We start from the raw sequence: 115,343 nt of genomic DNA, 5'->3' as shown, positions 1-115,343 counted from the left end.
GTACCTGCTCCAGACCGCCATCGTCTGGTTCGTCTCCCTGCCGGTCCAAGCCGCCCAGCACATTCCCCACCCGCCTGGTGCGCTCGCCTGGGCGGGCGCCGCGCTGTGGGCGGTGGGCCTGTTCTTCGAGGCGGTGGGGGACCGGCAGCTCGCGCGGTTCAAGGCCGACCCCGCCAACCGGGGACGGGTGATGGACCGCGGCCTGTGGCGTTACACCCGCCACCCGAACTACTTCGGGGACGCATGCGTCTGGTGGGGCCTGTTCCTGCTCGCCGCCGACACCCCGAGCGGCTGGGCATTCGTCCTCAGCCCGATCCTCATGACCTACCTGCTGGCCTTCGGCAGCGGCAAACCGATGCTTGAGCGGCAGATGGGCGCGCAGCGGCCCGGCTGGGCCGAGTACGCGGCCCGCACCAGCGGCTTCCTGCCCCTGCCACCCCGACGCACCCCCACCGTTCAATCGTTTCCGAGGTCCCGCCGATGACCCTCTCGATCGCCCTGTTCGCCCAGGACCTGCGCCTGCACGACAACCCCGTGCGCCACGTGCACCGTGGTCGACTGTGCTTCACACCGGCCAACGCTTCCTGCGCCAACCCGATCGAGGCGCACCTCGGACCCTTGCGGCAGGTCACCCTCGCCAACTCCGACTACCCCAACCACACGGTCCAGACCCGCGCGCTGCACGCCTACTTCCGCTGGCGCAACGCCGACGCCCGCCACCCCGACGTCCTGGCCGCCCAGTGCCGGGAGTTACCCGGTGCTGTCAGGGCTGGAACAGTTTCCACTGCCCCTCGGAGACGACCTGGAAGAACGTATCACCCTTGCACCTTGTTCCCGACCTGCGGAAATGTGCTGAGGTGTTGGGTGCCACGACCCTGCCGGGGCCCACGCGACCTAGCGACCGAAGGCGCCCAATCAGGGCATCGTCTTCCGCCCTGGCATGCTGATAGGCATCCACGGCCAGGGTGCGGGGCGCAGACCGGTTGCTTCCTCAAGTGGCCGGACGCGGTACCCGGCCTTGATCATCTGGGCCTGGAGCCAGTTGGAATCGCACCCGTAAACCGTCGCGAGCCTTCTGACGCCGACGCCGGAGGCGTACCGGAGGGCGATGGCCGGCAGCGCGGCGATCACGAGTGCCCTGAGCATGGCCTGCCGGTCTTGTTCGGTGGTGGCCCACATGGCTACTCCTGAGGAGGGTGGAGAGTCCTCCGCCCTGCGGCAGCGGGGGCAGCCGCAGGGCGGAGGCGGGCCCGCCGCTGGGGGTTGAGGGCGGCGGGGGTGCGAGGTGTCAGTCCCGGGTGGGGACGGGGTTGTCGGGGCTGTCCAACCACACGGTGTGGCCGTCGGGGGTGACGGTGAGGCCGAAGCGGTCGAAGCCGGGGCGGCCCTGGTCGTCCCACCAGCGGTAGGCGGCCTCCACCTCGTCCCAGAGGTTGCGGGGCCCGGACTGGTACACCTCGTACTCGGTGCGGCCGTGCTCGTAGTCTGCTGACGCCCAGGACCGCTTGTCGCGGCTGTAGATCCACAGCGTGTACGCGCCGTTGTCGTAGCGCTCGGCACGCCAGAACGCGCCGGGTACCCCGAGGCCGATGACGAACTGCTGGAACCACTCGCCGGTGTCCCACGGGGACAGCGTGGTGGTGCTCTTCACGCCGTCGGCCGGCCAGGGCACCCCGTGCAGGTACTCCTCGAACAGCGGCCGTTCGGTGCGCTGCTGACGCAGCCTCATGAAGGCGGAGCCGCCGGTGAACGTGCCGACCGCGCGGGACCGGTCGTCGTTCACGATCAGGCGGACGATCTGCTCGCCGCCGTACTCGGTGCCGAACGGGGCCACGATCACCGCGCCGGGGGCCGACTGCTCCAGCCACGCCGCAGGGATCTCCAGCACGGAGCACGTGGCGATGATGCGATCGTAGGGAGCGCCCTGCGGCCACCCGGCCCGCCCGTCGCCCTCGACCACGGTCGGCGCGAGTCCGGCCCGGCCCAGGTTCTCCCGCCCCCCGGGCGACCTCCGGGTCGTACTCGACGCTCACCACGTTCGCGTCCCCGAGCCGCCGGGCCAGCAGGCCCGCGTTCCAGCCCGTACCCGTGCCGATCTCCAGCACCCGGTCACCCGCGTTCACGTCCAGCGTGCGGAGCATGGAAGCCACCATCGTCGGCATGGAGTTGGACGAACTCGGGGTCGTCCCGAGCCCATCCCCCTCGTGGTCGCCGTCGTCCCACTGCGTCGTCAGTGGGATGTCCGAGTAGACCGCCCTGCACCACGCCCCGGGGTCCTTCGACCGGTACACCACGGGGTTTTGTTTCGTGCCGGTCGCGATGCCCGGCCAGATGCGGTCCGGGACGAACTGCTCGCGGGGTACGGCCTCGAAGGAGGGGAGCCAGTCCGAAGTGAGTGCGCCGCTGGCCACCAGCGCGGAGGCGAGCCCCTGAGGGCCCGCCTCCCTGTGCGTCTCGCCGGTCACTGGCTACTTACCGCCCGCCGGGTTCTGGCCGTCCGAGGTGTTGCCGCCCTCGTCCGAGCCGCCACCGCCGTGCCCGGAGCCCTTGTTGCTGTCGTCCTGCTGCTTGCCGCCGTTACCGGAACCGGTGCCGCCTCCGCGCTTGCCCATGCCGCTACCTCTGTGCTCGTCGTGTCCGGCGGACGGATGCCCGCCGGGTGGTGCTGCCCGTCCCGGCCGTTCTTCCCCAGGTCGGCCGGGACGGGGGTCTGTGGGTGCTACTTGGGGTTCGACGGCTGTTCGGCCCGGATGTTCTCCCCGTCGGAGTCCGTGATGATCAGGACGAGCGGTACGTCGTCGGGGATGAACAGTTCCCGGCGAACCGCGTCGGCGATGACCTGTTCGAAGTGCCTGTCGATGTCGTCCGCCGCGACGTACGGGTCGGACAGTGCCCCCGCGATTTCCAGCTGATAGCCCTCGGCCGGCACGACGCTCACGTTGACTTCACGCGGCACCGGCGGATCAGACGTGTGTACTCCGTAGGGGGTGGATGGTGGTCGGCCACCGCCTGTCCGTCGTCCTCGGCGCTCTCCTGCGGGCGGCTCGACACGGGACCTACGCCGGGCGCTTGTCGAGCGCGGCCCGCAGCGCGGCACGGCGGTGGGGCGTCCGGGCGCGGATGATGCAGTCGTTGCAGATCGGGTGGCAGGTGCGCTGGGGGTCACCGGGGGCCTGGAGCGAGGTGCCCGCGCAGACCAGCGTCTCCCGGGAGCAGACCCAGCACGTCCCCTCGCGGTAGCCGTCGGGCCGGTCCACGACGCGCCCCTCGCCCGGAGGCCAGGAGGGCGGCAGCGTGTTCAACCCGCGGCCTCCAAGTCCACCAGCAGGACCATCTCCGGTAGGGATCGCTGGAGCTGTCCCGGTTCACCCAGGCGTGGTTGGCGAGCCTGCTCGGGGTCTCCGCGACGGTGCCCGTCCATCCGTCCTTGCGGTGCCGGACCGGGTCGCCCTGGATCACACCGACTTTCACAGTTGCGCCTCTCCATCGGTGCTCATGCGGCGTTCCTGCGGGCGACGCAGGCGGGGCAGGTGCACCAGGACCGCACGGCGGCGATCTGAAGCTCGCCAGCCCCGGACAGGGGGCGGCTGGCGGCGTTGGCCGTCCTGTAGTCGTCCGGCGGGCTCCAGCCGGGGGGAAGTCGGTTCGACTCACTCTTGCTCCGACCCACGTCGACCTCGCGGTACTCACGCTTGGGGTTGCGTCTCGCCATCGGTCTGTCCTCCTTCGCCGTGGCGGTGGGGGTGCGTGATAGACCGTAGGGAGGCAGCTACAGACGGTGCCACTATCTTGCACCGTCTTGCACGGATTCACCCGAGAGCGCGGATGGCCTGCTCAATTAGGGTCCGCGCTTCGCGGCCGTGTACCGCCATGCCCGAGAGAACCCTGAAGGCCTTCGAGTACGCGGCAATCTCGCTCGGCGTCGTGATCTTGACGACTGCGGTCAGCAACTCGGCGTCCACCTGCCGATCATCGAACATGTAGAAGGCTTCGAGCGGCCACATAGCTCGCGGCGCTCGGAAAGGAATCACCCCAAGGCTGACGCGGGGCAGGGCCATGATGTCCAGCAGGTGGCGCAGCTGATCCGCCATGGCTTCCTCGTCGCCCAGGGGGTAGTACAGGACCGTCTCCTCCAGGACGAAGGCGTAGGTGCAGCCCCCCTGATGGAGATAGCGCCCCCGTTGGAGGCGGCTCTCGACGGCGGCCTCAACATCATTCGGCGTGTTCTGGAAGGCCGTGATGGCTCCCATCAGCGCGCGAGCGTATTCACGGCGCTGGACGATCCCCGGCATAACGTTGGAGCAGTACATCCGGATCTGCCGGCTGTTCTCGAACAGGGGCAGGATGGCGTCCTGGGCGTGCTTCATGCCTGTTCGATGCAGGCGCTTCCACTCGACGTACATCTCGTCGGCGGCACGACTCGCGGCAACCAAATCGGCCGCCTCGCCCTCGGCACCACAGGCCACGCACCATCGCTGGATGTCATCTGCGGAGGGCGGCGTTTTGGCCCCTGCGATGCGAGAGACCTTGGACTCGCTGAAGCCCGTCCGTAGGGCCAGATGATGCCCCGTCAGGCCAGCTTCTTGCTGAAGGGCTTTCAACCTCTTGGCGATCGTCTCACGGGCGCCTTGCGCACTGGACGATGGGGACAGGGGCATGATCTGGCGGTCCTGCGTACTAACTCAGACGGCGAACTTCTCGTGCTCCACTCCGCGCTCCCAGACCGCTTCGAAGGCGTTGGCGCACAACTCGACGACCGCCGAGTCCTCGGAGTACTGCGGATCCAACGCCGCCCCGGGACCATCGAACAGGTTGAAGCGAACGGCACGGCCGTCTACAAGCCAGAAGTCGTTGCCCGGCAGGGCGAGATGCGACGCCTCGCTTCGGGGCAGCCATCGCACCTGTTCGCCGATGGCCAGGTTCACGCTCGTAATGTGGTGCTCGTACCGCACGTAGTCCGTCACCGGCACTGAGACGACGCGGGCCCGGCGCACCTGGACACCTCGGGCAACGGTACGGCGGACGAGGTCGCTCCACCCGCTCCAGTACTCCGAGTCGGGGTTAACGTCGACAGCTTCACCGCGGAGCCACTTGGCGAGTTCGGAGGCTTCCTCAGCGACGTTGTACTGGTCACGCAGCTCCAGGTGCACCGCCGTGCTCTTCGCCGAGTCCAGCATCTCCACGAAGCTGGGAACGCTCTGCCTCATCACACGCCCTCCTGAGAATCGGCACCATGCGGGCCGGAATCCGAAACACTCCCTCGTGCGCCGGGATCGTGTTCTCGTGGTCCGGACCGTGGCCGGCCGCGAGCGCGCCAGCGATCGACGCCTCATCGGCCATATAGGTCTGGACCAGTAAGTCCCCGATCCCCTCGTCCACCCAGATGGTCGGGCTGTTCCCCTGGCCGGTCTCCGGGTCGATACCAAAGAACCGTATCGTCATGGCTACCCCTCCTGTCACTTCACTTGCGCGATCTTGCATGGCCGTTAGTGCAGGAACCAGGATCGCGCGCGAGTATGAGGCCGTGTCAGGCGTATCGCTTTCTGACGAACCGCCAGCTCATCCTTGGGGTCCATCATGACGGCGACTGCCCACAGCTCCAAGAGGTAGAGAGCCCCGCCCTTCCTGATGGCGAGGAATGGCGGGGCCCAGCAGTAGCTAGTCACTCAGAGTGTCCGATTGGGGTGCAGCGTAGTGGCTACGACGAAGGGTCTACGACGGGGTGAGGCCTGGTGCCACCCGATACTTCTCGTCTTCCTCCGGCGGCGGGAGCGGGACGGTGATGGACAGCTCGATGGCCGCGACCCGGCGGGTGAGGTAGCCGCGTCGGCCGGCGGCTGCCCCGACCCAGGCTCCGGCGGTGTCCTTGGGCATCCAGACACCCCCGTGCTTCTCCACGGTGCCGATCTGTTCGCCGAGGCCCCGTACGACCCGGTAGTGGCCTCGGCGGCCCTCGTAGTCGAGTTCGAAGCACCGCGGATTCCATCGGCCCTCGGCCAGGACGTTGTCGGGGTGAATGCTCAGGGGTGGTGCCTTCCGTTCGGGTGGGTGGGGGTGGGGCCTGGTGCCATCGGCCGGTGGGGCTGTCGACGGCCGACTGGGTGGGCGAGGCGGGGGTGGGCTCTGGTGTCCGCTCCCCGATCTCGACGCCGTCGGCGAGCAGTTGTCGGACGGCGGCCTCGGCCTGGTGCTCGTAGCGGTGGCGGGAGATGAAGTAGCCGTTCTCCCGGATCTCGTACATCTCCGCCGCGAAGTCGGTGGTGTTGAGGGTGGCGTCCAGGCGGCGGTCATGGCCGGCACCGGTGACGCTCCAGCGGCCGGCACCCACCGCGGACCACGTCAGGCCGATGTCCGCACCGGTGCGGGCCCGCTGGGCACGCTCGCGCTCGGCCTGCTCGTCGGCGCGGCGCTGGCGTTCGGCGGCGCGCTCGGCCTGGTGCTGCTGCTCGGCCTCCTCACGACGCCGCAGGAACTCGGCCCGGCTCTGGGCGGCCTGGCGTTCCAGCTCCGCGAGGCGCTGGCGGGCGGCTTCCCGGCGGCGGGCGGCTTCGTGGCCGCCGGGCAGCGGGGGTAGGGCCTGGGGCTCCGCGCGGGCTGGCCAGGGCTCGGCGAGGTCGGTGCGGTGGCGCCGCCAGATGGTGAGCATGGCGCGGCCGTCCGCTGTGGCGACGACGTCGCCGTTCTCCTCCTGCTGGAGAAACCCGGCGGCGATGACCAGCTCGACCACCTTCCGCCGTACCCGGCGGCCCTTGGCGTCGAGCCGGGCCCCGGCGGGGACCTGCCCGACGGCGCGCGCCTGCGCGTCTTCGCCGACCACGGCGGCAACGACGGCTACAGCCTGGAGATCACCCGCGACGGCCAGACCGTCCGCTACGACGCCGGACACTCCGCCCGCGAAGTCCAGGCATTCCTGGCCCTGTTCACCTGACAAGAGAGAACCCCTATGACGACCGTAACTGAGACCGTCCACCCGGACGAGCAGCGCTTCCCCTGCAAGTACGACGGCCCCACCGACTTCGCCCGCCTGCACGTAGACGCCGAAGGCGACATCGGCGTACTTATCCGCGCTGGTGAGGCCATGGCCTCCATCTACCAGAACCCCGAAGTCGCCCAGCAGTTCGGCAACGCCCTGATCCAGGCCGCAGCGCAGTCCCGCACGCTCGCCCAGGAGATCGAGCGCGTCCGCCAGGAGGAAGCCGAGGCCGCCCGACGCCTGGGCGAGATGGAGGCCGCCCGCCAGGCCGAGCAGGACCGCCAGGCCGGACTGCCCTACATGGTGCCCGGCGGCTCGACCTCGCCCACCGCCTTCCCCCAGCCGGTTCTGGCCGACCAGCTGACCGCACCGCAGCCGGTCATCACCGCGATGCCGCCCGCACCGTCCCAGCCGCCCACCTTCGCCGACGTGATGCTCCCCGCGAACGACACCACCGCGGAGCGCGAGCGCGCGTTCCTGCGCGCCTCCGAACTGCTCGGCCCGGACGCAGGCGTCGCCAGCAAGATCGCCATGGCGAATTTCCTGCTCCAGGAGACGAGGCGAGCTGCGCCGTCGAACCGTCATCGCTAACGCGCCTGGGCCGGTGGGAACCCGCGGACCAGGCGCGTGGCGGGTGAGCGGGAAGCGGTTACGAGAGCTCGGTGAAGTGGAAGATGGATGCGTTCGACGCACTCTTGGTCGTCACGAGCCTGCCAGGGAAGGAGATGTCCGGGGTTACCTGCCAGAAGTAGGTTCCCACCAGGACCAGGTTGTTGACATGGCCCTCATCGTCCTGGGTCCAGTAGGAGGCGGGAAGGACGGGACAGAAGCCTTGTTCGCCGTCCACGTCGATGCACTTGCCGCTCTGCACGCTGCGAACGTGTCCGGTGAGGGTGTCGTGGGTCCACGCCTGGGCGGGGTCGGTGCCGCCGGTACTGCAAGCCGCGAAGACAAGAGACGAGTCGGCGGGGATGGGGTTGATCTGGAGGCAGTAGGTGGTCCCGCTGATGGTGGTCTCGATCAGGAACCGGGTGCCCGGCGGGGGGAAGGCCGCGTGGGCGGGCAGCGCCGTGGCCAGGGGCAGCGCGAGGGTGGGGGCGGCGAGGGCGGCGATCCGGGCTATGCGCCGGACGGCGAGACGAACGTTCACGTCGAAACTCCTGGATGAGGGTGGGGAGGGGGGATCCACGACCCCTGAACGTGATCGTATGATTACTAAATGTTCTCCACATGCCGCGGGCCGGAGCACGCCCCCGGCATGCTGACGGCACAACCAGCGCACCTACCTGGGTAGGTTCTGAGCCAACAGGCCGCCCGTGCCTACGAGGCCCGCACCCCCACAGGCGAGCGTGTCATCGTCATCGAGACCGAGCACTCCACACCCGGCCGCCAGATCACCCGATCGGTCGTCCCCCTTCCGAAACACGTGGCACTGGATCTGGCCATGAGCATCGAAGATTGCACTTGGTGACAGCCACGATGGTTGGATAGCGGCATGAGCGAGCCCGACCACCCCCGGGTGATCGCCGAGGTCGCCCTGCGCAGCCTCCAGGCCGACCGCTGCAACGGCGAGTACCTGTTGACCCAGTACCTCAGCAGCCCTGACGCGAGGGCACTGCTGGCCTCACCCGAGGTGCCTGACCACGCGGTAGAGCTGCTGGCCGAGATCGGCCGCACCCGCCGCCTTGCCCTGGCTCTGCTCCGCACCCTGTCCACCTGACCCACGTTAAGGCCCCCGGCCGGCACTGTTCGCACGGTGCTGACCGGGGGCCTTTTCTGCGTTTCAGACGGCAGTCCGTGGGGCGATGTCCGCTCCGAGGCGATAGCGCGCTTCCGGGTTATCCCCTGAACTGCACTGAGGAGATGGTGTCGTTCTGCCTGACATCGATCTTCGAAAAGTCGATCATGTTGGGGTACTCGCGGGTATCGCTCTGGAGGGGGAAGCTCGTACCGCCGTACCTGGTGTCGGTCCAAAGAATGATCCAATTACCCGGCATCTTCTGAACGACTGAGGAGGTCACATCATTGAAGTTGTGATCCTTGAGGTTCGGGATGGACTCGTCGGTGAGCAGAATCCGCCCGTCGCTCCACCCGTTGAAGTCGCTGTGCTCGTACAGCGCCAGGAAACCGTCCGGGCAGGCGTCCACGCCGTGTCCTCTGATCTCGCGAACAGTCATGTCGGTTCCTTCCGTGCCTTCGCTCCCACAGGAGCGGTCGTTGTATGCAGCCAGCCTCATGCCGCGGATGAGCCCAGCCGAAGCCGTTCGATGGACCCGTCCGGGGTTGGCGCCTCGGAGTCCTGCCCCGTGAGCGGACCGCCCAGAGGGTGCCAGCGCCACAACGCAGGACAAACCGGCAAAGTGGCGGCCGTCCGGCGGCGGCCTTGAGAGCACCGACTGTACGTAGATCCATGCGAGCACACTATGGAAGTGGATGACTACTTATAGCGGTCGGGGTGTCGTGGCCCAGGGCCACCCGCCCCGGGCTGCTCGCCCTCGTCCTTCGGCGGCTTCCACCCGCGCGGCTTCTTCCACACGATGTCCAGCCGGTCCGCCGTGAACCTGCCGCCCGAGTGAGGAGCCTTCAGCAGGTACACCCGCTCGATCGCCAACCGGAGCAACTGCCCCCGGTAGTGGTCGTCCGATGACTCCCACAGCTTCGCGGCGCGGACCGGATCGGTGAGCACGGAAATGTCCGCCATCGGCTGGGCGATCGATTCCCAGTCCTTGCGCGCGTTCTCTACGTCCTCCACCGCCGCCCGGCGCTGCTTGACGTACGTGGCCTCTCCGTCCCGGCCTGGGTATGCCCCGGCAGCCTCCAGGCGGTCGATGCGCGCCACCGCCTCCTCCGCGAGCTTGAGCTGCCCCCGGGCGTCGGCCTCCTTCTTGCTCTCCTCCGGCTGGGACAGGTCCACCCACCCTTCCGCGACGGCCAACAGGGTGGGGTCCAGCGGATTCGCCGTCGACAGCTTCTTGCGCCACTCCTCCGCCAGGACCCGCTCCACGGATGTCCGCATACCCGTTACCGGAGCGGGGCAGTCCAGCCCAAGGTTGACCCTGCCGCACCGGAACGACTGGCCGTGGATCGTCGCCATGTGACCCTTCTTCGAGTCCCGGCCTCCGCCATCGCACCACATGGGCCCCGACGCCGGCGAGCGCTTCATGGGCTTCTCCTGCTCTTCCGCAGTCGGCAGGTTCTTCCGGCGCTCCCACCCGGCCGCGATCCGCCGGTGTTGGTCCCACGTCTCCTGCGGAATACTCTCCACCCCCTTGGCGAACACCCGCACCGGTTTCCCCTTGACATCCCGATAGACCTGGGCGACGTGGTTCACCCGAACGATCTGCCATCCGAGGTAAACCGGGTTCCTCAAGATCGTCCCGACCGTATTCGACCGGAACGGGCCGCCCCGAGTCGACCGGAATCCGTCGGCCGTCAGCCCCAGCGCGATCTTCCGGTTGGACAAGCCCTCGGCGGCCTCCCGGTGGATGCGCTCGACGACCGGCCAGAACTTGCCGTGCTTGAGCTTGTGCACGCAAGGGTTTCGCCAAGACGACCTCGGCTGGGTCCGCGCGTTCGCTTCCCCGGCGTAGTCTCCGGCTGCGTCCGTGTGTTTCGTGCAAGTTGAATCGGCTCCTTTCCCTCGCTGCTGACAGGGGATCAGCATGATGAGCTCTCGAGTGTGCGTAACCCCGTCCACGCCTGCTGCTCCGCTCGCGGAGGCAGTGGAGTTGATACGTCAACTCACCGTGGAGGGACATCTTCCGGCCGGCGGCGCGCAGCGGCGGGTGGCGGAGATCACGGAGGAGCGAGGGCCTTGGCGGCGGTATCGGTCAGACAGTAGTCGAAGGGCGTCCCCCCGAGACCGAGGCCCCGACCGCCGAGTGGCTGATGACGGCGGTATGCGAACCGGCCAACACCCGCACCGCCACCGAACTCCTGGCCGCCGCGGGCGCCCCGACGGAAGGCGCACGGACAGGCGGGTGACCACGGTCAGTGGCCACGCGAGCAACTCCTCGACCTCGGCGCCACCCTGGTCGACCTGCGCGTCACCCTCTGCTACTTCGTCGAACCGAACCCCGGCCGGCGCGGTGTCATGGGCCAGCACACCTACGCCTCCCACAACTTGCGGTTCGCGATCAAGGGACCGCTGGAGAACCCATGTCGGACTTCGAAGGACGTGTCGCGAGGTCCGTGGCCCTGGGGGCCATTTGGGGACCACGCCTGGTGAGCGCCCGTGAGCGCCCGTGAGCGCCCGTGGGCGTCCACCGGGCTCCGCTCCCCGCCCTCCCGGGCGGCAGGTTCGCGGCCCTGCACGCCTGCTTCGAGGGGGAGTTGGAGTCCTGGAGTTCCCGCACCCGGGCATCGGCGCGGGGTGCGCCGTTCCGGCCGACCGGGAGACGCTCGCCCGCCTCCACGCCGAGACGGTGCTGCGGCACGCCGGCAACCGGCGCCCGTCGTCCTGGTCGGTGCTTCCGCCGGGGGCGCCGTCGCGAACGCCGTTGCCCGATGCCTCGAACTCGGGGGATCCGCTCCCCTGGGACAGGTGCTGATCGACGCGTATCCCGTCCACCAGGGCAATTACTTCAAGGACTGGCTGACCGCCCTGGCCGCCCCACCGGCGGCCGTCGAATTCGGGGAGGCTCGCACGGGAACCGCTGAGAACACCGAAGAGATGCACGCGCTCTTCAACAGGGCGGCGAAGGTCTACGGCCAGAGCGGTGTGGAGTTCCTTCGGTCCGTCGGGCGTCGCCTCGTCGAGTTCTCGGGGATCTCCGCGGGGGCATCGGTCCTCGACGTCAGGTCCGGCAGGGGCGCGTTGCTCTTCCCGGTGGCGGAGGTCGTCGGGGCGGGCGGCGGGGTGGTCGGCATCGACATCTCTCTGGGCGTTTGATGTGAACGGATTGCCCCTTATGTGCCGACCCGACGGAGGACCGGGCGGCGTGCGCCGGAAGTCTCGCAAATTCCTTAGCCCCTCCTCTGGTTCGCTGGCCGTGCCGAGAGCGCTCCGCGAGCAGTGGTTGAAGGGGAACGGATGTCCAAGCGTGCACTGATCACCGGGGTGACCGGTCAGGACGGGTCTTACCTGGCCGAGCACCTGATCTCCCTGGAATACGAGGTCTGGGGCCTGACCAGGGGGCAGGCCAACCCGCGGAAGGACCGGGTCAGCCGGCTGATCCCGGACCTGCAGTTCGTCGACGGCGACCTGATGGACCAGAGCAGCCTGGTCTCCGCGGTCGACACCATCCAGCCGGACGAGGTGTACAACCTCGGGGCGATCTCCTTCGTGCCGATGTCCTGGCGCCAGCCGGAACTCGTCACCGAGGTCAACGGGACCGGCGTGCTGCGGGTGCTGGAGGCGATCCGGATGGTGAGCGGGATCAACAAGCCGGCCGGTGCCGCGGGCGGTTCCGGGCGGATCCGGTTCTACCAGGCCTCCAGCTCCGAGATGTTCGGCATGGTGGCGGAGACCCCGCAGAGCGAGCGGACCACCTTCCACCCGCGCAGCCCGTACGGCGTGGTGAAGACCTACGGTCACTACATCACCCGCAACTACCGCGAGTCCTACGGGATGTACGGCGTCTCGGGGATCCTGTTCAACCACGAGTCGCCGCGCCGTGGGGCCGAGTTCGTGACCCGGAAGATCTCCCTCGCGGTCGCGCAGATCAAGCTCGGCCTGCAGGACCGGCTGCTGCTCGGCAACCTCGACGCCGTCCGCGACTGGGGTTTCGCCGGGGACTACGTCCGGGCGATGCACCTGATGCTCCAGCAGGACCACCCGGGCGACTACGTCATCGGCACCGGGCGGATGCACTCGGTGCGGGACGCGGCCCGGATCGCCTTCGAGTGCGTCGGGCTCGACTGGGAGCAGTACGTCGAGGTGGACCCGGGGCTCGTGCGGCCCGCCGAGGTGGAGACGCTCTGCGCCGACGCCGGCGACGCGCGGGAGAAGCTGGGCTGGGAGCCGAAGGTCGACTTCCCCGAGCTCATGCGGATGATGGTCGAGTCCGACCTGGAGCAGGCGCGCGTGGCCCGTGACTACGGCGAGGTGCTGGCCGGCGCCCGCTGGTGACACCCGCCGGGTACGGCGAAGGGCGGTGGGGATTCCGCGTCCCCACCGCCCTACCGTCGTCCGACGGCCGGCCCGCTCGGCGGCCGGGAGAGTTCCAGGATCGCCAGTGCGATCCCGGCACCCTGGTCGCCGAGCCGGGAGGCGTAGCGGCGCAGCATCGCGTTCTCCTGCGCGAGGCTGGTGGTCGGCAATCCGGCGGCGCGACGGCTTAGTTGGTGGCCGCGGGCCAGCCGGACGCGGTGGACCAACTGGGCGATCAGCTGCTCGTCGAGCTCGCTGAGCTCGGCCGCGGCCGGGTCCGCGGTGCCCTCGGTGGAGGGCCGCGGCACTCTCGGTTCGTCGCCGTGCGGGAAGGGTTCGGGCATGGCGGTGATCCTCGTCGATGTCGGGGCGCTCGGCCCGGTCGGGCCGCACCCATGGCTCGCGCAACTGACGATCCAGCCGAACGGCCCGGCAATTCCCTAGAGTCCGGAGCCCGTTCGGACGTGACCGACAGACCCTAGGGAAAATCGGCGCGGCCCCGATCGAGACTGGGCGCTGGAGTGCGGGAATGCGAGCGCCGTGCGTGCCGGGCACGCGGGCCGTCCTCACGCGGATCCCTGCCGTTCGCCGGTCTTCCAGATGGGTTGCGTCGATGATGGACAAGGAACAGAAGCTCCGGGACTACCTCAAGCGGGCCAGCGCGGACCTCCAGCGCTCCCGGCAGCGGGTGGACGAGCTGGAGGCGGCCGCCCGGGAGCCGATCGCCATCGTGGGGATGAGCTGCCGCTTCCCCGGCGGGGTCGAGGCTCCCGAGGACCTCTGGGCGATGCTCGTCGCCGGCGAGGACGGCATCACCGGCCTGCCCGCCGACCGCGGCTGGGAGCTGGACCCGGCGGACGGGCCGGCCGACGTCCGGGGCGGGTTCCTGCGGGGCGCCGCCGACTTCGACCCGGGCTTCTTCGGCATCTCGCCGCGCGAGGCGCTGTCCATGGACCCGCAGCAGCGCGTCCTGCTGGAGGCCTCGTGGGAGGCGATCGAGCGCGCGGGCATCGACCCGAGCAGTGTCCGCGGCACCCGTACCGGCGTCTTCGTCGGGGCGATGCCGCAGGACTACCGCACCGGGCCGGACGACGACGTCCAGGGGTTCGTGCTGACGGGCAACGCGACCAGCGTGATCTCCGGCCGCCTCTCCTACGTGCTCGGCGCCGTCGGCCCGGCCGTCACCGTCGACACCGCGTGCTCGTCGTCGCTCGTCGCGCTCCACCTGGCCGCGCAGTCGCTGCGCGCGGGGGAGTGCGGCATGGCGCTCGCCGCGGGCGTCACCGTCATGTCGACCCCCACCACCTTCGTCGAGTTCGCCCGCCAGGGCGGCCTGGCCTCGGACGGCCGCTGCCGCTCCTTCGCCGACTCCGCGGACGGCACCGGCTGGGCCGAGGGCGTCGGCGTGCTCGTCCTGGAGCGGCTGTCGGTGGCCCGGCGCAACGGGCACCGGGTGCTGGCCGTCGTGCGCGGCACCGCCGTCAACCAGGACGGCGCCTCCAACGGGCTCACCGCCCCCAACGGGCCGTCCCAGCAGCGCGTCATCGAGCAGGCGCTGCGCAACGCGCGGCTCTCCGCCGACCAGGTCGACGCGGTCGAGGCGCACGGCACCGGCACCGTCCTCGGCGACCCGGTCGAGGCCCAGGCGCTGCTCGCCACGTACGGGCGCGGGCGCGACCCGCGGCGCCCGCTGCTGCTCGGCTCGGTGAAGTCGAACCTGAGCCACACCCAGGCCGCCGCCGGCATGGCCGGGGTGATCAAGACGGTGCTGGCGCTGCGGCACGAGCTGCTGCCGCGCACCCTGCACGTGGACGAGCCGTCCACGCACGTCGACTGGGAGTCCGGCGCCGTCCGGCTGCTGACCGAGGCGACGCCGTGGCCGCAGGGCGCCGAGCCGCGCCGGGCGGGCGTCTCGTCCTTCGGCCTCAGCGGCACCAACGCGCACGCCATCATCGAGGAGGCCCCGGCGGAGGAGGAGCCCGCGTCCGACGCCGCCGACGCCGGGACGCTGCCCTGGCTGGTCTCCGGCCGCACCCCCGAGGCGCTGCGGGCCCAGGCCGAGCGGCTGGTCGCGTTCCTGGCGACGGACGCCGAGGGCTCCGCCGCCGACCTGGCCCACGCGCTCGCGACCACCCGGGCCGCCCTGGAGCACCGCGCCGTCGTCACCGCGGCCGGACGCGCCGAGGCCGTCGCGGCGCTTGCCGCGCTCGCGGACGGCGAGGGCGACGGCCGGGCAGTCCTGGGCACCACCCAGGGGCGTGGCAAGCTCGCCTTCCTGTTCGCCGGCCAGGGCTCGCAGCGCCTCGGCATGGGCCGCGAACTGAACGCCCGCTTCCCGGTGTTCGCCGCCGCGCTGGACGAGGTGCTCGCCGAACTCGACGGTCGGTCGGGCGCGCCGCTGCGCGACCTGATCTGGGGCGCCGACGAAGAGGCGCTGAACCGCACGGGCCATGCCCAGCCGGCGCTGTTCGCCGTCGAGGTCGCTCTGTACCGGCTGCTGGAGTCCTGGGGCGTGCGCCCGGACTTCCTGGCCGGGCACTCGGTCGGCGAGATCGCCGCCGCACACGTCGCCGGGGTGTTCTCGCTGGCCGACGCGTGCGCCCTGGTCGCCGCCAGGGCCCGCCTGATGCAGGCCCTGCCGGCCGGCGGTGCCATGGTCGCGGTGCAGGCGAGCGAGGACGAGGTCCTCCCGCTGCTCGGCGACGGCGTGTCGCTGGCCGCCGTCAACGGCCCGCAGGCCGTCGTCGTCGCCGGTGAGACCGCCGCGGCCGAGGCCGTCGGCGCGCACTTCGCCGGACTCGGCCGCAAGGTCCGGCGCCTGCGCGTCTCGCACGCCTTCCACTCGTCGCTCATGGACCCGATGCTCGACGAGTTCCGCACCGTCGTCGCCGCGCTGGACCCGCAGGCGCCCGCGATCCCGATCGTCTCCACTCTCACCGGTACGCTCGCCACCGTCGAGCAGCTCACCTCCGCCGACTACTGGGCCGACCAGGCCCGCCAGGCCGTCCGCTTCGCCGACGTCGCCGGCTGGCTCGGTGGCCACGGCGCCACCCTGTTCCTCGAACTCGGTCCCGACGGCGCCCTCGCCGCGCTCGCCCAGGGCGCCCTCGACGGGCAGGCCCGCGACGACTGCAGCGCCCTCGCCGCGCTGCGCCCCGGCCGCGACGAGACCGAGGCGCTCACCGAGGCCCTCGCCGGACTGCACGTGCGCGGCGTCCCGGTGCGCTGGGACGCCTACTTCGAGGGCACCGGTGCCCGCCGCGCCGACCTGCCCACCTACGCCTTCCAGCACAAGCGCTACTGGCCGAAGAGCGCGCTCTCGCGCACCGGCGACGTCCGCTCCGCCGGGCTCGGCTCGGCCAACCACCCGCTGCTCGCCGCCGCCGTCTCGCTCGCCAACACCGACGGCCTGCTGCTGACCGGCCGGCTCTCGCTGCGCACCCACCCGTGGCTGGCCGACCACGCCGTCGACGGCACCGTCCTGCTGCCCGGTACGGCCTTCCTGGAGCTCGCCGTGCGCGCGGGCGACGAGGTCGGCTGCGAGCGCGTCGAGGAGCTGACGCTCACCGTGCCGCTGCCGCTGCCCGAGCAGGGCGGCGTGCAGGTGCAGGTGTGGGCCGGGCGGGCCGACGCGAGCGGGCGGCGCACCGTCGGCGTCTACGCCCGGCCCGAGGGCGACGAGGACGCCCCGTGGACGCAGCACGCCGACGGCATCCTCGGGGCGGGCGACTCGGCCGGCGAACACCGCTCCTTCGTCGGGGAGTTCACGGAGTGGCCGCCGGCCGGCGCCGAGGCGCTTGACCTGGACGGCCTGGACGAGCGCCTCGCCGGTGCGGGCTTCCGCTACGGCCCGGCGTTCCGCGGGCTGCGCGCGGCCTGGCGGCGCGGCGAGGAGGTGTTCGCCGAGGTCGCGCTGGACGAGGGCGCGAGCGGCGAGGCGGGCGCGTTCGGCATCCACCCGGCGCTGCTGGACGCGGCGCTGCACGCGACGGCGTTCCTCGGGCTCGGAGGGGTGCCGTTCAGCTGGCAGGACGTCAGCCTGTACGCCGCGGGCGCGTCGGTGGTGCGGGTGCGGCTGTCCGCGACCGGGGACGACTCGGTCGCGATCGAGGTCTCCGACGCGGCGGGCGGACCGGTCGTCTCGGTCGGCTCGCTGCTGCTGCGGGCGCTCCCGGCGCAGGCCGGCGCGGGCGCAGGTCCGGTCCGGGACGCGATGTTCGAGCTGCGCTGGGCCCGGCCGCGCGGCGGGGCGAAGGTGCCCGCCTCGGTGGCCGTCCCGGATGCGGACCCGCTCGGCCTCGGCGTGCTGTCGACGGCGGGCGGGGCCCCGGCCGAGGTGATGCTCGTGCCGCTCGCGGGCGACCCGGCCGACCCGGTCGGCTCGGCCCGAGCGCTGACGGCCCTGGCTCTGGCCCGGCTCCAGCAGTGGCTCGCCGAGGACACGAACGGCCGGCTGGTCTTCGTGACCCGCGGCGCCGTCGCCACCACGGCGGACGACGAGCTCACCGATCCTGCCGCGGCCGCCGTGTGGGGCCTGGTGCGTTCCGCGCAGGCCGAGCACCCGGGCCGGTTCGGTCTGGTCGACCTGGACCCGGCCGGCGGCCCGCTGCCCGAGCACGCCCTCGGCGGCGAGGAGCCGCAGCTGGCCGTGCGCGACGGCGCCGTGCTCGCGGCCCGGCTGGCCCGCGCGGGCGCGGTGGCCGCGACCGGGGCCACGTGGAGCCCGGACGGCACCGTCCTGATCACCGGCGGCACCGGCGGCCTCGGCGCCGTCCTCGCCCGGCACCTGGTCGCCGAGCACGGCGTGCGCCGCCTGCTGCTCGCGAGCCGGCGCGGCGCGGCGGCCGACGGCGCCGCCGAACTGGCCTCCCGGCTCGGCGAGACGGGTGCCGACGTCGCCATCGAGGCATGCGACCTGACCGACCCCGGAGCCGTCGCGCGCCTGGTCGCCGGTGTCCCGGCCGCACACCCGCTGACCGCCGTGGTGCACGCCGCCGGAGTCCTCGACGACGGCGTCGTCGAGCAGCTCACCCCCGAGCGGCTGGCCGCCGTCCTGCGGCCCAAGGTCGACGCCCTGTGGCACCTCCACGAGGCCACCCGCGGCCTCGACCTCGCCTCGTTCGTCGTCCTCTCGTCCTTCTCCGGCACCGTCGGCGTGGCCGGGCAGGCCAATTACGCTGCGGGCAACGCCTTCGCGGACGCGCTGGTGCGCACCCGCCGCGCCGCCGGACTGCCGGGACTCTCGCTCGGTTGGGGCCCCTGGGCCCCGGTCGGCGGTCCGACCGGCGGCATGGCCGGCGGGCTCACCGACGCCGACCTCGACCGGCTCGCCCGGCTGGGCACCCCGGCGCTCTCCGAGGCGGACGGCACCGCGCTGTTCGACGCCGCCCTCGCCCGCCCCGAGGCCGTCCTGCTGCCCGTCCGCCTCGACCTCCCGGCACTGCGCGCCCGCGGCGAGGTGCCGCCGCTGCTGCGCGGCCTGATCCGCACCCCCGCCCGGCGGGCCGCCGTGACCGCCACCGAGGCGGCCGGCGCCCTCACCCGCCGGCTCGCCGGGCTGGACGGGCGCGCCCGCACCGAGGCCGTCGTCGAGCTGGTCCGCGCCCAGGTGGCCGCCGTCCTGCGGCACGCCGACGCGTCCGACGTCGACCCGCACCGCCCGTTCCAGGACCTCGGCTTCGACTCGCTCACCGCCGTCGAGCTGCGCAACCGCCTGAGCGCCGCCACCGGGCTACGCACCTCGGCGACCGTCGTCTTCGACTACCCGACCGTCACCGCCCTGGCCGGGCACGTGCTGGACGGCCTGACGGGCGCCCAGGCGCCCGCCGCCACGGCGCCCGTCCGGGCGGCGGCCGACGACGACCCGATCGTCATCGTCGGCATGAGCTGCCGCTACCCCGGCGACGTCGCCTCCCCCGACGACCTGTGGTGCCTGCTGCGCGAGGGCACCGACGCCATCTCCGGCCTGCCCACGGATCGCGGCTGGGACGTCGAGTCGCTCTACCACCCGGACCCGGACCACCTCGGCACCAGCTACACCCGCTTCGGCGGCTTCCTGCACCGGGCCGCCGACTTCGACCCCGCCTTCTTCGGCATGAGCCCGCGCGAGGCACTCGCCACCGACGCCCAGCAGCGGCTGTTGCTGGAGGCCTGCTGGGAGGCGGTCGAGCGGGCCGGGATCGACCCGGTCGCACTGCGCGGCAGCCGTACCGGCGTGTTCGCCGGCGTGATGTACAACGACTACTCCGCGCTGCTCGCGGGCGGGCGCTTCGAGGGCCACCAGGGCAGCGGCACCTCGCCGAGCATCGCCTCCGGCCGGGTCTCCTACACCCTCGGCCTGGAGGGCCCGGCCGTCACCGTCGACACCGCGTGCTCGTCCTCGCTCGTCGCCATGCACTGGGCGATGCAGGCCCTGCGCGCCGGCGAGTGCACGCTCGCGCTGGCCGGCGGCGTCACGGTGATGTCGACCCCGACCTCGCTGATCGAGTTCTCCCGGCAGCGCGGCCTGGCCCCGGACGGGCGCTGCAAGGCCTTCTCCGACCGGGCCGACGGCGTCGGCTGGTCCGAGGGCGTCGGGGTGATCGCCCTGGAGCGGCTCTCCGACGCGCGCCGCAACGGACACCCGGTGCTGGCCGTCGTGCGCGGTTCCGCCGTCAACCAGGACGGCGCCTCCAACGGGCTCACCGCCCCCAACGGGCCGTCCCAGCAGCGTGTCATCCGCCAGGCCCTGGCCACCGCCGGGCTCGCGACGGCCGACGTGGACGTCGTCGAGGCGCACGGCACCGGCACCTCCCTGGGCGACCCGATCGAGGCCCAGGCGCTGCTGGCCACCTACGGCCAGGACCGTGAACTCCCGCTGCTGCTCGGCTCGGTGAAGTCCAACCTGGGCCACACCCAGGCCGCCGCCGGCGTCGCGGGCGTGATCAAGATGGTGCTGGCGATGCGGCACGGCGTCGTGCCCCGCACCCTGCACGCGGCCGAGCCGTCCTCCCACGTGGACTGGGACGAGGGCGCGGTGGAGCTGGTGACCGAGGAGGCGGACTGGCCGGAGACCGGCCGTCCGCGCCGGGCCGGCGTCTCCTCGTTCGGCTTCAGCGGCACCAACGCCCACGTCATCCTCGAACAGGCGCCCGCCGTCGTCGCGGCGCGGGAGAGCGCCCCGGCCGTCACCGCGCCCGTCCTGCTCTGGCCGCTGGCCGGCCGCAGCCCGGCTGCGCTGCGCGACCAGGCGGCCCGGCTGCGCGCGTTCGCCGCGGCGGACCCGGCCGCGAGCCCGGCCGACCTCGGCCTTTCGCTCGCCACCACCCGCTCCGGATTCGACCACCGCGCCGTCGCCGTCGGCGGCGACCGCGCGGAACTGCTCGCCGCCCTGGCCGCCCTCGCGGCCGGTGACTCCGCCGCCGGGCTGGTCGCGGGCGAGGCCGGTGCCGGCAAGCTCGCCCTGCTGTTCGCCGGCCAGGGCGCCCAGCATCTCGGCACCGGGCGCGAACTCGCCCGTCGCTTCCCGGTGTTCGCCGAGGCGCTGGACGAGGTGTGGCGCGAGTTCGGCCCCCGCCTGGAGCGCCCGCTGCGCGACGTGCTGTGGGGCGAGGACGAGGAACTGCTGAACCGCACCGGCTGGGCGCAGCCCGCGATCTTCGCCGTCGAGGTGGCGCTGTTCCGCCTGCTCGCCTCGCTCGGCGTGCGGGCCGACGTCCTGCTCGGCCACTCCGTCGGCGGTATCGCCGCCGCGCACTGCGCCGGAGTGCTTTCGCTCGCCGACGCGTGCGCGCTCGTGACCGCCCGGGCCCGGCTCATGGACGCGCTGCCCGAGGGCGGGGCCATGGTCTCCGTCGAGGCCGGTGAGGACGAGATGCTGCCGCGGCTGGTGCCCGGCGTGTCCGTCGCGGCCGTCAACGGGCCGCGGGCCGTGGTCGTCTCCGGCCTGGCGGACGAAGTCCTGCGCATCGCCGGGGAGTTCGCGGCCGAGGGCCGGCGGACCAGGCGGCTGCGCGTCTCGCACGCCTTCCACTCGCCACTGATGGAGCCGATGCTGGAGGAGTTCCGGCGCGCCGTGGCGGAGCTGGAGTTCCGCGCACCAGCCATCCCGCTCGTCTCCGACACCACCGGCGAGCTCGCCACCGGGGCCGAGTTGTGCTCGCCCGAGTACTGGGTCGAGCACGTCCGCCGCGCCGTGCGCTTCGCCGACGGGGTCCGCGCCGCCCGCGCGGCCGGCGCCACCACCTTCCTCGAACTCGGCCCGGACGGCGTGCTGTCCGCGCTCACCGAGGACGTCCTCGCCGACACCGCGCCCGGCGACCACGGGGCCGTGACGGCCGTCCCGCTGCTGCGCGCCGGGCGGCCCGAGGAGCGGACCGCCGCCCTAGCCCTGGCCGGGCTCCACGTGCGCGGGCACGCACCGGACTGGGCCGCGCTGTACGCGGGCACCGGCGCCCGCCGCACCGACCTGCCCACCTACGCGTTCCAGCACGAGCGCTACTGGCCGGAAGCCGAGCCCGGCACCGCGGTGCCGGCCGCCGACCCCGCCGACTCCGCCCTGTGGGGCGCCGTCGAGCGCGGCAGCGCCGCCGAACTCGCCGGCCTGCTCGGTCTGCGCGACGAGCAGCACGCCGGCCTCTACGCCCTCCTGCCCGCCCTCGCCGACTGGCGCCGCACCCGGCACGAGAAGGCCCGGCTCGACGCCGCCCGCTACCGCGTCCACTGGCGGCCGGTCCGCCCGGCGGCCGCGCCCGTGCTGGACGGCACCTGGCTGGTCGTCACCACCGACGCCGTCGACGACGCCGACCTGCTCGACGCGCTGCGCGGCCACGGTGCCCGCCTGGAACGGCTGGCACTGGCCGAGAGCTGCCGCGACCGCGCCGAACTCGCCCGCCGCATAGCAGAGTTCGGCGAGCTGAGCGGAATCCTGTCGCTCGTCCCGCTGGCTGACCGGCCCACCCCCGGGCCCGGCCTGCCGGAGGGGATCGCGCTCGGCGTCGTCCTCGCCCAGGCCCTCGGCGACCTCCGCTCCGCCGCTCCGCTGTGGACGGTCACCCGCGGCGCCGTCTCCACCGGGCCCGCCGACCCGCTCACCAACCCCGTCCAGGCCGCCACGTGGGGCCTAGGCCGGGTCGCCGCCCTGGAGCGCCCGCAGGCGCCGGGCGGGCTGGTCGACCTGCCGCCGGTGCTGGACGCACCGACCGTGCAGAGCCTCGTCGGCGTCCTCGCGGGCAGCGAACGCGGGGGAGAGGACCAGGTCGCGCTGCGCGGCAGCGCCGTCTACGGCCGCCGCCTGGTGCGGCACGCCGTCGACGAGCTGCCCCGCGCCGAGGAGTTCACCGCCGACGGCACCGTCCTCGTCACCGGCGGCACCGGCGCGCTCGGTGCCGAGGTCGCCCGCTGGCTGGCCCGCAGCGGCGCCCGGCACCTCGTGCTCACCGGCCGCCGCGGCCCGGACGCCCCCGGCACCGCCGAACTCGTCGCCGAGCTCGCCGAGCACGGCGCCACCGCGGCCGTCGTCGCCTGCGACGTCGCCGACCGCGACGCGCTCGCCGCCGTCCTCGCCGCCGTCCCGGCCGAACACCCGCTGACCGGCGTCGTGCACGCGGCCGGCGTCGGCCAGGCCGCCCCGCTCTCGGACACCCCGGTCGCCGAGGTCGCCGCGCTCACCGCCGCCAAGCTCCACGGCGCCGCCCACCTCGACGCCCTCCTCGCCGACCACGACCTGGACTTCTTCGTCCTGTTCTCCTCCGTCGCCGGCATCTGGGGCAGCGCCGGGCAGAGCGCCTACGCCGCCGCCAACGCCTACCTCGACGCCCTGGCCGTGAACCGCCGCGCCCGCGGCCTGACCGCCACCTCGATCGCCTGGGGCCCGTGGGCCGGCGCCGGCATGGCCGCCCATGAGGCCGTCTCCGACGGCCTGCGCCGCCAGGGCCTGCGCTTCCTCGCTCCGGAGACCGCGCTCACCGAGCTGCGCCGCGCGATCGTGCACGAGGACGTCGCCGTGACCGTCGCGGACGTCGACTGGGAACGCTACGCCCCCGTCTTCACCGCCGCCCGGCCGAGCGCCCTGTTCGACGAGCTGCCCGAGGTCCGCGCCCTCGCCCGCGCCGCCGCCGCCGACACCGGGGCCGCCTCCGACCTCGTCCGCCGCCTGCGCGGCCTGTCCGAGGGCGAGCGCGACCGCCTGCTCGTCGACCTGGTGCGCCGCGAGGCCGCCGCCGTCCTCGGCCACGGCTCCGTCGACGGCGTGCCCGGGAAGCGCGCCTTCCGCGACGCCGGCTTCGACTCGCTGACCGCCGTCGAGCTGCGCAAGCGCCTCGCCGCCCTGACCGGTCTGCCGCTGCCCAGCACGATGGCCTTCGACCACCCGACGCCGGTCGCCCTCGCCGCCTTCCTGCGCGGCGAACTGCTCGACGGACCTCAGGACGTGACGGCGCCGCCGGTCGCCGCCGCCGACCCGGACGAGCCGATCGCCATCGTCGGCATGGGCTGCCGCTTCCCCGGCGGCGCCGCAAGCCCCGACCAGCTGTGGCGGCTCGTCGCCGAGGGCACCGACGCCATCTCCGAGTTCCCGGAGAACCGCGGCTGGGACACCGGTATCTACGACCCGGACCCGGACACCCCCGGCCGCACCTACTCCACCCAGGGCGGCTTCCTGCACGAGGCCGGCGAGTTCGACGCCGCGTTCTTCGGCATCTCCCCGCGCGAGGCCCTGGCGATGGACCCGCAGCAGCGCCTGCTGCTGGAGACGACCTGGGAGGCCCTCGAATCCGCGGGCATCGACCCGACCTCCGTCCACGGCAGCGCGACCGGCACCTTCATCGGGTCCACGTACCAGGAGTACGGGCTCGGCATGGACGACAGCTCCGCCGGGCACGCCGTCACCGGCACCAGCCCGAGCGTGCTCTCCGGCCGCCTCGCCTACCTGTTCGGCCTGGAGGGCCCCGCCGTCACCGTTGACACCGCGTGCTCCTCGTCGCTCGTCGCGCTGCACCTGGCCTGCCAGTCGCTGCGCGGTGGCGAGAGCTCCCTCGCGCTCGCCGGCGGCGCCACCGTCATGACCAGTCCGAACGCCTTCATCGCCTTCAGCCGCCAGCGCGCGCTCGCCGCCGACGGCCGCTGCAAGGCCTTCTCCGAGGCCGCCGACGGCATGACCCTCGCCGAGGGCGTCGGCGTCGTCGTCCTGGAGCGGCTCTCCGACGCCGAGCGCAACGGCCACCAGGTGCTCGCCGTCATCCGCGGCTCCGCGATCAACCAGGACGGCGCCTCCAACGGGCTCACCGCGCCCAACGGGCCGTCCCAGCAGCGCGTCATCCGCCAGGCCCTGCACAACGCGGGCCTCACCCCCGACGACGTCGACGCCATCGAGGCGCACGGCACCGGCACGGCCCTCGGCGACCCGATCGAGGCCCAGGCCCTCCAGGCCGCGTACGGGCGCGACCGGGACCCTCAGCGCCCGCTGCTGCTCGGCTCGGTCAAGTCCAACCTCGGCCACACCCAGTCGGCGGCCGGCGTCGCGGGCGTGATCAAGATGGTCCAGGCGCTGCGCCACGGCGTGCTGCCGGCCACCCTGCACGCCGCCGAGCCGTCCTCGCACATCGACTGGACGCCGGGCACCGTCACCCTGCTCAACGAGGCCACGCCGTGGCCGGCCGGCGAGCGGACCCGCCGCTGCGCGGTCTCCTCCTTCGGCATCAGCGGCACCAACGCGCACGTCGTGCTGGAGGAGGCGCCCGCCGCCCTCCCGACCGAGAGCGCAGGGGCGTCCGACGGCGTCGTGCCGTGGGTGCTCTCCGCCCGCACCCCCGCCGCCCTGCGCGCCCAGGCCGCGCGCCTGGCCGACCACCTCGACGTCGAGCCGGACCTGCGCCTCCACGACGTCGCCCACACCCTGCTGACCACCCGCGCCCTCTTCGAGCACCGCGCCGTCGTGCTCGGAGCCGACGCCGCCGAGCTGCGCGGGGGCCTCGCCGCGCTCGCCGCCGGCGCCTCCGCGCCGAACGCCGTCCAGGGCCTCGCCGCGCTCGCCGCCGGCGCCTCCGCGCCGAACGCCGTCCAGGGCCTCGCCGAGGACGGCGGCCGCACCGTCTTCGTCTTCCCCGGCCAGGGCTCCCAGTGGGCCGGCATGGGCGCCCGGCTGCTGGACGAGTCGCCGGTGTTCGCCGAGCGCATCGCCGAGTGCGCGGCGGCCCTGTCCGCGCACGTCGACTGGTCGCTGCTCGACGTGCTGCGCCAGGCCGAGGGCGCGCCCGCGCTGGACCGCGTCGACGTGGTCCAGCCGGCGACCTTCGCCGTCATGGTGGCCCTCGCCGAACTGTGGCGCGCCCACGGCATCCACCCGGACGCCGTGGTGGGCCACTCCCAGGGCGAGATCGCCGCCGCCGTCGTCGCCGGGGCGCTCTCCCTGGAGGACGGCGCCCGTGTGGCCGCGCTGCGCAGCCGGCTCATCGGCCGCGTCCTGGCGGGCTCCGGCGGGATGGTCTCCGTGCCGCTGTCCGCGGAGGAGGCCGAGGAGCGGCTGCGCTCGCGCGGCGGTGGGCTCGCCGTCGCCGCCGTGAACGGGCCGAGGACCGTCGTCGTCGCCGGTCCGGCCGGTGAACTCGACGAGCTCATGGCCGAGTTCGGGGCTGAGGGCCTGCGGGCCCGGCGGATCAGCGTGGACTACGGCTCGCACTCCGCCCAGGTCGAACTCCTCAGGGACGACCTCCTGGCGGACCTCGCCCCCGTGCGCCCGCGTGCCGCCGAGGTGCCGTTCTTCTCCACCGTCACCGGCGACTGGCTCGACACCACCGCCATGGACGCCGGCTACTGGTACCGCAACCTGCGCAATCCGGTGCGCTTCGACCCGGCCGTGCGGGAGCTGATGGCCCAGGGCCACGGCCTGTTCGTCGAGGTCAGCCCGCACACCGTGCTCACCATGGCGATCGAGGCCACCGCCGAGGACCGCGGCGACCACGCCACCGCCGTCGGCACCCTGCGCCGCGACAAGGGCGGCACCGGCCGTTTCCTCGCCTCGCTCGCCGAGGCGTTCGTCCGCGGCGGACGGGCCGACTGGTCCGCCCGTACGGCCGGCGGGTGCCGCGTGCCGCTGCCCACCTACGCCTTCCAGCGCGAGCACCTCTGGGCCGTCGCGCCGCGCCCCGGCGGGGAGCCGGAGGACGGCGAGTTCTGGAGCGCCGTCGAGGAGGCCGACGTCGAGGCGCTGGCCGCCCGGCTGCGCATCGACAGCGGCGCGCTCGCGCCGGTGCTGCCCGCGCTGTCCGACTGGCACCGCCGCCGTCGGGAGCGCTCGACGCTCGACTCCTGGCGCTACCGGGTGACGTGGAAGCCGCTCTCCGTCGCTCCCGCCAGGCCGGACGGCACCTGGCTGCTCGTCACCGCCACGGAGGGCGAAGGCGAGGACGTCGCGGAGGCGCTGACCGCGCACGGCGCGGCGGTCGAGCGGCTCGTCCTGGACGGCACCTGCACCGACCGCGGGCGACTCGCCGCGCTTCTGGAGCCCGCCGTCGACGGCCTGACGGGCATCGTCTCCCTGCTCGCCACCGCCGAGCGGCCGAGCGAGCGCCACCCCGCCCTGCCCGAGGGCGTCGCGCTCACCCTCGCTCTGATCCAGGCCCTCGGCGACGCCGGGCAGGACGCGCCGCTGTGGTGCCTCACCCGGGGCGCCGTCGCCGCCGGGCGCACCGACCGGGTCGCCAACCCGGTGCAGGCGCAGGTCCACGGCCTCGGCTGGACGGCCGCCCTGGAGCACCCGCGGCGCTTCGGCGGCGTCGTCGACCTGCCCGACGCCCTCGACCGGCGCGGCGGCGAGCGGCTGGCCGCCGTGCTGGCCGCCCGCGACGAGGACCAGGTGGCGATCCGCCCTTCCGGCGCCTACGCCCGCCGCATCGTGCGCGCCGAGGCCGCCACCCACCGGGAGGCCCGGACGCTGCGCGGCACCGTCCTCATCACCGGCGGCACCGGCACCCTCGCCCCGCACCTGGCCCGCCGCCTCGCAGCCGAGGGTGCCGAGCGGATCGTGCTCACCAGCCGCCGCGGCGCCACCGCGCCGGGCGCCGCCGAACTGCTCGCCGAGCTCGCCGCCGCGGGCTGCACGGCCGAGATGGCGGCCTGCGACCTCACCGACCGCGACGCCGTCGCGCGGATGCTCGCCGACCTCGCCGCCGCCGGCCACGAGGTGCGCACCGTCGTGCACACCGCCGCCGTCATCGAGCTGCTGTCGATCGAGGAGAGCACCCACGAGGCCTTCGCCAAGGTCCTGCACGCCAAGACCGCCGGCGCCCGCCACCTCGACGAGCTCCTGCCCGACGACCAGCTCGACGCCTTCGTCCTCTACTCCTCCACCGCCGGCATGTGGGGCAGCGGCCGGCATGCCGCCTACGTCGCGGGCAACGCCTACCTCAACGCGCTCGCCGAGCGCCGCCGCGCCCGCGGCGGCCGGGCGACCGCGATCTCCTGGGGCATCTGGGCCGACGACCTGAAGCTCGGCCGCGTCGACCCCGGCCGGATCCGGCGCAGCGGCCTGGTCTTCATGGACCCCTCGCTCGCCCTGGACGGGCTGCGCCAGGCCCTGGACGCCGACGAGCAGGTGCTCGCGATCGCCGACGTCGACTGGGAGCACTACCACCCGGTCTTCACCTCCGGCCGCCCGACCGCCCTGTTCGAGGACGTCCCCGAGGTGCGCCGGCTCGCCGAGGCCGCCGACCGCCCCTCCGGGGATGGCGGGTTCATCGCCCGGCTGCGCGCCCTACCGGCCGCCGAGCAGGAGCGCCGGCTGCTGGACCTGGTCCGGGCCGAGGCGGCCACCACGCTCGGTCACGCCTCGCCCGACGTGCTGTCCGAGCAGCGGGCATTCCGCGACGTGGGCTTCGACTCGCTGACCGCCGTCGACCTGCGCAACCGGCTGGCCGCCGCGACCGGGCTCACACTGCCCAGCACCCTCGTGTTCGACCACCCGAACCCGCTCGCCCTGGTGCGCTTCCTACGGGAGAAGACCGTCGGCGCCGCCGCCGACGGCCCCGCCGCCACGACGGTGGGCGCCGCACCGGACGAGCCGATCGCGATCATCGGCATGAGCTGCCGCTACCCCGGCGGGATCGCCTCGCCCGAGGACCTGTGGCGGCTCGTCACCTCGGGCGGCGACGCCATCACCGAGTTCCCGGCGGACCGGGGCTGGGACACCGAGGGGCTGTACGACCCGGACCCGGACGCGCCCGGCCGCACGTACTCGGTGCGCGGCGGCTTCCTACAGGACGTCGCCGACTTCGACGCCGCGTTCTTCGGCATCTCCCCGCGTGAGGCCCTCGCCATGGACCCGCAGCAGCGCCTCCTCCTGGAGGCGGCCTGGGAGGCCATGGAGCGCGCCGGCCTCGACCCGTCCGCCCTGCGCGGCAGCCTCACCGGTACCTTCATCGGCGCCAGCTACCAGGACTACAGCCCCGGCGACTCCGCCCAGGACGGCGCCGAGGGGCACCTCGTCACCGGCACCATCCCGAGTGTCCTGTCCGGCCGGCTCTCCTACACCTTCGGCTTCGAGGGCCCGGCCGTCACGCTCGACACCGCGTGCTCGTCCTCGCTCGTCGCCCTGCACCTGGCCTGCCAGTCGCTGCGCAACGGGGAGAGCTCCCTCGCCCTCGCCGGCGGCGTCAGCGTGATGGCCACGCCCAACGCGTTCGTTGGCTTCAGCCGCCAGCGCGCGATGGCCGTCGACGGCCGCTGCAAGGCCTACGCCGAGGCCGCCGACGGCATGAGCCTCGCCGAGGGCGTCGGCCTCGTCCTGGTCGAGCGCCTCTCCGACGCCGAGCGGCTCGGCCACCCGGTGCTCGCCGTCCTGCGCGGCTCCGCCGTCAACCAGGACGGCGCCTCCAACGGCCTCACCGCGCCCAACGGGCCCGCGCAGCAGCGCGTGATCCGTGCCGCGCTCGCCAGCGCACGGCTCGCCCCGGGCGAGGTCGACGCGGTCGAGGGCCACGGCACCGGCACCAGGCTCGGCGACCCGATCGAGGCGCAGGCGCTGCTCGCGACCTACGGCCAGGACCGCGAACTGCCGCTGCTGCTCGGCTCGGTGAAGTCCAACATCGGCCACACCCAGATGGCCTCCGGCGTGGCCGGCGTCATCAAGACCGTGCTCGCGCTGCGCAGCGGTGTGCTCCCGGCCAGCCTGCACATCGACCGGCCGTCCACGCACGTCGACTGGACGGAGGGCGCCATCGAGCTCCTCGCCGAGGCGCGCGACTGGCCCGAGACCGGGCGTCCGCGCCGTGCCGCCGTCTCCTCCTTCGGGCTGAGCGGCACCAACGCGCACGTGATCCTCGAACAGGTACCGGCCACCGCTGTGGCGGCTGTGCCGACGGACGGTGACACCGTGCCCTTCGCCCTGTCCGCCCGTACCGACGAGGCCCTGCGCGCCCAGGCCGAGCGGCTGCTGACCGCGCTCGACGAGCAGCCCGAACTGCCGCTCGCCGACCTGGCGTTCTCCCTCGCCACCACCCGCAGCGCGTTCGACCGCCGCGCCGCCGTCACCACCGGGGACCGCGCCGAGCTGCGGCGCGCCCTCGCCGCCCTGCGCGACGGCCTGCCGGATGCGGCGCTCGTCACCGGCCGGGCGGCCGGCGGCGGCCTGGCGTTCCTGTTCACCGGCCAGGGCAGCCAGTACCCGGCCATGGGCAGGGAGCTGTACGACCGGTACCCGGTGTACGCGGAGGCGCTGGACGCCGTCCTCGCCCGCTTCGACCTCGGCTACGAACGGCCCGTCCGGGACGTCCTGTTCGCGGGGGAGGGTTCGGCGCAGGCTTCGCTGCTGGACGGCACGGGGTATGCGCAGCCGGCGCTGTTCGCGCTGGAGGTGGCGCTGTTCCGGCTGGTGGAGTCGTGGGGTCTGCGGCCCGATTTCGTGGTCGGGCACTCGGTCGGTGAGATCGCGGCGGCGCATGTGGCGGGGGTGTTCTCGCTGGAGGACGCCTGTGCGCTGGTGGCCGCTCGTGCCCGGCTGATGTCCGAACTGCCGGGTGGTGGAGCGATGGTGTCCGTCGAGGCGACGGAGGCGGAGGTGCTGGCGCTGCTGACGGACGGCGTCTCGATCGCCGCCGTCAACGGCCCGCGTGCCGTCGTCCTGGCGGGCGACGAGGGTGAAGTCCTTTGCATCGCCGAGCAGTTCGCGACCGACGGGCGGCGCACCAAGCGCCTGCGCGTCTCGCACGCCTTCCACTCCCCGCACATGGAGCCGATGCTCGACGCCTACACCCGCGTCGCCGCCGCGCTCACCTACGACGCCCCGGCGATCCCGCTGATCTCCACCGTCACCGGCGCGCCCGCCACCGCCGACGAGCTCGCCGCGCCCGGGTACTGGGCCCGGCAGGTGCGCGGCACCGTCCGCTTCGCCGACGCCGTCCAGACGCTCGCGGGCCACGGCGCCGCCGCCTTCCTCGAACTCGGCCCGGACGGGGTCCTCACCGCCGCCGCCCGCGACACCCTCGGCGACGGCGCCCGCCTCACCGGCGTGCCCGCGCTGCGCCGCGGCCGGCCCGGTGTCCCGGCCCTCACGGCCGCGCTCGCCCGGCTGGCCGTCGGCGGCCTGCGCCCGGACTGGGCGACCGTCTTCGCCGGCACCGGCGCCCGCCGCGCGGACCTGCCCACGTACCCGTTCCAGCGGGAGCGCTACTGGCCGGAGGGCCGGTCCGTCCCGTCGGTGGGATCCGACCCCGTGGACGCCGAGTTCTGGGCCGCCGTCGACCGCGGCGACCTCGGGGCGCTCGGCACCGGTCTTGACCTCGACCGCGACACCGTGACCGCCCTCTCCACCTGGCGCCGCGCCCGCCGCGAGCGCTCCGCCGTGGACGCCTGGCGCTACCGCGCCTCCTGGACGCCGCTCGACGGGCCGGGCGCTGCTGAGGCCCGGCCGTCCGGCCGCTGGCTGGTGCTCGCCTCGGACGACGCGCCGTGGGCGGACGGGCTCGTCGACGGGGTGACCCTCAGGGTCTCCGGCGACCGGGCCGCGCTCGCTTCACAGCTCCGTGACGTGACCGCGGAAGACGGCGGGTTCACCGGCGTCCTGTCCCTGCTCGCCTTCGGCGACGACCCGCTCGCCGCCACCGTCACCGCCGTCCAGGCCCTCGGCGACGCCGGCCTCACCGCCCCGCTGTGGTGCCTCACTCGCGGCGCCGCCGCCACCGGCCGCTCCGACCGGCCAGCCGACCCCTGGCAGGCCGCCGTCTGGGGCCTCGGCCGCTCCGCCGCCCTCGAACTGCCCACCCGCTGGGGTGGGCTGATCGACCTGCCGGAGCAGCTCGACGACACCGCGCTGCGCCGCCTGGCCGCCGCGCTCGCCCGCACCGACGGCGAGGACCAGCTCGCCGTCCGCGCCTCCGGCACCTTCGCCCGGCGCCTCGTGCGCCACCCGCTGGGTCACCCGCTGGGCGAGCGCCCGGCCGTCCGGCCGTACACGCCCGCCGGTACCGTGCTCATCACCGGCGGCACCGGCGGCCTCGGCGGGCAGCTCGCCCGTCGCCTCGCCGCCCAGGGCGCCGCGCACCTGTTGCTGCTCAGCCGTCGCGGCGCGGACGCCCCCGGCGCCGGGCAGTTGCGCGCGGACCTCGCCGCCCTCGGCGCCGACGTCACCCTGGCCGCCTGCGACGCCGCCGACCGGGACGCCCTCGCGGCCGTCCTCGCCGCCGTCCCCGCCGACCGGCCGCTCACCGCCGTCTTCCACACCGCCGGCGTCGTCGCCGACGGCACCCTCGACACCCTGACCGCCGAGCACTTCGCCGAAGTGTTCCGCCCCAAGGTCGACGCCGCGCACCACCTCGACGAGCTGACCCGCGACGCCGACCTCGCCGTCTTCGCCCTGTTCACCTCCACCGCCGGCACCATCGGAGCCGCCGGACAGGCCAACTACGCCGCCGCCAACGCCCATCTCGACGCCCTCGCCGAGCAGCGGCGCGCCGACGGCCGCCCGGCCACCGCGATCGCGTGGGGCCCGTGGGCCGGCGACGGCATGGCCGGGGCCGGCGTCGAACAGCGGGTGCGCCGCGGCGGCTACGGCCCGATGGCGCCCGAGCTCGCCCTGACCGCCCTCGGGCACGCCCTCGACCACGACGACACCGCGCTCACCGTCGCCGACATCGACTGGCGGCGTTTCGCCGCGATCTTCACCCCGCAGCGGCCCGTCCCGCTGATCGCCGCGCTGGCCGGGCCGGCCGACCGTGCGGCCACCGCCGCCCCGGAGTCCGGGCTGCGGCAGCGCCTCGCCGAGCTGTCCGAGCAGGCCAGGGAGCGGTTCGTCCTCGACTTCGTGCGCACGCGCGTCGCGGCCGTCCTCGGCCATGCGGGCGGCGAACGCGTCGGCGCCGACCAGCCCTTCACCGACCTCGGCATGGACTCCCTCACCACCGTCGAACTGCGCAACGCCCTGACCGTCGCCACCGGCCTGAGCCTGCCCGCCACCCTGGTCTACGACCACCCGACCCCGGCCGACCTGGCCGCCCACCTCCTCGCCGAACTCCTCGGCACCCTGCCCGAACCCGGCCGGGCCCCGGTCCTGCACGACGTCTCGGACGACCCCGTCGTGATCGTCGGGATGGCCTGCCGCTTCCCCGGCGGCATCGAGTCGCCGGAGGACCTCTGGCGGCTGCTCGGCGACGGCGCCGACGCCGTCCGCCCGTTCCCCGTCGACCGCGGCTGGGACCTCGACGCGCTCGGCCGCGGCGGCTCCGCCACCCTCCACGGCGGCTTCCTCGACGGGGTCGGCCGCTTCGACGCCCGCTTCTTCGGCATCTCCCCCCGCGAAGCCCTCGCCATGGACCCCCAGCAGCGCCTCCTCCTGGAGACCTCCTGGGAGGCCCTGGAGCGCTCCGGCATCGCCCCCGACCGCCTGCGCGGCAGCGACACCGGCGTCTTCGTCGGCACCAACGGCCAGGACTACCTGACCGTGCTGCGCCGCGGCACCGCAGACGTCCGCGGCCACGCCGCCACCGGCAACACCGCGAGCGTCCTGTCCGGCCGCCTCTCCTACACGCTCGGGCTGGAGGGCCCGGCCGTCACCGTCGACACCGCGTGCTCCTCCGCCCTCGTCTCGCTCCACCTGGCCGCCCGCGCGCTGCGCGCCGGGGAGTGCTCGCTGGCCCTGGCCGGCGGCGCCTCGGTGATGTCCAGCCCGGACGCCTTCGTCGAGTTCACCGCGCAGGGCGGCCTCGCCGCCGACGGCCGCTGCAAGTCCTTCGCCGACGCCGCCGACGGGACCGCGTGGTCCGAGGGCGCGGGCGTGCTCGTCCTGGAGCGGCTCTCCGACGCCCGCCGGCTCGGGCACCCGGTGCTCGCGGTCGTGCGCGGCAGCGCCGTCAACCAGGACGGCGCCTCGAACGGGCTGACGGCCCCCAGCGGACGGGCCCAGCAGCGGGTGATCGGCGCGGCCCTCGCCGACGCGGGCCTGACCGCCGCCGAGGTCGACGCCGTCGAGGCGCACGGCACCGGCACCGCCCTCGGCGACCCGATCGAGGCACACGCCCTGCTGGCCGCCTACGGGCGGGACCGCGAACTGCCGCTCCTGCTGGGCTCGGTGAAGTCCAACCTCGGCCACACCCAGGCCGCCGCCGGCGCCGCCGGCGTGATCAAGACGGTGCTCGCGATGCAGCACGGGGAACTGCCGAAGTCGCTGCACGTCGACGCGCCCTCCCGGCATGTCGACTGGACGGCCGGCGCCGTGGAGCTCCTGACGGAGGCCCGCGACTGGCCGGAGACCGGCCGCCCGCGCCGGGCCGGCGTCTCCGCCTTCGGCGTCAGCGGCACCAACGCGCATGTCCTGCTGGAGCAGGCGCCTGCGGCTGCGGACCCGGCCGGTCCGGTGCTGCCCGCAGACGCCGCGCCGTGGGTGCTCTCCGCCAAGTCGGAAGCCGCGCTGGACGCTTCGCTCGCGCGCCTCGCCGAGGTGGACGGGCCGTCCGCGCTGGACGTCGCCCACTCGCTGGCCGTCGGCCGGGCCTCGCTCGGACACCGGGCGGTGCTGCTGGACGGCGCCGAGGTCGCGCGCGGCGTCGCCGCCGAGCGCTCGACGGCCTTCCTGTTCTCCGGGCAGGGATCGCAACGGCTCGGCATGGGAAGGGAGTTGTACGCCCGCTTCGCGGTGTTCGCGGAGGCCTTCGACGGGGTCTGCGCACGGCTGGACCAGCAGCTGGACCGGCCGCTGCGGGACGTGGTGTGGGGCGACGACGCGAAACTGCTGAACCGGACGGAATACGCCCAGGCCGGGCTGTTCGCGGTCGAGGTGGCGTTGTTCCGGCTCGTCGAATCCCTGGGCGTGCGGCCTGAGTTCGTGGCCGGGCACTCGATCGGTGAGATCGCGGCCGCGCACGTGGCCGGGGTGTTCTCGCTGGAGGACGCGTGCACGCTGGTGGCTGCTCGCGGCCGGCTGATGCAGGCGCTCCCGGAGGGCGGCGCGATGCTCGCCGTGGAGGCATCGGAAGACGAAGTCCTGCCGCTGCTCGGCGAGTCCGTCTCGACCGCGGCGGTGAACGGTCCGACATCGGTGGTGGTGTCGGGCACTGCCGAGGGCGTCGCCGCGATCGAGGCGCACTTCGTCGACCGGCGGACCACGCGCCTGCGGGTCTCGCACGCCTTCCACTCGCCGCTGATGGAGCCGATGCTGGACGACTTCCGGGCCGTCCTCGACGGGCTCGCGTACCAGGCGCCTTCGATCCCGCTGGTCTCCAACCTGACCGGCGCCCTGGCCGAGGACGTCGAGTCGCCCGAGTACTGGGTGCGCCACGTCCGCGAGACCGTCCGCTTCGCCGACGGCGTCCGGGCGCTCGAAGAGGCGGGCGCCACCGCCTTCCTGGAGCTGGGCCCGGACGGCGTCCTCGCCGCGCTCGCCCAGCGGTCCGCCGGCGACCTCGACCGCGTGGTCGAAGCGACCTGCCGCCGCGACCGGCCCGAGGAACGGACCCTGGTCACCGCCCTCGCCCGCCTGCACGTCGCGGGCGTGCCGGTCGACTGGACCGCCCTCCTCGCCGGTACCGGCGCCCGCCACGCCGACCTGCCCACCTACCCGTTCCAGCGCGAGCTGTACTGGCCCGAGCGCGCGCCGGAGGCCTTCGCGGCTGGCGACCCGGCGGACGCCGCGTTCTGGTCCGCCGTCGAGCGCGCCGACACCGCCGCCCTCGGCACGACCCTGGGCCTGGACGACGACACGTCGCTCGGCGCGCTGCTCCCCGCCCTCTCGGCGTGGCGCCGCCGCCGGACCGAGCGGACGGACGCCGACCGGCTGCGCTACCGCGCCGTCTGGAAGCCGTACGCCGCCCCCACCGGCCCGGACGCCCTGCCGGGCACGTGGCTGGTCCTCGTCCCGGCCGACCGGGACGACGACGCCTGGACGTCCGCGGTGCTCGCCGCCCTCGGCGCGGACGTCGTGCGTGTGGCGGTCGGCGGGGACGGCGCCGCGGACCTGGCCCCGCTCGCCGGGCCGATCACCGGCGTGGTGTCCCTGCTCGCCGCCCCCGACGGCGTGCCCACCGGGCTCGCCCGGCCGGACGCCCTGCTCGCCGCCCTCGTCGAGGCCGGCGTCGAGGCCCCGCTCTGGTGCCTCACCCGGGGCGCCGTCGCCGTCGGCGACACCGAGGCCCCGCAGGACGCCGCGCAGGCGGCCGTCTGGGGCATCGGCCGGGTGGCCGCCCTCGAACACCCGCAGCGCTGGGGCGGGTTGATCGACCTCCCCGAAGCGCCCGACGCCCGCACATCGGCCCGCCTGCGCGCCCTGCTGACGGCCGGGGACGGTGAGGACCAGCTGGCGCTGCGCCCCGCCGGAGCCTTCGCCCGCCGCCTCGTGCGCGCCGCGACGCCCGACACCGCACGCCCGTGGACCCCGCGCGGCTCGGTCCTGGTGGTCGGCGACCCGACAGGCCACGCGACCCCCGCCGCCCGCTGGCTCGCCCGTGCGGGTGCTCAGCAGGTGACGCTGCTCGCCGCTGACGCCGACATCGACGGCGAGGCCGTCGATCGCCTGCGCGCCGAGCTCGCCGAGCACGGCACCGGGCTGACACTCGTCACCGGCACGCCCGGCGACGCGAAGGCCGTCGCCTCCGTCCTCGGGCTGCCCGACCTCTCCGCCGTCCTCTACACGGGCCGGGCCGGCGAGCCCGCCGACCACCTCGCCGGGCTGCTCGCCGACCTCAGGGCGCTCGACGAGGCGCTCGCGGACCGGGAGCTCGACGCCTACGTGCTCTTCGGGTCGATCACCGGCACCTGGGGCGTGAAGGGCCGGACCGACGAGGCCGCCGCCGGTGCCCTCCTCGACGCCGTCGCCCAGGGCCGCCGTGCCGCCGGGCGGGCCGCCACCGCCGTCTCGTGGGGCGCCTGGGCGGGCAGCACGCCCGATTCCCTGGCCGCGCACCTGCGGGCCAACGGGCTGCCGCCGATCGCGCCCGACCGCGCCCTGGCGGCGCTCGCCGCCGCCCCCGACGGTCCGGCCGTCGCCGTCGCCGACGTCGACTGGGAGCGTTTCGCGCCCGCCTTCGCCGAGGCCCGGCCGACGCGGCTCTTCGCCGACCTGCCCGAGGCCCGCGTCGCCGCGCGCCCCGAGGAGGAGACCGGGAGCCGCGCCGACGCGCTGCGCGCCGGTCTGCGCGAGCGGTCGGCGGCCGAACGCACCGAGGTGCTGCTGGCGATCGTCCGGACCGAGTCGGCCGCCGTGCTCGGTCACACCGACGCCGACGACGTACCGTCCGGGCACCCGTTCAAGGACCTCGGCTTCGACTCGCTGACCGCCGTCGACCTGCGCAACCGGCTCAACACCGCGACGGGCCTGCGCCTGCCCGCGACCCTCGTGTTCGACTACCCGAACCCGGCGGCCCTCGCCGTCCACCTCCGCGCCGAACTCTTCGACGAGGCGCGGGAAGTGGAGCGCTCGGCGGTCGCCGCCGACACCGACGACCCGATCGTGATCGTCGGCATGGGCTGCCGCTACCCGGGCGGCGTCCGGTCGCCCGAGGACCTGTGGCGGCTCCTGCGGGAGGGCACCGACGCGATCGGCCCCTTCCCGGCGGACCGAGGCTGGGACCTCGACCGGCTCGCCCACGGCGACTGTGACGGGCGCGGGCGCAGCGTCACCCAGCAGGGCGGGTTCCTGTACGACGCGGCCGAGTTCGACGCCGCCTTCTTCGGGGTCTCCCCGCGCGAGGCGATGGTCGTCGACCCGCAGCAGCGGCTCGTCCTGGAGACCGCGTGGGAGGCGCTGGAGCGCGCCGGGATCGACCCGGCGGGCCTGCGCGGCGGCGACACCGGCGTCTTCGTCGGCGGCGGCAGCGGCGACTACCGGCCGACCATCGGCCAGCTCGGGCACGTCGAGACCGCGCAGTCCGCGAGCCTGCTCTCCGGCCGGCTCTCCTACACCCTCGGGCTGGAGGGGCCCTCGGTCAGCGTGGACACCGCCTGCTCGTCCTCGCTGGTGGCGCTGCACCTGGCCGCCCAGGCCCTGCGGTCCGGCGAGTGCTCGCTGGCCCTGGCGGGCGGTGTGACGGTGATGTCGAGCCCGGTCGGTTTCGTGGAGTTCGGCGAGATGGGGGCGCTGTCCCGGGACGGGCGCTGCCGCACCTTCTCCGACGCCGCCGAGGGCACCGCGTGGTCCGAGGGCGTCGGCGTCCTGGTGGTCGAGCGGCTCTCCGACGCCGAGCGCCGCGGCCACCGCGTGCTGGCCGTCCTGCGCGGCTCCGCGATCAACCAGGACGGCGCGTCGAACGGCATCACCGCGCCCAACGGCCCGTCCCAGCAGCGCGTCATCCGGCGCGCCCTGGCCAACGCGGGCCTGGCGCCCGCTGAGGTCGACGCCGTCGAGGCGCACGGCACCGGCACCAGGCTCGGCGACCCGATCGAGGCGCAGGCGCTCCTCGCCACCTACGGCCAGGACCGCGAACGGCCCGTCCTGATCGGCGCGCTGAAGTCGAACCTGGGCCACACCCAGGCCGCCTCCGGCGTGGCCGGGGTCATCAAGATGGTGCTGGCCATGCGGCACGGCCTGCTGCCGCGCACGCTGCACGTCGGCACGCCGTCCTCGCACGTCGACTGGACGGCCGGCGCCGCCGAGCTCCTCACCGAGGAGACCGCGTGGCCGGCCACCGGCCACCCGCGACGGGCGGGCGTCTCCGCCTTCGGCGCGAGCGGCACCAACGCCCACGTCATCGTCGAGGCGCCGCCCGCGGCCGAGCCGGCCGAGGAGCACCCGGACGACCGGCCGCTGCCCGTCCCGCTCTCCGCCGCGACGCCCGCCGCGCTGCGCGAGCAGGCCCACCTGCTGCTCGGCCACCTCGCCGCGCACCCGGAGCTGACGGTCCGCGACCTCGGCCACTCGCTCGCCACCACCCGCACGCTGCTCGACCACCGGGCCGCCGTGCTCGCCGCCGACCGCGCCGAGCTGACGCAGGGCCTGCACGCCCTCGTCGACGGCCGGGCCGTCCCGCAGCTCCTCCAGGGCTCGCCCCTGGGTGGGAGGACCGCCTTCCTCTTCCCCGGCCAGGGCTCGCAGCGCCCCGGCGCCGGGCGGGAGCTGTACGCCTCCCACCCGGTGTTCGCCGACGCGCTGGACGCCGTCCTCGCGGGCTTCGAGGGGCGGCTGGCCGGGCCGCTGCGCCCGGTGATGTTCGCGGGGGAGGGTTCGGCGCAGGCTTCGCTGCTGGACGGCACGGGGTATGCGCAGCCGGCGCTGTTCGCGCTGGAGGTGGCGCTGTTCCGGCTGGTGGAGTCGTGGGGTCTGCGGCCCGATTTCGTGGTCGGGCACTCGGTCGGTGAGATCGCGGCGGCGCATGTGGCGGGGGTGTTCTCGCTGGAGGACGCCTGCGCGCTGGTGGCCGCTCGTGCCCGGCTGATGTCCGAACTGCCGGGTGGTGGAGCGATGGTGTCCGTCGAGGCGACGGAGGCGGAGGTGCTGGCGCTGCTGACGGACGGCGTCTCGATCGCCGCCGTCAACGGCCCGCGCGCCGTCGTCCTCTCCGGAGACGCGGACGCCGTCGAACGCATCGCCGCCGGATTCGCCGCCGACGGACGCAGGACTAGGCGTTTGCGGGTGAGCCATGCGTTTCACTCCGTACACATGGACGCCATGCTCGACGACTTCGAGCGGACCACCCGGGGCATCGCCCACGCCGCCCCGCGCATCCCGCTCGTGTCCAACCTGACCGGCGACGTCGTCACCGGCGACACCGGTGCGGAGTACGGGGCGCAGTACTGGGTGCGCCACGTCCGCGAGGCCGTCCGCTTCGCCGACGGCGTCGCCGCCCTCACCGCCCGCGGCGTGCGCCGCCACCTCGAACTCGGCCCGGACGGCGTGTTGTCCGCCCTCGTCCAGGCCAACACCGGGGAGGACGCCGACCCGGCCCGCCCGGTGGTCACCGCCACCGCGCTGCGCCACGGCCGCGACGAACGCACGACCCTGCTCGCCGCCGTCGCCCGGCTGCACACCGACGGGCTCGCGCCGGACTGGTCCGCCGTCTTCGCCGGCACCGGCGCCCGCCGGGTCGACCTGCCCACCTACCCGTTCCAGCGGCAGCGCTACTGGCCGGAGCAGTCGGTGACCCCGGTGGCCTCCCCGGACGGCGGGTTCTGGACGGCGCTGCGCACCGCGTCCTTCGACGCGCTCGCCGGCACCCTGGACGTCGACGGCGACGCCCTCGCCCAGGTGCTCCCGGCGCTGCGCGACTGGCACGACCGGCGCGAGGAGCAGGCCACGGTGGACGCCCGCCGCCGGCGGATCGGCTGGAAGCCGCTCGACCGGCCCTGCGCCGCGGCCCCGGCCGGCACCTGGCTCGCCGTCGTACCGGCCGGCCACGGTGACACGGCCTGGACGGACGCCGTCCTCGCCGCACTCGGCGCGGACGCCGTCCGGCTCACCGTCGAGGCTGACACCGACCGGGCCGGCCTCGCCAAGCAGCTCGCCGAACTCCCCTGCGCGGCCGAGGAGATCACCGGATCGGTGTCGCTCCTCGCACTCGACGAGTCCGCAGACGGCAGCGCCCCCGCCGGGCTCGCCCGCACCGCCGCCCTGGTGCAGGCCCTCGGCGACGCCCGGATCGGCGCACCCCTGTGGTGCCTCACCCGGGACGCCGTCGCGGCCGCCCCCGGCGACCGCGTCACCGGCCTGGCCCAGGCGGCCGTCTGGGGCCTCGGCCGGGTCGCGGCCCTCGAACTCCCGCAGCGCTGGGGAGGCCTGATCGACCTGCCCGCCAGCCTCGACCGGCGCACCGCCGCCCTGCTGGCCGCCGTCCTCGCCGACCCGGACGGGGAGGACCAGCTGGCCGTCCGGCCCACCGGGGTCCTCGGCCGGCGCCTGGCCGCCACGCCCGGCGGCTCGACGGCCGGTGGTGCTCCGGCCGGTGACCAGGCGCACTGGGACCCGACCGGCACCGTCCTGATCACCGGCGGCACCGGCGCGCTCGGCGGCGAGGTCGCCCGCGGCCTCGCCGCCGCCGGCGCGCGGCACCTCGTGCTGCTGAGCCGTCGAGGCCTGGACGCTCCCGGGGCAGCCGAGCTCCGCGAGGAACTCGCCGCCACCGGCACCGCCGTCACCGTCGCGGCCTGCGACGCGGCCGATCGGGAGGCGCTCGCCGCCGTCCTGGCCGCCGTGCCCGCCGAACACCCGTTGACCGCCGTCGTCCACGCCGCCGGCGTGCTCGACGACGGCGTCATCGACGGCCTCACCCCCGACCGCTTCGAGGACGTCTACCGCGCCAAGGCCACCTCGGCCCTCCTGCTCGACGAGCTGACCAGGGACCGCGACCTCGCCGTCTTCGCCCTGTTCTCCTCCGCCTCCGCGGCCGTCGGCAACCCCGGCCAGGGCAACTACGCGGCCGCCAACGCCGTCCTCGACGCCCTCGCCGAGCGCCGCCGCGCCGACGGACTCGCCGCCACGTCCCTCTCGTGGGGCGCCTGGGCCGGTGGCGGCATGGCCGCCGACGCCCGGGCCGGCGAGGCCGCCCGCCGCACCGGCATCCGGCCGCTCGACCCGGCCGTCGCGGTCGCTGCGCTGCGCCGCGCCGTCCTCGACACCGTGCCGACCACCCTGGTCGCCGACGTCGACCCGGAGCGCTTCGTCCGGGCCTTCACCGCCGTCCGCCCGAGCCGGCTGCTCGCCGAACTCCCCGGCTACGCCGACCCGCGGGGCCCCGGCGGCGACCCGGCCGACGGCCGCGAGCTGCGCGCCGAACTGGCCGCGCTCAGCCCGGCCCGCCGCTCCGCCGCCCTCCTCGGGCTGGTGCGCGGCCGCGCGGCCGAGGTGCTCGGGCTGCCCGGCATCGAGGCCGTCGGCCCCGAGAAGGCCTTCCGCGACCTCGGGTTCGACTCGCTCGGCGCGATCGAGCTGCGCAACCGGCTCGGCGCCGCCACCGGCCTCGACCTGTCCCCGACGCTGGTCTTCGACCACCCGAGCCCGACCGAGCTCGCCGAGCACCTGCTCGGCCGGCTGTTCGAGGGCGACGGCGGGGCCGGAACGGACGGCGTGGACCCCGAGCGCGCCCGCCTGCGGGCGCTCGTCGAGTCCGTCCCGCTGGACCGCCTGCGGCGCAGCGGCGTCCTGGACGCGCTGCTGAGGCTCGCCGACGGCGGGCCCGCCCAGGAGGCCGAGGACACCGACGCGATCGACGCGATGGACCTGGACGACCTGGTACAGGCCGCCCTGCGCAACGACCCCGACCACGCCCAGGACTGACGGAGCAGAGATGACCACGCCCCACGACAAGGTAGTCGCCGCTCTCCGGTCCTCCATGAAGGAGGCCGAACGGCTGCGCAGCCAGAACCGGCAGCTCCTGGCCGCGGCCGCCGAACCCGTCGCCGTCATCGGCATGGGCTGCCGCTACCCCGGCGGCGTCGCCTCGCCCGAGGACCTCTGGGACCTCGTGGCGGGCGGCACCGACGCCACCGGCGGGTACCCGGCCGACCGCGGCTGGGACCTCGGCGCCCTGGCGGACGCCGGCGTCGACGAGCGCGGCACCCGCGTCTCGCGGCGTGGCGGCTTCCTCGACTCGGTGTCCGGCTTCGACGCCGAATTCTTCGGCATCTCGCCGCGCGAGGCCGTCTCCACCGACCCCCAGCAGCGCCTGCTGCTGGAGACGTCGTGGGAGGCGTTCGAGCGGGCGGGCCTGGACCCGACGGCGCTGCGCGGCAGCCGCACCGGTGTCTTCCTCGGCACCAACGGCCAGGACTACGCGTACCTGCTGGTGCGCTCCCTGGCCGACGCGACCGGCGACATCGGCACCGGCATCGCCGCCTCGGCCCTCTCCGGCCGGGTGTCGTACACCCTCGGGCTGGAAGGCCCGGCGGTGACGGTCGACACCGCGTGCTCGTCCTCGCTGGTCGCCCTGCACTGGGCGGTCCAGGCGCTGCGGGCCGGCGAGTGCACGCTCGCCGTCGCGGGCGGCGTCAACGTGATGGCGACGCCCGGCTCGCTGATGGAGTTCTCCCGGCAGGGCGGGCTCGCCTCGGACGGGCGCTGCAAGGCGTTCGCCGACGGTGCCGACGGGACGGGCTGGGCCGAGGGCGTCGGCGTGCTGGTGCTGGAGCGCCTCTCGGACGCCCGCCGCAACGGGCACCGCGTCCTCGCGGTCGTCCGGGGCTCGGCGGTGAACCAGGACGGCGCGTCCAACGGCTTCACCGCGCCCAACGGCCCCTCGCAGCAGCGGGTGATCCGCCAGGCGCTCGCCAACGCCGGGCTGACGGCCGCCGACGTCGACGCCGTCGAGGGCCATGGCACGGGCACGCCGCTGGGCGACCCGATCGAGGCTCAGGCACTCCTCGCCGCCTACGGGCAGGGGCGGGAGGACGGTCGGCCGCTCTGGCTGGGCTCGGTCAAGTCCAACTTCGGCCACGCCCAGGCGGCGGCCGGCGTCGCGGGCGTCATCAAGATGGTGGAGGCGATGCGGGCGGGCGTGCTGCCGAAGACGCTGCACGCGGACACGCCGTCCTCGCGTGTGGACTGGTCGGCGGGCGCGGTGCGGCTGCTGACGGAGGCGCGCGAGTGGCCGGGGGGCGAGCGGCCCCGCCGGGCGGGTGTGTCGTCGTTCGGGATCAGCGGGACGAACGCGCATGTGATCGTCGAGGAGGCTCCGGCGGAGGATGTTTCCGGGGCGGATCTCTCGGTCGTGCCCGGGGTGGTGCCGTGGGTGGTCTCGGCGAAGTCGGGGGCGGCGCTGGACGTGCAGGTGGAGCGGCTCGCCGGGGTCGGGGGCTCGGTGGTGGACGTAGGGCTGTCGCTGGCGGGGCGCTCGCGGTTCGGGCATCGGGCGGTGCTGGTGGACGGGGCCGAGGTTGCGCGCGGGGTGGCGGGGGAGTGGTTGACGGCGTTCCTGTTCTCGGGGCAGGGGTCGCAGCGGCTGGGGATGGGGCGGGAGTTGTATGCCCGGTTCCCGGTGTTCGCCGAGGCGTTCGATGCGGTGTGTGTGGAGTTCGATCCGGGCTTGCGTGGTGTGGTGTGGGGTTCGGATGCGGAGCTGCTGAACCAGACCGCGAATGCCCAGTGCGGACTGTTCGCGGTCGAGGTGGCGCTGTTCCGGCTGCTCGAATCGCTGGGTGTGGGGCCGGATTTCGTGGTCGGGCACTCGGTCGGTGAGATCGCGGCGGCGCATGTGGCCGGGGTGTTCTCGCTGGAGGACGCGTGCAAGCTGGTGAGCGCTCGTGGCCGTCTGATGCAGGCACTCCCGTCGGGTGGCGCGATGCTGGCGGTGCAGGCGGCGGAGGACGAAGTCCTGCCGCTGCTGGGCGATTTCGTCTCGATCGCGGCCGTCAACGGCCCGACCTCGATCGTCGTCTCGGGAACGGAGGAGGCCGTCGCGGCGATCGGGGAGCACTTCGCCGACCGCAGGACGACGCGGTTGCAGGTCTCGCACGCGTTCCACTCGCCGTTGATGGACCCGATGTTGGAGGACTTCCGCGAGGTCCTCAACGGGCTGAGCTTCAGCGCGCCTTCGATCCCGGTGGTCTCCAACCTCACCGGCGCCCTCGGCGAGGACGTCACCAGCCCCGAGTACTGGGTGCGCCACGTCCGCGAGGCCGTCCGCTTCGCCGACGGCGTCCGCACCCTGCGCGAGTCCGGTACCACCGCTTTCGTCGAGCTGGGCCCGGACGGCGTCCTCGCCGCCTTCGCCCAGCAGGACGGGGACGCTCCCGCGCTCCCGCTGCTGCGTCGCGACCGGCCCGAGGAGCACACCCTCGTCACCGCGCTGGCCCGCCTGCATGTCGCGGGTGTCCCGGTCGACTGGGCGCGGCTCTTCGAGGGCACCGGCGCCCGCCGCGTCGACCTGCCCACCTACGCCTTCCAACACGAGCACTACTGGCCCGCCCTGGGCAGCGGCGTCGGCGACGTCGCCTCCGCCGGTCTGCTGGCGGCGGACCACCCGCTGCTCGGGGCGGCCGTGCCGCTCGCGGGTACGGACGACGTCGTTTTCACCGGCCGGCTCTCGCCCGGCATGGCGGCGGCGTGGGACGGCGAGGCGGACGTCTTCCCGGCGGCCGGGTTCCTGGAGCTGGCGATCCGGGTCGGCGACCACGTCGGCTGCGACCGGGTCGAGCGGCTCGCCGTCACCCGACCGCTCGCCCTGGGCGTCACGGGTGGCGGCACGATGGTCCAGGTCCGGGCAGGCGCGCCGGACGAGTCGGGTGCGCGGACGGTGACGTTCTTCTCGCGCCCCGACGGCGGGCTCGACGAGGCCTGGACCGAGCACGCCACCGGGGTGCTGGCCACGGGAGCGTGCGCCGCCGACTTCGACGCGGCGGTCTGGCCGCCGACCGGCGCGGTCGCGGACGGCGCCGGCGTCTGGCGGCGCGGCGAGGAGACCTTCGTCGAGGCCGAGCTCCCGGCCGAATTGGCAGGCTCGGCGGCCGGGTTCGGTCTGCACCCGGCGTTGCTGGCCGCCGTCCTGCGGGCGGACGACCGAGGGCTCGTGCCGGTGGCGTGGTGCGGGGTGTCGCTGCACGCCACGGGTGCCACGGTGGCGCGGGCCCGGCTGGCGCGGACGGGCGCGGACACGCTGTCGCTGGTCCTCGCCGACGCGGCGGGCGAGCTCGTGCTGTCGGCGGAGTCCGTGGAGGTGGGCGAGCCGGCCGCTGCTATCCATGGGGCGAACGGGTCGCTGCTGCGCCTGGAGTGGGTCGCGGCTGCGCCCGCCCGGCCGGTGAGCGTCCGGTCCGTGACGCTGGGTGTGGAGGTCGCGGAACTGTCGGAGCTCGGCGACGAGGTGCCCGGCGCTGTGGTGGTCCCGGTGGCGGGTGGTTCGACGCCGGAGGCCGTGCACGAGGTGACGGCGTGGGTGCTGGGCCTGGTGCAGGAGTGGCTGGCCGAGCCTCGGTTCGCGCACGCGCGCCTCGTCTTCGTCACGCGGGGTGCCGTGGCGGGTGGCGAGGTGTCCGACCTCGTCGGCGCTGCCGTGTGGGGTCTGGTGCGGGTGGCGGAGTCGGAGAACCCGGGCCGGTTCGTGCTCGCGGACGCGGACGGCGAGTTGCCGCTGGACGCAGTGCTGGCGACCGGCGAGTCGCAGGTGCTGGTCCGCGAGGGCGCCGTGCGCGTCGGTCGACTGACCCGCGCTGCGGGCGGCGGGTCATCTGCGGGCTGGGGTGGTGGCACGGTCGTCGTCACGGGCGGCACCGGCGGCCTCGGCCGGCTCGTCGCGCGCCACCTGGTGGCGGAACACGGCGTCCGGGACCTGCTGTTGCTGAGCCGCCGCGGTGGCGCCGGCGCGTGGCTGGAGGAACTGCGCGAGCTGGGCGCCGACGTCGAGGTGGTGGCCTGTGACGCCGCCGACCGGGAGGCCCTCATGGAGACGCTGCACGGCCGGACGGTCACGGGTGTCGTGCACGCGGCCGGTGTGCTGGACGACGGCGTCGTGAGCACCCTGACGCCCGAGCGTCTCTCCGCCGTACTGCGCCCCAAGGTGGACGCGGCGTGGAACCTGCACGAGCTGACCAAGGACCAGGATCTCAAGGCCTTCGTCCTCTTCTCGTCGATATCCGGTGTGTTGGGCAGCGCCGGTCAGGGCAACTACGCGGCGGCCAACGTCTATCTCGACGCGCTGGCGCACTGGCGCCGCCACCAGGGCCTGCCCGCCCAGTCGCTGGGCTGGGGTGCGTGGGTGCCGACGGCCGGTATGACGGGGACGCTCTCCGAGGCCGACCTGCACCGGATCCGCTCCGCTGGCGTCCCGCCCCTGACCGAGGAGGACGGTCTCGCCCTGCTCGACGCCGCCATGGCCGTTGACGAGCCCTACCTGGTCGCGACGGGCCGCATGGCCGCCGGCGCCCGCCCACGCGGCGAGGTGCCGACGATGTTCCGCGCCCTCCTGCCCCCCGGGCGCCGTACCGCCGTGAGCACCACGGGCACGGGGGCCGCGCTCGCCGCCCGTCTCCTCGAACTGCGCGAGGGCGACCGCCTGCGTCACCTCGTCGACCTCGTCCGTGCGGAGGCGGCCGGCGTCCTCGGCCACGCCTCGGGCCAAGCGGTCGACCCCGGAAGGGAGTTCCGGGACCTCGGGTTCGACTCCCTCATCGCGATCGAGCTGCGCAACCGCCTCGCCGACGTCACCGGGCTCCGGCTCCCGGCCACCCTGGTCTTCGACTACCCGACCCCGCACGTCCTCGCCGCGCACCTCCTCGGGGAACTCCTCGGCGAAGAGGACGACTTGGTGGCCCCGGCGGCCGCCACCCGCGCCGACGCCGGGGAGCCGGTCGCGATCGTCGGCATGGCCTGCCGCCTGCCCGGCGGAGTGCGGACCCCCGAGGACCTGTGGCGGCTCCTGAGCGAAGGCCGCGACGGCATCACCGACTTCCCGACCGACCGGGGCTGGGACCTCGCAGCGCTCTTCGGCACCGGCCACGGCGTGAGCGCCACCCGCCAGGGCGGCTTCCTCGCCGGCCTGGGCGACTTCGACGCGGCTTTCTTCGGCATCTCGCCGCGTGAGGCCCTCGCGATGGACCCGCAGCAGCGGCTCCTGCTGGAGACGTCCTGGGAGGCCTTCGAGCGGGCGGGCATCGACCCGACCGCGTTGCGCGGCAGCCGGACGGGCGTCTTCGTCGGCACGACGGGCCAGGACTACGCCCCGCTGGTGATGAACTCCCGGGAGGAGGTGGAGGGCCACGCGAGCACCGGGCTGGCCAACAGCGTGATCTCGGGCCGGGTGTCGTACTGCTTCGGCCTGGAGGGCCCGGCGCTCACGATCGACACCGCCTGCTCCTCCTCGCTCGTGGCGATGCACCTGGCCGCGCAGTCCCTCGACAGCGGCGAGTGCACGCTGGCGCTGGCCGGCGGTGTGACCGTGCTGTCCACGCCGATGAGCTTCCTCGGCTTCACCCGCCAGGGCGGACTGGCCACGGACGGGCGCTGCAAGGCGTTCGCGGACGGTGCCGACGGGACGGGCTGGTCGGAGGGCGCCGGTGTGCTGGTGCTGGAGCGGCTCTCGGACGCCCGCCGCAACGGGCACCCGGTGCTGGCCGTCGTGCGCGGCAGCGCCGTCAACCAGGACGGCGCGTCGAACGGCCTGACGGCCCCCAACGGCCCGTCCCAGCAGCGCGTGATCCGCCAGGCACTGGCCAACGCGGGGCTGTCGGCCGACGAGGTGGACGCCGTCGAGGCGCACGGCACGGGCACGACCCTCGGCGACCCGATCGAGGCCCAGGCGCTCCTCGCCACCTACGGGCAGGACCGCGAACTCCCGCTGTTCCTCGGCTCGGTGAAGTCCAACCTCGGGCACACCCAGGCGGCGGCCGGGGTCGCGGGCGTCATCAAGATGGTGGAGGCGATGCGGGCGGGAGTGCTGCCGAGGACGCTGCACGTCGACGCGCCGTCCTCGCACGTCGACTGGTCGGCGGGCGCGGTGGAGCTCCTGACGGAGGCGCGTGCGTGGCCGGAGGCCGGACACCCGCGACGGGCCGGGGTCTCGTCGTTCGGGATCAGCGGGACGAACGCCCACGTGATCGTCGAGCAGGCGCCCGTGGTGGACCAGGCCGAGGAGCCGGGCATCGCGCCGGGCGCCGTGCCGTGGGTGGTCTCGGGAGCGTCGGAGGCCGCGCTGGACGCGCAACTGGCCGGGCTCGCCGACCTGAGCGGCTCGCCGGCGGACGTCGGGCTGTCGCTGGCGGGGCGGTCGCGGTTCGGGCACCGGGCGGTGCTGCTGGACGGCGCCGAGGTGGCGCGCGGTGCGGCGGGGGAGCGCAGGCTCGCGCTGCTGTTCTCCGGGCAGGGCTCGCAGCGGCTGGGGATGGGGCGGGAGTTGTATGCCCGGTTCCCGGTTTTCGCGGAGGCGTTCGACGCGGTGTGTGCGGCGATGGACATGCCTTTGCGCGAGGTGGTGTGGGGCGAGGACGAGGAGCTGCTGAACCAGACCGCGTACGCCCAGGCCGGGCTGTTCGCGGTCGAGGTGGCGCTGTTCCGTCTCGTCGAATCGCTGGGCGTGCGGGCCGAGTTCGTCGCGGGCCACTCGATCGGCGAGATCGCGGCGGCGTACGTCGCCGGGGTGTTCTCGCTGGAGGACGCGTGCGCCCTGGTCGCGGCCCGGGGCCGTCTCATGCAGGCGTTGTCTTCGGGTGGTGCGATGCTGGCGGTGCAGGCGACGGAGGACGAAGTCCTGCCGTTGCTGGACGGCGCCGTCTCCATCGCTGCCGTCAACGGACCGACGTCCGTCGTGGTCTCGGGCAGCGAGGAGGCCGTCGAGGCGATTCACCAGTACTTCGCCGACCGCAGGACCACGCGGCTGAAGGTCTCGCACGCCTTCCACTCGCCGCTGATGGACCCGATGCTGGACGACTTCCGGGCCGTCCTCGACGGGCTCGCGTACCAGGTCCCTTCGATCCCGCTGGTTTCCGACCTCACCGGTGAGGTCGGCGGCGAGGAGTTCACCACCCCCGACTACTGGGTGCGCCACGTCCGCGACGCCGTCCGCTTCGCCGACGGGATCCGCGCCCTCGACGCGGCCGGCGCGACGGACTACCTGGAGCTCGGTCCCGGCGGCGTGCTCACCGCCCTCGCCGAGCAGAACCTCGACGCGGGGGCCGACCGCGTCGCGGCCCCCGCGCTGCGCCCCGACCGACCGGAGGAGAACGTCCTGCTGACGGCGCTCGCCCGCCTCCACGTCGCGGGCGTGCCCGTCGACTGGGCCCGGGTCTTCGACGGCACCGGCGCCCGGCGCGTCGACCTGCCGACGTACGCCTTCCAGCAGGAGCGCTACTGGCCCGCCCAGGCCGCGCACACGGGCGACGTGACCGGCGCGGGCCTGCGGCCGGCCGAGCACCCGCTGCTGGGCGCGGTGGTCTCCCCGGCCGACTCGGGCAGCGTGCTGCTGACCGGCCGACTGTCGCTGAAGGAGCAGCCGTGGCTGGGCGACCACCGGGTGGGCGGCGTGGCCGTCTTCCCGGCGACCGGGTTCCTGGAGCTGGCCGTCCGGGCCGCCGACCAGGTGGCCTGTGACCGGGTCGAGCGGCTGACGCTCGCCGAACCGCTCCCGCTGCCCGAGAACGGCGCCGTCGTCGTCCAACTGGTGGCCGGTGCCCCGGACGAGGCCGGGACGCGTCCGCTGAGCTGCTACACGCGGCCGGAGGACGCGGTGGACGGTCCGTGGACCTGCCGCGCCACCGGCACGCTGGCCGTCGGCGAGGCGGAGGGCGGCTTCGACGCCTCCGCGTGGCCCCCTGCGGACGCGGTCGCCGTGGACCTGGAGGACTGCTACGACCCGCTGGACCACGGCTCGGCGTTCCGCACGTTGCAGGCGGTGTGGCAGCGGGGCGACGAGGTGTTCGCCGAGGCCGTGCTGCCGGGCCGGGCCGAGGACGCGGCGCCGTACGGGCTGCACCCGGCGCTGCTGGAGGCGGCCGTCCAGATCGCCGCTCTGACGGAGGCGGACGGTGGCGAGCGGCTGGTGCCCACGGACTGGCGCGACGTGGCGCTGCACGCGACCGGCGCGGCCGTCGTGCGGCTGCGGGTCGCGAGGGCGGGCGCGGACGCGGTGTCCGTCGAGGTCGCGGACGCGGCGGGCGGGCCCGTGCTGTCGGCGGGGTCGCTGACGCTGGGCGAGCCGGCCGCCGTGGCCGAGCGGAGCGGACCGGCCGGGGCTCTGCTGCGGCTCGACTGGGTGGACGTCCCGGCGCGGGCCACCAGGCCCGTGCAGGCCGTCACCTTGGGCGAGGACGTGCCGTCACTCGCCGACGTGACCGGCGAGGTGCCGGAGGTCGTGCTCGTGCCGGTGGCGGGTGGTTCGACGCCGGAGGCCGTGCACGAGGTGACGGCGTGGGCGCTGGGCCTGGTGCAGGAGTGGCTGGCCGAGCCGCGCTTCGCGCACGCGCGCCTCGTCTTCGTCACGCGGGGTGCCGTGGCGGGTGGCGAGGTGTCCGACCTCGTCGGCGCTGCCGTGTGGGGCCTGGTGCGGGTGGCGGAGTCGGAGAACCCGGGCCGGTTCGTCCTGCTCGACGTCGAGCGCGCGTCGGACGTGAAGACGGCGCTGCCTGTCCTCTCCACCCGACTGGACGGTGGAGAATCCCAGTTCACCACCCGTGCCGGGGCCGTGCGGGTGGGCCGGCTCGCCCGAGTGGCCCCCGGCGGGCGCTCGAAGGGTTGGGGCTCGGGAACCGTGGTGGTCACGGGTGGTACCGGTGGTCTGGGTCGTCTCGTCGCCCGGCACCTGGTGGCGCAACACGGTGTGCGTGACCTGCTGTTGCTGAGCCGGCGCGGGGGCGCGTCCGAGTTGGTGGATGAGTTGGCGGGGCTGGGCGCGCGTGTCGAGGTGGTGGCCTGTGACGTGGCCGACCGTGAGGCGCTGGCGCGGGCTCTGGACGGCCGGACGGTCACGGGTGTCGTGCACGCGGCCGGTGTGCTGGACGACGGCATCGTCACCGCGCTCACTCCCGAGCGTGTGTCGGCCGTCCTCCGCCCGAAGGTCGATGCGGCGTGGAACCTGCACGAGCTGACCAAGGACCAGGATCTCAAGGCTTTCGTCCTGTTCTCCTCCATCTCGGGCGTGATGGGTACGGCGGGTCAGGGCAACTACGCGGCGGCCAACGTCTATCTCGACGCGCTGGCGCACTGGCGCCGCCACCAGGGCCTGCCCGCCCAGTCTCTGGGCTGGGGCGCCTGGGTGCCCACGGCCGGTATGACCGGGACGCTCTCCGAGGCCGACCTGCACCGCATCCACGCCTCCGGCGTCCCGCCCCTGACCGAGGAGCACGGCCTCGCCCTGCTCGACGCCGCCATGGGAATCGACGAGCCCTACCTCGTCCCCATCGGCCGCGCCACCGGCCCCGCCCGGATGCCCGGAACGGTGCCCGCGCTGCTGCGCGGCCTCGTCCGCGGCGCCCGCCGCACGGCCGAGTCCACCGGCGGCCGCACCGGCGCGGTGGGCGCCCTCGCCGCCCGCCTCCACGAGCTGCGCGAGGCCGACCGGCTGCGCCACGTCGTGGACCTGGTCCGCACCGAGGCCGCCGCCGTCCTCGGCCACGCCTCGCCGCAGGCCGTCGCCGCCGACCGGGACTTCCACGACCTCGGCATCGACTCCCTCACCGCCCTGGAACTGCGCAACCGCCTCACCGCCGTCACCGGCCTGCGCCTGCCCGCGACCCTGGTCTTCGACCACCCGACCCCCGCCGCGATCGCCGCACACCTGCTCGGCGTGCTCCTGGACGAGCATGACGCCGCAGACGGCGCCGCGCTGTTCGGCCAACTCGACCGCCTGGACGCGGCCCTGGCCGATGCGGACACCGACGAGGCGACCCGCGACGCGGTTTCGCTCCGGCTGCGCCGAATGCTGGAGAAATTGCGAAACCAGGACGCGCAGAATGCCGAGGACGCCATTGCGGAGCGGCTCGAAGCAGCGAGCGCGGACGAGGTCCTGGCCTTCATCGACAACGAGCTCGGCCGGCTGAGCGACCGCTGACCGACCCGCCTCATCACAGGAAGGCACCACCCCCCATGTCGAACGACAGCAAGCTCGTTGACTACCTCAAGTGGGTCACGGCCGACCTGCACCAGACACGCCAACGACTGCTGGAGGCCGAGTCCGGCCGGCACGAGCCGATCGCCATCGTCGGCATGGCGTGCCGCCTGCCGGGCGGGGTGACCACCCCCGAGGAGCTCTGGCGGCTGGTCGCGGACGGGCGGGACGGCATCACCGGGTTCCCAGCCGACCGCGGCTGGGACATCGCGGCGCTGCTCGGCGAGGGCAGCGGCAGTAGCGCCTCGGTCGAGGGCGGGTTCGTCGCGGCCGGCGAGTTCGACGCGGGCTTCTTCGGGATCTCGCCGCGCGAGGCCCTCGCGATGGACCCGCAGCAGCGCCTGCTGCTGGAGACGTCGTGGGAGGCCTTCGAGCGGGCGGGCATCGACCCGAGCGGCCTGCGCGGCACCCGCGCCGGCGTGTTCGTCGGCACGGCGGGTGTCGACTACGTCGGCGTGGTGATGAACTCGGACGAGGACATGGAGGGCCACGCGACCACCGGCCTGACGGCGAGCGTGCTGTCCGGCCGGGTGTCGTACACCTTCGGCCTGGAAGGCCCGGCGATCACCGTCGACACGGCGTGCTCGTCCTCGCTGGTGGCGATGCACCTGGCGTCGCAGGCGCTGCGGGCCGGCGAGTGCACGCTGGCCCTCGCGGGCGGAGTCACCGTGCTGTCGACGCCGATGAGCTTCTCCGGCTTCTCCCGGCAGGGCGGGCTCGCCTCGGACGGGCGCTGCAAGGCGTTCGCCGACGGGGCGGACGGGACGGGCTGGGCCGAGGGCGCGGGCGTGCTGGTGCTGGAGCGGCTCTCGGACGCCCGCCGCAACGGGCACCCGGTGCTGGCCGTCCTGCGCGGCTCGGCCGTCAACCAGGACGGTGCGTCGAACGGGCTGACGGCGCCCAACGGCCCCTCGCAGCAGCGCGTGATCCGGCAGGCGCTCGCCAACGCCGGGCTGTCGGCCGGTGAGGTGGACGCCGTCGAGGGCCACGGGACGGGCACGCCGCTGGGCGACCCGATCGAGGCCCAGGCGCTCCTCGCCACCTACGGGCAGGACCGTGAACAGCCGCTCCTGCTCGGCTCGCTGAAGTCCAACATCGGCCACACCCAGGCGGCGGCGGGCGCGGCCGGCGTGATCAAGACGGTGATGGCGCTACGGCACGGCGTGCTGCCGAAGACGCTGCACGTCGACGCGCCGTCGGCCGAGGTGGACTGGTCGGCGGGGGCCGTCGAGCTGCTCACCGAGGCCCGAGCCTGGCCGGAGGTGGACCGGCCCCGCCGGGCGGGTGTGTCCTCGTTCGGGATCAGCGGGACGAACGCGCATGTGATCGTCGAGGAGGCGGTGGAGGAGGATTCTGCGGCCGGCTTGTCGGTCGTGCCCGGTGTGGTGCCGTGGGTGGTCTCGGCGAAGTCGGGGGCGGCGCTGGACGCGCAGGTGGAGCGGCTCGCCGAGGTCGATGATTCTCCCGTGGACGTCGCCCTCGTGTTGGCGGGGCGCTCGCGGTTCGGGCATCGGGCGGTGCTGGTGGACGGGGCCGAGGTTGCGCGCGGGGTGGCGGGGGAGTGGTCGACGGCGTTCCTGTTCTCGGGGCAGGGGTCGCAGCGGTTGGGGATGGGGCGGGAGTTGTACGGCCGGTTCGCGGTGTTCGCTCGGGCTTTCGACGAGGTGTGCGCCGCGCTGGAGCTGCCGGTTCGGGATGTCGTGTGGGGTGAGGACGAGGAACTGCTGAACCGGACGGAGTACGCCCAGTGCGGACTGTTCGCGGTCGAGGTGGCGCTGTACCGGCTGCTCGAATCGCTGGGTGTGCGGCCGGAGTTCGTGGCCGGGCACTCGATCGGTGAGATCGCGGCGGCGCATGTGGCCGGGGTGTTCTCGCTGGAGGACGCGTGCAAGCTGGTGAGCACTCGTGGCCGTCTGATGCAGGCACTCCCGTCGGGTGGCGCGATGCTGGCGGTGCAGACGTCGGAGGACGAAGTCCTGCCGCTGCTGGGCGACTTCGTCTCGATCGCGGCCGTCAACGGCCCGACCTCGATCGTCGTCTCGGGAACGGAGGAGGCCGTCGCGGAGATCGAGGCGCACTTCGCCGACCGCAGGACGACGCGGTTGCAGGTCTCGCACGCGTTCCACTCGCCGCTGATGGACCCGATGCTGGAGGACTTCCGCGAGGTCCTCAACGGGCTGAGCTTCAGCGCGCCTTCGATCCCGCTGGTCTCCAACCTCACCGGCGCCCTCGGCGAGGACGTCACCAGCCCCGAGTACTGGGTGCGCCACGTCCGCGAGGCCGTCCGCTTCGCCGACGGCGTCCGCACCCTGCGCGAGTCCGGTACCACCGCTTTCGTCGAGCTGGGCCCGGACGGCGTCCTCGCCGCCCTCGCCCAGCAGGACGGGGACGCTCCCGCGCTCCCGCTGCTGCGTCGCGACCGGCCCGAGGAGCACACCCTCGTCACCGCGCTGGCCCGCCTGCATGTCGCGGGTGTCCCGGTCGACTGGGCGCGGCTCTTCGAGGGCACCGGCGCCCGCCGCGTCGACCTGCCCACCTACGCCTTCCAACACGAGCACTACTGGCCGCGCCCCGCCCGCCGCATCGGCGACGTGACCGGCGCCGGCCTGTCGCCCGCCGAGCATCCGCTGCTGGGCGCGACCGTCGCGCTCGCGAACGCCGAGGGCACGCTGTTGACCGGCCGCCTGTCGCTCAAGGCGCAGCCGTGGCTGGGCGACCACCGGGTGGGTGGCGTGGCCGTCTTCCCGGCGACCGGGTTCCTGGAGCTGGCCGTTCGGGCCGCCGACCAGGTGGCGTGTGACCGGGTCGAGCGGCTGACGCTCGCTGAACCGCTGGTGCTGGCCGAGGACGGCGCGGTAGTCGTCCAGATCCAGGTGGACGCCCCGACGGCCTCCGGCGCGCGCCCGGTGCGGATCTTCTCCCGCCCGGACGCCGACGCCGATGGCGCGTGGACGGAGCACGCCTCGGGCGAGCTCGTCCGCGGCGAGCGCACGGCCGACTTCGACGCCTCGGTTTGGCCGCCGAAGGGCGCGGTTGTTGCGGAGCTGACCGGGATCCAGGAGGAGGCGGACCTCGGTCCGGCCTTCGACGGGCTGCGATCGGTCTGGCGGCGCGGCGAAGAGACCTTCGTCGAGGCCGTCCTGCCGGGCGGCGCGGCCGATGACGCCGCGGGGTTCGGCGTGCACCCGGCGCTGCTGGCGGCCGTGGTGAGGGCGGACGGCCGGGGGCTGGTGCCGGTGGCGTGGTCCGGGGTGTCGCTGCATGCCTCGGGCGCGTCCGTGGTGCGGGCCCGGCTCGTGCGTACGGGTGGGGAGACGCTCGCGCTCGCCGTCGTGGACGCCGCCGGGGAGCCGGTGCTGTCCGCCGAGGACCTGACGCTGGCCGAGCCGGCTGCCGTGGCGCAGGGAGCGGCTGCGGCGGGCTCGTTGCTGCGGCTGGAATGGGTGCCCGCGCCGTCGCGCGCGGGTGAGCGCGTGACGGCAGCGACGCTGGGTGCGGGCGTGGCGTCGTTCGCCGACCTGACGGACGAGGTGCCGGGTGCTGTGGTGGTCCCGGTGGCGGGTGGTTCGACGCCGGAGGCCGTGCACGAGGTGACGGCGTGGGTGCTGGGCCTGGTGCAGGAGTGGCTGGCCGAGCCTCGGTTCGCGGACGCGCGCCTCGTCTTCGTCACGCGGGGTGCCGTGGTGGGTGGCGAGGTGTCCGACCTCGTCGGCGCTGCCGTGTGGGGTCTGGTGCGGGTGGCGGAGTCGGAGAACCCGGGCCGGTTCGTACTCGTGGACGCGGACGGCGAGCTTCCGTTGGACACGGTGCTGGCCGTGGGCGAGCCGCAGGTGGTGGTACGAGACGGCGTTGTCCGGGTGGGCCGGCTCGCCCGAGTGGCCCCCGGCGGGCGCTCGAAGGGTTGGGGCTCGGGAACCGTGGTGGTCACGGGTGGTACCGGTGGTCTGGGTCGTCTCGTCGCCCGGCACCTGGTGGTCGGGCATGGTGTGCGTGACCTGCTGTTGCTGAGCCGGCGCGGGGGCGCGTCCGAGTTGGTGGATGAGTTGGCGGGGCTGGGCGCGCGTGTCGAGGTGGTGGCCTGTGACGTGGCCGACCGTGAGGCGCTGGCGCGGGCTCTGGACGGCCGGACGGTCACGGGTGTCGTGCACGCGGCCGGTGTGCTGGACGACGGCATCGTCACCGCGCTCACTCCCGAGCGTGTGTCGGCCGTCCTCCGCCCGAAGGTCGATGCGGCGTGGAACCTGCACGAGCTGACCAAGGACCAGGATCTCAAGGCTTTCGTCCTGTTCTCCTCCATCTCGGGCGTGATGGGTACGGCGGGTCAGGGTAACTACGCGGCGGCCAACGTCTATCTCGACGCGCTGGCGCACTGGCGCTGCCACCAGGGCCTGCCCGCCCAGTCTCTGGGCTGGGGCGCCTGGGTGCCCACGGCCGGTATGACGGGGACGCTCTCCGAGGCCGACCTGCACCGCATCCACGCCTCCGGCGTCCCGCCCCTGGCCGAGGAGCACGGCCTCGCCCTGCTCGACGCCGCCATGGCCGTTGACGAGCCCTACCTCGTCCCCATCGGCCGCATGGCCGCCGGCGCCCGCCCACGCGGCGAGGTGCCGACGATGTTCCGCGCCCTCCTGCCCGCCGGGCGCCGCACGGCCTCCGCGACCGGCACCGGTGCCGCCACCATGACGGCCCTCGCCGCCCGCCTCCACGAGCTGCGCGAGGCCGACCGGCTGCGCCACGTCGTGGACCTGGTCCGCACCGAGGCCGCCGCTATCCTCGGCCACGCCTCGCCGCAGGCCGTCGCCGCCGACCGGGACTTCCACGACCTCGGCATCGACTCCCTCACCGCCCTGGAACTGCGCAACCGCCTCACCGCCGTCACCGGCCTGCGCCTGCCCGCGACCCTGGTCTTCGACCACCCGACCCCCGCCGCGATCGCCGACCGCGTGCTCGCGGAGGTGCTCGGCCGGCACGACGATCCGGTCGCCCCGGCCGCGGCGGCCACCGCCATCGCCGATGACCCGATCGCGATCGTCGGCATGGCCTGCCGCCTGCCCGGCGGGATCGGCACGCCCGAGGAGCTGTGGGCGCTGGTTGCCGAGGGCCGCGAGGGCATCTCCGACTTCCCGACCGACCGCGGCTGGGACCTCGACATCCTGCTCGGCGGCGGCCCCGGCGACCGGGGGCGCAGCGCCACCGCGAAGGGCGGCTTCCTGCACGGGGTGGCCGACTTCGACGCGGCCTTCTTCGGGATCTCGCCGCGCGAGGCGCTCGCGATGGACCCGCAGCAGCGGCTCCTGCTGGAGACGTCCTGGGAGGCCGTCGAGCGTGCCGGGATCGACCCGACGGCGCTGCGCGGCAGCCGGACCGGCGTCTTCGTCGGCACCGGCGGCCAGGACTACCTGACGCTCGTCATGAACGCCCAGGAGGACATCGAGGGCCACGCGAGCACCGGCCTGGCCGCGAGCGTGGTCTCCGGCCGGATCTCCTACACCTTCGGCCTGGAGGGACCGGCGGTCACCGTCGACACGGCGTGCTCCTCCTCGCTGGTGGCGATGCACCTGGCCTCCCAGTCGCTGCGCAGCGGCGAGTGCACGCTGGCCCTGGCCGGCGGCGTCACCGTGATGTCGTCCTCGCTCGGCTTTCCCGGCTTCACCCGGCAGGGCGGACTGGCCCCGGACGGGCGCTGCAAGGCGTTCGCCGACGGTGCGGACGGGACCGGGTGGTCGGAGGGCGCGGGCGTCCTGGTGCTGGAGCGCCTCTCGGACGCGCGTCGCAACGGGCACCCGGTGCTCGCGGTCGTGCGCGGCAGTGCCGTCAACCAGGACGGTGCCTCGAACGGTCTGACGGCCCCCAACGGGCCGGCCCAGCAGCGCGTCATCCGCCAGGCCCTCGCCAACGCGCGCCTCTCGGCGGCGGAGGTCGACTTCGTCGAGGGCCACGGTACGGGCACCACGCTGGGCGACCCGATCGAGGCCCAGGCCCTCCTCGCCACCTACGGGCAGGAGCGCGAAAGCCCGCTCCTGCTCGGCTCGCTGAAGTCCAACATCGGCCACACCCAGGCCGCCGCCGGTGCGGCCGGCGTGATCAAGGCCGTGCTGTCGATGCAGCACGGCGTGCTGCCCCGCACGCTGCACGTGGACGCGCCGTCCTCGCACGTCGACTGGACGGCGGGTGACATCCGGCTGCTCACGCAGGCGGAGGAGTGGCCGGAGACCGGCCGGCCGCGCCGTGCGGGTGTGTCGGCCTTCGGGATCAGCGGCACCAACGCTCACGTGATCATCGAGCAGGCGCCGCCGGCCGAGGCCGGCGTGGCGGAGCCGTCGGTGGCGCCAGGCTCAGTGCCATGGGTGCTGGCGGGCAAGTCCGAGGCCGCGCTGGACGCCCAGCTCGTGCGACTGGAAGGGCTGGACGCCTCGCCCGTTGACGTCGGCCTCTCGCTGGCCGCCGGGCGGTCGCGGTTCGCGCACCGGGCCGTGCTGCTGGACGGCGCCGAAGTGGCCCGGGGCGTCGCCGACGGAGAGCGCAGGACGGCACTCCTGTTCTCCGGACAGGGCGCCCAACGCCTCGGCATGGGACAGGAGTTGTACGCCCGCTTCCGCGTGTTCGCCGAGGCCTTCGACGCGGTCTGCGCGCAGTTCGACCTGCCCGTCCGTGAGGTCGTGTGGGGTGAGGACGAGGAGCTGCTGAACCGGACGGAGTACGCCCAGGCCGGGTTGTTCGCGGTCGAGGTGGCGCTGTTCCGGCTCGTCGAATCGCTGGGCGTGCGGGCCGGGTTCGTCGCGGGCCACTCGATCGGGGAGGTCGCGGCCGCGCACGTCGCCGGGGTGTTCGGCCTGACCGACGCCTGTGCCCTGGTGGCTGCTCGCGGCCGCCTCATGCAGGCGCTGCCGTCCGGCGGCGCGATGCTCGCCGTGCAGGCGACGGAGGACGAAGTCCTGCCGCTGCTGGGCGACTTCGTCTCGATCGCGGCCGTCAACGGTCCGACCTCCGTCGTCGTCTCGGGCGCGGGGGAGGCCGTCGCGGAGATCGAGGCGCACTTCGCCGACCGGCGGACCACGCGCCTTCGGGTGTCCCACGCGTTCCACTCCCCGCTGATGGACCCGATGCTGGAGGACTTCCGCGAGGTCCTCAACGGGCTGAGCTACAGCGCGCCTTCGATCCCGCTGGTCTCCAACCTCACCGGCGCCCTCGGCGAGGACGTCACCAGCCCCGACTACTGGGTGCGCCACGTCCGCGAGGCCGTCCGCTTCGCCGACGGCATCCGCACGCTGCACGCCGCCGGTGCGACCGACTTCGTGGAGCTCGGCCCGGACGCGGCCCTGTCCCCTGCCGTCCGCCGGACCCTGGCGGATGCCTCGGAGGTCGTCGTCGAGTCGGCCGGGCGCCGCGGCCGTCCCGAAGAGACCGCCCTGCTGACCGCGCTCGCCCGCCTCCATGTCGTCGGCACGCCCGTCGACTGGGCGCGCCTGTTCGACGGCACCGGTGCACGCCGCACCGGCTTGCCGACGTACACCTTCCAGCGCGAGCGCTACTGGCCGCAGACGCACGCCCCGACCTCCCGCCCCGGCGCCGCCGCGCCGGACGACCCGCTGGACGCCCGCTTCTGGGCCGCCGTCGAGGGCGAGGACCTGGACGCGCTCGCCGCCGACCTCGCTGTGGACGGCGAAGCGCTCGGCGCGGTGCTCCCGGCCCTGTCCGCGTGGCGGCGCCACCACCGCGACCAGTCCCTGCTGGACGCGCTGCGCTTCCACGAGTCCTGGCGCGCGCTGCCGGGCGGCTCGACGGCCCGGCCGTCCGGCCCATGGCTGGTGGTGACGCCGGCCGAGGACGGCGACGAGGCGTGGACGGAGGCGGCCTGCGAGGCCGTCGGGCCGGACGTGCTGTGCCTGTCCGTGTCCGCCCAGGAGCGCGCCGGGATCGCTACGCTCCTGCGCGAACTTCCCTCGACCGGGGGCCCGTTCACCGGGGTCCTGTCCCTCCTCGCGCTCGGCCGTGAGACCGACCCGGCCGCCGCGACCCTCGCCCTCCTGCAGGCGCTGCGCGACGCGGACGTCACCGCGCCGTTGTGGTGCCTGACGCGCGGCGCGGTCGCCGTGGCCCGTACCGACTCGCCGACCGCGCCCGAGCAGGCCGCCGTATGGGGCCTCGGCCGGGTCGCCGCGTTGGAGCACCCCCAGCAGTGGGGCGGCCTCGTCGACCTGCCCGAGGTGCCGGACCAGTCCGCGGTGCGCCGCGTGGCCGCCGTGCTCGCCGGCGTGGACGGCGAGGACCAGATCGCGATCCGTACCGCCGCCGTCCACGCCCGCCGCCTGGTCCCGGCTCCGGCCGGCGCGCCGGCCGCGGGCTGGACGCCTGGGCGGACCCCGGGCACCGTGCTGATCACCGGCGGCACCGGCGGCCGGGGCGCGGCCGTGGCCCGCCAGCTCGCCGCCGCGGGCGCGAGCCACCTGCTGCTGGCGAGCCGCCGGGGGCCGGACGCCCCCGGCGCCGCCGACCTCGTCGAGGAACTGAGCGGCCTGGGCGCCGTCGTGACGATCGCGTCGTGCGACGTCGGCGACCGTGACGCCCTCGCCGCCTTGCTGGCCGCGATCCCCGCCGACGCCCCGCTCACCGCCGTCGTCCACGCGGCGGGCACGGTCGACGACGGCGTCCTCGACGACCTGACGCCCGAGCGCCTTGCCGCCGTCCACCGGGTCCGCGCCGGGGCCGCTTTCCACCTGGACGAGCTGACCCGCGGCATCGACCTGACGGCCTTCGTGCTCTGCTCCTCCGTCGCCGGTGCCGTCGGCACCCCCGGCCGGGCCACCCTCGCGGCCCCGGCCGCCGTCCTGGACGCGCTGGCCCAGCGCCGCCGCGCCGACGGCCTGCCCGCCACCTCCGTGGCCTGGGGTGCGTGGATCGGCGCCGAGGCCACCAGCATCGACTCGGGCGCCCCGGCCGGGGACGACGGACGCTCCCAGCGCACCGCCGTCCCCGCCCTGCACCCCGACCTCGCCCTGGCCGCGCTGCGCCAGGCCGTCACCCGCCCGGCCCCAGCGCTCGTGCTGCTCGACCTGACGCAGCCGCAGGTCCTGGAGAGCCTCGTCGGCCTGCGCGGCAACCCGCTGCTGCGTGACCTCCCGGCCGCCCGGCCCGCCCTGGAGGCCGCCGCCGCGGTCCGCCGCGACTACGCGACCGCCGCCTCCGAGCTCACCGGCCGCCTGCGCGCCCTCACCCCGACCGAGCGCACCGCCCTGCTCACCGACCTCGTCCGCACCCACGTCGCCTCCGTGCTCGGCTACGCCGACCGCTCCGCCGTCGCCCCGGACCGCAAGTTCCGCGACCTCGGCTTCGACTCGCTGACGGCCGTCGAGCTGCCCGTCCGGCTCGGCGCGGCCACCGGCCTCACGCTCCCCGCCACCTCCGTCTACGACTACCCGACCGCCCAGGCCCTCGCCGGGCATCTCCTGACCGAGCTCCTCGACACCCCCGTCGACCCGCTGCTGCCCAACGTGCGAGCCGCGGCCGACGACGGCGAGCCGATCGCGATCGTCGGCATGGCCTGCCGCCTGCCCGGCGGGGTCACCTCGCCCGACGAGCTGTGGCGCCTGGTCTCCGAGGGCGGCGACGGCATCGCCGGCTTCCCGGAGGACCGCGGCTGGGACCTGCGGACCCTGCTCGTCGGCGACCGCGACGGCCGCGGCCGCAGCGCCACCCTGGAAGGCGGCTTCATCGACGCCGTCGCCGACTTCGACGCCTCCTTCTTCGGCATCTCGCCGCGCGAGGCCCTCGCCATGGACCCGCAGCAGCGCCTGCTGCTGGAGACGTCCTGGGAGGCCCTGGAGCGCGCCGGGGTGGACCCGCAGAAGCTCGGCGGCAGCCGCACCGGCGTCTTCGTCGGCACCAACGGCCTCGACTACGCGACGCTCATGATGAACTCGCGCGAGGACATCGGCGGCCACGCCGGCACCGGCCTCGCGTCGAGCGTCCTGTCCGGCCGCATCTCCTACACGCTCGGCCTGGAGGGCCCGGCCGTCACCGTCGACACCGCGTGCTCGTCGTCCCTGGTCGCCCTGCACTGGGCCACCCAGGCGCTGCGCAACGGCGAGTGCGGACTCGCGCTCGCGGGCGGCGTGACGGTGATGACCACGCCGGTGAGCTTCGCCGGCTTCACCGTCCAGAACGGCCTCGCCGCCGACGGCCGCTGCAAGGCCTACTCGGACGCCGCCGACGGCACCAACTGGTCCGAGGGCGCCGGCATGCTGGTCCTGGAGCGGTTGTCCGACGCCCGCCGCAACGGGCACCCGGTGCTGGCCGTCGTGCGCGGCAGCGCCGTCAACCAGGACGGCGCGTCGAACGGCCTGACGGCCCCCAACGGCCCGTCCCAGCAGCGCGTCATCCGCCAGGCCCTCGCGAGCGCCGGACTGTCGGCTGCCGAGGTCGACGCCGTCGAGGGCCACGGCACCGGAACCGCCCTCGGCGACCCGATCGAGGCCCAGGCGCTCCTCGCCACGTACGGGAGGAACCGCGAACGGCCGCTGCTGCTCGGCTCGCTGAAGTCGAACATCGGCCACACCCAGGCCGCCGCCGGCGTCGCCGGGGTGATCAAGACCGTGCTCGCCATGCGGCACGGCGTGCTGCCGAAGTCCCTGCACATCGACCGGCCGTCCGCCGTCGTGGACTGGACGGCGGGCTCGATCGACCTGCTCACCGAGGCCCGGCCGTGGCCCGAGGTCGACCGGCCCTGGCGCGCCGGGGTGTCCTCGTTCGGGATCAGCGGCACCAACGCGCACGTGATCCTCGAACAGGCGCCCGCCGTGACCGAGCGCACCGAGGACCAGCGGGTGCTGCCCGCCGTCGTCCCGTTGGTGCTCTCCGGCCGCTCCGAGAACGCGTTGGAGACCCACCTCGCCCGCGCCTCCGCCCTCGAACTCTCCCCGTTGGACATCGGGTTCTCGCTCGCCACCGGACGCTCCGCCTTCGAGTACCGGGCCGTGCTGCTCGCGTGCAGCGAGGGCCTGACAGAGGTCGCCCGCGGCGTCGCGGCGGACCGCTCGACGGCCTTCCTGTTCTCCGGCCAGGGCTCGCAGCGCCTGGGCATGGGCCAGGAGCTGTACGCGCGCTTCCCGGTGTTCGCGGACGCCTTCGACGCGGTGTGCGCGGTGCTCGACGAGCACCTGGAGCAGCCGCTGCGCGCGGTCGTGTGGGGCGAGGACGCGGAGCTGCTGAACCGGACGGCGTACGCCCAGGCCGGGTTGTTCGCGGTCGAGGTGGCGCTGTACCGACTCGTCGAATCCCTGGGCCTGCGGCCGGACTTGGTCGCTGGTCACTCGATCGGCGAGATCGCCGCGGCGCACGTCGCCGGGGTGTTCTCGCTCGGTGACGCGTGCGCCCTGGTGGCGGCGCGCGGCCGGCTGATGCAGGCCCTGCCGTCCGGTGGAGCGATGCTCGCCGTGCAGGTCACTGAGGACGAAGTCCTGCCCCTGCTGACCGAGTTCGTGTCCGTTGCCGCCGTCAACGGCCCGACCTCCGTCGTCGTCTCCGGCACGGAGGAGGCCGTCGCGGCGATCGAGGCGCACTTCGCCGACCGCCGGACGTCCCGCCTTCGGGTGTCCCACGCGTTCCACTCCCCGCTGATGGACCCGATGCTGGAGGACTTCCGCACCGTCCTCGACGGCCTGTCCTACGCCGCCCCTTCGATCCCGCTGGTCTCCAACCTCACCGGCGCCCTCGGTGCGGACCTCACCAGCCCCGACTACTGGGTGCGCCACGTCCGCGAGGCCGTCCGCTTCGCCGACGGCGTCCGGGCCCTGCGCGAGGCCGGGGCCACCGCCTTCCTCGAACTCGGCCCCGACGGCGTCCTCACCGCCCTCGCCGAACAGAGCCTCGGCGACGACGCGGCCGACTGCGTCCGCGCCGCCGCCCTGCGCAAGGACCGCGCCGACGAGCGCACCCTGCTCACCGCCCTCGCCGCGCTTCACACGGCCGGCGTCCCGGTCGACTGGGCGGCCCTGTTCGACGGCACCGGCGCCCGCCGGGTCGACCTGCCCACCTACGCCTTCGACCACCGCCGCTACTGGCCGCGCCCGGCCGCCCTCTCCGGCGACGTCGCCTCCGTCGGCCTCGTCCCGGCCGACCACCCGCTGCTCGGCGCCGCCGTCCCGCTCGCCGACGACACCGACGGCCTGCTCTTCACCAGCCGCCTCGCCCTGCGCGTCCACCCGTGGCTGCTCGACCACCGGATCGGCGGCCGGCTGGCCTTCCCCGCCGCCGCCTTCGTCGAACTGGCCGTCCGGGCCGGCGACCAGGTCGGCTGCGGCCGGATCGCGGAGCTCACGCTCGGCGACCCGCTGCCGCTCGCCGAGGACGACGAACCCGTCGTGCAGGTGCGCGTCGGCGCGCCCGACGACAGCGGCGCCCGCCCGGTGGCCTGCTACGCCCGCCCCGGCGACGCCGCCCCCGACGAGCCGTGGACGCGCTGTGCCACCGGGACCCTCGTGCCCCAGGACACCGACCTGCCGGACTACGCGCAGGCGGCCTGGCCGCCGGCCGGTGCGCTCGCCGTCGACCTGGAGGGCTTCTACCGCGAGCCCGGGCGCGGCCCGGCGTTCCGGGGACTGCGCGCCGCCTGGCTGCGCGGCGAGGAGGTGTTCGCCGAGGTCGAGCAGGCCGGCGAACCCGGCGAGGACGCCCGCTACTTCGGCCTCCACCCGGCCCTGCTCGACGCCGCCCTGCACGCCGCCGTGCTGATCGGCGTCGGCACCGAGGAGCAGCTGCCGCAGCCCCAGGCCTGGCAGGGCGTGGCCCTGCACGCCGGGGGAGCGGCCGCCCTGCGGGTGCGCGTCGCCCGCCTCGGCGAGGAGACGGTGTCCGTCACCGCCACCGACCCGGCGGGCGGCGCGGTGCTGACGGTCGGCTCGGTCACCCTGCGCGCCCCGCAGGCCGCCGCTGCCGCCGCCCGCACCGGCCGCGACCCGCTGTTCCGGATCGAGTGGGTCCCCGCCCCCGCCACGCCGCCCGCCGCCACGGCAGTGCGCTGCACGGCGCTCGGCCGGGACGGCTACGGCACGGGCTCCTCGGCCGCGACGTTCGCGGACCTCGGCCGCCCGGTGCCGGACCTCGTCCTGGTCGCCCTGGAGGGCCCGGCCGGCGATGTCCCGGAGGCCGTCCACGCGCACACCACGCGCGTCCTCGCCCTGGTCCAGGACTGGCTGGCCGAGGACCGGGCCGCCGCCCGGCTGGTGTTCGTGACCCGGGGCGCCGTCCGGGCAGCCGACGGCGAGACCGTCCGCGACCTGCCCGGCGGCGCCGCCTGGGGCCTGGTCCGCTCGGCGAACTCCGAGCACCCCGGCCGCTTCGCCCTGCTCGACGTCGAACGCACTGAGGACGTGGCCGCGGTCCTGCCGCTGCTGCCCGGCCTGCTGGCCGACGGCGAGGCCCAGTTCGCCGTGCGCGGCGGCGCCCTGCGGGTGGCCCGGCTGGCCCGGCTCGCGGACGCGGCGGGGCTGCTGCCCCCGGCCGGCACGCCGTGGGTCCTGGACGGCCTGCTGCCCGACGACATGGCGCTCGTGCCCCGCCCCGAGGCGGCCGGGCCGCCCGCGGCCGGGCAGGTCGCCGTCGCCGTCCGGGCCGCCGTCCACGGCCGTGGCACCGGTGCGGCCGGCGTGGTGACGGCGGTCGGTGACGGCGTGCCGGACCTTCGCCCGGGCGACGAGGTGTTCGGCGTGCTGGCGGCCGGGCCGAAGGCGGTCGCGGACCGGCGCCTGCTGGCCCCGCTGCCCGACGGCTGGTCCTCCGGGGCCGCCGCCGCCCTGGCCGCGGACTTCGTCCCCGCACGGCAGGCCCTCGGCGGCTCGGCCGTCCAGGCCGGCCGGACCGTCCACGTGCACGCCACCGCCACCGGACCGGCCACCGCTGCCGTCGAGCTCGCCCTGCGACTGGGCGCCGATGTCTCGGCCACGGCCCCCGACGGGCTGCGCGACGCCCTGCTCGGCCACGGCCTGCCGCCCGAGCGGCTCGTCGGGCGCGCGGCGGCGGGTACCGACCTCGTCCTCGACGACGACGCCTTCGCCCACCTGCCCGCACCGGACGCCGACGAGACCGCCGCGATCCTCGCGGAGCTCGTCGCCCTGGCCGGACGCGGCGAGCTCACCGCGCCGCCGGTCGCCGCGCACGACATCCGCGCCGCCCGCACCGCGCTCACCGCCGGGGAGTCCGCCGTCCGGACGGTCCTCACGATGCCCGCGGAGCGCGACCCCGACGGCACCGTGCTGATCACCGGCGGCACCGGCGCCCTCGGCCGCCGCCTCGCCCGCCGCCTCGCCTCCACCGGCGCCCGCCACCTGCTGCTCACCAGCCGGCGCGGACCGGACGCGCCCGGCGCGGCCGAACTCCTCGCCGACCTGGCGGCGCTCGGCGCCGACGCCCGCGTCGTCGCCTGCGACACCGCCGACCGCGCCGCCACCGAGGCCCTGCTCGCCGGCATCCCGGCCGAGCACCCGCTCACCGCCCTCATCCACACGGCCGGTGTGCTGGACGACGGCATCATCACCGCGCTCACCCCCGAGCGGCTGTCCGCCGTCCTGCGGCCCAAGGTCGACGCCGTCTGGCAGCTCCACGAGCTCACCCGGCACCTCGACCTCGCGGTCTTCGCCGTCTTCTCGTCCATCGCGGGCGTCATGGGCAGCCCCGGCCAGGGCAACTACGCCGCGGCCAACGCGTTCCTGGACACCCTGATCGACCACCGCAGGTCGCTCGGTCTGGCCGGCACCTCGCTCGCCTGGGGCCCGTGGGCCCAGGAGGCGGGCATGACCAGCGAGCTCAGCGAGACCGACATGCGGCGCATGCAGTCCGGCGGCATCCCGCCGCTCTCCGTCGAGCAGGGCCTCGCCCTGTTCGAGGCGGCCCTCGGCTCCGCCGAACCGCTCGTCATTCCGATGGGCCTGGCCGCCGGGGGCATGCGCCCCCAGGGCGACGTGCCACCGCTGTTCCGCGGACTCGTCCGCGCCGCCCGGCGCTCCGCCTCGGGCGGCGGCACGAGCGGTGCCGGCGCGGCCGCCGACTTCACCCGGCAGCTGCTCGACCTCAACGAGCGCGACCGCATGCGCTACCTCGTCGATACCGTCCGCGCCGAAGCCGCCGCCGTCCTCGGCCACCTCTCCCCGGAGGCCGTCGACGCCGAACGCGACTTCTACGAGCTCGGGTTCGACTCGCTCACCGCCGTCGAGCTGCGCAACCGGATCGCCGCTGTCACCGGCCTGCGGATGCCCGCCACCGTCGTCTTCGACAGCCGCTCGCCGGTCGAGCTCGCCACCTGGCTCCGCAGCGAGCTCGCCAACCAGCGCGCCGAGGACGGCGGGGGCGGGGCCGTGCTCGTGCCCGGCGGCGAGCCCGAACTCGATTCCCTGGAGCGGCTGTTCACCGACGCCCTGGCCATCGGCAAGGTGCCCGAGGCCCAGCGCATGCTCGCCACCGTCGCGGCCCTGCGCCCCACCTTCGAGGCGACCGCCGAACTGGAGGACCTGCCCTGGGCGACCCGCCTCGCCGAGGGGCCCCGCCCGACCCGGCTGATCTGCGTCAGCGCGCCGACGGCCAACGCGGGCGTGCACCAGTACTCCCGGCTCGCCGCCCACTTCCGTGGCGAGCGCGAGGTGTCGGCGCTCCCGCTGGTCGGCTTCGCCACGGGCGAGCGGCTGCCCGCCACCCCCGAGGTCGCCACCCGGGTGATCGCCGAGAGCGCCCTGCGCGCCAGCGACGGCCACCCGTTCGTCCTCGCCGGCCACTCCTCCGGCGGTTCCTTCGCCTACGCCGCGGCCGGCCTGCTGGAGCACACGTGGGGCATCCGCCCGGCGGGCGTCGTCCTCTTCGACACGCTGAGCTTCCAGCACAACGCCGACGAGGGCACCGACTACACCGGCATGATGCGGCTCAACTTCACCGGCGGCGACTCGCCGGTGCGGCTGACCAACTCCCGCCTGTCCGCGATGGGCCGCTGGATGGTCCTCCTCAACCGCCTGGAGGTGCACCACACCACGGCCCCCGTCCTGCTCGTCACCTGCGACCGTGCCCTGACCGGCGTCGACGAGGCCCCCGTCGAGCAGCGTGCCCAGGCCGAGCCGCTCGTGCCGGGCGCCCGGGTGGTCGGTGTCGACGCCGACCACCTGTCGATGATCCGCGAGGACTCGGCCCTCACCGCCGAGGTCGTGGAGGAGTGGCTGCGCGGCCAGGAGTAGCCGCAGGCCGGACGGGCGTGCCCGGTACCCACGGGTACCGGGCACGCCCGTCCGTGCTTCTCGGCGCGTCCACGCCTCTAGGGAAAACCGGGGCCGTCCGTGGCGAGACTGGGCGGGCGACGGGTCGGACCTGACGTCAGGAGCCTGCGGCCGGCCCCCGGAACGGGCCTGCCGGGACGGGCCCGCACGACAGGGCCGCCCGCACCGCGTTCCTGGCGACCCCCGGAGAGGTTGACGCCCCGATGTCGAACGAAGACAAGCTCCGCGACTACCTGAAGCGGGCCATCGCGGACCTCCACGAGGCCCGCGAACAGCTCCGCGAGGCGACCGAGCAGCACCGGGAGCCGATCGCCGTGGTCGGCATGGCCTGCCGGCTGCCGGGCGGGGTCGCCTCCCCTGAGGAGCTCTGGGACCTGGTGTGCGACGGCGTCGACGCCGTCTCCTCCTTCCCCGCCGACCGCGGCTGGGACCTGCCCGAGGGCGCCGTCACCTCCCGCGAGAGCGGATTCCTGCACGACGCGGGCGAGTTCGACGCCGGGTTCTTCGGCATCTCCCCGCGCGAGGCCCTCGCCATGGACCCCCAGCAGCGGATCCTCCTGGAGACCGCGTGGGAGGCCGTCGAACGGGCCGGTATCGACCCCGGGACGCTGAGCGGCACGCCGACCGGCGTGTTCGTCGGCGCCGGACACGGCGGCTACGACAGCGCCTCCACCACCGCGGGCCAGGTCGTCGAGACCGCCGCCGGACACCTGCTGACCGGTAACACCGTCAGCGTAGCCTCCGGCCGCATCTCCTACGTCCTCGGCCTCGAAGGCCCGGCCATCACGGTCGACACCGCGTGCTCCTCCTCCCTGGTCGCCCTGCACCTCGCCGTCCAGTCGCTGCGCCGCGGCGAGTGCGCGCTCGCGCTCGCGGGCGGCGTGACGGTGATGTCGAGCCCGCAGATGTTCACCGAGTTCTCCCGGCAGGGCGGCCTCGCCGCCGACGGCCGGTGCAAGCCCTTCGCGGCGGCGGCCGACGGCACCGCGTGGAGCGAGGGCGCGGCCGTCCTCCTGGTCGAGCGGCTCTCCGACGCGCAGCGCCTCGGCCATCCGGTGCTGGCCGTAGTGCGCGGCTCGGCCGTCAACCAGGACGGCGCCTCGAACGGGCTGACGGCGCCCAACGGCCCGTCGCAGCAGCGCGTGATCCGGGCCGCGCTGGCCGACGCCGGTCTGACGCCCGCCGAGGTGGACGTCGTCGAGGCGCACGGCACGGGCACGCGGCTCGGCGACCCGATCGAGGCGCAGGCCCTGCTCGCGACGTACGGGAAGAACCGCGAACGGCCGCTGTTCATCGGTGCGTTGAAGTCCAACACCGGCCACACCCAGGCCGCCTCCGGCGTGGCCGGGGTGATCAAGACGGTGCTCGCGATGCGGCACGGCCTGCTGCCGCGCACCCTGCACCTCGACGCCCCGACCCCACACGTCGACTGGACCGCCGCCACCGTCGAACTCCTGGCCGAGGCCCGGGAGTGGCCTGCCGACGCGTGGCCCCGGCGTGCGGCGGTCTCCTCCTTCGGTGTGAGCGGCACCAACGCGCACGTCGTGCTGGAGGCGGCGCCGGCGGAGCCCGCTGGTGGCGTCGCGCCCGAGGCCGCGTCCGAGGCCGCGCCCGAGACGGTGCTGCCGTGGGTGTTGTCGGCGCACGACGTGACGGCCCTGCGGGCCCAGGCCGGACGTCTGGCCACCCACCTCCGGACGCGCGGACCGCTCGACCCGGCCGACGTCGCGTATTCCCTGGCGACCGGCCGGACGGCCATGGCCCACCGGGCCGTCGTCGTCTCGGCCGACCCGGAGGAGCGCCTGCGCGCCCTGGACGCCCTGGCAGCCGGGGGCGGGGGAGCGGGCCGCGTGACGGGCGTGGCGGAGAAGGGGGCGACGGCGTTCCTGTTCTCGGGGCAGGGGTCGCAGCGGCTGGGGATGGGGCGGGAGTTGTATACCCGGTTCCCGGTGTTCGCTCGGGCTTTCGACGAGGTGTGCGGGGTTCTGGATCTTCCGGTTCGGGATGTCGCCTGGGGTGCGGACGAGGAACTGCTGAACCAGACTGCGTATGCCCAGGCCGGGTTGTTCGCCGTCGAGGTGGCCCTGTACCGGCTGCTCGAATCGCTGGGTGTGCGGCCGGAGTTCGTGGCCGGGCACTCGATCGGGGAGGTCGCGGCCGCGCACGTGGCCGGGGTGTTCAGCCTGACCGACGCCTGTGCCCTGGTGGCTGCTCGCGGTCGGTTGATGCAGGCGCTGCCGTCGGGTGGCGCGATGCTGGCGGTGCAGGCGTCGGAGGACGAAGTCCTGCCGCTGCTGGGTGAGTTCGTGTCGATCGCGGCGGTGAACGGCCCGACGTCGGTCGTGGTCTCGGGGGCGGAAGAAGCCGTCGCGGAGATCGAGGCGCACTTCGCCGACCGCAGGACGAACCGGTTGCGGGTCTCGCACGCGTTCCACTCGCCGCTGATGGACCCGATGCTGGAGGACTTCCGTACGGTTCTCAACGGGCTGGGCTACAGCGCGCCGTCGATCCCGGTGGTCTCCAACCTGACCGGCGCACTGGCGGAGGGCCTGGCCTCGCCCGACTACTGGGTGCGCCACGTCCGCGAGGCCGTCCGCTTCGGGGACGGCGTCCGCACGCTGCACGAGGCCGGAGTCACCCGTTTCCTCGAACTCGGCCCGGACGGCGTCCTCACCGCGATGGCGGCCGAGTCACTGCCGGCCGACGCGGTCCTCGCCGCCGTGCTCCGCAAGGACCGTTCCGAGGAGCCGGCCCTCCTGGAGGCCCTCGCCCGCCTGCACGTGCGCGGCGCGGGCCCGGACTGGGCGGCGGTGCTCGCCGGGTCCGGCGGCCGTCGCGTCGACCTGCCCACGTACGCGTTCCAGCGGCAGCGCTACTGGCTGCCCGAGTTCCAGCACCGTGACGCGGGCGCGCCCTCCGCCGACCCGGTCGAGGACGCGTTCTGGACGGCCGTCGAGGCCGGCGACCTCCGGGAGGCGTCGGCCGTCCTCGGGATCGCGGAGGAGGCCGCCGAGGCCTCGCTTGACCACCTGCTGCCCGTCCTGGCCTCCTGGCGCGGGCAGCGGCGCCTGCTCGGCGCGCTGGACGGGTGGACGTACGGGACGAGCTGGGTACCCGTACGCGGCCTCACCGACGCGGTGCCGCCGGGCCGCTGGCTCGCCGTCGTCCCGGAGGGCACGGAGGAGGAATGGCCCGGGGCCGCCCTCGACGCCCTCGCCGAGCGCGGCCTGCGGATCGAGCTGGTGGCGGGGACCGGGGCCCTGACCTCGCTGCTTGCGGACGGCTCCGGCGAACTGCTCGCCGGCGTCCTCTCCTTCCTCGCCGCCGACGACCGCCCGCACCCCGACCACCGCCTCGTCCCCCGCTACCTGCCCGCGACCGTCGAGTTGCTGCGAACCCTGGAGGCCGCGGGCGGTCCGGCGAGGCTCTGGTGCCTCACCCGGGGCGCCGTCGCGGCCGAGGGCGCGGACCGGGTGAGCGAGCCCGAGCAGGCGCAGCTGTGGGGCCTCGGCCGGGTGGCCGCGCTGGAGCACCCGCAGTGCTGGGGCGGCCTGATCGACCTGCCCGACGCCCCCGACGCCCGCACCGCCGTCCGCCTGGCCGGCCTCCTCGCCCAGACCGCCGAGGACCAGCTCGCCCTGCGCGGTTCCGGCGCATATGCCCGCCGGCTGACCCACCGCCATCTCCCGCCGGTGCCCGGGCGCGCGGCGGCGCTGCCGGGCGCTCCGGGCACGGCGCCCGCGTCGGACGCCCCCGACGGCTGGACCGCGCCCCGAGGCACCATCCTCGTCACCGGCGGCACCGGCGCCCTCGGTGCCCACGTCGCCCGCTGGCTGGCCCAGGCCGGTGCCGAGCACCTGCTCCTCGTCGGCCGCCGTGGCCCCCAGGCCCCCGGCGCGCAGCAGCTGAGCGACGAGCTGACCGCCCTCGGTGCCCGCGTCACCCTCGCCGCCTGCGACGTCGCCGACCGCGACGCGCTCGCCGCCCTCCTCGCCGCCGTCCCCGCCGAGTACCCGCTCGCCGGCGTCGTCCACGCCGCCGGCGTCCTCGACGACGGCGTGCTGGAGAGCCTCACGGCCGACCGCTTCGGCGCCGTGCTCCGCGCCAAGGCCGTCCCCGCCCGCAACCTCCACGAGCTGACGGCCGGGCACGACCTCACCCTGTTCGTCCTGTTCTCCTCGATCACGGGCGTCCTCGGCAACCCGGGCCAGGCCAACTACGCCGCCGCCAACGCCTACCTCGACTCCCTCGCCGAGCACCGCCGCGCCGCCGGGCTGCCGGCCACCGCCGTCGCCTGGGGCCCGTGGGCCGGGGGCGGCATGGCGGGGGACCACCCGGGCCTCACCGGGCGGATGCGGCGCAGCGGGCTCGCCCCGATGGACCCGGAGCGGGCGGTCGCCGCGCTGCGTCGGGCCCTGCTCGCGGATGCGTCCGGCCTCACCGTGGCCGACGTGGACTGGAGCACGCTCGCCCCCGTGCTCACCGCCGCCCGTCCGAGCGCGCTGATCGCGGACCTGCCCGAGGTGCGTCGCGCGGTCCACCCGGGCGTCGCCACGACGTCCACCGACTCCCCGCCGACCGATCAGCTGCGCGGCCGCAGCGCCGACGAGCAGGAGCGTGTGCTGCTGGAACTCGTCCGCACCGAGGCCGCCGCCGTCCTCGGGCACGCCTCCACCGCGACCGTCGACGCCGCCCGGGCGTTCCGGGACCTCGGGTTCGACTCGCTGACCGCCGTCGAGCTGCGCAACCGCCTCACCGCCGCGACCGGTCTGCGCCTGCCCGCCACTTTGCTGTTCGACCAGCCGACCCCGACCGCCGTCGCCGCGCACCTGCGCGCCGAGCTGGCCGGTACGGCCGCGGGGGAGACGTCCGCGGCCCCTGCCGTCGTCGCCGACGAGCCGATCGCGATCGTCGCGATGGCCTGCCGCTTCCCCGGCGGCATCGAGTCGCCGGAGGAGCTCTGGCGACTGCTCGCCGAGGGCCGCGACGCGGTGGGCCCGTTCCCGGCCGACCGGGGCTGGGACACCGACCGCCTGCACCACCCGGACCCTGACCACGAGGGCACCAGCTACGTCGCCGAGGGCGCGTTCCTCACCGCCCCGGCCGACTTCGACGCCGCCTTCTTCGGGATCTCCCCGCGCGAGGCCCTCGCGATGGACCCGCAGCAGCGGCTCCTGCTGGAGACGGTCTGGGAGGCCGTCGAGCGATCCGGCATCGGCCCCGGGGCGCTGCACGGCTCGCGGACCGGCGTGTTCGTCGGCTCCAACTTCCAGGACTACCAGGTGCTGCTGGACGCGGCCCGGGAGGGGGTCGCCGGGCACGTGATGACGGGCAACGCCGCGAGCGTGATCTCCGGCCGCGTCGCCTACGTCCTCGGCCTGGAGGGCCCGGCCGTCACGGTCGACACCGCGTGCTCGTCCTCGCTGGTCGCCCTGCACCTGGCCGCCCAGGCTCTGCGCCGGGGCGAGTGCTCGCTGGCGCTCGCGGGCGGCGTGACGGTGATGTCCACGCCGCAGGTGTTCGTCGAGTTCTCGCGCCAGCGAGGCCTGGCCCCCGACGGCCGCTGCAAGCCGTTCGCCGCCGCGGCGAACGGGACGGGCTGGGCCGAGGGCGTCGGAGTGCTGCTGGTCGAGCGGCTCTCGGACGCGCGGCGCAACGGGCACCCGGTGCTGGCCGTGGTGCGCGGCTCCGCCGTCAACCAGGACGGCGCTTCCAACGGCCTCACGGCGCCCAACGGCCCGTCCCAGCGGCGCGTGATCCGGGCCGCCCTGGCCGACGCCGGTCTGACGCCCGCCGAGGTCGACGCCGTCGAGGCGCACGGCACCGGCACCCGCCTCGGCGACCCGATCGAGGCCCAGGCCCTCCTCGCCGCCTACGGCCAGGACCGCGAACACCCGCTGTTCCTCGGCTCGGTGAAGTCCAACCTCGGCCACACCCAGGCCGCGGCCGGGGTGGCCGGCGTGATGAAGACCGTGCTCGCGATGCAGCACGGCGAGCTCCCGAAGTCCCTGCACATCGACGCCCCGACCGCGCAGGTCGACTGGACGGAGGGCGCCGTCGAGCTGCTGAGCGAGGCCCGCACGTGGCCCGGGACCGGACGGCCCCGCCGCGCCGGCGTCTCCTCGTTCGGCGTCAGCGGCACCAACGCCCACGTGATCCTCGAAGCGGCCCCCGCGCCCGAGCCGCTGCCCGAGCGCCCGGCCGCCGGCCGCCCGCTGCCCTGGCTGCTGTCCGCCCGGACACCCGAGGCCGTGCGCGAGCAGGCCCGCCGCCTCGCAGCCCACGTCCGTGCCGCCGAGCCCGCCCTCGACGACGTCGCCCGCTCCCTCGTCACGACCCGCGCCGTCCTGGAGCACCGGGCCGCCGTCGTCGCGCCCGACCGGGCCGGGCTGCTGGACGGTCTGGACGCACTCGCCGAAGGCCGCGCCACCCCTGCCGTCCTGGCAGGACAGGCCGCAGGAGAGGGCGCACCGGTGTTCGTCTTCCCCGGCCAGGGCTCCCAGTGGGCCGGCATGGCGGTCGAACTCCTCGACACCGAAACGGTGTTCGCGCAGCGCTTCGCCGAGTGTGCGGCGGCCCTGGAGCCTTTCACCGACTGGTCGGCAACCGGCGTCCTGCGCGGCGAACCCGGTGCGCCCGGCTTCGACCGGGTCGACGTCGTGCAGCCCGTGCTGTTCGCCGTCATGGTGTCGCTGGCCGAACTGTGGCGCGCGCACGGCGTCGAACCGGCCGCCGTGCTCGGCCACTCGCAGGGCGAGATCGCCGCCGCCTGCGTGGCCGGCGCGCTCTCCCTGGACGACGCCGCCCGCGTCGTCGCCCTGCGCAGCCGAGCGATCCGGCGGCTCGCGGGCCTCGGCGGCATGGTCTCGGTGGCCGAGCCGGTCGCCGCCGTCCGTGAGCGCCTCATGCGCTGGGGCGAGCGCATCTCCGTCGCCGCCGTCAACGGCCCCGGCTCGGTGGTGGTCTCGGGTGACCCCGAGGCCCTGGAGGAGCTGATCGCCGACTGCGAGCGGGCCGGCGTGCGGGCCCGACGCATCCCGGTCGACTACGCCTCGCACTCCGCGCACGTCGAGCGCATCGAGCACGAGCTGCTCGACCTCCTCGCGCCGATCGCCCCGCGCAGCGCCGACGTCCCGTTCTGCTCGACCGTCACCGGCGCCGTGATCGACACCGCCGGGCTGGACGCCGCCTACTGGTACCGCAACCTGCGCCACACCGTGGAGTTCGAGCAGGCCACCCGCACCCTGCTGGCCGCGGGCCACCGGGTGTTCGTCGAGGTCAGCCCGCACCCCGTGGTGACCACCGGCGTCCAGGAGACGATCGAGGACAGCGGCCTGCCCGCCGCCGCCCTCGGCACGCTGCGCCGCGACGAGGGCGGCCCCGGCCGCTTCCTGCTCGCCCTCGCCGACGCGTGCAACCACGGCGCCCGGGTGGACTGGGACCTCCTGTTCGCCGGCACCGGCGCGCGCGCCACCGAGCTGCCGACGTACCCGTTCCAGCGGCAGCGCTACTGGCCGCGTCCGGGCGGGACGGGCGGCGACGTCACCACGGCCGGCTTGGCCGCGCCGGAGCACCCGCTGCTCGGCGCCGCCGTCGAACTCGCCCAGGGCGGAGGCCTGGTGGCCACCGCCCGCTGGTCGCTGCACACCCACCCGTGGCTCGCCGACCACGCGGTCGCGGGCACCGTCGTGGTGCCCGGCGCCGCGCTGGTCGAGGCGGTCGTCCGGGCCGGCGACGAGCTCGGCTGCGGGCGCATCGAGGAACTGACCCTGCATGCGCCCGTCCTGCTGCCCGAGCGCGGTGCGCTCCAGGTGCAGATCGAGGTCGGCGCCCCGGACGACACGGGCCGCCGCCCGGTCGCGCTGCACACCCGCCCGGCCGACGCGGACGCGCCCGAGGGCTGGACCCGGCACGCCGATGGCAGCGTCGCTCCCGCCGGGGTCGAGCCCGCGCCGGCGTCCGCCGCCTGGCCGCCCGCCGGCGCCGAGCCGATCGACGTCGGCGGCTTCTACCCGGGCCTGCGCGAGCACGGCTACGGTTACGGACCGGTGTTCCAGGGCTTGCGCGCGGCCTGGCGCCTCGGTGCCGCCGTCCACGCAGAGGTCGAGCTGCCCGCGCCGGCCCGTGCCGACGCCGCCCGTTACGGCCTGCACCCCGCCCTCCTCGACGCCGCCCTGCACCCGGCCGGGCTCGGCCCGCTGGCGGGCCGCCCCGGGCTGCCGTTCGCCTGGACCGGCGTCACGCTCCACGCCGCAGGGGCCACCGCGCTGCGGGTGACGCTCACCCCGGCCGGGCCCGACGCGGTGTCCGTCGAGATGGCCGACCCGGCCGGCCGCCCGGTCGCCGCCATCGAGGCCCTGGCCGTGCGCCCGCTCGCCGAGGGCGCCCTCGACCCGGCCGCCCGGGTGGCGCGCGAGGCGCTCTTCCACCTGGACTGGCCAGCCCTGACCCTTCCCGAGCCGGGGCCGGCCCCCGAGCGCTGGACCGTCCTCGGCGAACCGCCCGCCCACGCGGCGGCCCTCGCCGAGGCGGGCGTCGCCCTCGGCGCCGACGGGGACGTCACGCTCGTCGAACTCAGCGGCGACGAGCCGCTCGACGCCCTCGACCGCGCCCTCGCCGTCCTCCAGACGTGGCTCGCCGACGACCGGCCCGACGCCACCCTGCTCGTGACCACCCGGCGCGCCGTCGCCGTCGACCCCGCCGAGGACGTCCACGACCTGCCCGCCGCCGCCGTCCACGGCCTGGTCCGCTCCGCCCAGAGCGAGCACCCCGGCCGCATCGTCCTCGCCGACCTGGACGGCGACCCCGCCTCCTGGCGCGCCCTGCCCGCCGCGCTCGCCACCGGGGAACCCCGGCTCGCCCTGCGCCACGGCACCGCCCACGCCCCCCGCCTGGCCCGCGCCAACACCGCCGAGCCGCTGCCCGCGCCCGAAGGCCCGTGGCGCCTCGACATCCGCACCAAGGGCACGGTCGACAACCTCGAACTCCTGCCGAGCCCCGACGCGGCCGCGCCGCTCGCCGAGGGCGAGGTCCGCATCGAGGTCCGCGCCGCCGGCCTCAACTTCCGCGACGTCCTCAACGCCCTCGACATGTACCCGGGCGGTGCCCGCTTCCTCGGCTCCGAGGCGGCCGGCGTCGTGCGCGAACTCGGCCCCGGCGTCACCGGACTCGCCATCGGAGACCGCGTCATGGGCATGGCTCCGGGCGGGTTCGGCCCGCTCGCCGTCACCGATCACCGCCTGCTCGCCCGCGTCCCGCGGGGCTGGACCTTCGCCCAGGCCGCCTCCGTCCCCGTCGTCTTCCTCACCGCCTACTACGCCCTGCGCGACCTCGCGGACCTCCGGGCCGGCGAACGCCTCCTCGTCCACGCCGCGACCGGCGGCGTCGGCATGGCCGCCACCCAGCTCGGCCGCCTCTGGGGCGCCGAGGTCTACGGCACCGCGAGCGAGGCCAAGCAGCACCTGCTGCGCGCCGACGGCCTGCCCGACACCGCCATCGCCTCCTCCCGCACCCTCGACTTCGAGGAGCGCTTCCGCACCGCCACCGGCGGCGAAGGCATGGACATCGTCCTCAACTCCCTCGCGGGGGAGTACGTCGACGCCTCGCTGCGCCTCCTCGGACCCGGCGGACGGCTGATCGAGATGGGCCGGACCGACGTCCGCGAACCCGCCGAGGTCGCCGCCGCCCACGGCGGCGCCCGCTACCAGGCCTTCGTCCTCCAGGAGGCCGGGCCCGAGCGGATCGGGCAGATGCTCACCGACCTGGTCGAGCTGTTCGAGCGGGGCGCGCTGCGTCCCCTCCCGCTCACCTGCTGGGACGTCACCCGCGCCCGCGAGGCCTTCCGGCACATGGCCCAGGCCCGGCACACCGGCAAGATCGTCCTCACCGTCCCGCGTCCCTGGGCCTCCGACGGCACAGTCCTGATCACCGGCGGCACCGGCACCCTCGGCGCCGAGCTCGCCCGCCACCTGGTCACGGCGCGCGGCGCGCGGCACCTGCTGCTCGCCGGCCGCAGCGGCCCCGACGCCCCCGGCGCGGCGGCCCTCGCCGAGGAACTGGCCGCCCTCGGCGCCGAGGTCACCGTCGCCGCCTGCGACGCCGCAGACCGCGACGCCCTGGCCGCCCTGCTGGCCGCCGTGCCCGCCGAGCACCCGCTCACCGCCGTCGTCCACGCGGCCGGCATCCTCGACGACGGCGTGGTCGAAGGCCTGACGGCCGACCGGCTCGCCGCCGTGCTGCGCCCCAAGGCCGACGCCGCCCGGCACCTGCACGAGCTCACCCGCGGCCTCGACCTCGCCGACCTCGTCCTGTTCTCCTCCGCCGCCGGCGTCTTCGGCTCGCCCGGCCAGGGCAACTACGCCGCCGCCAATGCCTGGCTCGACGCCCTCGCCCAGCACCGCCGCGTCGCCGGGCTGCCCACCACCGCCCTCGCCTGGGGACTGTGGGCGCAGGCCAGCACCATGACCGCCCACCTCGGCGCCACCGACCGGGCCCGAGCCGAGCAGTCCGGCGCGCTCACCCTCAGCACCCCGGACGGCCTCGCCCTGTTCGACGCGGCCCTCGCCGACCACTGTGCTCTGCTCGTCCCCGTCCGCCTCGACACCGCGACCCTGCGCTCGCGCGGCGCGGCCGAACTCCCCGCTCTGCTGCGCTCCCTGCTGCGCCCTCTCGTGGGCACCCCGGCCCGCCGCACCGCGCAGGGCGCACAGGCCGCCGACGGGCTGCGCGCCCGCCTCGCCGGGCTCACCGCGGCCGACCGCGCCTCGGCGCTGCTCGACCTGGTGAGCGGCTGCACCGCGGCCGTCCTCGGCCACTCCTCGGCCCACCAGATCCACGCCACGCGGCCGTTCCGCGACCTCGGCCTCGACTCGCTGACCGCAGTGGAACTGCGCAACCGCCTCAACAGCGCGACCGGCCTGCGGCTGCCCGCGACCCTGGTGTTCGACCACCCCACCCCCGGGGCGCTCGCCGGGCACCTGGCCGACGGCCTCACCGGCACCGGCGGGGCGGCCACGGCCGGTGCGGCCCCCCAGGCCGCCGACGAGCCGATCGCGATCGTCGGCATGGCCTGCCGCTTCCCCGGCGGAGTCGCGACACCCGACGACCTGTGGACCCTGCTGTCCGACGGCACCGATGCCATCGCCCCCTTCCCGGCCGACCGCGGCTGGGACCTCGACCGCCTCTACGACGGCATCCCCGATCATCCCGGCTCCTCCCGCACCCGCGAGGGCGGCTTCCTCGCCGACGCCGCCGGCTTCGACGCCGCGTTCTTCGGCGTCAGCCCCAACGAGGCCCTCGCGATGGACCCGCAGCAGCGGCTCCTCCTGGAGACCTCGTGGGAGGCCCTCGAACGCGCCGGCATCGACCCCGGCACGCTGCGCGGCAGCCGCACCGGCGTCTTCGCGGGCCTGTCCTCCAGCGACTACCTCGACCGGGTCGCCCGCATCCCCGACGAGGCCGCGCCGTACGTGAGCACCGGCAACGCCGCGAGCGTGATCTCCGGCCGAGTCGCCTACACCCTCGGCCTGGAGGGCCCGGCCGTCACCGTCGACACCGCCTGCTCGTCGTCCCTGGTGGCGCTGCACCTCGCGGTCCGCGCGCTGCGCGGCGGCGAGTGCTCGCTTGCCCTCGCGGGCGGCGTCACCGTGATGTCGACGCCGATGATCCCGGTCGACTTCGCCCGTCAGCGCGGCCTGGCCGGCGACGGCCGCTGCAAGCCCTTCGCCGACGCCGCCGACGGCACCGGCTTCTCCGAGGGCGTCGGAGTGCTGCTGGTCGAGCGGCTCTCGGACGCGCGGCGCAACGGGCACCCGGTGCTGGCCGTGGTGCGCGGCTCGGCCGTCAACCAGGACGGCGCTTCCAACGGCCTCACGGCGCCCAACGGCCCGTCCCAGCGGCGCGTGATCCGGGCCGCCCTGGCCGATGCCGGTCTGACGCCCGCCGAGGTCGACGCCGTCGAGGCGCACGGCACCGGCACCCGCCTCGGCGACCCGATCGAGGCCCAGGCCCTGCTCGCCGCCTACGGCCAGGACCGCGAACACCCGCTCCTCGTCGGCTCGGTGAAGTCCAACCTCGGCCACACCCAGGCCGCCGCCGGCGTCGCCGGCGTCATGCGCACCGTCCTCGCCCTGCGGCACGCCGCCCTCCCGCAGAGCCTCCACATCGACCGGCCCACCACGCACGTCGACTGGACGGAGGGCGCCGTCGAGCTGCTGAGCGAGGCCCGCACGTGGCCCGCCACCGGACGGCCCCGCCGCGCCGGGGTCTCCTCCTTCGGCCTCAGCGGCACCAACGCCCACGTGATCCTCGAACAGGCCCCCGGCCAGGAGCCCGAACCGGCCCCGCCCGAGCGTCCCGCGCTGCCCTGGCTGCTCTCCGCCCGCAGCGCCGAGGCCCTGCGCGGCCAGGCCCGCGCGCTGCTCGACCACCTCCCCACCAGCACCGCCGCGCCGCTCGACCTCGCCCACTCCCTCGCCACCGGCCGCGCGCTCCTGGAGCACCGCGCCGTCGTCGTCGGCACGGGTACCGAGGACCTGCGTGCCGGACTCGCCGCGCTCGCCGACGGCACGCCCGCCCCGGGCGTCGTCACCGGTCGGCACGGCGCCGGGCGCGACCGCCGGGTCGTCCTCGTCTTCCCCGGCCAGGGCTCCCAGTGGGTCGGCATGGGCGCCGAACTGCTGCACACCTCACCGGAGTTCGCCGAGCGGATCGCCGCCTGCGGACAGGCCCTCGCCCCCTGGACGGACTGGTCCCTCGAAGCCGTCCTGCGCGGTGAGCCCGACGCGCCGTCACTCGACCGCGTCGACGTCGCCCAGCCCGCGCTGTGGGCCACCATGATCGCGCTCGCCGCCTGCTGGCAGGCCCACGGTGTCACCCCCGCCGCCGTGCTCGGCCACTCGCAGGGCGAGATCGCCGCCGCCTGCGTGGCCGGCGCGCTCTCCCTGGAGGACGGCGCGAAGGTCGTCGCCCTGCGCAGCCAGGCCATCGCCCGCGGCCTCTCCGGCCACGGCGGCATGGTGTCGGTGCCGCAGGCCCACGCCGACGTCCTCGCCCGCATCGAGCCCTACGGCGGCCGGCTCTCGGTGGCCGCCGCCAACGGCCCGTCCGGCGTCGTCGTCTCCGGCGAGACCGCGGCCCTCGACCACCTCCTGGCCGGCTGCGCCCGCGACGGCGTCCGGGCCAAGAGCATCCCCGTCGACTACGCCTCCCACTCCGCCCAGGTCGAGCGGATCGAGGAGAGCCTCCTCACCGAACTCGCCGGACTGACCACGCACGAGGCCCGGATCCCGTTCTTCTCCACCGTCACCGCCGACTGGCTCGGCGACACCCCGCTCGACGCCGGCTACTGGTACCGGAACCTGCGGCAGGCCGTCCGCCTGGAGGAGTCCGTCCGCGCCCTGCTCGCCCAGGGCCACGACGCCTTCCTCGAATGCAGCCCGCACCCCGTGCTCGCCACGGCCGTCGAGGACACCGCGGACGACGCGGGCGCCCAGGCCGTCGTGCTCGGCACCGTCCGGCGCGAGGACGGCGGCCCGGCCCGGCTGCTGACCTCCCTCGCCGAGGCCCACGTGCGCGGAGTGCGGATCGACTGGCGGCCCGCCCTCGCCGGCGGCCGGCTCGTCGACCTGCCCACCTACGCTTTCCAGCGCCGCCGCTACTGGCTCGCCCAGGACGCCGCCCGCACCGGCCCGCCCGTCGACCCCTGCGGGCTGGACCGCGCCGTCCGCCTCGCGGACGCCGACACCGTGTTGATCACCGGCCGGATCGGCACCACGACGCACCCGTGGACGGCCGACCACCGCGTGCGCGGCACCGCCGTCGTGCCGGGCAGCGCGTTGCTCGACTGGGCCGTGCGGGCCGGCGACGAGGCCGGCTCCCCGACCGTCGCCGAGCTCACCGAGCTCAGCCCGCTGACCCTGCCCGACGACGGCACCGTCGACCTCCAGCTCACCGCGGGACCCGCCGACGCCGACGGCCGACGGGCCCTCACCATCCACGCCCGCCCGACCGGCGCTCCCGACGACACCCCGTGGACCCGCCACGCCACCGGCACTCTGACCGGTGACAGCGCCGGCGGCGCGTCCCTGACCGAGTGGCCCCCCGCGAGCGCCCAGGCGGTGGACGCCGTCGAGCCGGACGGCACCGAGTACGGCGAGCGCTTCCGCACCGTCCTGGCGCGCTGGCGGCGCGGCGACGAGCTGTTCGCCGAGGTCGCCCTGCCCGAGGAGCACCGCACCGAGACGGCCGGCTTCCGCGTCCACCCCGGGCTGCTCCAGCCCCTGCTCGCCGCCCTCCGGGGCGGCACCGACCCCGCCCAGCCCGCCGACTGGCGAGGCGTCACCGTCCACGCCACCGGCGCCGCCCTGCTCCGCGTCCGGCTCACCCCGGCCGCCGACGGCAGCCACGTGCTCACCGCCGCCGACGCCGACGGCGCTCCCGTGCTCACCGCCGAGGCCGTCACCGTCCGCCCGATCGCGGCCGAGTACCTCGCCCCGGCGGCCGATCCGCTCTACGCGGTCGAGTGGGCCCCGACACCCGGGATCGCCCTCTCCGGAAGCGACCTCGGGGACACGGCCGTCCTCGGCGAGGACGACGCGCTCGCCGCCGCCCTCGGCGCCCGCGCCTACGCCGACCTCGCCGACCTCACCGCCGCCCTCGACGCCGGAGAGCCCGCACCCGCCACCGTCGTCCACCGCCTCACCGCGTCCGACGACGGCGACCCCGTCACCGCCGCGCACCGCGCCGTCCGGGCCACCCACGGCCTCGCCCGCGCCTGGCTCGGCGAGCCCCGGCTCGCCGACGCCCGCCTGGCCCTGCTCACCCACGGCGCCGAGGCCGTGGCCCCGTCCAGCGACGGCACCGTCCTCGCCCAGGCGGCGGCCCACGGACTCATCCGCTCCGCCCAGTCCGAGAACCCCGGCCGCTTCCTCCTCGTCGACCTCGACGACGACCCGGCCTCCGACGCCGCCCTGCCCGCCGCCCTCGCCGACCCCGACGAGCCGCGTCTGGCCGTTCGCGGCGGCGAGGTGACGGCGCCCCGGCTGCGCCCGGTGAACGAAGCCGTGGACGGCAGGGCATGGTCCTGGAACCCGGCGGGGACCGTCCTGATCACGGGCGGCACCGGCACCCTCGGTGCCCTCGTCGCCCGCCACCTCGTCACCGAACACGGCGTCCGCCACCTCCTGCTCACCGGCCGCCGCGGCCCCGACGCCCCCGGCGCGGCCGAACTCCTCGCCGACCTCGCGGCCCTCGGCGCCGACGCCCGGATCGCCGCCTGCGACACCGCCGACCGCGCCGCCCTCGACGCTCTCCTCGCCACCGTCCCCGCCGAGCACCCACTCGCCGGCGTCGTCCACGCCGCCGGCGTCCTGCACGACGGACTGCTCGAAAGCCTGACGGACGACCAGCTCGCCGAGGTTCTGCGCCCCAAGGTCGACGCCGGCTGGAACCTCCACGAGGCGACCAGTCACCTCGACCTCTCCGCCTTCGTCCTGTTCTCCTCCTTCGCCGCCACGGCCGGCGGCCCCGGCCAGGCCAACTACGCCGCCGCCAACGCCTTCCTCGACGCCCTCGCCGACCGCCGCCGCGCCGAGGGCCGCCCGGCCGTCTCCCTCGCGTGGGGATACTGGGGAGAATCGAGTGGAATGACGTCCACGCTGGACGCCGTGGACATCGCCCGCTTCGCGCGCTCCGGCATGCTGCCGCTCACGGCCGTCCAGGGCCTCGCCCTGCTCGACGCCGCCAGCGGTGTGGACCGACCGCACCTGGCCCCGATCCGGCTCGACCGACACGCCCTCGCCACGGCCGGGGCCGCGCCGCTCTTCGCCGAGCTCGCGCCCCGCCGTGTCGCTACCCGGCGCACGGCCGCAGGGCGGGCCGGGAGCGCGGCGACCGCTGACCGGGGCGTCCTGGACCGGCTGCCCGGCCTCGCCGCGGTCCAGCAGGAGAAGCTGCTGCTGGACGTCGTCGTCGGCCACCTCGCCGCCGTCCTCGGCCACGGCTCGCCCGAGGCCGTCGAACCCGAGCGCGGCTTCCTCGACCTCGGCATGTCCTCCCTGACCGCCGTCGAGCTGCGCAACCGCCTCAACGCCGAACTCGGCCTGCGGCTGCCCACCACGGCGATCTTCGACCATCCGTCGCCCACCGCCCTCGCCGGGCGCCTGCGCGACCTGGTCGGCGCGCCCACCGGCACCGCGGCGCCCGCCCGGCCCGTCTTCGCCGAACTCGACGAGCTGGAGAGCGCGCTCGGCGCCACCGAACTGGATGCCGGCTCCCGGACCCGACTCCTCGCCCGCCTCAAGAGCCTCCAGTGGCGGCTCGACGACGGCGCGACCGAGCCGCCCGCGGCCGCCGACGGGCCGGACGACGCGCTCGACGACACCACGGACGACGAGATGTTCGACCTGATCGACCGCGAGCTCGGACTCGCCTGAGGACCAGCCCCGGGGCCGTCCGCCCCGGGGCCGTCCCACGGACCCGTGCCACCCTTCCGAACTGCGAGGTTTCCCACCCATGGCCAGCACCTCCGAGGACAAGCTCCGCGACTACCTCAAGAAGGTCACCGCGGACCTGCGGCGCACGAAGCAGCGCCTGGAGTCCGTCGAGGCGAGGGACGCCGAGCCGATCGCGATCATCGGGATGGCCTGCCGCTACCCCGGCGGCGTCCGCACCCCGGAGGACCTCTGGCGGCTCGTCGCCGACGGTGCCGACGCCATCGGCGACCTCCCGGGGGACCGCGGGTGGGACACCGGTGGCCTCTACGACCCCACCCCCGGCACCCCCGGCAAGAGCTACGTGCGCCACGGCGGGTTCCTCGACGGCGTCGCCGACTTCGACGCCGAGCTGTTCGGCATCGCCCCCCGCGAGGCCCTCGCCATGGACCCGCAGCAGCGGCTCCTCCTCGAATCCGCCTGGGAGGCCATCGAGCGCGCCCACATCGCCCCCGCCGCCCTGCGCGGCAGCGACACCGGCGTGTTCATCGGCGGTGCCGACACCGACTACGGCTCCCTCGCCCGCCAGACCGAGGAGACCGAGGGCCACCTCCTCACCGGCGGAGCCGTCAGCGTCCTCTCAGGCCGCATCGCCTACACCCTCGGGCTGGAGGGCCCGGCGGTCACCGTCGACACCGCGTGCTCCTCAGCGCTCGTCGCCCTCCACCTCGCGGTCCGTGCGCTGCGCGCCGGCGAGTGCTCGATGGCCGTCGCCGGCGGCGTCGCCGTCATGCCGACGACCCGCCTGTTCACCGAGTTCTCCCGCCAGCGCGGCCTCGCCCCCGACGGGCGCTGCAAGCCCTTCGCGGAGGCCGCGGACGGCACCTCCTGGGCGGAGGGCGTCGGCGTCCTGCTCGTCGAGCGCCTCTCGGACGCCCGGCGCCTGGGCCACGAGGTCCTCGCCGTCGTCCGGGGCACCGCCGTCAACCAGGACGGCGCCAGCAGCCGCCTGACCGCCCCCAACGGACCCTCGCAGCAGCGCGTCATCCAGGCCGCGCTCGCCAACGCCCGCCTCACCCCCGACCAGGTCGACGCCGTCGAGGCCCACGGCACCGGCACGACCCTCGGCGACCCCATCGAGGCGCAGGCCCTGCTCGCGACCTACGGCCAGGACCGGCCCGCCGACCGGCCGCTCTACCTCGGTGGCGTCAAGTCGAACATCGGCCACGCCCAGGCGGCGGCCGGCGTCGCGGGCGTCATCAAGACGGTCATGGCGTTGCGCGCCGGGGTGCTACCGGCCACCCTGCACGTCGACGAGCCGTCCTCACACGTGGACTGGACGGCGGGCGCCGTCGAACTGCTGACGGAGGCCCGCGACTGGCCGCGGACCGGGCGCCCGCGCCGGGCGGGCGTCTCGGCGTTCGGCATCAGCGGGACGAATGCGCACGTGGTCCTGGAACAGGCGGACGAGGTTGTGGCGGAGGAGCCTGTGGAGGCTGCCCCGGTCCCGGCCGTCGTGCCGTGGGTGCTGAGCGGCCGGACGCCGGACGCGCTGCGCGCCCAGGCCGCCCGCCTGCGCGACGTCGCGGCGGGCGTGCCGGTCGCGGACGTCGCGGCGGCGCTCGCCACGAGCCGGTCGATGCTCAACCACAGGGCCGTGGTGGTCGGTTCGGACCGGGACGCGCTGCTGCGTGGGCTCGACGCGCTGGCGGCGGGCTCGGGCGGGGTCGTCGAGGGTGCGGTCCAGGGCGGCGGGACGGCGTTCCTGTTCTCGGGGCAGGGGTCGCAGCGGTTGGGGATGGGGCGGGAGTTGTACGGCCGGTTCCCGGTGTTCGCTCGGGCTTTCGACGAGGTGTGCGGGGTTCTGGAGCTGCCGGTTCGGGATGTCGTGTGGGGTGTGGACGAGGAGCTGTTGAACCGGACGGAGTATGCCCAGGCGGGGTTGTTCGCGGTCGAGGTGGCGTTGTTCCGGCTGGTGGAGTCCCTGGGTGTGCGGCCGGAGTTCGTGGCCGGGCACTCGATCGGGGAGGTCGCGGCCGCGCACGTGGCCGGGGTGTTCTCGCTGGGGGACGCCTGTGCGCTGGTGTCCGCTCGTGGCCGTTTGATGCAGGCGTTGCCGTCGGGTGGCGCGATGCTGGCGGTGCAGGCGGCGGAGGACGAAGTCCTGCCGTTGCTGGGCGAGTTCGTGTCGATCGCGGCGGTGAACGGCCCGACGTCGGTCGTGGTCTCGGGGGCGGAGGAGGCCGTCGAGGCGATCGAGGCGCACTTCGCCGACCGCAGGACGAACCGGTTGCGGGTCTCGCACGCGTTCCACTCGCCGCTGATGGACCCGATGCTGGAGGACTTCCGGGCTGTCCTCAACGGGCTGACGTACGTTGCTCCTTCGATCCCGGTGATCTCCAACCTGACGGGGGAGGCAGCCGCTCCCGAGCAGCTGTGCTCGGCGGACTACTGGGTGCGCCACGTCCGTGAGGCCGTCCGCTTCGCCGACGGTGTGCGCGCGTTGGAGGCTGCCGGCGTCACCCGTTTCCTGGAACTCGGCCCCGACGGTGTTCTGACGGCGCTGGCGGCCTCCTCTCTTTCCGACGAGGCCGTGCTGTCCTCCTCCCTCCGCAAGGACCAGGCCGAGGACACGACCGTCCTGACCGCGCTCGCGCGCCTGCACGTCACCGGCGTGCCCGTCGACTGGGCCGCCCTCTTCGCCGGCACCGCCGTCCGCCCGGTCGACCTTCCGACCTACGCCTTCCAGCACCGTCGCTACTGGCCCGTGACCGCCCGCGCGACCGCCGGTGACCTCGGCGCGGCGGGCCTCGACACCGCCGACCATCCGCTGCTCTCCGCCTCGCTCGAACTCTCCGACGAGGACGGCCTGTTGTTCACATCCCGGCTCTCCCGCCAGTCCCACCCCTGGCTCGCCGACCACGTCGTGCGCGGCAACGTCCTGCTGCCCGGCACCGCGTTTCTCGAACTGGCCGTCCGCGCCGGGGACGAGGCCGGCTGCGACCGCGTCGAGGAACTGACCCTGGCCGCACCGCTCGTCCTTCCCGAGCGCGAGGGCGTCCAGTTGCAATTGCGGGTCGGCGCGGCCGACGGTACCGGCCGCCGCACCTTCACCATCGCCTCCCGGCCCGAGGGCGCCGACGGCCGCGCCTGGGACCAGCACGCGACCGGCGTCCTGGCCGTGGGGGAGATGCGCACCGCATTCGACACGTCGGTCTGGCCGCCGGTCGGCGCCGAGGCGGTCGATTCGGCCGGGCTGTACGAGGACATGGCCGACGGCGGCTACGCGTACGGCCCGGTGTTCCAGGGCCTGCGGGCGGCCTGGCGGCGAGGGGACGAGGTCTTCGCCGACGTCGCCCTGCCGGAGGGTACCGAGGGCACCGGCTACGGCCTGCACCCGGCGCTGCTCGACGCCGCCCTGCACGTGACGGCCGTCAACGGGATGCCGCGCGGCGTCGTGCCGTTCTCGTGGGAGGACGTGTCGCTGCACGCCTCCGGCGCGTCCTCCGTGCGCGTGCGCGTCACCCGGACCGGCGAGGAGTCCGTCGCGGTGGCGGTCGCCGACGCCGAGGGCTTGCCGGTGGCGTCCGTCGGGTCGCTGGCCCTGCGCGCTGTGTCGAGCGGCGGGTCGGCAGCGGCTCGGGACGGGCTGTTCCGGGTGGACTGGGTGCCGGTGAAGACGGCTGCTGCTCCGGAGTTCGCGGAGGTCGAGTCGCTGGCGGAGGTTTCGGCGGACGCGCCGCCGGTGGTGGTGATCCGACCGGCGGACGACGACGTGCACGCGCGTACGGCCCGCGTGCTGGAGCTGGTGCAGGGCTGGTTGGCGGGGGAGCGGTTCGCGGGCTCGCGTCTGGTGTTCGTGACGCGCGGTGTGGTGGCGGGCGAGGACCTTCCGGGCGCTGCGGCGTGGGGCCTGGTGCGGTCCGCGATGTCGGAGGAACCGGGCCGGTTCGGCCTGGTGGATCTGGCGGGTTCGGAAGAACTGCCGCCCACAGCCCTGGGTTTGGACGAGCCGCAGCTGCTCGTCCGCGACGGGGAGGTCCTCGCGGCCCGGCTCCTGCGCGCCGAATCGGCGGGCGAGCCGGTGGCGTGGCCGAGTGAGGGCAGGGTCCTGATCACCGGCGGCACGGGCGGCCTGGGCCGGGTCATGGCCCGGCACCTGGCCGTCGAACACGGCGTGCGGCAGCTGCTGCTGGTCAGCCGCCGGGGCGCGGACGCCGAGGGCACGGATGAACTGCTTGCCGAACTGGCGGCGGCCGGCGCGGAGGCCGTCGTCGAGGCGTGTGACGTCGCCGATCCGGCGGCGGTGGCAGGCCTGTTCGCCCGGCACGAGATCCGCGCGGTCGTCCACACGGCCGGCGTGATCGACGACGGCGTGATCGGCTCCCTGACCGCCGAGCGCGTCGGCGCCGTCCTGCGCCCGAAGGCGGACGCCGCCTGGCACCTGCACGAGGCCACGAAGGAACGCGAGTTGGCGGCCTTCGTCCTGTTCTCCTCCGTCTCCGGCGTCTTCGGCGGCCCGGGCCAGGCCGCCTACGCGGCGGGCAACGCCTACCTCGACGCCCTGGCGGTCCACCGTCGTTCGCTCGGCCTGACCGCCGTCTCGCAGGCCTGGGGCCCGTGGACCCGCGACGGCGGCATGATCGGCACGCTCGCCGACGTCGACCTGCACCGGATAGCCCGCTCGGGCATGCCGGAGCTCACCCCCGCCGAGGGCGCCGCGCTGTTCGACGCCTCGCTCGCGGCGGGCCTGCCCGCGATCCTGCCGGTCCGGTTGGACCTCGCGGCGCTGCGGGCCCAGGACTCGGTGCCCGCCCTGCTGCGCGGACTGGTGCGCGGCCGGGTCCGGCGCGCGGTGGTCGTGGGCTCGGCCGCTTCGGCGGCCTTCGCGCAGCGGCTCTCGGGGCTGGGCGAGGACGAGCGGCGGGCGGCCGTCCTGGAGTTGGTGCGCGACCGGATCGCCGTGGTCCTGGGCCACGAGGGCGGCTCGGTCGTCGACCCGTCGCGGGCCTTCCAGGACCTCGGCTTCGACTCGCTGACGGCGGTCGAGCTGCGCAACCGGCTGCGGTCGGCGACCGGTCTTCCACTGCCGGCCACCGTCGTGTTCGACTACCCGACGGCGAGTGCGCTGGCGGGCTTCGTCCTGGAGGGCCTGTTCGGCGCCGAGGAGGCCGAGGAACTCCTGCCGGCGCTCCCGGTGTCGTCGGACGACCCGGTGGTCATCGTCGGGATGGCCTGCCGCTATCCCGGCGGCGTGGCGTCGCCGGAGGACCTGTGGCGGCTGGTGGCCGACGGCGTGGACGCGGTGTCCGACTTCCCGGCGAACCGCGGCTGGGACGTCGACTCGCTCTACAGCGAGGACCGGTCCGTCCCGGGCACGTCGTACACCCGGCGGGGCGCGTTCCTGCACACCGCCGGGGAGTTCGACCACGAGTTCTTCGGGATGAGTCCGCGCGAGGCGCTGGCGACGGACGCGCAGCAGCGCCTGCTGTTGGAGACGTCGTGGGAGGCGTTCGAGCGGGCCGGCATCGACCCGGTGACGTTGCGCGGCAGCCGGACCGGCGTCTTCGCGGGCATCATGTACACCGACTACCGCTCGCTCCTCGACGGCGAGGAGTTCGAGGGCTTCCGGGGCAGCGGCAGCGCCGGGAGCGTGGCCTCGGGCCGCGTCTCGTACACCCTGGGCCTGGAGGGCCCGGCGGTGACGGTGGACACGGCGTGCTCGTCGTCGCTGGTGGCGATGCACCTGGCGGCGCAGGCGCTGCGCGGCGGCGAGTGCACGCTGGCGCTCGCGGGCGGCGTGACGGTGATGTCGACGCCGGGGACGTTCGTGGAGTTCTCGCGCCAGGGCGGCCTGTCGGCGGACGGCCGGTGCCGTTCGTTCGCGGACGCGGCGGACGGCGTGGGCTGGGGTGAGGGCGTCGGCATGGTGGTGCTGGAACGGCTGTCGGACGCGCGTCGCAACGGGCACCGGGTGCTGGCGGTCCTGCGCGGCAGCGCGGTGAACCAGGACGGTGCGTCGAACGGTCTGACGGCGCCGAACGGTCCGTCGCAGCAGCGGGTGATCCGGCAGGCGCTGGCGAGTGCCGGACTGTCGACCGCCGACGTCGACGCCGTCGAGGCGCACGGTACGGGGACGACGCTGGGCGACCCGATCGAGGCGCAGGCCCTGCTGGCGACTTACGGCCAGGACCGTGAACTGCCGCTGCTGCTGGGCTCGATCAAGTCGAACATCGGGCACGCGCAGGCGGCGGCTGGCGTGGCCGGCGTGATCAAGATGGTGCTGGCGATGCAGCACGGCCTGCTGCCGCGCACACTGCACGTGGACGCACCCTCCTCGCACGTGGACTGGACGGCGGGCGCGGTGGAGGTGCTGGCCGAGGCCCAGGGGTGGCCGGAGGCCGGCCGGCCCCGCCGGGCGGGCGTGTCGTCGTTCGGCATCAGCGGGACCAACGCGCACGTGATCCTTGAACAGGGCGAGCCCGAGGCCGTGCGGGACGCTGCGGTGACGGCGGGGGCGATGCCCTGGGTGGTATCCGCCAGGTCCGAAGCGGCGTTGGACGCGCAGGTCGCGCGGCTGGCAGAGGTCGGTGAGCTCCAGGCTGCGGATGTGGCGTTCACGCTGTCCGGGCGGACGGCCTTCCCGCACCGGGCGGTGCTCGTCGATGGCGTCGAGGTGGCCCGGGGGCTTGTGGGTGAGGGCGGGACGGCGTTCCTGTTCTCGGGGCAGGGGTCGCAGCGGTTGGGGATGGGGCGGGAGTTGTACGGTCGGTTCCCGGTGTTCGCTCGGGCTTTCGACGAGGTGTGCGGGGTTCTGGAGCTTCCGGTTCGGGATGTCGTGTGGGGTGCGGACGAGGAACTGCTGAACCGGACGGAGTACGCCCAGTGCGGACTGTTCGCGGTCGAGGTGGCGCTGTTCCGGCTGCTCGAATCGCTGGGTGTGGGGCCGGAGTTCGTGGCCGGGCACTCGATCGGGGAGGTCGCGGCGGCGCATGTGGCCGGGGTGTTCTCGCTGGAGGACGCCTGCGCGTTGGTGAGCGCTCGTGGCCGTTTGATGCAGGCGTTGCCGTCGGGTGGCGCGATGCTGGCGGTGCAGGCGGCGGAGGATGAAGTCCTGCCGCTGCTGGGTGAGTTCGTGTCGATCGCGGCGGTGAACGGCCCGACGTCGGTCGTGGTCTCGGGGGCGGAGGAGGCCGTCGCGGAGATCGAGGCGCACTTCTCTGACCGAAAGACGACGCGGCTGCGCGTGTCCCACGCGTTCCATTCGCCGTTGATGGACCCGATGCTGGAGGACTTCCGGGCTGTCCTCAACGGGCTGACGTACCAGGCGCCGTCGATCCCGGTGATCTCCAACCTCACCGGCGAACCGGCCGAGGACCTCACCGCCCCCGACTACTGGGTGCGCCACGTTCGCGAGGGCGTCCGCTTCGCCGACGGCATCCGCACGCTGGAGGCCGCGGGTGTCACGCGCTTCCTGGAGCTCGGCCCCGACGCCGTCCTCACCGCCCTCGCGGCCGCCTCCCTCTCCGGCGACAGCGTTCTGGCTCCCGTCCTCCGCAAGGACCAGGGCGAGGACGCGACCGTCCTGACCGCGCTCGCGCGCTTGCACGTCACCGGCGCGCGCGTCGACTGGGCCGCCCTCTTCGTCGGGACCGGTGCCCGCGCCGTGGACGTGCCCACGTACGCGTTCCAGCACCGGCACTACTGGCCGGCGGTCACCCGCGCGCGCGGCGGCGACGTCCGGCTCGCGGGACTCGGTGCCGTCGAGCACCCGCTGCTGGGCGCGGCCGTCGAGCTGGTCAACACGGACGGCTACCTGTTCACCGGCCGGTTGTCGGCCCGGTCGCACGGGTGGCTCGCGGACCACGTCGTCATGGGTTCGGTCCTGGTGCCGGGCACGGCGCTGGTCGAGCTGGCGGTGCGGGCCGGGGACGAGGTTGGCTGTGATCTGGTCGAGGAACTGACGCTGGCCGCGCCGCTCGTCCTGCCCGAGCGGGGCGGCGTGCGGGTGCAGGTGTGGGTCGGCGCGCCGGACGCGTCCGGGCGGCGCGCGCTCACGATGCATGCCCGGCCGGACGACGCGGACGGGACGGTCTGGACTCTGCATGCGAGTGGTGTGGTGGGCTCGGGCGCGGTGCCGGCGGTGTTCGATGCCTCGGTGTGGCCGCCGGTCGGTGCCGAGGCGGTTGACGCGGTCGGGTTGTACGAGGGTCTGGCGGAGGCCGGGTTCGAGTACGGCCCGGCGTTCCGGGGGCTCCGGGCCGTCTGGCGGTGCGGGGATGAGGTCTTCGCGGAGGTCGCTCTGCCCGAGGGCGTTGACGGTAGTGGTTTCGGGTTGCACCCGGCGCTGTTCGACGCCTGCCTCCACGCGTTCGCGCTGACCGGGTCCGGCGAGGGTGGCGGTGTGCCGTTCGTGTGGGAGGACGTGGCGCTGCACGCCTCCGGGGCGTCGACGGTCCGGGTGCGGCTGACGCCGTCGGCGGGCGGTGGGGTCGCGCTCGCGATCGCCGACGCCGACGGCCGGCCGGTGGCCTCGGTCGGCGCGCTGACGGTGCGCCCGATCGCCACCGGGCAGCTCGCGCTCAAGACGCGGGTGGGCCGGGACGCGTTGTTCCGGGTGGACTGGGTGCCGGTGAAGACGGCTGCTGCTCCGGAGTTCGTGGTGGTGGAGTCGTTGGCGGAGGTTTCGGTGGAGGTGCCGCCGGTGGTGGTGATCCGACCGGCGGACGGCGACGTGCATGCTCGGACGGCACGTGTGCTGGAGTTGGTGCAGGGTTGGTTGGCGGGGGAGCGGTTCGCGGGCTCGCGTCTGGTGTTCGTGACGTGTGGTGTGGTGGCGGGCGGGGATTTGCCGGGTGCTGCGGTGTGGGGTCTGGTGCGGTCGGCGATGTCGGAGGAGCCGGGCCGGTTCGGTCTGGTGGATCTGGCGGGTTCGGGAGAACTGCCGCCCGCTGTGCTGGGTGTGGATGAGCCGGAGTTGCTCGTCCGTGGCGGTGAGGTCTTCGCGGCCCGTCTGGTTCGGGTGGAGGGCACGGTCGGGGCGGTGGCGTCGGTGGCGTGGCCGAGTGAGGGGACGGTTCTGATCACCGGTGGCACGGGTGGTCTGGGCAGGGTCGTGGCGCGGCACCTGGCGGCGGAGCACGGCGTGCGCAGCCTGTTGCTGGTGAGCCGCCGTGGCGCGGACGCCGAGGGTGCGGACGAACTGCTCGTGGAGCTGGCGGAGTTGGGTGCAGGGGTGATTGTGGAGGCCTGTGACGTGGCGGATGGGGCCGCTGTCGCGGACCTGTTCGCCCGGCACGAGATTCGCGGCGTCGTCCACACGGCGGGGGTGCTCGATGACGGTGTGATCGGTTCCCTCAATCCCGGGCGTGTCAGCGCGGTGCTCCGTCCGAAGGCGGATGCGGCGTGGAACCTGCACCGGGCCGCTGAGAACGTCGGGGCTTTTGTTCTCTTCTCCTCCGTCGCCGGCACGTTCGGCAGTGCGGGTCAGGGCGCCTACGCGGCGGGCAACGCCTATCTGGACGCCCTGGCGGTCCACCGTCGTTCGCTCGGTCTGGCCGCCGTCTCGCTCGCCTGGGGTCCCTGGTCCGGCGTGGCCGGCATGACCGGCACCCTCACCGACACCGAGGCCGAACGCATCGCCCGGCTCGGCCTGCCGGCCATTGCCCCGGACCAGGGCGTCGCGCTCTTCGACGCGGCGCTCGCCACCGGGCACCCGGCCGTGCTGCCGGTCCGCCTCGACCCGGCGGCGATGGCCGCGCACGGCGAGGTACCCGCCCTGCTGCGCGGACTGGTGCGGGGCCGCGTGCGCCGCGCCGTCGTCGCCGCTTCGGCCGTGACGAAGGGCCTCGCGCAGCGCCTGTCGGGCCTGGGCGGCGACGGGCGGCGTGAGGCCGTCCTGGAGCTGGTGCGCGATCAGATCGCGCTCGTGCTCGGCCACGAGGGCCGGGCGACGGTGGATCCGTCGAAGGCGTTCCAGGACCTCGGCTTCGACTCGCTGACGGCGGTCGAGCTGCGCAACCGGCTCAAGTCGGTGACCGGTCTCCCACTGCCGGCCACCGTCGTGTTCGACTACCCGACGGCGAGCGCGCTGGCCGCCTTCCTGCTGGAGGGCCTGTTCGGGGCGGAGAGCGACGTCGACGTCCCCGAGGCCCTGCCGTCGCTGTCGGACGACCCGATCGTGCTCGTCGGGATGGCCTGCCGCTACCCGGGTGGCGTCGAGTCCCCGGAGGACCTGTGGCGGTTGGTCGCGGACGGCGTGGACGCGGTCTCCGGCTTCCCGGCGAACCGTGGCTGGGACGTCGAGGCCCTCTACGACCCGGACCCGGAGCACATCGGGACGTCCTCCACGTGCTCCGGCGGATTCCTGCACGCCGCTGGGGAGTTCGACCACGAGTTCTTCGGGATGAGTCCGCGCGAGGCGTTGGCGACGGACGCGCAGCAGCGCTTGCTGCTGGAGACGTCGTGGGAGGCGTTCGAGCGGGCCGGCATCGATCCGGTGTCGCTGCGCGGCAGCCGGACCGGCGTCTTCGCGGGCGTGATGTACGCGGACTACGCGAGCCTGCTCGGCGGTGGCGAGTTCGAGGGCTACCAGGGCAGCGGCAGCGCCGGGAGCGTGGCCTCGGGCCGCGTCTCGTACACCCTGGGCCTGGAGGGCCCGGCGGTGACGGTGGACACGGCGTGCTCGTCGTCGCTGGTGGCGATGCACCTGGCGGCGCAGGCGCTGCGCAGCGGTGAGTGCACGCTCGCCCTGGCCGGCGGCGTCACCGTGATGTCGACACCGAACACCTTCGTGGAGTTCTCACGCCAGGGCGGCCTGTCGGTGGACGGCCGGTGCCGTTCGTTCGCGGACGCGGCGGACGGCGTGGGCTGGGGTGAGGGCGTCGGCATGGTGGTGCTGGAACGGCTGTCGGACGCGCGTCGCAACGGGCACCGGGTGCTGGCGGTCCTGCGCGGCAGCGCGGTGAACCAGGACGGTGCGTCGAACGGTCTGACGGCGCCGAACGGTCCGTCGCAGCAGCGGGTGATCCGGCAGGCGCTGGCGAGTGCCGGACTGTCCCCGGCGGACGTGGACGCCGTCGAGGCTCACGGTACGGGGACGACGCTGGGCGACCCGATCGAGGCGCAGGCCCTGCTGGCGACCTACGGTCAGGACCGTGAACTGCCGCTGCTGCTGGGCTCGATCAAGTCGAACATCGGCCACTCCCAGGCCGCGGCCGGTGTGGCCGGCGTGATCAAGATGGTGCTGGCGATGCAGCACGGCCTGCTGCCGCGCACACTGCACGTGGACGCACCCTCCTCGCACGTGGACTGGACGGCGGGCGCCGTCGAGCTGCTCACCGAGCGCACCGACTGGCCGGCCACCGGCCACGCCCGCCGCGCGGGCGTCTCCTCCTTCGGGATCAGCGGCACCAACGCCCACGTCATCCTGGAGCAGGCCGAGCCCGACGTGGTGCAGGACGCCACGGTGACGGCGGGGGCGATGCCCTGGGTGGTGTCCGCCAAGTCCGAGGCGGCGCTGGACGCGCAGCTCGCGCGACTGACGGGACTCGGTGAACTCCGTTCCGGGGATGTGGCGATCACCCTTGCGGGGCGGTCGCTCTTCCCGCACCGCGCCGTGGTCGTCGACGGGGCCGAGGTGGCCCGAGGGGTCGCGTCGGTGGGCAGGAGCGCGTTCCTCTTCTCCGGGCAGGGCTCGCAGCGGCTGGGCATGGGGCGGGAGTTGTACGGCCGGTTCCCGGTGTTCGCGGAGGCCTTCGACGAGGTGTGCGCGGCCCTGGATCTTCCGGTTCGCGAGGTCGCCTGGGGTGCGGACGAGGAGCTGCTGAACCAGACTGCGTATGCCCAGGCCGGGTTGTTCGCCGTCGAGGTGGCGCTGTACCGGCTCGTCGAATCCCTCGGTGTGCGGCCGCAGTTCGTGGCCGGGCACTCGATCGGTGAGATCGCGGCCGCGCACGTGGCCGGGGTGTTCAGCCTGGCTGACGCGTGCGCGCTGGTGTCCGCTCGCGGTCGGTTGATGCAGGCGCTGCCGTCCGGCGGCGCGATGCTGGCGGTGCAGGCGTCGGAGGACGAAGTCCTGCCGCTGCTGGGCGACTTCGTGTCCATCGCCGCCGTGAACGGCCCGCGCTCGGTCGTCGTCTCCGGGACGGAAGAAGCCGTCGCGGAGATCGAGGCGCACTTCGCCGACCGCAGGACGAACCGGTTGCGGGTCTCGCACGCGTTCCACTCCCCGCTGATGGACCCGATGCTGGAGGACTTCCGCGAAGCCCTCAGCGGGCTCACCTTCAGCGCGCCGTCGATCCCGGTGATCTCCAACCTCACCGGCAACCTCGGTGAGGACCTCACGACCCCCGACTACTGGGTGCGCCACGTCCGCGAGGCCGTCCGCTTCGCCGACGGCATCCGCACGCTGGAGGCCGCGGGCGTCACGCGGTTCCTCGAACTCGGCCCCGACGCCGTCCTCACCGCGCTCACCGTGAGTGCGCTGCCCGACGGCGAGGCCGAAGCCGTCCCGGCGCTCCGCCGCAACCGGGCCGAGGAGCACACCCTCGTCGAGGCCCTGGCCCGTCTCCACGTCCACGGCACCACGGTGGACTGGACCGCGCTGTTCGCCACCACCGGTGCCGGGCACGTCGACCTGCCGACCTACGCCTTCCAGCGCCGCCGCTTCTGGCCCGCGCCCCTCGCCGCCCGCAGCGGCGACGTCCGGTCCGCCGGCCTCGGCGCCACCACGCACCCCATGCTCGGCGCCGCCGTCGAACTGGCCGACGAGGACGGGCTGGTGCTCACCGGACGCCTCTCCACGGCCGCGTTCCCGTGGCTGGCCGACCACGTGGTCCAGGGTACGGTCCTGGTGCCCGGCACCGGCCTGCTCGAACTCGCGCTGCGCGCCGCCGCGGAGGTGGGCTGCGAGCAGGTCGAGGAACTGACACTCGCCGCACCGCTGGTGCTGCCCGAGCACGGTGCGCTCCAGCTCCAGCTCCGCGTCGGATCGCCGGACGCCACCGGCCGCCGGGAGCTCACGATCCACTCCCGGCCGGACGGGGACCCGGACGCCGGATGGGTCCAGCACGCGGCCGGTTCGCTGGCCACTGGTGGAGTCGGGAATGTAGAGGCCTTCGACGTCTGGCCGCCGGCCGACGCCGAGGCTCTGTCCGTGGAGGGTGCCTACGAGCGGATGGCCGAGGCCGGGTTCGGCTACGGCCACGCCTTCCGGGGCCTGCGGGCGGCCTGGCGGCGCGGGGCCGAGCTGTTCGCGGACGTCGAGCTCCCCGAGGACGTCGACGCCGACGGCTTCGGCGTGCACCCGGCGCTGCTCGACGCGGCCCTGCACGTCGCGATCGTGGACGCGGGGAGCGACGACACCGTGGTCCCGTTCGCGTGGACGGGCGCTGCGCTGCGCGCCGTCGGGGCTTCGGCGGTACGGGTGCGCCTGGTCCGGTTCGACGGGGGCGGGCTTCGGCTCGACCTCGCCGACCCGACCGGTGACCCCGTGCTGACGGTGGCCTCCGTGAAGGGGCGGGCGGTCTCGGCGGAGCAGTTGAGCCCGGCCGACCCGCTCTACGCGGTGGAGTGGTCGGAGCTCCCGGCCGCCCCGGGTGAGGAATGGACGGCCTGGGACGCCCTGCCCGCCGAGGGCCCGGTCCCCGAGACCGTCGTCCTGGACTGCTCGACCGTGGCTGCCCCGGGCGACGACGTTCCGGCGGCCGTGCGCGAGGTGACGCAGTACCTGCTGCGCGCGGTGCAGGCGTGGCTGGCGGAGGAGCGGTTCGCGGTGTCGCGTCTGGTGGTGGTGACGCGGGGTGCGGTGGCGGTGCGTGACGGTGAGCCGGTGGATCTGGCGCAGGCTCCGATCTGGGGTCTGGTCCGGGCCGCGCAGGCGGAGAACCCTGGTCGCTTCGGTCTGCTGGACACGGACGGCGAGGTGCTGGTCACCGCCGAGCCCGAGTCGGCCGTTCGCGCCGAAGCCGTGTACGTCCCGCGGCTGTGCCGGCTTCCGCAGCCGGAGGGAGCGCTGTCGGTCGGCGCGGGCGACACGGTGCTGATCACCGGTGGCACGGGTGGTCTGGGGGCCGTCGTGGCCCGGTACCTGGTCGCCGAGTGCGGTGTGCGGAGTGTGGTGCTGACGAGCCGTCGTGGCCCGGAGGCGCCGGGTGCGGTGGAGCTGGTGGCGGAGTTGTCCGCCCTCGGCGCTGCCGTCGAGGTCCGGGCGTGTGACATGGCGGACCGCGGGTCCGTGGCGGCTCTGGTCGACGCGATCCCCGGCCTGTCGGCCGTGATCCACGCCGCCGGTGTGGGTGACAACGGGCTGGTCGGCGCGCTGACGCCGGACCGGATGGACGCCGTACTGGCGCCGAAGGCGGACGGTGCCTGGTACCTGCACGAGCTGACGAGCCACCTCGACCTGACCGCGTTCGTCCTCTTCTCCTCCGCGGGCGGGCTGGTCCTGACCGCTGGTCAGGGCAACTACGCGGCGGCGAACGTCTTCCTCGACGCCCTGGCCGCCCACCGCCGCGCCGCCGGCCTGCCGGCCACCTCCATGGCCTACGGCCTCTGGGACGTCGGCGCCGGCCTCGGCCGCGACCTCGCGGACGTCGACCGGGCGCGGATGGCCACCCAGGGCGTTCCCGTCCTCGACCACGCGACCGGCCTCGCGCTCTTCGTCACCGCGCTGCGCAGCGATCGCGCCGCCGTCGTCCCGATCCGGGTCGACGCTGCCGCCCTGCGCGCCCGCACCGACGAGGTCCCCGCGCTGCTGCGCGGCCTCGCCGCGCCGCGCAGGCACGCCCAGCTGCCCGCGAGTGGGCGTGCGACCGGGACCGGGCTGGCCGCGCGCCTCGCCCGGGCAACCGGGAGCGAGGGCCGACGTCTGGCACTGGAGCTCGTGCGGACGGAGGTCGCCGCGGTGCTCGGCCACGCCTCCGGCGAGGCGATCGCGCCCGAGCGGGCGTTCCAGGAGCTCGGCTTCGACTCACTCGCCGCGACCGACCTGCGCAACCGCCTCAACAAGCGCACCGGCCTGCGCCTGCCCGCCACGCTCGCCTTCGACTTCCCCAACGCGCGGGCCGTCGCGGAGCACCTCCTCGCCCTGGCCGGCGCGGGCACGGAGGCGACGCCGACGACCGGCACCGACGTCCGCCCGCACACCTCCGACGAGCCGATCGCGATCGTCGGCATGGCCTGCCGCTACCCCGGCGGCGCGGCCACGCCCGAGGAGCTGTGGCGGCTGCTGGCGGACGGCGTCGACACCGTCACCGGACTACCGACCGACCGCGGCTGGGACATCGAGCACCTCTACGACCCCGAGCCCGGCAAGGAGGGGCACAGCTACACCCGCCACGGCAGCTTCCTGCACGACGCCGGCGACTTCGACCCCGGCTTCTTCGGGATCTCCCCGCGCGAGGCCCTCTACATGGACCCGCAGCAGCGGCTCCTGCTGGAGACCTCGTGGGAGGCGCTGGAGCGGGCGGGCATCGACCCGCTGTCCCTGCGCGGCAGCCGGACGGGCGTCTTCGCGGGCGTCATGTACCACGACTACGCGCTCAACACGAATCCCTCGGGCACCAGCGGCGGCAGCGTCGTCTCCGGCCGCGTGTCCTACACGCTGGGCCTGGAGGGCCCGGCGGTGACCGTGGACACGGCCTGTTCCTCGTCCCTGGTCGCCCTGCACCTGGCAGTCCAGGCGCTGCGCACCGGGGAGTGCTCGCTTGCCCTCGCGGGCGGCGCGACGGTGATGTCGACGCCGGGCATGTTCGTCGAGTTCTCGCGGCAGCGAGGGTTGTCCGCGGACGGTCGGTGCAAGGCGTTCGCTGGCGCGGCGGACGGCGTCGGCTGGTCGGAGGGCGTCGGGGTGCTGCTCGTCGAGCGGCTGTCCGACGCGGAGCGGAACGGGCACCGGGTGCTCGCGGTGATCCGCGGCACGGCCGTCAACCAGGACGGCGCGAGCAACGGCTTCTCGGCGCCGAACGGGCCGTCCCAGCAACGGGTGATCCGCCAGGCGCTGGCGAGCGCCGGGCTGTCCCCGGCGGACGTGGACGCCGTCGAGGCTCACGGTACGGGGACGACGCTGGGCGACCCGATCGAGGCGCAGGCCCTGCTCGCCACCTACGGCCAGGACCGCGAACTGCCGCTGCTGCTGGGCTCGATCAAGTCGAACATCGGGCACGCGCAGGCGGCGGCCGGCGTGGCCGGCGTGATCAAGATGGTGCTGGCGATGCAGCACGGCGTGCTGCCGAAGTCGCTGCACATCGACCGGCCCTCGCCGCACGTCGAGTGGTCGGAGGGCGCGGTCGAGCTGCTGGCCGAGGCCAGGGCCTGGCCGGCGACCGGCCGTCCGCGCCGGGCGGGCGTGTCCGCCTTCGGGATCAGCGGGACCAATGCGCACGTGATCGTGGAGCAGGGCCCCGAGCCGGTGGTCGCATCTGCCGCTGGTGGACGGGATCCGGGCACGCTGCCGTGGCTGCTCGCCGCGGCGACGCCGGAGGCCCTGCGGGTGCAGGCCGGGCGGCTCGCGACCTTCGTCGGCGCGCGGCCGGAGCTCGACGCGTTGGACGTGGCCCACTCGCTGGTCGAGACGCGGGCGACGCTGGAGTACCGCGCGGTGCTGCTCGGTGCGGACCGGGAGGAACTGCTGGCCGGGCTGGACGCACTGAGCCGGGGCGAACTCGCCCCGGGCGCGGCCACCTCGTCCGCCCGGTCGGGCGGGGCGACGGCGTTCCTGTTCTCGGGGCAGGGGTCGCAGCGGTTGGGGATGGGGCGGGAGTTGTATGCCCGGTTCGCGGTGTTCGCTCGGGCTTTCGACGAGGTGTGCGGGGTTCTGGAGCTTCCGGTTCGGGATGTCGTGTGGGGTGTGGACGAGGAGCTGTTGAACCGGACGGAGTATGCCCAGGCGGGGTTGTTCGCGGTCGAGGTGGCGCTGTACCGGCTGGTGGAGTCCCTGGGTGTGCGGCCGGAGTTCGTGGCCGGGCACTCGATCGGTGAGGTCGCGGCCGCGCACGTCGCCGGGGTGTTCTCGCTGGAGGACGCCTGTGCGCTCGTGGCCGCTCGTGGCCGTTTGATGCAGGCGTTGCCGTCGGGTGGCGCGATGCTGGCGGTGCAGGCGTCGGAGGACGAAGTCCTGCCGTTGCTGGGCGAGTTCGTGTCGATCGCGGCGGTGAACGGCCCGACGTCGGTCGTGGTCTCGGGGACGGAAGAAGCCGTCGCGGAGATCGAGGCGCACTTCGCCGACCGCAGGACGAACCGGTTGCGGGTCTCGCACGCGTTCCACTCCCCGCTGATGGACCCGATGCTGGAGGACTTCCGCGAAGCCCTCAGCGGGCTCACCTTCAGCGCGCCGTCGATCCCGGTGGTCTCCAACCTGACCGGCGCACTGGCGGAGGGCCTGGCCTCGCCCGACTACTGGGTGCGCCACGTCCGCGAGGCCGTCCGCTTCGCCGACGGCATCCGCACCCTGCACGAGGCCGGCATCCGCCGCTACCTCGAACTCGGCCCCGACACCGTCCTGTCCGGCCTGGTGCAGGGCGTCCTCGACGACCCGACGGCCGCCGGTACGTGCGTCGTGCCCGCCCTGCACGCGGATCGGGACGAGGAGGCGCGGCTGGTCGGCGCGCTCGGCCGGCTGCACACGGCCGGGGCCGAGGTGGACTGGTCCGTCCTCTTCGCCGGTACCGGCGCCCGGACGGTGGACCTGCCCACCTACGCGTTCCAGCACCGCCGGTTCTGGCTCGACGCGACGAGCCCGCTCGGCGACCTGGGCGCGGTCGGAGTGGGTGCCTTCGCGCACCCGCTGCTCGGCGCGGCCGTCGACCTCTCCCACACGGACGGGTTCCTCCTCACCGGCCGGGTGTCACTGGACTCGCACCCGTGGCTGGCCGACCACCAGGTCCTGGACACCGTCCTGGTCCCCGGCGCGGCGCTGGTCGAGCTCGCGCTGCGGGCCGCGGCCGAGGTCGGCTGTGATCTGGTGGAGGAACTGACGCTGGCCGCACCGCTGGTCCTGCCCGAGCGCGGCGCCGTCCAGCTGCACGTGCGGGTCGGTGGCCCGGACGCCTCGGAACGGCGCGCGGTCACGATCCACTCGCGGGCGGACGGGGGCCCGGACGCCGGGTGGGTCCAGCACGCGGCCGGTTCGCTGGCGGTCTCCGGAGCCGTCGGGGCGGAATCGTTCGACGCGGAGGTGTGGCCGCCGGTCGGCGCGGAGCCGCTGCCGGTGGAGGGCGCGTACGAGCGGATGGCCGAGGCCGGGTTCGGCTACGGGCCGGTGTTCCAGGGCCTGCGTGCGGCCTGGCGGCGCGGCGACGAGCTGTTCGCCGAGGTCGCGCTGCCGGAGGGTGTGGCGGCCGACGGCTTCGGCGTGCACCCGGCGCTGCTCGACGCGGCCATGCACGCCGCGATCCTGGCAGGCGGGGGCGAGCGCGAGACCATGATCCCCTTCGCGTGGACCGGCGTGACCCTGTCCGCCGTCGGCGCCTCGGCGGTGCGGGTGCGGATCGTCCGGCTCGGCGATGGCGGGCTGCGGCTCGACCTCGCCGACCCGGCGGGCGGCCCGGTGCTGACGGTGGCCTCGATGGTGAGCCGGGCGGTCTCGGCGGAGCAGCTGGGCTCGGTCGACCCGCTGTACGGGATCGAGTGGGCGGAGCTGCCCAGCTCGGCTGCTGCGGATGACGCCTCGGCGCGGTGGCAGGACGTCTCGCAGTCCTCGGAGGCGGCGCCAGGCGTGGTCGTCCTCGACTGCGGCGCCTTCGTGAGCCCCGAGGACGTCCCGAGCGGTGTCCGCGTGAACGTCCACGCCGTGCTGGAGGTCCTCCAGACGTGGCTGGCGGAGGAGCGGTTCGCGGCGTCGTGTCTGGTGGTGGTGACACGGGGTGCGGTGGCGGTGTGTGAGGGCGAGCCGGTGGATCTGGCGCAGGCTCCGGTGTGGGGTCTGGTCCGGGCGGCGCAGGCGGAGAACCCCGGACGCTTCGTCCTGGTGGACACGGACGGGGAAGTGGTCGTCACGTCCGAGCCGGAGTCGGCCGTGCGCGCCGGGGCCGTCTATGTTCCGCGTCTGAGCCGGCTCCCGCAGCCGGAGGGTTCGCTGCCGGTGGGCGCGGGCGACAGGGTGCTGGTCACGGGTGGTACGGGTGGCCTGGGGGCCGTGGTGGCCCGCTACCTGGTGTCCGAGTGTGGCGTTCGTAGTCTGGTGCTGGCGAGTCGTCGCGGTCTGGAGGCGCCGGGAACGGTGGAGCTGGTGGCGGAGCTGTCCGCTCTCGGTGCTGCCGTCGAGGTTCGTGTGTGTGACATGGCGGACCGTGAGGCCGTGGCCGGTCTGATCGCCGGGATCCCGGGTTTGTCGGCCGTGGTCCATGCCGCCGGTGTCGGTGACAACGGTCTGGTCGGTGCGCTCACGCCTGGGCGTATGGATGCCGTGCTGGCGCCGAAGGCCGACGGCGCGTGGTACCTGCACGAGCTGACGAGCCACCTCGACCTGACCGCTTTCGTGATGTTCTCCTCCGCCGGTGGTCTGGTCCTGACCGCCGGCCAGGGCAACTACGCGGCCGCGAACGTCTTCCTCGACGCCCTCGCAGCCCACCGCCGTTCCGCCGGCCTGCCCGCGACCTCGATGGCCTACGGCATGTGGGACGTCGGCGCCGGCCTCGGCGAGCAGCTCCTGGAGCTCAACCGCAACCGCATGGCCGCCCAGGGCGTCCCGCCGCTCACCCGCGAGGCGGGTCTGGCGCTGTTCGCCGCCGGTCTGCGCAGCGAGCGTGCCACCGTCGTCCCGATCCGGGTCGACGCGGGCGCCCTGCGGGCCCGCACCGACGAGGTCCCCGCGCTCCTGCGCGGTCTCGTCCCGGCCGCCCGCCGCACGGCGGCCCACGCTTCGGCGTCGGCCGCACCGGCCGAGGGTCTCGCCGCGCGGCTCGCCGGGCTGACGGAGGCGGAGCAGCGGCGGACGGTCCTCGACCTCGTCCTGGCCCGGGTGGCGGGGCTGCTCGGCCACGAGTCGGGCGACGCGATCGAGCCGGAGCGCGCGTTCCAGGAGCTCGGCTTCGACTCCCTGGCCGCGACCGACCTGCGCAACCAGCTCAACACGCTCACCGGCCTGCGCCTGCCCGCCACCCTCGCCTTCGACCACCCGAACGCCGAGGCCGTGACGGACCTCATCGTCACCGAGCTGGGCGTGCGGACCGCCGCCAGCGGCGAGGCGTCCCGCGCCGAGGCCGACCTGCGGGCCGCGCTGCAGTCGATCCCGACCCGGCGGCTCCGTGACGCGGGCTTGGTCGATGCCCTGCTCGACCTGGCCGACGACCGCGTCGTTCGTGTCGACGAGGCAGCGGACATCGCGGCGGCGGCCGAGGTCCGCCACGACCCGATCGCGATCGTCGGCATGGCCTGCCGCTACCCGGGCGGGGTGACCACGCCCGAGGAGCTCTGGCAGCTGGTGACGTCCGGCGCGGACGCGATCTCCCCGTTCCCCACCGACCGCGGCTGGGACCTCTCGACGCTCCGCACCGAGGACTCGTACTACACCCGCGCGGGCGGATTCCTCGACGGCGCCGCCGAGTTCGACCCCGGCTTCTTCGGGATCTCCCCGCGCGAGGCCCTGGCGATGGACCCGCAGCAGCGGCTCACGCTGGAGCTCTCCTGGGAGGCGCTGGAGCGGGCCGGCATCGACCCGAGCGGCCTGCGCGGCACCCGCACCGGCGTCTTCACCGGCGTGATGTACCACGACTACCCGGGCAGTGACGGCAACGGCAGCGTCGTGGCCGGCCGCGTCTCGTACAAGCTCGGTCTGGAGGGCCCGGCTGTCGCGGTGGACACCGCCTGCTCGTCCTCCCTGGTCGCCCTGCACCTGGCCGCCCAGGCGCTGCGCCAGGGCGACTGCTCGCTCGCGATCACCGGCGGCGTGACGGTCATGGCCACGCCGGGGGTGTTCGCCGAGTTCGGCCGCCAGGGCGCGCTCGCCCCCGACGGGCGGTGCAAGTCGTTCGCGACCGCGGCCGACGGCACGGGTTTCGCCGAGGGCGCGGGCTTCCTGGTCGTCGAGAGGCTGTCGGACGCGTTGCGCAACGGGCACCCGGTGCTCGCGCTCGTGCGCGGCAGCGCGGTGAACCAGGACGGCGCGTCGAACGGCCTGACGGCGCCGAACGGTCCGTCGCAGCAGCGGGTGATCCGGCAGGCGCTCGCCAACGCCCGACTCGGCGCCGACCAGGTCGACGTGGTCGAGGCGCACGGGACCGGGACGACGCTGGGCGACCCGATCGAGGCCCAGGCGCTGCTTGCGACGTACGGTCAGGACCGCGAACGGCCCCTGCTACTCGGCTCGATCAAGTCGAACATCGGGCACACCCAGGCCGCCGCTGGTGTCGCCGGCGTGATCAAGATGGTGCTCGCGATGCACAACGGCGAGCTGCCGTCGACGCTGCACGTGGACGAGCCGAGCGCGAACGTGGACTGGTCGGAGGGGGCCGTCCGGCTCCTGACCGAGCCCCGCCCGTGGGCCCCGGGCGAGCGTCCGCGCCGCGCCGGCGTCTCCTCCTTCGGGATCAGCGGCACCAACGCCCACGTGATCATCGAGGAGGCCCCGGCGGCGACCCAGCCCACGGAGGTGCCGGAGGCCGAACCGGGGGTCGTGCCGTGGCTGCTGTCCGCCACGTCCCCGGAGGCCCTGCGCGCGCAGGCCGAGCGGCTGGTTGCGGCCATTGACGACGCCCGTCCGGTGGACGTCGCGTACTCGCTGGCGACGACCCGTGCCGCGCTCGAACACCGCGCGGCCGTGGTCGGCGACGGGGCCGGGCAACTCCTCGCCGGCCTGCGGGCGGTGGCGGACGGCGAGGCGCCGACCGGCGTCGCGACCAGCGGGCGGGTGGCGTTCCTGTTCTCGGGGCAGGGGTCGCAGCGGTTGGGGATGGGGCGGGAGTTGTATGCCCGGTTCGCGGTGTTCGCTCGGGCTTTCGACGAGGTGTGCGGGGTTCTGGATCTTTCGGTTCGGGATGTCGTGTGGGGTGCGGACGAGGAGCTGTTGAACCGGACGGAGTATGCCCAGGCGGGGTTGTTCGCGGTCGAGGTGGCGCTGTACCGGTTGGTGGAGTCTCTGGGTGTGCGGCCGGAGTTCGTGGCCGGGCACTCGGTCGGTGAGGTCGCGGCGGCGCATGTGGCCGGGGTGTTCTCGCTGGAGGACGCGTGCAAGCTGGTGAGCGCTCGTGGCCGTCTGATGCAGGCACTCCCGTCGGGTGGCGCGATGCTGGCGGTGCAGGCGGCGGAGGACGAAGTCCTGCCGCTGCTCACGGACTTCGTGTCGATCGCCGCCGTCAACGGCCCGACCTCGATCGTCGTCTCGGGTACGGAGGAGGCCGTCGAGGCGATCGAGGCGCACTTCGCCGACCGCAGGACGACGCGGCTGCGGGTCTCGCACGCGTTCCATTCGCCGCTGATGGACCCGATGTTGGAGGACTTCCGTACGGTTCTCAACGGGCTGGGCTACAGTGCGCCGTCGATCCCGTTGGTCTCCAACCTGACCGGCGCACTGGTCGATGGTTTGACGTCGCCCGAGTACTGGGTGCGTCATGTCCGCGAGGCCGTCCGCTTCGCCGACGGCATCCGCACCCTGCACGAGGCCGGCGTCCGCCGCTTCCTCGAACTCGGCCCCGACACCGTCCTCACCGCCCTCACCACGAGCGCGCTGCCCGACGGCGAGGCCGAAGCGATCCCGGCGCTGCGCCGCGGACGCGAGGAGGAGCGGACCGTCGTCGAGGCGCTGGCACGCCTGCACGTGCTCGGCGTCCCGGTGGACTGGTCCGCCTTCCACGCCGGGACGGGCGCCCGCCGGGTCGCCCTGCCGACGTACGCCTTCCAGCACCGCCGCTTCTGGACGGACGCATCGGCGTTCTTCCCGACGGCCGAGTCCGCCGGGCTCCGGAACGCCGAGCACCCGCTGCTCACCGGCTCGCTCGAACTGGCCGGTACCGCCGATCTGGTGTTCACCGGCCGGTTGTCGGCCCGGTCGCACGGGTGGCTCGCGGACCACGTCGTCATGGGTTCGGTCCTGGTGCCGGGCACGGCGCTGGTCGAGCTGGCGGTGAGGGCCGGGGACGAGGTCGGCTGTGATCTGGTCGAGGAACTGACGCTGGCCGCGCCGCTCGTCCTGCCCGAGGACGGATCGGTCCGGATCCAGGTGCGCCTGGCCGAGCCGGACGACTCCGGGCGCCGCGCGATCGGCATCCACTCCACGGCGGACACCGGCTCGGAGCCGGTCTGGACTCTGCATGCGAGTGGTGTGGTGGGCTCGGGCGCGGTGCCGGCGGTGTTCGATGCCTCGGTGTGGCCGCCGGTCGGTGCCGAGGCGGTTGACGCGGTCGGGTTGTACGAGGGTTTGGCGGCGGCCGGGTTCGAGTATGGTTCGGCGTTCCGGGGGCTTCGGGCCGTCTGGCGGTGCGGGGATGAGGTCTTCGCGGAGGTCGTTCTGCCCGAGGGCGTTGACGGTAGTGGTTTCGGGTTGCACCCGGCGCTGTTCGACGCCTGCCTCCACGCGTTCGCGTTGACCGGGTCCGGCGAGGGTGGCGGTGTGCCGTTCGTGTGGGAGGACGTGGCGCTGCACGCCTCCGGGGCGTCGGCGGTCCGGGTGCGGCTGACGCCGTCGGCGGGCGGTGGGGTCGCGCTCGCGATCGCCGACGCCGACGGCCGGCCGGTGGCCTCGGTCGGCGCGCTGACGGTGCGCCCGATCGCCGCCGGGCAGCTCGCGCTCAAGACGCGGGTGGGCCGGGACGCGTTGTTCCGGGTGGACTGGGTGCCGGTGAAGACGGCTGCTGCTCCGGAGTTCGTGGTGGTGGAGTCGTTGGCGGAGGTTTCGGTGGAGGTGCCGCCGGTGGTGGTGATCCGATCGGCGGACGACGATGTGCATGCTCGGACGGCACGTGTGCTGGAGTTGGTGCAGGGTTGGTTGGCGGGGGAGCGGTTCGCGGGCTCGCGTCTGGTGTTCGTGACGTGTGGTGTGGTGGCGGGCGGGGATCTGTCGGGTGCTGCGGTGTGGGGTCTGGTGCGGTCGGCGATGTCGGAGGAGCCGGGCCGGTTCGGTCTGGTGGATCTGGAGGGTTCGGGAGAACTGCCTCCCGCTGTGCTGGGTGTGGATGAGCCGGAGTTGCTCGTCCGTGGCGGTGAGGTCTTCGCGGCCCGTCTGGTTCGGGTGGAGGGCACGGTCGGGGCGGTGGCGTCGGTGGCGTGGCCGAGTGAGGGGACGGTTCTGATCACCGGTGGCACGGGTGGTCTGGGCAGGGTCGTGGCGCGGCACCTGGTGGCGGAGCACGGTGTGCGCAGCCTGTTGCTGGTGAGCCGCCGGGGCGCGGACGCCGAGGGTGCGGACGAACTGCTCGTGGAGCTGGCGGAGTTGGGTGCAGGGGTGATTGTGGAGGCCTGTGACGTGGCGGATGGGGCCGCTGTCGCGGACCTGTTCGCCCGGCACGAGATTCGCGCGGTCGTCCACACGGCCGGCGTGATCGACGACGGCGTGATCGGCTCCCTGACCGCCGAGCGCGTCGGCGCCGTCCTGCGCCCGAAGGCGGACGCCGCCTGGCACCTGCACGAGGCCACGAAGGAACGCGAGTTGGCGGCCTTCGTCCTGTTCTCCTCCGTCGCCGGCACGTTCGGCAGTGCGGGTCAGGGCGCCTACGCGGCGGGCAACGCCTATCTGGACGCCCTGGCGGTCCACCGTCGTTCGCTCGGTCTGGCCGCCGTCTCGCTCGCCTGGGGTCCCTGGTCCGGCGTGGCCGGCATGACCGGCACCCTCACCGACACCGAGCGCGAGCGGATGACCCGCGCCGGCGTGCCGCCGCTCGACCCGGAGCACGGGCTGGCGCTGTTCGACGCGGTCGCCACCGGCGCCGAGCCGGCCGTCCTGCCCGTCCGGCTAGACCTGCTCGCCCTGCGGGACCGGGGGGACGTCCCCGCCCTCCTGCGCGGCCTGGTCCGGACCCCGGCGCGCCGGGCGGCCACGGCCCCCGCCGCGATCGACCTGACCCGGCGGCTGTCGGGCCTGGGCGAGGACGAGCGGCGGGCGGCCGTTCTGGAGCTGGTGCGCGATCAGATCGCGCTCGTGCTCGGCCACGAGGGCCGGGCGACGGTGGATCCGTCGAAGGCCTTCCAGGACCTCGGCTTCGACTCGCTGACGGCGGTCGAGCTGCGCAACCGGCTCAAGTCGGTGACCGGTCTCCCACTGCCGGCCACCGTCGTGTTCGATTACCCGACCGCCCAGGCGCTCGCCGGTTTCCTGCTGGAAGGCCTGTTCGGCGCCGCGGAGAGCGTGGAACTCCCGGCGGCCCTGCCCGTCCCGTCCGACGATCCGATCGTGCTCGTTGGGATGGCCTGCCGCTATCCCGGCGGCGTGGCGTCGCCGGAGGACCTGTGGCGCCTGGTGGCCGACGGCGTGGACGCGGTGTCGGAGTTCCCGGCCGACCGCGGCTGGGACGTCGAGACCCTCTACGACCCGGACCCGGACCACAGCGGCACGTCCTACACCCGGACGGGCGGATTCCTGCGGGAGGTAGCGGCGTTCGACGCGGCGTTCTTCGGGATGAGCCCGCGCGAGGCGTTGGCGACGGACGCGCAGCAGCGCTTGCTGCTGGAGACGTCGTGGGAGGCGTTCGAGCGGGCCGGCATCGATCCAGTGTCGCTGCGCGGCAGCCGGACGGGGGTGTTCGCGGGCGTGATGTACGCGGACTACGCGAACCTGCTCGGCGGCGGTGAGTTCGAGGGCCACCAGGGCAGCGGCAGCGCCGGGAGCGTGGCCTCGGGCCGCGTCTCCTACACGCTCGGCCTTGAAGGCCCGGCGGTGACGGTGGACACGGCCTGCTCGTCGTCCCTCGTCGCGATGCACCTGGCCGCGCAGGCCCTGCGCAGCGGCGAGTGCACGCTCGCCCTGGCCGGCGGCGTGACGGTGATGGCCACCCCGGGGACGTTCGTGGAGTTCTCCCGGCAGCGCGGCCTCGCCGCGGACGGCCGCAGCAAGGCCTTCGCCGAGGCGGCGGACGGCGTGGGCTGGGGTGAGGGCGTCGGCATGGTGGTGCTGGAACGGCTGTCGGACGCGCGTCGCAACGGGCACCGGGTGCTGGCGGTCCTGCGCGGCAGCGCGGTGAACCAGGACGGTGCGTCGAACGGTCTGACGGCGCCGAACGGTCCGTCGCAGCAGAGGGTGATCCGGCAGGCGCTGGCGAGTGCCGGGCTGTCGTTCGGTGACGTGGACGCGGTGGAGGCGCACGGGACCGGGACGACGCTGGGCGACCCGATCGAGGCGCAGGCCCTGCTGGCGACTTACGGTCAGGACCGTGAACTGCCGCTGTCGCTGGGCTCGATCAAGTCGAACATCGGGCACGCGCAGGCGGCGGCCGGTGTGGCCGGCGTGATCAAGATGGTGCTGGCGATGCAGCACGGGGTGCTCCCGCAGTCCCTGCACATCGACCAGCCCTCCACCCATGTCGACTGGACGGCCGGCGCCGTCGAGCTGCTCACCGAGCGCACCGACTGGCCGGCCACCGACCATCCGCGCCGTGCGGGCGTCTCCTCCTTCGGGATCAGCGGCACCAACGCCCACGTCATCCTGGAGCTGCCCGAGTCGGCGGTCCCGGAGAACGAGGCCACACCCGGTCTGGTGCCGTGGGTCGTGTCGGCCAAGTCCGAGGTGGCGCTGGACGCGCAGCTCGCGCGGCTCACGGATGCCGAGGAACTGCCCTCCGCGGACGTGTCGTTCACCTTGGCCGGGCGGTCGGCGCTGCCGCACCGCACGGTGCTCGTGGACGGAGTGGAGGTCGCCCGAGGGGTCGCGGCCGACGGCAAGACGGCGTTCCTGTTCTCCGGACAGGGCTCGCAACGGCTCGGCATGGGCCGGGAGTTGTACGGCCGGTTCCCGGTGTTCGCGGAGGCCTTCGACGAGGTGTGCGCCGCGCTGGAACTGCCGCTTCGGGATGTCGTGTGGGGTGAGGACGGGGAGCTGCTGAACCGGACGGAGTACGCCCAGGCCGGGTTGTTCGCGGTCGAGGTGGCGCTGTACCGGCTCGTCGAATCCCTCGGCATGCGGCCGGAGTTCCTGGCGGGCCACTCGATCGGGGAGGTCGCGGCCGCGCACGTCGCCGGGGTGTTCGGCCTGACCGACGCCTGTGCCCTGGTGGCTGCTCGCGGCCGCCTCATGCAGGCGCTGCCGTCCGGCGGCGCGATGCTCGCCGTGCAGGCGACGGAGGACGAAGTCCTGCCGCTGCTGGGCGACTTCGTCTCGATCGCCGCCGTTAACGGCCCGCGCTCGGTCGTCGTCTCGGGCGCGGGGGAGGCCGTCGCGGCGATCGAGGCGCACTTCGCCGACCGGCGGACCACGCGCCTTCGGGTGTCCCACGCGTTCCACTCCCCGCTGATGGACCCGATGCTGGAGGACTTCCGCGAGGTCCTCAACGGGCTGAGCTTCAGCGCGCCTTCGATCCCGGTCGTCTCCAACCTGACCGGCGCACTGGCCGAGGACCTCACGACCCCCGAGTACTGGGTGCGCCACGTCCGCGACGCCGTCCGCTTCGCCGACGGCATCCGCACCCTCCACGAGGCCGACGTCCGCCGCTACCTCGAACTCGGCCCCGACGCCGTCCTCACCGCGCTCACCGCGAGCGCGCTGCCCGACGACGCCGACACCGTGGCCACCCCCGCGCTCCGTAAGGACCGCCCCGAGGAGGCGAGCCTCCTCCAGGCCCTCGCGAGCCTGCACGTCCACGGCGCGAAGGTCGAATGGCGGGCGCTGCTCGCCGGAGCGGGCCGGCACCTCGCCGAGCTCCCGACCTACCCGTTCGAGCACCGGGACTACTGGCCGACCGGCCTGCCCGCCGGCCGCGGCGCAGAGTCCGCCGGGCTCAGGAACGCCGAGCACCCGCTGCTCACCGGCTCGCTGGAGCTGGCCGACAGCGGCGGCCTCCTGTTCACCGGTCGTATGTCGGCACGGTCCCACCCGTGGGCGGCGGACCACGTCGTCATGGGCTCGGTGCTGGTGCCGGGCACGGCGCTGGTCGAGCTGGCCGTGCGCGCGGGCGACGAGGTCGGCTGCGACATCGTCGAGGAGCTGACGCTCGCCGCGCCGCTGGTCCTTCCGGGGACGGACGCCGTGCAGCTCCAGGTGGCGGTCGGGGCGCCGGACGACGCGGGCCGCCGGCCCGTGACCGTGCACTCCCGGCCCGCGGCCGGGGGTCTGCACCCGTGGACCCTGCACGCGAGCGGCGTGCTGGGCACGGGTGCGGCACCGGCTGCGTTCGACGCCTCCGTGTGGCCGCCGGCCGACGCCGAGCGGGTCGACCTGACCGGTCTCTACAACGGCCTGGCGGAGGCCGGGTTCGGGTACGGCCCGGCGTTCCAGGGCCTCCGTGCGGTCTGGCGCCGCGGAGAGGAGCTCTTCGCGGACGTCTGCCTGCCCGCGGGCGTCGAGGGTGGCGCCTACGGCCTCCACCCGGCCCTGTTCGACGCCTGCCTGCACACGCTCGCCGTGGGCGGCGGGTTCGGGGAGGGCGGTGCCGGGGTGCCGTTCGCGTGGGAGGACGTCGCGCTGCACGCCTCGGGGGCGTCCGCGCTACGAGTCCGGCTGGCGCCGTCGGCGTCCGGTGGGCTGGCGCTCGCCGCGGCCGATGCGCAGGGCCGGCCGGTGGCGTCGGTGGGCTCGCTCACCGTCCGGCCGATCGTCGCCGAGCAGCTCGGGGCTTTCGCCCGCCCGGCCGGCCACGACGCGTTGTTCCGCCTCGACTGGATGCCGGTGCAGGCGCCCGCCGACGCGGATGTGGCGTTCGTCGCCGTCGAGCCGAACGCGCAGGCGCTGACCGAGCTCGCCGCACGGTCCGACGTGCCGCCGGTGGTCCTGGCCGAACTCCCCGCCGGCGGGGCCGAGGCGGTGCACGCCCGGGTGGCCGCCGTCCTGGAGCTGGTCCAGACGTGGCTCTCGCACGAGGGGTTCGCCGCCTCGCGCCTGGTGTTCGTCACGCGGGGCGCGGTGTCCGGCGCCGACCTCGCCGGCGCCGCGGCCTGGGGCCTGGTGCGCTCGGCGGCGTCGGAGGAGCCGGGCCGGTTCGGCCTGCTCGACCTCGCCACCGCCGAGACCGGGCTGATGCCCGGGGCCCTCACCGTCGACGAGCCGCAACTGCTCGTTCGCGACGGAGGGTTGTTCGCCGCCCGCCTCGTACGGGAGGAGCTCGCGACCGAGGCGCCGAGCTGGCCTGACGAGGGCGCGGTGCTGATCACCGGCGGCACCGGCGGCCTGGGCCGCCTGGTGGCCCGGCACCTCGCCGCCGAGCACGGCGTGCGGAGCCTGGTCCTGGTCAGCCGCAGCGGCGCCGCTGCCGACGGTGTGGCCGAGCTGGTCGCCGAACTCGCCGGGCTCGGCGCCGAGACGGCCGTCGAGGCCTGTGACGTGGCCGACGAGGCCGCCGTCACCGGGCTGTTCGCCCGCCACGACGTCCGCGCGGTGGTGCACACCGCGGGCGTCCTGGACGACGGGACGATCGGCTTGCTCACGCCCGAGCGGGTCGGTGCCGTCCTGCGCCCGAAGGCGGACGCGGCGTGGAACCTCCACCGGGCCGCCGAAGGTCTCGACCTCACCGCTTTCGTCCTGTTCTCCTCGGCGGCCGGCACGCTCGGCAACCCCGGGCAGGGCAACTACGCTGCCGCCAACGCCTTCCTGGACGCACTCGCCCGTCACCGCCGCTCCCTGGGCCTGCCCGCCGTCTCGCTGGCGTGGGGCCCGTGGACCGGCGCTGGCGGCATGACCGGCGCCCTCACCGACGCCGAGGCCGAGCGCCTGGCCCAGACCGGAATACCGCCGCTCACACCGGAGCTGGGGCTCGCACTGTTCGACGCGACCACGGTCGGCGCGGAGCCCGCCGTCCTGCCGCTGCGGCTGGACTCGGCGGTCCTTCGGAAGCGTGGGGAGATCCCGCCGCTCCTGCGCGGCCTGGTGCGCGTGCCGGTGCGGCGCGGCTCGGTCGCGGGCGCGGACGGTGGGGCGGGCGGCGGCGCCGAGTTCGTGCGGCGGCTGTCCGAGCTGCCGGGGGCCGAGCGGCGAGAGGCGCTGCTGGAGGCGGTCCGCCGGCAGGTGGCCGCAGTCCTCGGCCACACCGAGGCGTCCGGGGTGGACCCGCAGCGGGCCTTCCAGGACCTCGGGCTGGACTCGCTGACGGCGGTCGAGCTGCGCAACCGCCTGGGTGGGCTGGTGCGCCTGCGCCTCCCGGCCACCCTGGTCTTCGACCACCCGACGGTGGCTGAGCTGGCGGACCACCTGTTCGAGCGGCTCGGCCTGGAGCCCGAGCCCACCGCGGGCGCGGCCGTGCTGCTGGCCGAACTCGACCGCTTGGAGCAGGCGTTCGGGACGACCGAGGTCGACGGATCGGACGAGGCGCTGTCCGACCAGGTGGCCGCCCGCCTGGAGGTGCTGCGCTCGAAGTGGCTCGCCGCCCGGAGCGCCGCTGCCGCCGGCGGACTCCCGGGCGCCGGGGCCTTCGACTTCGAGTCGGCCTCGGACGACGAGATGTTCGACCTCTTGGACAACGAACTGGGCCTGTCCGACTGACGACCCGCCCCGTCCCTCCCCGGGTCGGGGGGGGCCCCCCCCCCGGGGGCCCCCCCCCCCCGGGGGGGGGGCCCCCCCGCGGGGGCGGGGGGGGGCCCCCCCCCCCCGGGCCCCCGGGTGGGGCCACACCCAAGCCGCCC

25 protein-coding genes and 2 pseudogenes (1 of these 27 cut by a window edge) are annotated in these 115,343 nt (G+C 74.9%); 13 read left to right on the top strand and 14 right to left on the bottom strand.

Annotated features, from left to right (window positions below; genetic code table 11):
- Positions 1-484, top strand: partial view of a DUF1295 domain-containing protein gene (locus tag ACIO9K_RS07470; RefSeq protein WP_400327699.1) — the 3' portion only. The gene continues 350 nt to the left of window position 1, outside the view; the window shows 484 of its 834 coding nt (coding positions 351-834); its start codon lies off the left edge, out of view; its stop codon occupies positions 482-484.
- Between the two features lie 74 nt (positions 485-558).
- Positions 559-750: pseudogene (locus tag ACIO9K_RS07465) on the top strand (IS630 family transposase); the annotation flags it as partial.
- 165 nt (positions 751-915) lie between these two features.
- Here the strand turns inward: ACIO9K_RS07465 and ACIO9K_RS07460 are convergent.
- The 10 genes and pseudogenes from ACIO9K_RS07460 to ACIO9K_RS07415 form a co-directional block, all read right to left on the bottom strand.
- On the bottom strand, positions 916-1,179 hold the full coding sequence (locus ACIO9K_RS07460; protein ID WP_363582719.1) for a hypothetical protein: 264 nt from the start codon (positions 1,177-1,179) through the stop codon (positions 916-918).
- Between the two features lie 109 nt (positions 1,180-1,288).
- Positions 1,289-1,960, bottom strand: a complete 672-nt coding sequence (locus tag ACIO9K_RS07455; protein WP_400327697.1) for a hypothetical protein — start codon at positions 1,958-1,960, stop codon at positions 1,289-1,291.
- A 97-nt stretch (positions 1,961-2,057) separates the two neighbouring features.
- Positions 2,058-2,291: pseudogene (locus ACIO9K_RS07450) on the bottom strand (protein-L-isoaspartate(D-aspartate) O-methyltransferase); the annotation flags it as partial.
- 177 nt (positions 2,292-2,468) lie between these two features.
- Positions 2,469-2,612 carry a hypothetical protein gene (locus ACIO9K_RS07445; protein ID WP_363625574.1) on the bottom strand — a complete coding sequence of 48 codons (144 nt, stop codon included), beginning with the start codon at positions 2,610-2,612 and terminating at the stop codon, positions 2,469-2,471.
- Between the two features lie 107 nt (positions 2,613-2,719).
- Positions 2,720-2,938 carry a hypothetical protein gene (locus ACIO9K_RS07440; RefSeq protein ID WP_363625576.1) on the bottom strand — a complete coding sequence of 73 codons (219 nt, stop codon included), beginning with the start codon at positions 2,936-2,938 and terminating at the stop codon, positions 2,720-2,722.
- 118 nt (positions 2,939-3,056) lie between these two features.
- On the bottom strand, positions 3,057-3,257 hold the full coding sequence (locus tag ACIO9K_RS07435) for a hypothetical protein (protein WP_363625578.1): 201 nt from the start codon (positions 3,255-3,257) through the stop codon (positions 3,057-3,059).
- A gap of 552 nt (positions 3,258-3,809) precedes the next feature.
- Positions 3,810-4,658 (bottom strand): helix-turn-helix transcriptional regulator, encoded by an 849-nt coding sequence (locus ACIO9K_RS07430; RefSeq protein ID WP_363625582.1) that lies wholly within the window; start codon positions 4,656-4,658, stop codon positions 3,810-3,812.
- A 24-nt stretch (positions 4,659-4,682) separates the two neighbouring features.
- Entirely contained in the window at positions 4,683-5,207 is a 525-nt protein-coding gene (locus tag ACIO9K_RS07425) for a DUF6879 family protein (protein ID WP_363625584.1), read from the bottom strand.
- On the bottom strand, positions 5,131-5,442 hold the full coding sequence (locus ACIO9K_RS07420) for a hypothetical protein (protein WP_363625586.1): 312 nt from the start codon (positions 5,440-5,442) through the stop codon (positions 5,131-5,133). Before ACIO9K_RS07420 ends, ACIO9K_RS07425 begins: the two co-directional genes overlap by 77 nt.
- A 270-nt stretch (positions 5,443-5,712) precedes the next feature.
- A complete protein-coding gene (locus ACIO9K_RS07415) occupies positions 5,713-5,874 on the bottom strand; it encodes a hypothetical protein (protein ID WP_363625588.1) in 162 nt (53 codons plus the stop codon).
- 415 nt (positions 5,875-6,289) lie between these two features.
- Here ACIO9K_RS07415 and ACIO9K_RS07410 point away from each other — a divergent pair, with 415 nt between their 5' ends.
- From ACIO9K_RS07410 to ACIO9K_RS07400, 3 genes are read left to right on the top strand one after another with little or no spacing between them, the layout of a single operon-like run.
- Positions 6,290-6,574, top strand: coding sequence for a hypothetical protein (locus tag ACIO9K_RS07410; RefSeq protein ID WP_400327693.1), 285 nt, complete (start codon positions 6,290-6,292; stop codon positions 6,572-6,574).
- A 48-nt stretch (positions 6,575-6,622) separates the two neighbouring features.
- Positions 6,623-6,928, top strand: a complete 306-nt coding sequence (locus tag ACIO9K_RS07405; RefSeq protein ID WP_400327691.1) for a hypothetical protein — start codon at positions 6,623-6,625, stop codon at positions 6,926-6,928.
- A gap of 15 nt (positions 6,929-6,943) precedes the next feature.
- A complete protein-coding gene (locus ACIO9K_RS07400) occupies positions 6,944-7,564 on the top strand; it encodes a hypothetical protein (RefSeq protein ID WP_363625593.1) in 621 nt (206 codons plus the stop codon).
- 58 nt (positions 7,565-7,622) lie between these two features.
- Here ACIO9K_RS07400 and ACIO9K_RS07395 read toward each other — a convergent pair whose 3' ends face one another.
- Entirely contained in the window at positions 7,623-8,123 is a 501-nt protein-coding gene (locus tag ACIO9K_RS07395) for a hypothetical protein (RefSeq protein ID WP_400327689.1), read from the bottom strand.
- A gap of 345 nt (positions 8,124-8,468) precedes the next feature.
- On the opposite strand from ACIO9K_RS07395, the gene ACIO9K_RS07390 reads away from it, so the two are divergent.
- Positions 8,469-8,693, top strand: a complete 225-nt coding sequence (locus tag ACIO9K_RS07390) for a hypothetical protein (RefSeq protein WP_363625597.1) — start codon at positions 8,469-8,471, stop codon at positions 8,691-8,693.
- A gap of 118 nt (positions 8,694-8,811) precedes the next feature.
- Here ACIO9K_RS07390 and ACIO9K_RS07385 read toward each other — a convergent pair whose 3' ends face one another.
- Both ACIO9K_RS07385 and ACIO9K_RS07380 read right to left on the bottom strand, forming a co-directional pair.
- The gene (locus ACIO9K_RS07385) at positions 8,812-9,150 is read right to left on the bottom strand and encodes a peptidase inhibitor family I36 protein (protein ID WP_400327687.1); all 339 of its coding nucleotides are present in this window, start codon (positions 9,148-9,150) and stop codon (positions 8,812-8,814) included.
- A 260-nt stretch (positions 9,151-9,410) separates the two neighbouring features.
- A complete protein-coding gene (locus tag ACIO9K_RS07380) occupies positions 9,411-10,505 on the bottom strand; it encodes a recombinase family protein (protein WP_400327685.1) in 1,095 nt (364 codons plus the stop codon).
- Between the two features lie 1,011 nt (positions 10,506-11,516).
- On the opposite strand from ACIO9K_RS07380, the gene ACIO9K_RS07375 reads away from it, so the two are divergent.
- Positions 11,517-11,864 carry a hypothetical protein gene (locus tag ACIO9K_RS07375; protein ID WP_400327683.1) on the top strand — a complete coding sequence of 116 codons (348 nt, stop codon included), beginning with the start codon at positions 11,517-11,519 and terminating at the stop codon, positions 11,862-11,864.
- Between the two features lie 141 nt (positions 11,865-12,005).
- The gene (locus ACIO9K_RS07370; RefSeq protein ID WP_363625603.1) at positions 12,006-13,043 is read left to right on the top strand and encodes a GDP-mannose 4,6-dehydratase; all 1,038 of its coding nucleotides are present in this window, start codon (positions 12,006-12,008) and stop codon (positions 13,041-13,043) included.
- A 50-nt stretch (positions 13,044-13,093) separates the two neighbouring features.
- Here the strand turns inward: ACIO9K_RS07370 and ACIO9K_RS07365 are convergent, their stop codons facing one another.
- Positions 13,094-13,408, bottom strand: coding sequence for a hypothetical protein (locus ACIO9K_RS07365; protein WP_363625605.1), 315 nt, complete (start codon positions 13,406-13,408; stop codon positions 13,094-13,096).
- A gap of 272 nt (positions 13,409-13,680) precedes the next feature.
- Here ACIO9K_RS07365 and ACIO9K_RS07360 point away from each other — a divergent pair, with 272 nt between their 5' ends.
- The 5 genes from ACIO9K_RS07360 to ACIO9K_RS07340 all read left to right on the top strand — a co-directional run bounded on the left by ACIO9K_RS07360 (position 13,681) and on the right by ACIO9K_RS07340 (position 115,203).
- Entirely contained in the window at positions 13,681-41,724 is a 28,044-nt protein-coding gene (locus ACIO9K_RS07360) for a type I polyketide synthase (RefSeq protein ID WP_400328047.1), read from the top strand.
- Between the two features lie 10 nt (positions 41,725-41,734).
- Positions 41,735-51,916, top strand: a complete 10,182-nt coding sequence (locus ACIO9K_RS07355; protein WP_400327681.1) for an SDR family NAD(P)-dependent oxidoreductase — start codon at positions 41,735-41,737, stop codon at positions 51,914-51,916.
- Between the two features lie 35 nt (positions 51,917-51,951).
- The gene (locus ACIO9K_RS07350) at positions 51,952-68,184 is read left to right on the top strand and encodes a type I polyketide synthase (protein ID WP_400327679.1); all 16,233 of its coding nucleotides are present in this window, start codon (positions 51,952-51,954) and stop codon (positions 68,182-68,184) included.
- A gap of 242 nt (positions 68,185-68,426) precedes the next feature.
- A complete protein-coding gene (locus ACIO9K_RS07345; RefSeq protein ID WP_400327677.1) occupies positions 68,427-84,656 on the top strand; it encodes a type I polyketide synthase in 16,230 nt (5,409 codons plus the stop codon).
- A 79-nt stretch (positions 84,657-84,735) separates the two neighbouring features.
- Complete coding sequence (locus ACIO9K_RS07340; protein ID WP_400327675.1) at positions 84,736-115,203, top strand: SDR family NAD(P)-dependent oxidoreductase; 30,468 nt, start codon at positions 84,736-84,738, stop codon at positions 115,201-115,203.
- Positions 115,204-115,343: the final 140 nt, after the last annotated feature.

This window comes from Kitasatospora sp. NPDC087271, assembly GCF_044744605.1.
Lineage (GTDB): Bacteria > Actinomycetota > Actinomycetes > Streptomycetales > Streptomycetaceae > Kitasatospora.
Note: the sequence above shows the minus strand (reverse complement) of the source record. Positions and strands in the feature narration are given on the sequence as shown.

Coding starts and splice junctions, on each gene's coding strand:
- ACIO9K_RS07370 (WP_363625603.1), top strand. CDS start 12,006: ATGTCCAAGCGTGCACTGATCACCGGGGTGACCGGTCAGGACGGGTCT.
- ACIO9K_RS07445 (WP_363625574.1), bottom strand. CDS start 2,612: ATGGGCAAGCGCGGAGGCGGCACCGGTTCCGGTAACGGCGGCAAGCAG.
- ACIO9K_RS07410 (WP_400327693.1), top strand. CDS start 6,290: ATGGCCGGCACCGGTGACGCTCCAGCGGCCGGCACCCACCGCGGACCA.
- ACIO9K_RS07345 (WP_400327677.1), top strand. CDS start 68,427: ATGTCGAACGAAGACAAGCTCCGCGACTACCTGAAGCGGGCCATCGCG.
- ACIO9K_RS07430 (WP_363625582.1), bottom strand. CDS start 4,658: ATGCCCCTGTCCCCATCGTCCAGTGCGCAAGGCGCCCGTGAGACGATC.
- ACIO9K_RS07425 (WP_363625584.1), bottom strand. CDS start 5,207: ATGAGGCAGAGCGTTCCCAGCTTCGTGGAGATGCTGGACTCGGCGAAG.
- ACIO9K_RS07365 (WP_363625605.1), bottom strand. CDS start 13,408: ATGCCCGAACCCTTCCCGCACGGCGACGAACCGAGAGTGCCGCGGCCC.
- ACIO9K_RS07385 (WP_400327687.1), bottom strand. CDS start 9,150: ATGACTGTTCGCGAGATCAGAGGACACGGCGTGGACGCCTGCCCGGAC.
- ACIO9K_RS07400 (WP_363625593.1), top strand. CDS start 6,944: ATGACGACCGTAACTGAGACCGTCCACCCGGACGAGCAGCGCTTCCCC.
- ACIO9K_RS07360 (WP_400328047.1), top strand. CDS start 13,681: ATGGACAAGGAACAGAAGCTCCGGGACTACCTCAAGCGGGCCAGCGCG.
- ACIO9K_RS07460 (WP_363582719.1), bottom strand. CDS start 1,179: ATGTGGGCCACCACCGAACAAGACCGGCAGGCCATGCTCAGGGCACTC.
- ACIO9K_RS07390 (WP_363625597.1), top strand. CDS start 8,469: ATGAGCGAGCCCGACCACCCCCGGGTGATCGCCGAGGTCGCCCTGCGC.
- ACIO9K_RS07420 (WP_363625586.1), bottom strand. CDS start 5,442: ATGACGATACGGTTCTTTGGTATCGACCCGGAGACCGGCCAGGGGAAC.
- ACIO9K_RS07340 (WP_400327675.1), top strand. CDS start 84,736: ATGGCCAGCACCTCCGAGGACAAGCTCCGCGACTACCTCAAGAAGGTC.
- ACIO9K_RS07355 (WP_400327681.1), top strand. CDS start 41,735: ATGACCACGCCCCACGACAAGGTAGTCGCCGCTCTCCGGTCCTCCATG.
- ACIO9K_RS07350 (WP_400327679.1), top strand. CDS start 51,952: ATGTCGAACGACAGCAAGCTCGTTGACTACCTCAAGTGGGTCACGGCC.
- ACIO9K_RS07415 (WP_363625588.1), bottom strand. CDS start 5,874: ATGCCCAAGGACACCGCCGGAGCCTGGGTCGGGGCAGCCGCCGGCCGA.